The following is a 103630-nucleotide window of genomic DNA, read 5'->3' as shown; positions in this document are numbered from 1 at the left end:
GCTCAATCCCTGAATCCAAGGATATCCCTACCAAGGCAATTAAAGACTCACTATTTGGCAACTGGTACTTAGTTGGAAGACCTCGGTACCACAAACCAAGGATTAATGGCTCAAAGAAAAATTCAGCACCAATATCCAGTTGATTATACAATCCCTGCTGTCTATAATTAAAAGCAATGGCCATAGATCGTTCCTGATCATAATTATTCAGATACTCATTGATATAGCCAGGAGCCAATTCAAACCTATATCCTCCATGAACCCCAAACCTCATAGGTAAAGTGTTTTCACTTTCTGAAAGAAAACTAATCGAGGGTTCCAATAAATGAAAGGCTGAACCTCCCATCCAAAACTTTTTCCCATAAAATAAAAAGCCAGTATGGGCATCAAATGAACGAAGCTTGCTTTCACCCTCAAATCCATCTCCCGGCTGTCCAATAATCACTCCTCTGTTGATATCAAGCTGCGTACCCAAAATGACTCTATCAAAATATACATCTCTTCCAGTGAAACTACCTTGAAAGCCAATCTGAAAGAATGTACTCTCTGATAATTTCAAGCGGTAACTATAAAGCAAACCCACTTCATACCATTGACTTTGAGTAAAGGACTCTTTTGCCCCTGTAATAATAACACCTACCCCACTATTCAAATTTTCAAAGTAATGATCTCCATAGGCTGTAGATGCTAAAAAACTCTGATCTAATGCTGGCCATTGATTTCTAAAATTAAAACCTACTCTACTTTCGTCAGTACTGCCTGCAAAAGCTGGATTTAAATAAAACGGGTTGGCATAAAATTGCGAGTATTGAACATCCTGTCCTTTCGAAAAGAAACAAATCAGAAAAAACAAAACCGCGAAAATCGAAAATTTACTCATCTGATCAGCTTAAATTTTCCACTCTCTTTTACTTGCTCTCCTTCTGTAGAAACACCATTGAATCGATAGATATATGTACCAGCATCCACTAATTTCCCCTCGATGGTTCCATCCCATCCTGCACCATTCAATTCATTGCTCTGGAAAATCAAATCACCCCATAAATTAAAAATCAAAAGTTCTGCACTGACCAGCCCCTTGTATTTTGGAGTGTAAGTTTTATTTTCCTCCAAACCCGGAGTGAATCCAGTCGGAAACATCACCCGGTAACTTTTGGTAATAGAAATAACCTTAGTCAAGCTTTTTTGACAGCCAAACCTATCAGTCAAGGTTAAAGTAACCTCAAACTCACCTTTCTTTCCGAAAACATGCACGGGGTCTCTATTTTGAGAGGTTTCCCCATCGCCAAAATCCCAAGACCAGCGGATAGTTCTTGTATCTGACATATCTGTGAACTGGATAGGATCATCAGGAAAAATACCACCTTCTGCATCCCCTCGAATATCTGTACCCTGAACAACAAAGTCGTAACCAATTAATAGTTCTTCCTCCTGAATGAATACCTCCACTTGATTGGAACCGGAATAACAATCAAATTCTTTAGGCTTCACAAAGACTTCGTAAGTGCCACTTTGATTTAAAGTTAAAATCTCTTCGTTTTCCAATTCCAAACCATTCCCAGTCAATAAATAATCAAATGACTCTGGATCATATGAGGATATACCTTCAAAAATATTTACTGGCTCACCGGGTACACATCCCACAACTAATTCATCAAAAATTAATTCCGGATACTCTGGATATACCACCTCAATCGGATCCGATTTAGCAGGACAATTATTTCTATTGTAAGCCCAAACCTCTACCATGCCCTCATTACTTATAATAAGCTGGTCAGAGGTTTCATTAACTATCAATTCCCCATCAAGATACCATTCGTACCGAGTATAATCTTCATTCCCACTCGCTATAAAAGTCAATGATTCTCCAGGGCAGCTATTGATACTTCCTTCCACAACTTCTTTACCGATGACCTCCAAACTTACTGGCTCTGGAGACTCTTGTATCCTTAGGGTAATTTTATTCCCTTCAGAAGCTTTCCCATAATTATCCCCAATAGTGTAAAAAACGGTGACCTCTTGACCGGCAAAGCCTTCATTTGGGAAAAATGTGTAGGCACCTTTTTCTCCTGCCTCCAGAATTCCTTCCGACAGAACCAAATACCTATTTTGTTCCAAACATCTTGCCTGAGTACAGATATCATCTGCCTGTGCCTGAATTTCCTCCCTTGTCCTGTAAAATTGCAAACAGCGAATTTCTGAGTCAGCATTAGGTAAAACCACATCCTGATCCAAAATAAAAAACTGATTTTCCTGTCCCTCACAAGTAGCAACATCTTCGAAATCTATTCCGATGGGATTTTCCAAAGCGTCGTCATTTGACACTTCAACTTGAAGGTTTCTGATTTCATGAAAATTAGTAAACCCTCCGGTAGAAGCTGCAAATCCGATTTTAAGATTTTTCGGTGCAGGAAAATCATAAGGCCTATCGAATATGGTCACCATTCTCGGTTGATTGGGCTGAGTAGTGACCATCATTCTCAAGGTGAGAAAAAAACCTACTCCATTAGGATTGGGTTCTAATTCTAAAAACACCTTTCTATAGCCAGGCTGATTAGGATCTGTCACTCTAGTAGTCCCTGAACCACCAGAGCTAATTGGGAATTGTGCTCCTGGATTGAGCCCATCGTTATTAGTTCCTGTTGTATTGGTTTTTCTTCCTACTATAAACTGATAACCCTGAAACCCATTTCCTGGTCCTCTTACTACAATAGCATCTGGTACTCTTTCTTCAGGCTGAATATTAGAAAACCTGCCAATCCTTCCCTCGCCACTGTTGCCGAAATTCCCAAACTCATCAAAGCCAATTCCTATGTAGGCATTACTCAATCCAGACTCATTATTTCTAGGAGCATAGCCTAAGGAGCCTCCAAATCCACCAGGTGAAAAATTCTGTGTATCTCCATCAAATAAAAAAATGGTCAAACCATCAGCCAGGAACTGGCCTGTTCCTCCATAGCTGAAATACTCAAATTCTGACTTAATCCCATAAATGGATGGAAATGGCACATCAATGTAAACATAACCTACTTGATCATTCAAATTACTGGTGAGTCTCAGGACCCCGCCAGTCAAGGAAGCATTTCCCCCAAATATGGTCTTAGATTGAGTGCCTGGCGTTTGAAAACTTTCACAATACGGAAACCCTGTCTGAGCTTTAACTCCTACCAAGAAATTCAAAAAGATTAAAAGACCGGCAACAAAAAATTTAAAATTCATTCTCCTACACATTTTGCTAAAAATACGAAATGATCTCAGCACAAAAAGAAAAAAGCCTCGAATGGTTAAAATCCGAGGCTAAAATTTTTATCTCATAATGGTTTGGACTCTATCCGGCCCCACCGAAACCAATTTGATTGGGACGTTGAGCTCTTTTTCCAGATAAGACACATAGTCTTTCAATTCTTGAGGGAAATCTTCATAAGATCTAACGTTTTCCAAAGAGCAATTCCAGCCCTTCATTGTCTTATAAACTGGCTTAACTTCGGTATCTGTGATTTCAAAGCTCAAACGATCAATCTTTTCCCCATTTGGAAGTTCATACTGGGTACAAACTTTGATCTCTTCGAAAATATTTAACACGTCTGCTTTCATCATAAACAATTGGGTAACTCCATTGATCATGATACTATATCTCAATGCTGGTAAATCTAACCATCCACATCTTCTAGGTCTTCCAGTAGTACTGCCGAACTCATTACCTTCTTTTCTCATGTCTTCCCCAGTCTGATCAAATAATTCAGTTGGGAAAGGGCCACTCCCTACACGGGTACAATAGGCTTTGAAAATTCCAAACACATCTCCGATTTTGGATGGAGCAACTCCCAAACCTGTACACGCTCCTGCGGTCATGGTACTAGAGCTAGTCACAAATGGATAAGAGCCAAAGTCTACATCCAGTAATGAACCTTGAGCACCCTCGGCTAAGATTCTTTTATTGGCTGATAAAGCTTCATTGACCACGTACTCACTATCGATTAGATTGAGTGTCTTGAAAAATTCAACCGCGTCAAAGAATTGCTTTTCCATTTCAGCCAATTGATCCAAAGGGAAGTCATAAAAAGACAAGGTGGTCTTATGCTTTTCTAAAAGCGTATTATATTTCTCTTTAAACTCAGGGCTTAGGATATCTCCCACTCGAAGAGCAGTTCTACCAATTTTATCTTGGTAAGTTGGACCAATTCCTTTGAGTGTAGATCCAATTTTCTTATCTCCTTTGGATTGCTCGTAAGCAGCATCCAATAATTTATGGGTTGGAACGATGATGGTGGCTTTCTTTGAGATCACCAAGTTTTTCATGTAATCGATGGAAAACTTACCCAATCCATCTATCTCTTTTTTCAAAACCACTGGATCCAGTACCACTCCATTTCCAATAATGTTAAGAATCTGAGATCTAAAAATTCCTGAAGGAATTTGGTGTAAAACATGCTTGATGCCATCAAACTCCAATGTATGTCCTGCATTGGGGCCTCCCTGAAAGCGGGCTACGATTTCATATTCAGGAGCTAAAACATCTACAATTTTTCCTTTTCCTTCATCTCCCCACTGGAGACCCAGAAGTACATCCATCTTCATTTGATGTGCGGTCTAAACGGTTAATCAAAGTCTTTTTGAAGGGCGAAATTTGCGATTCGAGTAAAGAAAACCAAGTGAATTAGGATAAATAATTACCTGAACCAAAAAGAAAAAGTCAACCCGCCCGTGAACAGGTTGACTTTATATCGCATTCAATTTCTATTGATTTTTCTTTTGAAACTCCTCTACGGAATCAAAAACAGTGAATATGTTGTTCAATTTCGTAATGATCAGCAACTTTTTAACATGATCTGAAGGGGAGGTCAGATAAACTTCTCCTCCCACATTTCGCATTTTGGTCAACATGGTAATAAGAAGGCCAATCCCCGAGGAACTGATATATCTCACTTCGCTCAGATCAATGACAAAAATTTTAGCACCCTCTTCAATCGCATCGGAAACCACTTCCACTAGCTTAGGCCCAACTTCATCCCCAATCAAATCCCCTTGGATGTATAAATAATGCGCTTTTTCGTCCTGTGCGCTTCTATAGGTTAATTTCATTTTCTAATTAGTGGGTCTATTTTCACATTTTTCCTTGGTACAATTCCCATACAAAATCAGTGAGTGATGCATTACTTTGAAATCCAAAATATCCCCTACGGTATTTTGAATATTTTGGATACGGGGATCACAAAATTCCATCACCTGATTACAGTCTACACAGATCAAATGATCATGCTGCTTGTATCCATAGGATTTTTCAAACTGTGCAAGATTCTTTCCGAATTGGTGTTTGGTCACTAGGTCACATTCCACCAAAAGATCCAGGGTATTATAAACAGTAGCTCGGCTGACGCGGTAATTCTTATTTTTCATACTGATGTAAAGAGACTCCACATCAAAATGCCCGCTTCGGCTATAAATTTCTTCTAAAATCGCATATCGCTCAGGAGTCTTCCTGAGCTTTTGATTTTCGAGATAGGCTGTAAATATTTTCTTTACTTCTTCGAAATGAGTTGTATTCAAAGACATTGGCTTCTTTTTTTCCAAATATAACTTTTGATAGGGAGAAAAGATTCATTTGTTCAATCAAAGCGTGAAACCTTGATGATTCCCTCTACCTGACTCAAATTTTTCATCAATTTATCCAAATGCTCTGTGCTGTGGACATAGAGCTTGATTGTTCCTTCGAAAATCCCGGCATCTGAATCCACTGTAATTGACCGCATATTTACTTTCAATTCATTGGATATCACCTTAGTAACATCATTGATCAAGCCCACACGGTCTGTGCCGACAATGTGTAAACCTGCTAAAAACGCAATTTCCTTTTGACTGGTCCAACGGGCTTTGATCACTCGATTTCCATGATTGGAAAGGAGTTCCAAGGCATTGGGGCAGGAAGTTCTATGGATTTTAATTCCTTCATTGACAGTCACAAATCCAAAAACATCATCTCCCGGGATAGGATTACAGCATTTTGCAAGGATATAATCCACTACATCCATATCCTCCCCGATCAGCAACTGATCATGATCAGGTCCTTTCAAGCTTTTGATTTCTTTGGTGAAGGTACTTTCATCTTTCACCTTTTCCTGAATAGCCTTATGCTTCAGTTTCTGGTTTTCTTTAAAATCTTTGAAGGACTTGATCGTGGTAGGGTCAATTATTCCTTTCCCCACTCTATAATAAAATTCATTCGCAGTTTTCAATTCAAAGAAAGCCCGTAGCTTCTCTACAGTCTCTGAATTGAAATCCATCTTCATCTGCTTAAGCTTTCTTTGGATGATCTCTTTTCCATCCAAAATGGCAGATTTCTTCTCCTCTCTCAGCGCATCTTTGATTTTGGCCTTAGCACGAGAGGTCATTACGTTATTCAACCAATCTTCTGTCGGCTTTTGCTTATTGGAGGTGAGAATTTCTACCTGATCTCCATTTTTCAGCTTATGATTGATAGGAACCAGCTTCTGATTCACTTTGGCACCAATACATCTGGCTCCTACTTCAGTATGGATTTCAAAAGCAAAATCCAAAGCTGTTGAACCGAAAGGCAACACTTTCAAATCTCCTTTAGGCGTAAAGACGAAAACCTCTTCATGAAATAAATTTCCGCGGAAATCATCCATGAATTCGATAGCATTTCCATCATTGGATTCCAGCATGCTCCTAACCTGCGTAATCCAATCATCCAATCCGGAACTACCCTTACCGCTACTGTCTTTCTCCTTGTATTTCCAGTGTGCAGCATATCCTCTTTCCGCAATTTCATCCATTCTGGAAGTCCTAATCTGTACTTCCACCCACTGCCCTGTATTACTCATTACAGTAGTGTGAAGGGACTCGTAACCATTGGATCTGGGAGTACTGATCCAATCTCGAAGTCGATCAGGATTTGGTCTATAAAAATCAGTGACAATGGAATATACCTGCCAGCAATCAGCCTTTTCACTTTCCAATTCACTATCCAAAATGATACGTACCGCAAACAAGTCATAAACCTCTTCAAACGGAATCCCCTGCTTTTTCATCTTGTTATAAATTGAAAAAACAGATTTGGGCCTGCCCTTAATGCTGAAAGAAAAGCCTTGGCGATTCAACTCTTCCTCGATTGGCTGAATGAAAGACCTGATGAATCTATTTCTGTAGGATTTTGATTCATTAATCTTATTAACAATATCCTTATAGGTATCAGTATCGGTGTATTTCAGGTAAAGATCCTCTAATTCAGACTTAATCGCATAAAGTCCCAATCGGTGTGCAAGTGGGGCGTACAGATACATTGTTTCTGATGCGATTTTCAATTGCTTATGCCTAGGCATGCTAGCCAAGGTCCGCATATTGTTCAGACGATCTGCAATTTTGATCAAAATTACCCGCACATCATCCGAAAGAGTCAGAAGCATTTTCCGGAAATTCTCAGCTTGCTGAGAGCTTCCATACTCAAATACTCCAGATATTTTAGTCAAACCATCTATGATGGTCATGACTTTATGTCCAAACTCCCGGTCTATATCTTCTAACTCCCAATCAGTATCTTCTACCACATCATGTAATAAGGCAGATACAATTGAAGTGGTGCCCAATCCGATTTCTTCCACACAGATCAATGCTACTTCTAATGGATGATAGATATAGGGTTCCCCCGACTTCCTCCTCATATCCTTATGAGCCTCCAGAGATACATTAAAAGCTCTTTTAATGAGCTTTGCATCCCCTTCCTTCAGGATGGGTTTGGCTTGACGAAGAATTCTTCTATATCGCTTTAAAATTTCTTTTCTCTCTTCTTCGAGATCTACTTGAATCATACTGAGGGAATTTACTACAAAAATGGAAGCTGTCTCTTAATTTTTGGAAATGATTTTAGATTTTTTTTTGGGTGAGCATTTGCAAATTATCTTTTAGTACCTACATTTGCATCCACAATTGAAAACGGGATGTAATATCCGGATTTGAATTGGTTCAACTGCGGATGTGGCGAAATTGGTAGACGCACTAGACTTAGGATCTAGCGCCGCGAGGCATGGGGGTTCGAGTCCCTCCATCCGCACACATACCGAACCCTCAATCACTCGACTGTTTCAACAAACAGGAAAGAGATTGGGGGTTTTTAGTTAATCTTCATCATAAACATACAAGCGCTTTGGAAATCACATTAGACAAGCACTCAGCAAATCAAGCTTCTATTAAAATTAAGCTAACAGAAGCAGATTATCAACCGAAGGTAGATGCCAAATTGAAAGATTATGCTAGAAAAGCTAATATTCGTGGCTTCAGACCTGGGAAAGCTCCAATTTCCATGGTTAAAAACATGTATGGAACTTCCGTTTTGGTGGAAGAAATCAATGGGATTTTGGGTGACTCCTTGAATAAGTATCTGAAAGAGCAAACTTTCAGAGTTTTGGGTGATCCACTTCCAGTAGAAAACGTTGAGGAGAAAATTGACTGGAAAAACCAGAAAGATTTTGATTTTGAATACAAAATCGGTTTTATCGAGAATTTTGAATTGCCGCTTGACAAGAAAATCAAAGCTACCAAATACGCAATCAAGGTAGATGACAAATTGGTCAATGAAACCATAGAGAACCTAAAATCTCAGTATGGAAACAGCACCAATCCGGAAACTTCTGAGGAGGGTGACAATGTATATGGAGACTTGAAAGCTGCTGAAGGAGATTTCACAAAAACTATTTCTTTACCACTTTCTAAGTTGAGTAAAAAATTAGCTAAAAAATTCATCGGTCTTGGTAAAGATGCGGTAGTTGAGTTTGACGCTAAAGACGTGAAAAAAGGTGAGTGGGATGAGGCTTTTGACTTTTCTGAAGATGAAATGCAATTTGCCAATGGAGCTTTTACATTCACTGTAAAGAATATCAACAGAACTGAAGAGGCGAAAATGGATCAGGAGTTTTTTGATAAAATCTTCGGCCCAGAGCAAGTTAAGTCGGAAGAAGAATTCGTGGCTAAAGTAAAAGACACTCTTCAGTCTAATTACGATAAAGAATCCAAAGTTTTCACTGAGGAAGAATTAAAGAAAGTGTTGGTAGAAAAGGCCAGCCTTGATTTGCCGGAAGACTTCTTGAAAGAGTGGTTGCTTAAAGCAAACGAAGGGAAAGTCACTCAGGAAGACGTTGATAAAGAATTTCCAATCTATGCAAGACAGTTGATTTGGTCTTTGGTTTCTAATGAGTTGGCTAGAGCTAATGAAATTAAGGCGGAGCACGAAGATGTTATCGCTAAAACCAAAGAGATGATCAGGGAGCAATTCGCAGCAAGTGGTCTTGGATCTCAAATGGAAGACAGCATGGATATGTTTGTAGACAACTATCTGAAAGGAGAAGAAGGTCAAAACTATATGAATATGTTGACCTCAGTGCAGAATGACAAAGTCTTGTCATTTGTACAGGAAAAAATAGACATGAAAGAAAAGGAAATAAGCATTGATCAGTTCAAGGAACTTTTAGAAAAGTAAAATGCTTTTAGCTCTATAAAAAAGTCCTTATTTAAGGGCTTTTTTTATTTTTGTTTACCACAACATACATAGATATGATCAATAAAGAAGAATTCAGAAAGTATGCGATTCACAATCAAGGTGTAAGCGGCACCGCATTTGACCAGTATACACAACACATCGAGAATATGACTCGCTCTGTGATCGAAGAGAGACCTCAAAACTTCAGAGAAATTGACGTCTTTTCAAGACTGATTATGGACAGAATCATTTTCTTGGGAACAGGAGTAGATGATCACATTGCCAATATTATTGTTGCGCAGTTGCTGTTTTTGGAATCAGTGGATTCCAAAAAAGATGTACTCCTTTACATCAATAGCCCAGGAGGCTCAGTTACAGCTGGATTAGGCATTTACGACACGATGCAGTACATTGGTCCAGATGTAGCTACTATCTGTACCGGAATCGCTGCTTCCATGGGTGCAGTTTTGCTGGCCGGTGGTGCGAAGGACAAAAGATCTGCACTTAAGCATTCCCGAGTGATGATTCACCAGCCTTCTGGAGGAATGCAGGGACAGTCTAAAGACATGGAAATATCTCTTAAATTAATTCTTTCCATGAGACAGGAGCTGTACCAAATCCTGGCAAATCATACAGGAAAAACCTACGAAGAAATTGAAAGAGATTCAGATCGTGACTATTGGTTGAAAGCTCCTGAAGCAAAAGACTACGGTTTGATCGATGAAGTACTTGTAAAAAAATAATTAAATGGCTCAGGTAACCTGCTCCTTTTGCGGAAGAAATAAAAAAGATGTAGACTTAATGGTATCGGGTATTTCTGCCCATATCTGTAATTTCTGCATCGAGCAAGCGCACATGATTCTTGGTGAGGAAGAAAAAACCAAGAAAAGTGCGGCTTCCAAACCAAAGTTTAATCTTAAAAAGCCAAAGGAGCTTACCTCCTATTTGGACCAATATGTGATTGGTCAGGAGGATGCTAAAAAAGTTTTGACTGTAGCTGTTTACAACCACTATAAACGCCTTCAGCAAAAAGTAGAAAAGGATGATATCAAGATTGAAAAATCCAATATCATCATGGTTGGTGATACAGGAACAGGAAAAACCTATCTGGCTAAAACACTCGCTCGAATATTAGAGGTTCCTTTTTGTATTGCTGATGCTACTGTATTGACTGAAGCAGGATATGTAGGTGAGGATGTAGAAAGCATCCTGACTCGACTGCTCCAAGCGGCAGATTATAATGTGGAAGCTGCAGAAAGAGGAATTGTCTACATCGATGAGATTGACAAAATCGCTAGAAAATCAGACAATCCATCTATTACAAGAGATGTCAGTGGAGAGGGAGTGCAGCAGGCAATGCTCAAGCTTTTGGAAGGTACGGTGGTCAATGTACCACCTCAAGGAGGAAGAAAGCATCCAGATCAAAAAATGATCGCCGTGAATACAGAGAACATTCTCTTCATTTGCGGAGGTGCATTTGATGGAATTGCCAGACATATTGCCAAGCGTCTCAACACTCAGCCATTGGGCTTTAGCAAGGCTTCCGAAGCATCCTTGGCGGACAGAGAAAATCTTTTGCAATATGTGACTGCGCAAGACCTCAAGGCCTTTGGCTTAATTCCAGAATTGATAGGAAGACTTCCTGTACTAACCCACTTAGATCCACTTCACAAAGAAGCACTGAAAAGAATCCTTACAGAACCAAAAAATGCATTGGTGAAACAATATCACAAGCTTTTGGAAATGGAAGGGGTAAATCTAGTATTTGAAGAAAGTGGTCTTGACTTCATTGTAGATAAAGCTGTGGAGTATAATCTAGGTGCAAGAGGACTTCGTTCTATTTGTGAAGCAATCATCACGGATGCTATGTATGAACTTCCTTCTAATGAGGACATCAAAGAATTGGTCATTGATGAAGAATATGCCAAGTCTCAATTTGACAAATCAAAGTTCAAGAGACTTCAAGTTGCATAAGCACCATATAAATCAAAAAAGCTCGCTGGAATTATCCAGCGAGCTTTTTTTATGATTAGTTTTCCTTATCCCTATTCGAGTTCAACCTCAAAGTAGTATTCAGTACCGTCATTAAACATACCCAGTACAACAATTTCCTCTCCTGATAATTTGGAGAGTGTAGAAATAATAGACTCGGCATCGGTTACTTTATATCGGCCATTTTCGGCAATTATTGATGTTACGATAAATCCAGGTCTTGCCCCTGCGCTTCTCCATTTAGGAGCGCCCACAGTATTAATCAAAGCTCCACCGGATATTCCTAATCTTTCCTTTTGTTCAGTGGAAAGGTTTTCAAAGATCAAGCCTTCAAACTCATAAGTTTTAGGAATTACCTTTTTGACAATATTCGTGTCTCCTTCGAAGTTTTTCAAAGTCGCATTGGTCTTAAAGGTCTTGCCATCGCGGATATATTCCACCTCCACTTTGTCTCCTGGACGCTTTCTAGCAACCATTTCTTGGAGCATAGCCACATTAGTTACCGATCTTCCATCAATTGAAATGATGATATCCCCAGCCTTCAAACCAGCCTCTTTTCCTCCGCTGCCTTCATTCACACCACCAATATATACTCCTTGCTCTACAGGGAATTTTATATTCAAACGGTCGGATAATTCAGGACTAACATCTTGAATACTAACTCCTAAAAGACCTCTTTGAACTGTCCCGTATCGCATCAAGTCATCCATAACCTTTTTCACCAAAGAACTTGGAACGGCAAATGAATACCCTGCAAAAGTTCCTGTATTGGATGCAATGGCAGTATTAATACCAATCAGCTCTCCTGCTAAATTTACCAAAGCCCCTCCTGAATTACCTGGATTTACTACGGCATCTGTCTGGATGAAGGATTCAATCTGCAGGTTGTTTTCCACATCTCTCAAGATGCCAATATTTCTAGCTTTGGCGGAAATAATTCCCGCTGTGACTGTAGAGTTCAAGTCAAAAGGATTCCCTACCGCAAGTACCCATTCACCAATTTTGGTTTGATCAGAATCTCCAAACTTCACAAAGGGAAGTCCATTAGCCTCAATTTTCAATAGGGCCAAATCCGTAGTGGGATCTGTACCAATCACTTTGGCTACATAACGCTTATTATTTTCCAAAGAAATATCAATTTGGCTCGCTCCATCGACCACATGGTTGTTAGTAACAATGTATCCGTCTTCAGAAATAATCACTCCTGAGCCTGAGCTCACTGGAGCTTGCATTCCAGGACCACCCTGTCTGCCCCTTGGAGGAATGCCAAAGAATTCTTGAATTGGATCTCTTTGGGACCTTGTACCTCCGTAAGAAATTGTGCTTTTTACGTGGACCACAGCCGGGGTCACAATTCCAGCTGATGCCACAAAATTGATCCCATCGGGAATGGTGAAATTTTCACCGTTTAATAAATTAACAAAACTGGTCTGCTGCTTTTCATCAAAGCTTGTAGCTTCTTGAGGTTGAATCAAAAAACTCACCCCAACCAATGCTACAATACCCCCAATCAAAGAGGCCAGAAGCATCCCAAGAAAGAATTGTTTTTTGCTCATAGTTTATCGTGTTATATCTGTTACAAATTTATAAAGACGAAAGGCTCAATAATAAAGCCTTTTAATGTGGCTAAAACCTCAAATTAACAAGAATTAACCGCATTTCACATCCTTTTAAATAAACTCAAAAATAAAGAGCGGGGTTTTCCCGCTCTTCAAATTATTTGACTTCTATGACAGACTTCAAATTCTTTTTTTCTGTTTTTGGAATTGAAATTTTTAAGACTCCATCCACATATGTAGCTTCGATTTTTTCACTTAATACATTTTCAGGCAAATAAAAGGATCTGCTAAAGGATCCAAAATGAGTCTCAATGCTATGATAGTTTTTCCCTTCTTTTTTCTCCTCAATTTTTCGCTCTCCTGAAATAGTCAATCTTCCTTCGGTAAGATCGATATTGAAATCAGATTTTTTCATTCCAGGCACAGCGACTTCAATTTCAAAGCTTTTATCATCTTCTGAAATATCCACAGCAGGATTAAACTGCTTATTCATTGGGATAAAATTATCATTGAAGAACCTGTCTAACATGCTACTGAATGTGGTTGGAAATTCAGTACTGGTCGGATTATATTTTGTAAGTTTCATGATGTTGTTGGTTTAAGTTGTTTTCACCTACTAATAAGAAAAACTTGTACCACTCGATTTTTTCTGCCTCTTTGACAGATTTTCTCCATATAAAAGCAAAATTTCCAGACGTATTGACATGGTAAAGAGCATGTTAGCAGAATAAAAATGGCTTCATGAAATAGATAAAACAAAAAAGCCTCCGAAAAACGGAGGCTCCTTTACATCATTATTCAAAAACGCATTTATGCTTTTTTGACGTTGATGGCGTTTGGTCCTTTTTTGCCATCCTTGACGTCGTATGTAACTTTGTCATTTTGGGCAACTTTGTCCACCAATCCGGTTGCGTGTACGAAGACATCGCTTTGGGACTCATCATCCACGATAAATCCGAACCCCTTGGCTTCATTGTAAAATTTTACTGTTCCGGTAAACATAATAAATTGTTATAAATTGTAATTGAAAGTGCTTTAAAAGTAAATATTCGTCTAAAAAAAACAAAATAATCGTTTTTTATTTTAAGCATATGAAAAAAATTGTTTTGATCCGACATGCCAAATCTTCTTGGGATAATCCTTGGTTAAACGATCATGATAGACCCTTGGCGGAAAGAGGAATTAAAGCTGCTCCTATCATGGGAAAGAGACTCTTAAAGAGAGGAATTAAACCTGATCTTATCCTAAGCTCCTCCGCTGAAAGGGCGGTGACTACTGCAAAACTGATTGTGGAAGCAATGGAAGCCTCACCAGAAATCATTGAAATAGAGCCCAACCTATATCATGCCTCTCCTTCCGTCATGATGAAATATATTCACATGCAAAAGGATTCAAAAGAAACCATTTTCTTAATAGGTCATAACCCCGGGTTGAATGACCTTATAGAATTTTTAGGAGAATATATAGACAATCTTCCTACAGCCGGGGTTTTCTGTTTTAACTTATTGGTAGATTCTTGGGCCGAAATGCAAGCAAAAACAGTAAAAAAAGATTTCTGGGACTACCCAAAAAACAAGAAAAAATCCTAATTCCTTTCTTATCTCAATTTTCAGAAGTTTCTCACATCTTGAATAACATCCTCAAATTTAGATGGATTGCTAATAAGAAAATCAATTTTTGCCGCTACATCTTCAGGAGAGCTTAAATCTCCATTTTCTTTAAATCCTTTGAATTTTTCTATATCCGGAAAATCAGATTCATTAGAATTTCTAATCTCTGCCTGCATCTCGGTATCTACAATTCCGGGAGCTAAACTGTAGAAGTGGAATTTGTCGGATTTGTTCTCTTTGGCTGCGACCATCGTAAACATAGCCAAAGCAGCTTTGGTGCTGCAATACCCTCCCCAACCTGAAACTGCTCTTTTAGCTGCTCCCGAACTGATATTGATTACTTGTTTTCTAGCCTCATTGAATTTGTAAGTCTTGATAAAGGAATTGGTCAAGAACATAGGGGCTAATAGGTTCAAATTCACTTGCGTGCGTAATTCTGCAGGATGCAAACTACCTATAGGCTTGACTTCGCCTATCCAGCCAGCATTATTGATCAGAATAAACTCTTCGTAGTTATCAATGGGAAAGACAGAGTCTAACTCTTTCTGCAAAACTTCCAACTCGGAAAGATCCAAAGAAATTTGGGTTAGATTGGAGGCCTCGATTTCAAGTTTTGTCCTCGAAATTGCCAAAACATCAAATCCCTCCTTATTCAGAAAATGATCTAGTATAGCTCTGCCTAGGCCTTTACTATGGCCTGTTAAAATTAGTAGTGATTTACTCATTGGGTGAACAAGTGATTCACTTTTACCTAACAAGGATCATCCCAATTTTTAAAATGATTTAAACAAAAATATGTAATCAATTAAATATCAATTACTTATAATCTTAAAATATTTTAAAAACTTACCTTAAATCAAAAAAAGAAGGGTTTTGAATGAAAACCCTTCTACAATTAACGGTAAGAAATCTATATCATAGAATATATTGTGAGAGATCTCGGTTTTTCACCAAAGTATTTAATCTCTCCTGTACCATTTCCTTGGTAACCATAATTTTTGAGTTAGCTTCTATGGTATCAGGAACCTCAAACAAGAAGTCATTCAGTAAATGGGACATGACAGTGTGAAGTCTTCTTGCCCCAATATTTTCCACTTCTTGGTTGATCAAAAATGCCAATCGAGCTATTTCTTCAATGGCTTCATCGTTGAATTCAAGGAAAACCTGCTCTGCCTCAAATAATGCCTGATATTGTTTGGTCAAAGCATTTTTGGGTTCACGAAGAATTCTTGAAAAGTCTTCCTGAGTTAGGCTGTTCAATTCCACCCTAATCGGGAATCTACCTTGAAGTTCAGGAATCAAATCTGAAGGTTTACTCACGTGGAATGCTCCAGCTGCAATGAATAGAATATGGTCTGTATTGATTACGCCATATTTTGTGTTTACCGAACTTCCCTCTACAATTGGCAATAAGTCTCTTTGAACACCTTCTCTACTTACATCTGGCCCACCACCATTCTTGCCTGATTTAGAAGCAATTTTATCGATCTCATCAATGAAAATAATTCCGTTGTTTTCAGCCAATTTGATAGCTTCTTCCTTTACCTCATCAAAATCGATCAACTTGGAAACTTCTTCTTCCAATAAGACCTTTCTAGCTTCTGCTATGCTAAGTTTTCGCTTTTTGGTCTTCTTAGGCATCATGTTGGAAATCATGTCCTGAAGACCCGCCATACTGGCATCATCCATCATTCCGTTTCCAATCATTCCTACTCCTACAGGGGAAGATGCTTTCACATTAATTTCTATTTTTCTATCGTCTAGATCTCCGTTTCTGAGTTTTTCACGGAATCTTTCTCTAGTTCTTTCATTGAGCTCTCCATCAGAACCTGATTCTTCCTGATCATTGATGACAGGAGCAGTTCTAAACCCTGCACCTTTAACGGGTGGAATCAGGATATCCAAAATGATTTCTTCCACTGATTCGGAAGCCTTAGCCTTTACTGCCTCATTCTTTACTTCTCTTACCAAATGAACGGCCTGCTCCACCAGATCTCTAACCATACTTTCTACATCACGACCGACATACCCCACTTCAGTAAACTTGGAAGCTTCCACTTTAGTAAAAGGAGCTTGAGCAACTTTTGCCAATCTTCTGGCAATTTCTGTCTTACCTACACCGGTGGAACCTATCATCAAAATATTGTTAGGAACAATATCTTTTTGAATGTCAGACTTTACCATCATTCTTCGAATTCTATTTCGAAGTGCAATGGCTACATTTCGTTTTGCGTCCTTTTGTCCTATAATATATTTATCTAACTCAGCGACGATCTGTCTCGGAGTTAAAGAAAGAATTTGATCCATCTTGTAATTTTTTAAATTTTAAACTTGATCAGTTTTCCATAGAAAACTAAAAAGGGGAGTTTTTTCTCCCCGCTTAATTATTCAGCAGTTTTTGCTTCAGACTGAAAGGAAAATCTTAACGGCTTATCCACCTTAGACTTCAGCAATGCAATGTCCAATACCTCACTTACTTTATCCACGAAGTGAAAATCTATTCCTTTGATATACTGCTCATCGATTTCCTCGATATCTCGCTTGTTCTTTTTGCAAAGAATGATCTCTTTAATCCCAGCTCTTTTAGCTGCTAAGATTTTCTCTTTGATCCCTCCAACTGGCATTACTTTTCCAATCAAACTGATTTCACCTGTCATGGCTACTTTCGCCTTCACTTTTCTTTGGGTATAAACAGAGGCCATTGCAGTCAACATGGTGATACCCGCAGATGGTCCATCTTTTGGAACTGCTCCCGCTGGTACATGTATGTGCAAATCATATTGATCAAATACTCTGTGATCAATCTCCAAATGCTCTGCCTGCGATTTCAAATAAGATAAAGCAGTCATAGCAGATTCCTTCATCACATCTCCCAACTGGCCAGATAAGGTTAATTTCCCTTTTCCTCTACTCAAACTGGATTCAATAAAGAGAATTTCACCACCTACACTGGTCCAGGCCAAACCAGTCACTACACCTGCCACGGAATTATCCTGATAAGTTTCCTTATCAAACATCTCAGAACCTAAGATTTTACGAACGGCCTCGGCATTGATTTTAGGCTCATACTCCTCTTCCATCGCAATGGACTTGGCAATATTTCTAACAACTTTACCTATGGCTCTTTCCAGATTACGAACCCCTGATTCCCGGGTATAATCCTCAATAATCTTCACCAAAGCACTTTTGTCAAAACGAATTTGATTTGCTTTAAGTCCATGCTCTTTTCTTTGCTTAGGAACCAAGTGTCTTTTGGCTATTTCTACTTTCTCTTCCTGAGTATATCCAGTTACTTCAATGATTTCCATTCTATCTCTCAATGCAGGCTGAATGGTGTCCAATGAGTTGGCAGTTGCGATAAACAGAACCTTGCTCAAGTCATACTCCACTTCCAAATAATTATCAAGGAAGGCGAAGTTTTGCTCAGGGTCTAATACTTCCAGGAAAGCTGAACTTGGATCTCCTCTAAAGTCAGATGAAAGCTTGTCAATCTCATCCAAAACGAAAACAGGATTGGAAATTTTCACCTTCTTCATGTTTTGGATAATCTTACCTGGCATAGCTCCCACATAAGTCTTTCTGTGACCTCGGATCTCTGCCTCATCATGCAGACCACCCAATGACATCCGGATATACTTTCTTCCCAAGGCTGCGGCAATGGATTTCCCCAAAGAGGTTTTCCCTACCCCAGGAGGTCCGTAAAGACATAGGATGGGGCCTTTGAGATCATTTTTTAACTTTAAAACAGCCAAGTATTCGATAATTCTTTCCTTGACTTTCTCCAGGCCAAAGTGATCCGCATCCAAAATTTCTTTGGCATGCTTCAAATCAAAATTATCCTGAGTAAACTCATTCCATGGCAATTCCACCATGGTTTCTGCATAGTTGAGTGCAATCGGGTATTCTGCTGCTGAAGGATTTATTCTTAGAATCTTATCCAATTCTTTTTCAAAATGCTTAGCAACTTCCGCAGGCCAGTTTTTCTTGGCTCCTCTAGCTCGCAAATCTTCTACCTCTTTCTCAGGACCTTCTTCTCCCAGTTCAGTTTGAAGAACTTTCATTTGCTGACGCAAGAAATAGTCTCTTTGCTGCTGGTCGATATCAGTATGTACCTTCTTTTGGATCTCTGATTTCAGTTCCAACATTTGGATATCCTTCATCATGAATTCCAAAAGCAAAGTTGCTCTTTCTACTCCATCATTGATCTCCAATAATCGCTGCTTGGATTCGACTGGAGCATTGATATTGGAAGAAAGGAAATGGGTAAGAAATGGAGTATTGTCAATATTATCCAAAGCTACTTGAGCCTCTCTTGGGATTTCTGGATTCAGATGAAGAATTCTGGTAGCTGCGTCTTTCAGAGACTCTTCTAGAGCTTGGATTTTCTTGGAGCTTTTTGGAAAGTTTTCATCAAGGAAATCCACTTTAGCGATAAAGTAAGGGTCATCAGTAACCTGCTCCCTTATTTTAAATCGCTTTTTACCTTGAATTATAATCGTGGTATTTCCATCAGGAAGGACAATCATTTTGATGATTTTGGCCAATGTCCCTACTTGGTAAATATCCTCCCAAGCTGGATCATCATTATTAGGATTGATCTGTGCACAGACCCCAATCATCTTATCACCCTTTTGGGCTTTTTTTACCAGTTTAATGGATCGCTGTCTTCCAACAGTAATTGGAATGACCACGCCAGGAAAAAGTACCGTATTTCTAACAGATAAAATTGGAATTTCTTCCTTTAATATTTCTTTTCCATTTTGATCATCTTCTTCATCGGTGATTAATTGGATCAGATCTCCCTCTCCTGCATATTCACCTACCATAAGATTATCAAACAAGGAATTTTCGAATTGACTCATATAGACATTTTGACAGTTAAACTGTCGTTTTTTGACTTGGTTTAAGTTAGACCTCCAATGTACGAAGGTACACGCTTAAAGTTCAATGCCTGTGCCAAAGAATGAAGGGGTCAGATTGTCAGTGCTTATTTTAAAAACTCAACATCCAACCTATATAAGAACGGCCAGTCCCCTTCGCCTGTGAAAAATAATTTATCCGCTTTCAGAAACAAAGACTGATCTAACAGCCCTTGAATGTATTTTTCTTTTTTTTCCACCAAATCAGTCATGTTAAATTCGACCAATCGATTATTTTGTGCAAAATAAAATCTTTCACCGATTACTACTACCTTGCTTTCTGTAGGCAGGGTATTGAAACTTTTCGAGAGAGTGGGTTCTAAATTGTCCCTCCATCTAATGAGCCTAAATAGGTAATTGATTTTAAAATAATACTTCCAAAGGAGTGTAGTTCATTCTGATACCTATAAAAGACGAGGACCTGATAGGTACCAACCCAGTCTTCGATTATTAGCGCAAAGGTTCAGAATCCAGAATCTCCCGTATTCCCACTTTTCCTGTTACAGAATTCTTCGGATGCATGCTCTAAGCAAATTCGAAGCGCCTATTAAGCTTAGCAAAGAAGATAGCACTATTTCCATGATTGAGGATAATCTTGTTATTACTTATTCAAATAGGATGGATCAAATTCATACAAGTAAAAATCAACTCCTAGAAATGCCTTTTCATCCAGATTAAAGGAGGAAGATGAATTAAGCCGGTTTCCAGTATTAACCTGAAAATAATCCACCTCTCCTGATCTTAAATCCAATCTATCAATTCCTCCTTCATCAATGAAATAAGAAAAATCACCTATTTGAACTGGCTGATGAATAAAAGCCCCACTTCTTAATCCAATATTCTCCCTCACAATTTCCCATTCTTGCGTGACAAAATTTTTCTTACCCAACGTAATTATTCCTCTTTGAACATCAGGAAGAAGACTGTAAAGCTGATTTTTGTGATTGAAATACCTAACAATTGAATTCAAACCCCAGCTTGAATCGGATAGTCTCGTCCATGAACTCGAGCTTAGATCTAAGACCCAATTTTCTTGGGTAGTCCTTTGGCCACTCCCTTCAAATCGAACCCCTCTTTCAAAAAATAACTTATTATCAACCTTGTATACTACATTAAATCCTAAAAGACCTTCTGGAAGCTCTGAAAGTTGCTCTAGTTGTTTCGTTTTTGGATCAAACAAATAAATCTCTTTTCTAATTGTAAGCGGGGAGAAGGCGCCTCCACCGATTAAAATTTTATCGTCAATTTTTTCAAAGAAATAATTTTCAGGAAATGGGACATCTCCAACCTTTTTAGAGGCAAAAGGATACTCGAAGCCTAACTCATACAATCCTGTATTATTGATATAATATCCCATATCACTAATTACTATCCCCTTTTGGGAAAAATTTGAGATTTCCTTAGGACCTTTTCTCAATGGAATTAGGGGATCAGTAATTTCGACAGAAACCGGATTGGAATACAGGTCAAAATTTTTAATTTTTAAATTCAATTTCCTGTTGGGAATTAAACTTATTCCATACTGGACTTGGTTAGGACTTGCTCCTATCAAGTCGCCAAATTTTTCGCCGTATTGATCGATCAAATTATTGAAGTTTACAACGGATGGGATGAAGTTTCTTCCATTTAGAACCAGCCTCGAAGATTTTGAAAGTCGAACTGAAGTATTGTCTATCTCTGGAGCCTTTAATGTATATAGCTTACCTAGCTCATAAGATAACCCTCTAGCTTTCATTGAAATTACCGGACTCTTAGTTGAATTTGCCGGAGGATTGGAAACATTGTATGCCTGAAAGGTCAACTTTTCCGAGTCAATTGAGATAATATCTCTTGGAACCCCATCGACTGTTAATTCTATTGGAGCAAACAAAAGATTTTGTCCTTCTATTTGAAAAGTATCAGTAAAGGTAAGTGACTTTAATTCAGCTTGATCAAATGAGGGTTCAACAAAACGAGAATTATATACCCCAAAAAATTCTTTTCCTGCAATTCTAACTTTCATCGCAGTTGGAACATTTTGCCCTTCTATCCTGAGATGAAAATCTTCCGGGATAATTATTTCAAAATTTTCGGAGTCAATCAGTTCTACATCCATCTTAATTCCATTAATTTCTGCGGAATAATTTGACTTGATAGAGCTAAATTTTTCTCCCTTTATTCTTACCCTTTCCTCTACTCCTTTGAATAACAAGGGCCACTCCACGGATTCTACTAAAAAACCCTCTGAGCCTTGACTTTGAAATGAAACTTCTTTAGAATACAGAGTAGCATTTTCAGTTTTTAGATAGGCCGCTACGAAATAAGTGCGACCTTTTTCCAAACTACTGTTTGCCTCAAGCTCAAAATAACGTTCTGGGGTACCTGTTCCCCTTACAAAATCGGCATTGTGAAGTTTAGGATCTCCTAAAGGAGAGAAAACGAAACCATATTCAATGATTGGCTCCGAGCCAAACTCATAAATAGTTGCACCAAATTGTACCCCTGAGGCGGATACCTCCTGTATAAGTGCTATGCCAAATTGGGGGTTAATACGGGGAGAAAGACTCTCATTTTCACATGAAAAGACAATAAAGGCAATGAGGAGGAGGGGAAAATGAATAATTCTCATAATCAAAACTGGATTCCAAAGTGTAAACTCGTATCAAGCCTGTGGTAATTACTTTCAAATTGGTTTAAGGTAGAAGAGTAATAGTTAGGCAGATATCTTAATTGAAGCTCAGAAAGGATCCATAATTTTTGACTTACTTTCCTTTTAAATCCAATTTGGGTGAGAGGAAAAACACTGTTTTCTTGCACATTCAGAAAGCTTTTTTCAATTAATGAAAGATAATCCTGGTTAGTCCAATCAACTTCTATTATCCCAAAATCGCTGGTCAATTTAGAAAAAGCAAAACCGATGCCCATACCCATGTAAACTTGCTGATTGGGCCTTTTCAACACCTCATAATTGAAACTTAAGGGTATTGATAATGTCTGAAGTTGAAACTTCTCTTGTCCTTTAAAAAATCCTATTGGATGATCCAAGTCCGACCTCAATTCTTGTGTGGACCTTTCTGCTTGAAATGAAATCTGGAAGTTGAATCTTGGAAGACTCCTAAACTCCTCAAACAATAAGCTATAGCTAGCTTGGTAACCACCCGAAAACTGAAGCCTATCTTTTCTTCCTTCCTCTTTTTGAATTGACCTTAGTCCTGACCTATTTACTCCAAATTTCACTTGGGATGCTAGTTTAAAAGCCGGGATTTTTGCTATGTGGGTGATGTATTCTGAGTCCTCACATTTATGGAATTTTTCCAGTAAAATGACTAAATCGTTTTCTGTAAGCTTTGTTTTTTGTAAAATAGGAGATACTTGACCAAAACACTTCCCAGCCATCAGGGTAGAGAATAAATATAAGTAAGGCACATATTTGCTTGGATTTTTAATGGAAATATCCTTAGTCTCATCATAAACTGATCTTAACTCGTAAATTTCTAATCCATTAAAAATATAGTATTTATCTCCAAAAGAATATAGACTCATTAATTGACCTGAAAATAGCCTTTGTAAAAATTGCCTTTTAGAAGATCCTGGGATTAGTACACTTTCAAAAACTCTTCCATTTGAAAGTTGAAATCCTTTTATCTGATTGGCACCAAAGCTAGATCTCAAACCCTCAGCATTTTCAAATACAATCTCTTCATATTTATTGGAGTCAAAGTTTCTAATAATTTTTCCCTCTTTCTTCACCAGGTTATTGAGTATGATGAATTCTTGGTTTTTTTCTTGATTAGAATTGAAAGATTTCAGATCCTCATATGTAATTGACTGACCCAGTGCTGAAAAATGAATCAACCCTAGTAAATAGGCTGGGATTACAAGCCTTAGGTAAATTTGAAAACGCATATAAACTGATGACTCATAAATTGATTTAGAAAGTCCTGATTTCCCTGGGTAAAAAAACCTGAATCGAAAATCTTTTAAAATCAAAAACTTAAAATATCTGCGACTTTGGAAATCTCTACTGAGCCTCTAAAAATTTTTACTAGTGAACATCTATCAAAAATTAAACTAAAGGCTTTATTTCCGAAGTTTAATTGATTCAAAAGAAAATTCAAAACTTAGGTAAAAAATTCAATTAAAATCTTAATCCTACCTTGCCTGAAAAACCTCTCATTGAATATTTTCTAACGTCTGAAGCTTCGAAGTCCAAGGTGCCTATCTTTGGAAGAGACTCATAATGAAGTTCAAAAAAAGACCATTTTTGGTTGATTTGTTTAGAAAACCCCAGTTTCACTATTCCTCCAAATCGAATGGGATCTAAGACGAGTAAGACAGGATCTCTGGGCCTCGTGATAATCCTGTTTGGCTCCCAATCTTGCATAAATTCATATTCAGAAGCTTCTGAAATCATTTCTTTCTTTAGGAAATTCATACTTAGTCCAAGTCCAAAATACAAGTCCTGTTTCGGTCTTTGAATCAGTCGGTAGGTTAAATATCCCGGAATTTGAATATTTCTGATTCTAAACTCTTCTTCATAACGCTCCCTTTGCCCTCCTGGGTTTAACTCCGGAGCGTGAATCCAACTATCCCTTACTGAAAAAAATCCTACACCCACTTCAGCTCGCATTCTAGGAGAAAGCTTATTGAAATCCATGGTTAAAAGCACTTCTGGCCTAAAAGCAAATCTTTGATCGCCAGTTCCATTTGAAATCATATTATCCGAAAAGCTGCTGACTCCAAAAGCTACGGAAACCCCGAAATCTACATACTTCTCTTTTTCCCCGATTATTTCGTAATTCTTACCGATGCAATGATGATAGGAGACCAACAATTTTTCAAGAGAAGGATAAGAAAGAGAGGTACTATTTATTTTATCATTAAAATCAGGTGTACATCCCCTAAGAGCAACATGCAAGACTCCTAAATAGGATTTTCTTTTTTCTCTTCTTGATTGTTCCATTCTCGCCAGTCTGTTATCCTCGCTGAGCAAAACTGCCTCCTCATCAAACATTAAATAATAATTTGATTCATAATAACCTAATGAAACAGCTCCTTCTATCAGAACCTGAAAAAATTGTTTGGCACCTGAATTTCGCTCCTTCAGGGAGCTGTATTTTTTCCCATTTTCAAATTCAAACCCATCAATTTCAGTTGGGGAAAAAGAAACAATCCCTTCCGGAGTAATTACTTTTAGAACTTTATAGGTACTTGCCAGTCCCTGGGGAGCTAAGGAATAATTTTGATTAGCACCGTTTACAAATACTTTTACTTGGGAATTTTGACCGTTCGATTGTTGTAGACTCAAAAAAAAGCCAAGAACAATTAGTAGATATTTTACCATGAATTAAAAATTTGTATAAACTAATAATTTTTAAAATTCATTTCAAAAAGATTAAGTTCAAAAAGATTTAAAGAGCTGATTATCAGATAGTATTTTTCAAAAAAAGCTCCATGTAAGTTAGAAATCAACATCCCATCACTATCCTGCCAAAAAAAATGAAGTACCTCTTTAACCTCAACAAAAAAAGGCTGGTAAAAAACCAGCCTCTTTAGAATCAGAAGATAAACTCTTCTTAAATGAAGAACTTCAAAATATCATTCCCTATGGCAAATACCATCAGCGCTAGCAGGATAACCATTCCTACCTTCTGTGCATTTTCCAAAAACTTGTCGGATGGAGCTCTACCTGATACCATTTCGTAAAGCAAGAACATCACATGGCCACCGTCCAAAGCAGGAATAGGCAGAAGGTTCATAAATGCCAAGATCATGGATATCAAACCCGTAATACTCCAGAATTTAGTCCAGTCCCATTTGTCTCCATAAATTTTAGCCATTCCGATCGGACCACTGACATTTTTTGCAGAAACCTCACCTGTAAACATTTTACCAAGTGCTCGGGCATTCAAGATCACTACTCCAAATGCTCTTTCTGTTCCTTTAGCCAATGATTCTCCGAAGCCAAACTTTCTGCTTACAGGCTCTAGCAATGGATTGACCGCAATGCCAATTCGCGCATCGTCAGATACAGCGATTGCCATGGTATCTGTAGCGGACTCAGATTGAACTACAAATTGAGCAGTATCATTTTTCAGATTTTGCAAGGCAAGCTGCATTTCGTCGAAATACTGAATTGACTCTCCATTTACAGCAAGAATTTTATCTCCTTCTTTCAAGCCCGCTGCTTCAGCTCCACTTCCCGGCTCGATCATCCCAACTTCAAATGGAAACCTTACTGAAATAAACTTGCTAAATGCATCTTCATTATTGAAAGTATTAATAAAACCTTTCGGAATATCAACTCGAACCTGTTCACCATTTCGCTCAACTGTGTAAAAACCGTTTTCGCTCAATAGAACATTTCCACTGCTTAAATCATTGATGCTTTGATAAGGCTGCCCATTCACATCCAGAATTTTATCTCCTGTTTGCAAACCAATTGCCTCTGCATATTCATAAGCTACGATTCCATTTTCAACAACTTGATCTCTGGAAAAATAAGTTTCTCCATTATTATAAACCAAGAAAACAAAAATGACTATACCTGTGATCACATTGACGATGATCCCGCCCAACATCACAATCAGTCTCTGCCAAGCCGGCTTTGCTCTAAATTCCCAAGGTTGGGGCTCTGAGGAAAGTTGGGCAGTATCCATGGATTCATCCACCATTCCGGATATTTTCACAAAACCACCCAAAGGAATTGCTCCTATGGAATATTCAGTTTCACCCCATTGGAATCCTGCAATTTTCGGAGGAAACCCAATAGAAAATTTTTCTACTCTCATGCCAAACATTTTGGCAGTCAATAAGTGACCCAACTCGTGTAAGCCTACCAAGATTGACAATCCCAGCAGCAATTGGCCCACCATAATCAATGTATCCATTATACTTTACGCTTAATTAATTTTTCTGTAATTTCCCTTGCCTGCTTATCTGTATCTACATAATCCTCCAGGCTTGGATGAGATATAAAATGAGCTTTTTCCAAAGTTTCTGCTATCAAGTCCGACATCTCCAAGAATCCTACTTCATCCTGAAGAAATGCTGCCACAGCAATTTCATTTGCCGCGTTGAGAATACATGGAGCATTTCCTCCCTTAGCTAAAGCATCAAAAGCCAACTGTAAGTTCCTGAAGGTCTTTAAATCAGGTTGCTCGAAAGTCAAATTAGGATACTTTAGGAAGTCAAATCTTTCAAAATCACTTTTCAACCTGTGAGGATAGCTCAAAGCAAACTGAATGGGAATACGCATATCAGGCAAACCAAGTTGTGCCTTGATAGATCCGTCTTCAAATTGAATCAAAGAATGAACAATGCTTTGAGGATGGACAACCACCTCAATCTGTTCAGTCTGAATCCCAAAAAGCCATTTTGCCTCGATCACCTCCAAGCCCTTATTCATCAAAGAAGCTGAATCAATGGTGATTTTCGCTCCCATGTCCCAATTTGGATGCTTCAAAGCCTGAGCCTTCGTGACAGTTTCTAAAAAAGCCCTGTCTTTGCCTCTGAAAGGACCTCCCGAAGCTGTAAGAATGATTTTTTCTATAGGATTATGAAATTCCCCTACCAAACATTGGAAAATCGCTGAATGCTCTGAATCTACAGGATATATATTGACCCCATTTTCTTTGGATAGTTGGGTGATGATTTCTCCCGCCACCACCAAAGTTTCCTTATTGGCTAAAGCTATTTGCTTTCCAGCCTTAATGGCATTAACAGTAGGGATTAGCCCAGAATAACCTACTAAAGCAGTAAGCACCACATCAATGGTCTCCATTTCCACGACTTGGGCAATGGCTTTCTGGCCGGCAAAAACTTTAATATCATGAGGAAGAAGTGCTTCCTTCACTTTCTGATAATTCAACTCATTGCCGATTACCACAGCATTGGGCATAAACTCCAATGCTTGGGTAATCAATAAATCACAATTATTCTGGGCAGTTAGAACCTCGACGACAAAATCCTCGGGATGCTGACGAATCACCTCCAGGGTTTGTGTACCAATACTGCCGGTGCTACCCAGGATGGCTACGCGCTTCGCTTCTTTCATTCAGTTTTACTTTTGAGGAAAACAACCTTCTAAATTTGGGAAGGTTTAATCCATAGGCTGACAAAATTACAAGATGCCTAGACTTTTCCTTGTACAAATCGTCAGTTTTTAATCAATGGAAAAATTTTTGAGGGATTTCCATCTTAAAAGATGTGAATATTCTTACCCTAAATGGAAAAAGGACGTCAAATTGTTAAAAGAAAAGACATGGAAAATATTCTCAAAACTACCGGGATTTCCTTTCTGGCAGGTCTGGCGGGAGCTGCTTTCTGGACTTCTTTGGAAATATCGGAACCAAGCAGAGGTGATTTTGACCAAAAAGAGCTACTGACAGAACAAACACAATTTACCTCTCGAAACAATGCGCAAGCTGTCCAAAGCTACCAAACTAATCCTCCGGTATCTTTTGTAGCAGCATCTGAAAACAGTACCGAGTCAGTAGTATTTATCAAGAATTTTTCAGGAAGTGATCCAAGGAGATACAGCATGTTTGATTATTTCTTCGGCACTGGTCCTACCCAACAGGTAAGTACTGGCTCCGGAGTAATAATTTCTCAGGACGGATACATCGTTACCAATAATCATGTGATTGATCGGGCAGAGACCATTGAGGTTGTTCATAAGAAGAGAACTTATCAAGCCAGACTGGTAGGAACGGATAAAAATACTGATATCGCTGTTCTGAAAATTGAGGGAGAAAATCTTCCCGCTATCAAAAGAGGATCGTCCCGAAACCTCAAAATTGGAGAATGGGTAATTGCGGTTGGGAACCCTTTTAACCTTACCTCCACAGTCACGGCAGGAATAGTTTCAGCCAAGGAAAGGCAGATCAATATCCTTGGTGGAGATTTTCCTTTGGAAAGTTTTATTCAAACAGATGCACCAATTAACCCAGGAAACTCAGGAGGAGCACTGGTCAATGTGGAAGGTGAACTAGTCGGCATCAATACTGCAATTCTTTCCCGCACCGGTTCTTATACCGGATATGGCTTCGCTGTTCCGGTGGATATCGCCATGAAAGTTGCCAACGACCTAATCCAATATGGAGAAGTACAAAAAGCAATTCCTGGAATTGATGCAGTAGAAATCACTCCGGAACTAGCGGAAGAAATGAAAATCAAAACCTTAGATGGAGTTATTGTCACTCATGTGGTAAAGCAAGGCGCTGCGGACCAAGCAGGTCTCTTGAGAAATGATGTGATTACTCAGCTAGGTAATCAGCCTATCACGGGAATGGGAAGTTTTGAAGAGGCACTTTCTTATTATTACCCAGGAGATAAACTTGCCGTTACTTTTATCAGAAATGGAGAAGTGAAAACTGGTACGATGACACTTCAAAATCTGGAAGGCGGAACTGGTGTCCTCAAAAGAGAATTTTACAGCTCCAAACTTCTGGGTGCCAGACTTGAAGCTGTGAATACTATTGAAAAAGACCGGCTTGGGATCCAGTATGGTATCAAAATATCTGCCTTGTCCAGAGGATACTTACGAGATTTGGGATTGAGAGATGGATTTGTGATTACTCAGATCAACAGAGAGCCTGCCAAAGACCCGAAAGCAGTAGGAAAATACCTGGAAGAATATAGTGGTAGACTATTAATTGAAGGTGTAGCATCCAATGGACAACCATTTATGCAGAGTTATACGGTTAGATAATTTCAATTCAGGAGGGAAATACCCTCCTGATTTTTTTCTGCCTTTTCAGATTAAATTTTTATCTTGAAGAAAGCTTAAGACTTATGAAATCTCTCCCTCAATCCTGCGAAGATTGCTTCAAAGAATATCAAGCAGCCTTAGAAGATTTGAATAATTTTGCCCACAGGGCTGATTTTGCCAAACTCACAGACTCTCAATCCAGAGAATTGATCATGAGTTTTGAGGTAACTCATGAATTGGCTTTGAAAGTGATTCAGAAATATTTTGAGAAGCAGGGTAAAGGACCTTTTTCAGGTTCCAGAGATGCTACTATAGAAGCATTTCATGCAGATTTGATTGATGATGGAAAAGTTTGGCTGGACATGGTCATAGACCGAATTCAATACAATCCAGTTTATCCAATAGACACTCAAGGCAAATTCTTGGAGAACATCCAGAAAAGGTATATTCCAGCTTTAGGGAAATTTGAGGAAACTATCGATAAGATTCTAAACTAAACCTTAGTAAGAGCGCATTTTGAATTTTTTCTTCAGCTCATTGACAGCATTTCTAAAAGTACTGTCAGTTTCAATCATATCATTTACTGTCTGAACAGCATGAATAACCGTAGAGTGGTCCCTACCTCCAAAATGATAGCCTATGGACTTTAAAGAATGGTTGGTAAACTCCTTTGAAAAATACATCGCAACCTGTCTCGCCACAACAATTTCTTTTTTCCTGGTTTTAGCCTTTAAATCATCCTGATTGATACTATAATACTCTGAGACAGTTTTTTGAATAAAATCTATCCCAACTTCAGTTTCTATATCCTTGATGATATTTTTCATCACGGTTTTAGCCAACTGAAGATTGATTTCTACTCTATTCAAAGAAGCATGTGCAATTAGTGAAATTAGAATTCCTTCCAGCTCTCTAACATTGGTATCTACCGTGTAAGCCAAATATTCCACTACATCATCCGGGATGAAAATTCCCTCTGACTGCATTTTTCTTCTGATAATGGCAACTCTTGTCTCAAAATCAGGCATTTGCAAGTCCGCAGTCAAACCCCACTTAAACCTCGAAAGTAATCGCTCTTCCAACCCCTTCAAATCTCTTGGTGGGCAATCGGAAGTCATAATAATTTGTTTCTTACTTTGATGTAGGTGATTAAAAATATGGAAGAACATTTCCTGCGTTCTATCCTTTCCTGCCAAAAACTGAATATCATCAATGATCAGCACATCTACCTGCATGTAAAAGTTGGTGAAACTTTTTACATTCCCGTCTTTGATGGAATCCATGAATTGATTCACGAATTTCTCGGAGGAAACATAAAGGACGAACTTATCCTCAGGTCCGTTTTTGATTTCATTACCAATCGCCTGTACTAAGTGAGTTTTACCCAATCCAACTCCCCCATATACCATGAGTGGATTGAAAGAGGTGATCCCCGGTTTAGTAGCTACCGCAAATCCTGCAGATCTAGCCAATCTATTACAATCGCCTTCTATGTAGGTATTAAAGGTATAATTTGGATTCAGATTGCTTTGAGTCAAAGCTTCGGCGCCCAAAGATTGCATCTCGAAAGGCGTCACTTTTTGCTCAGTGGCAGAATTAGCTTGATTTCCCTGTTTTTTATTACCGTGATTTCCTTGAGGGTATGAAACTACATAGGGTTGATTGGAAGAATTTCCACGATCAACTACTACAGCATATTCCAATCTACCTCCCTGACCCAATACGGTTTTGATAGCAAGTTTTAATTCTTGGATATAATTATCTTCCAACCATTCGTAAAAGAACTGGCTGGGGACCTGAATGGTCAGACTCGTCCCTTCTAGTTTAACCGGATTGATCGGCTTAAACCAAGTTGAAAAGCTCTGCTCATTCACGTGTTGTTCTATGACACGTAAACATTCATTCCAAACTGCATTAGCTTCTGAACTCATTTGAGAAGGTTTCTAAAAAACAATGACCCGGACGGATTCGTACAAGGGTGTCAAATTTGTACAAAAATCATTTAAATAAAAAATCCATTTTAGGTTGAAAAAGTTAAATTTTAGGCATGGCGAAGTTATTTTGAATTATTTTCGACTTTACCTAAAATTATCAAATTGAACATTTCATAGTAAAAAAGTATCTCCGTTGGTTCAAATAGCCATATTCCTGACAAAGTCTCCCTGATATTCAACAACTTATATTTAGATAGTCAATCTATTTTATGGTTTTAGGGTTTACCCTCACATTTAATTATTTTTGAAAACCAAGATTAAGGCAAAGGCCTTTCTCATTACAATACAAAACCCAAATATGATACGCCCTGATTTTTATCCATTTCCGGTCAAAAGTAAAAATGATTGGCTAGAACAAATCCATCAGGATCTCAAAGGAAAAGATTTTGAAAAAACCCTGGTAAAAAAGGTGTGGGGAGAAATCCTACAGCAACCTATTTATCATTCGGAGGATTTGGACTTCAATCCTCAACCGATGACTTTCCACCCTCCGTCTCAGATCCCCGGATTAAATCCAAGGCTGTGGTTTAATTCCGTTTCCATTTATCCTTCAGATTCTACCATTGCCAATAAAGAAATATTAGAAGTACTTGAGAATGGAGCTGACGCCTTAATTATTCATGCATCAGGAAATGAGGACTGGGAGAAAATATTAAAAGATGTTCTGCTTCCATATATCAGCCTATATATTCTTCCTGAAAAAAATCCGCGAGAGGTAAGGAAGACCTTTTTTAAATACATTTCAAAACTAGAACTAGCAGGAACCGAGCTTCAAGGAGGTTTTTTGAACTCTCCATTTGATGAAGTATTTGGATCAAATATTAAGCTATCAGAGTCAGCAAAGTATTTCGAAGCTGAGTTTAACATTTGGAAAAGCTACCCTAACTTTTCTCCACTATTTCTGAATTTTGCCAGATATAGAAATAGCGGTGGAACAGGAATTCAGGAACTAAGCTTTGGATTTGGCGAATTGATTGAATTGATGAGCTCTATTTCAGATGAGAAAAGTACACTTCAAGATGTCTTTTCAAGAATTGGAATTCACTCCTCAGTAGCTGGAGACCATTTTCCTGAAATCGCCAAATTGAAAGCCCTAAGAAAGATTTGGGCGATGATTGGGGAAAAATTTGGGATCGAGGCAAATCCATCTAATCTTCAGCTTTTAGTATCCACTTCCACTTGGAGTAAATCCCTGATTGATAAAAATACCAACCTAATCAGAGACAGCTATGAAGCAATGTCAGGGATATTGGGCGGCTGCAATTGTATTTGGATCAGACCCATCCAAGGAAAAAATGCAAGTAACTTGGAGAAAAGGGTTGCGAGAAACATCTCTTCGATTTTGAAAGAGGAAAGTTATTTAGATAAAGTAATGGACCCATCAGCTGGTTCTTACTACTTGGAAAAACTTCAGGAGCAAATTGAAGATGCTGTTCAAAACAGGATAGCTGAAATAGAAAATGAAGGCGGTTGGGAGAAAGCTTTTCAAGAAAGACAGATCCACCAACAAATCCGAGCTCAGCGACTGAAAACTCAGGAAGCTGTTAGCAATTCAGAGATTTCTAAAATCGGAGCCAATAAATTCAAAGCTCAGGGAAAACTCATCGATAATCTTCCTGCAAAGGATTTTTCAGAAGAGGAAAGTGAATTAATTGAAACAAGAGCAACTGCTTTATTAGAAACCCAAAATCACTCATGAGACCAGATTTTACCTCTTGGAAAAAGCCATCTGTAGCTAATGATAACTCATTGGAGGGTTTCTGGGATTCTCCAGAACAAATTCAGGTACCACCTACATTCGATCCGGCTACTCTTAAATTGGCTCATATGGACTTTGTAGCTGGAATCCCGCCTTATCTCAGGGGACCTTACAGTACAATGTATGTGATGCGTCCTTGGACTATTAGACAATATGCCGGATTCTCAACAGCAGAAGAATCCAATGCTTTTTATAGAAGAAATTTAGCAGCTGGGCAAAAAGGACTGTCGGTGGCCTTTGATTTGGCTACTCATAGGGGCTATGATTCTGACCATCCCAGAGTAGTTGGAGACGTTGGAAAAGCTGGCGTTGCCATTGACTCTGTCGAGGATATGAAAATTCTATTTGATCAAATCCCATTGGATCAAATGTCAGTTTCCATGACCATGAATGGAGCTGTGGTTCCTATCATGGCATTTTACATTGTCGCGGCGGAAGAACAGGGAGTCTCTCCTGAAAAATTAAGCGGAACCATTCAAAATGATATTTTGAAAGAGTTCATGGTGAGAAACACCTATATCTACCCTCCCCAGCCTAGCATGAAAATCATCGCGGATATTTTTGAGTTTACCTCTCAAAAAATGCCTCGATTCAACTCCATTTCGATCTCAGGTTATCATATGCAGGAGGCTGGCGCAACTGCCGATTTGGAACTAGCCTACACATTGGCCGATGGACTGGAATACCTGCGAACCGGAGTAAAGGCAGGTTTGGACATTGACGATTTCGCACCAAGGCTTTCATTTTTCTGGGCAATTGGAATGAATTATTTCATGGAAATCGCCAAAATGAGAGCAGGCAGGTTACTCTGGGCTAAAATTGTCCAGCAGTTTAATCCCAAAAATGAAAAATCATTAGCTCTAAGAACACACTGTCAAACATCCGGATGGTCCTTGACAGAGCAAGATCCATTCAATAATGTCACAAGGACAGCAGTAGAAGCCTTGGGTGCAGCTATGGGGCATACTCAATCTTTACACACCAACTCGCTGGATGAAGCCATTGCTTTACCCACTGATTTCTCAGCAAGAATTGCCAGAAACACTCAGTTGGTTTTGCAGGAAGAAACAGGAATCACAGATGTGGTTGACCCTTGGGGTGGTTCCTATTATGTGGAATATCTGACTGATCAACTGGTGGAAAGAGCCTGGACGCTGATCGAAGAAGTAGAAGGCTTAGGTGGTATGGCAAAAGCTATAGAAGCAGGGTTACCAAAACTTAGAATAGAAGAAGCTGCTGCAAAAAAGCAAGCGAGAATAGATAGTGGAAAAGACATCATTGTTGGAGTAAATAGATATCAGGTTGATGAAAAATCTGAGATTGAGCTATTGGAAGTAGACAATCAATCTGTAAGAGAATCTCAAATTCAACGAATCAATCAGATCAAGTCAACACGAAATCAATCTGAAGTCGAAAGTGCATTAGAGGCTATCACGGAAGCTGCGCAAAGCGGAAACGGAAATCTCCTAGCCCTGGCAGTGGATGCAGCGAGAAAAAGAGCGACTTTAGGGGAAATTTCCATGGCTATGGAGAAAATATTCGGAAGGCATCAGGCCCAAACCAAATCTATCACCGGTGTTTATGCAGCAGAAGTGAAAAATCAGGAATCATTTAAAAAAGCAATTGCCCTTTCCGATCAATTTGCCGAACTGGAAGGAAGGCGACCAAGAATCATGGTAGCCAAAATGGGTCAGGATGGTCATGATAGAGGTGCAAAAGTCATCGCAACAGGCTTCGCCGATTTGGGGTTTGACGTCGACATAGGACCATTATTTCAAACACCAGAGGAAGTGGCGGAACAAGCCATAGAAAATGATGTGCATATTGTAGGTGCTTCTTCTCTGGCCGCAGGACATAAGACTCTGATTCCCCAATTGATAGAGGCATTGAAAAAACTTGGCAGACCGGATATTATGGTGGTAGCCGGAGGAGTAATTCCTGCCAAAGATTATCAATTTCTTTTTGACAAGGGGGTTTCGGCAGTTTTTGGCCCGGGAACAGTGCTTTCTGAAGCTGCGACAAAAATTCTCGAAAAACTTCTGGAAGAATAATAAGCAGCCCTCCGAGGAGGGCTGTTGTTTTTTAAATTATCTACTAGTATTCAGCTAAACAATAGCTATTTTTAAGTATGCGGGATTTCGTATTAGTTTTTGATCAAAATCTTCCTGAGGAAGATCAAAATTCCTTTTTTGAAAAACTGGAAGTTCAACCTAAATCCAAACTTCCTTTGAATCAATTTAATCTTCAAGACTATTCTTCAAAGGATAACATTTTGTTTTGGGTCAGTGATGAGCAAAGCAAAAAGATTATTGAAGAGGCAAACGAAAATAGTCCATCCATTGCTTTTCTCCCCCACCCTGAACTCATCCTAATCGCCAAATCTTTGGGAGTGGCATCTTCCAAAGAAAAAGCATTTAATCACTTTCTTGAAGCAGAGGAAGTAGAGGTATTTGATTTACTTGAAATCAATGGGGAATTGTGTATGAATTCCCTGGTCATCGGAGAATCCCTTAGCATCTTGTATGATTCTTTTGAAAATAACTTTTTTCAAAACCTGAAAGAACGATTTCGAAGGTTTCTAAAACTTTTCAGAAGAGTAAAATTGAGAAGCTATAAAATCACCTATGGAAAAGAAGAAGAAAAAACCATTGAGATTGCTGCTATGGGCATCTTGGCAGTTTCACATTGTGAGAGCAACCTGATTTTCAAACGAGTCATCAAAGATTCAGGATTGAATGAAGGCTTGATGCATGTAATTATTTTGGCCCCAAAAAGCCTTTTTTCAATCATTCGTTTTGGTCTGCAAAACCTCTTTTTCCCAGTTAAAGGAAGTGCAATCCCAGACTTTTTGAGCTATATCTCCACTGAAAAAATGACTATAGAAAGTGAGGAAGAGTTCACTTTCGCTTCGGATGGTCAAGAGAATAAATCCGGAAAACTGGAATTAGGAATTTCCGAAAATAAAGCAAGAATATTCTCGGATTTTGATTCCAGTAAAGAAAAAGAGGAAAAGAAGAAAGAGCTCAATGTCTCTTCTTTACCTATGGGAAAATTGAGGATGGAGCTCACCACAGGATACCTTCCTTGGGTGAGGCACGCAACTTCTGAAGAGTTCAAGGAGCTATTCACTTTATTAAAACAAAATTCTCAAACCTCCTCCACTTATTTGGTACTCATGGCCTTATCCACCATGATCGCAACTTTTGGACTTTTCGGAAATTCAGGTCCGGTGGTAATCGGAGCTATGATCTTGGCACCCTTGATGGGACCTATTATTTCCTTGGCTATGGGCGCTTTGAGACAAGATGGTATCCTTATCAAAAATAGTCTGATCACCATATTTTGGGGAGTGGTGTTGGGGATCATTTTTGCGGTATTTATCACTTGGATTACTCCACTCAAAACCATGAATTCCGAGATATTAGCCCGAATTAGGCCTAATTTATTGGATTTAGGGATTGCTGTGGCTTCAGGGATAGCAGGAGCATATGCTCACTCCAAAGAAGAAATAGCCAAAACATTGGCAGGAGTTGCAATTTCTGTAGCATTGGTACCCCCTTTAGCCGTAGCTGGAATTGGATTGGGATGGGGAAACTGGAATGTATTCTGGGGAGCATCCCTGTTACTCGGAACGAACCTAGCAGGGATAGTAATGGCTGCAGCATTGACATTCATGCTTCTCGGATTTAGTCCATTCCGCCTAGCTAAGAAAGGAATTTTGATCAGTGTAGGGATTTTAATTTTGGTGACTGCACCATTAGTCTTGAGTTTCCGGGAAATGGTTAGGGAAAATCAACTGATTCAACAATTGAGTGGAAAAGAAATACCTCATGGTTTATTAAGAGATGTAAAGGTAATAGGCCTAAGCCCTTTACGCCTTTCTGTGACTATTCTTTCTGATCATGAATTGAACAATCAGGATTTTAAAGAGATCAAAGAAGAAATAGAGGAAAAAATCCAACAGCCTATCCAATTGGAATTAACTCTGGGGGTTAAGCTTTTTGAATGATCATAATTCCATTTCGAGAAGTGCATAGCTTAAGCTTTTTCCATGGGTGTCCAAGGCAAGAGAGGTATTTACACCTCCTGATAAAGCATTCAAGCATGTAAATTGTATTGCTTTTAACTCTGGAAGAACATAGCGGATAACCTCTCCAGAGATCTGATCCTTAAAATGATTTTTCACCTTTTCAACTGTGATTTTTTTTACCAATAGATCAAAATCTAAAGGATCATAGGGAATCAGAGACAAGATCAAAGTATTCCCTTTATCTCCGGCTCTGCTGTGGGCAATTTCTGCTAGCTTTCTTGTCATGATGTAAAAACTTGAAATTCGGGGATAATTTTCTTTCTATCTAATAAGATCGAAACTATTCCTATAACTTCTTCCACATATTTTCTCGCACCACCGCCTCCCGCAGGACCATTGGTATAAAGAGCCTCTACTTCTTCACCAATTAGCTGGGCATCAATTTTCTGAGCACAAAGTGCAGCCACTCTTAATCGAACTTCATAAGGAGAAGATTTATTGGATAATTCCATTGGATGCAATGAGTTGTATCCAATAAGATCTATTTTCAGATTAGGAAACGAGTGACCAATTCTTTTTTGAATTATCTCAGCAGCCAGCTTGCCTCTTTCTAATGCATGAGCTCCTGCATAAGAAATTTCACCTATCCCCTTAAAGCCCGCCTCATAACCTACGGAAACCTTTAAATTTGATGGCTTAGCGAAACCTAAACCTCCAGAAATATAAATTTCATCCGGTCCAATCTCTTCTATTTGAACCTTTGAAAAATCAGCTTTTACATCGGGTGTTATATATTCGAAAGGATTCAATACCTCATATAACAATTGCTCTTTGACTGTTTGAACCGTAATACTCCCACCTGTTCCAGCTACTTTAGATATTTTACCGTTGCCAAGGGCATCTACATCAACATATGGATGGCCTAGAATTTCCATATTTGGGACAGGTTTTGAAATAGGATCTGCAAAGTACCCGCCAGTAATCTGGCCAGCACATTCTAAAAGGTGACCTAATACAGTTCCTTTTCCTAATAAAGAATAATCTGTTTCGTCCCAACCAAATTCATAGATCATGGGAGCTAAGAAAAGGGATGGATCTGCAACCCTACCTGTAATTATAATATCAGCTTTAGTGTTTAAGGCAGGCAGTATAGCTTCATAGCCTAAATAAGCATTAGCTGAAATTATTTTCCCAAAAGCATTTATTGGTTTCCCGTCCTCAAGACTCTTTTCTGTCCCAGTAATAAATTGAAAAACATCATCTCCAGTTACCGCTGCAACTTTAATTGAGATCCCCTGTTTATTTGCCATTTCAACAACTTTCATTGCAGCGCCCACAGGATTAGCGGCTCCCATATTGGTAATTAAACGAGTCTGATGTTTTACTAGCAATGGCAACAAATTAATCAAACGCTTTTCTAATAGTTCATCATACCCTAGTGATGAATTATGTTGCTTCCTTTTTTGGGCTAAGGCAATGGTACGTTCAGCAAGACATTCTAAAACCAAATAGTCTAGGTTCCCTTTTTCAGTAAGGATTAGTGCAGGCTCAATTCTATCACCTGCAAAGCCTGCTCCACAACCAATTCTAATTTTATCCTTCATGCTAAATAGTAATTACTCCCATTAATGTTGATACCAAAAGCATGACCATAGTCACCAAAAATGCCAATGGAATAGTTTTTTTTTGATGATCTCCCAAATCCAACTTTGCCAACCCCACCAATAAATAGGTAGATCCAGTTAATGGACTTACTGGAAACCCAGTTGTCATTTGACCCAATATGGCAGCTCTACCCACCTCCAAACTACTAGCCTGAAAAGTCTCAGCTGTTGAAGCTAAAATTGGCAAGATTCCAAAATAAAAGGAATCTGGATCGAAAACCAGGCTCGCGGGCATAGCAAATAGCCCTGTTATGAGAGGTAATTGCTTTCCCAAAAGTTCAGGTAAAACATTTTGAATTGAAGATGCCATTCCTTGCATCATTCCACTTCCATTTAAAATCCCGGTGAAACAACCAGCAGCAAATAAAATGCTTGCCATCAATAAAGCTTCTTTGGCATGAGCATCAATCCTTTCCTTTTGATCCTTAACCTTTGGAAAATTTACCACCAGGGCGATACCAAATGCTACCATGAAAACAACATATGGAGGAGCCCAACTAAGTACAATCAATGAAATTGCCAAAATAACAAGCATGATATTCAGCCAAAATCTCCAAATAGGTATATTTTGAAGGCTTACCGAAGTGTTTTTTTCATCTGCTGATTGTAAGGCTATGGTAGATATTTTTTTTTCGTTTTTACCTAAGAAAAATGCAATGGAAAAAACAGTAATCAAACCGAACAAAAACGGTACAAGAATGGGATTGAATAATTCTGTGACTGAAACGTCCAAGGCAGATGCTGCACGAATAGTAGGCCCTCCCCAAGGCAGAATATTCATCGTTCCTGCTGATAAAGCAACAATTGACCCTAAGGTCAACCTGCTCATCCCTAAAGCCTCATAAATTGGGAGTAATGCTGGGATTACAACAAGGAAAGTTACTGCACCAGATCCATCCAAATGAACCAGCATAGCCAAAAAAGCAGTGGCTAAGGCAACTTTCACAGGGTCATTCCCCGCTAATTTTAATAATCGAGAAATAATAGGTTCAAAAGTTCCTGCATCTAACAAAATCCCAAAAAAGAGAATTGCAAAAACAAACATAACCCCAGTTGGGGCAATTGTTACTAGTCCCTCAGAGATATAAGCAGGAATTTCATGAATTTGACCAGCCAAAATTCCTGTTGTCACTGGTACCAATATCAATGCTACAACAGCAGAAGTTTTTTTAGCAATAATTAAGTACAGTAGCGCTCCTATTGTCAATATTCCTAGTAGCGCTATCATTTGCTAATTTCATTGCTAGATTTAAGAATTATTTTTTCCCTTCCTTGCCAGTTAAAAATCGAAATGCTTGATAAATTCTTTCGATTAAAAACGTAATAATAAAGGTTCGGATAGTCTAACAAGAATAAGAGCTTTTTCATGAATCAGAAATAAATACCTGATCAAGAAAAAGAAAAAATTTATTGTTTCAAAATGAAACAATAATATCAATCATACATAAATATGGGTTTTCCATTTTCACAACGTACTCCCTTTGGTTCAGCTACATACATGCAATCCGAAAAGCGATTATTTCTTTTGTTGTCTTCAGCCTGCAATTGATTGTATTGTTTGACCTTCTTTAAAAAATCATCCACGTTGATTTTCTTGGAATAAGCAATATATTCCCATGGCCCACCGCAGGGTTTACTCCCCAAGGCAACATACCCCCAGTCATTTGAATTATTGCAGGTTTCGGATTCTGCCATCTGCTTGATTTCAGCATAAAGCAATTCCAATTCCTCCAGCGTATAAACTCTGTTTTCAGATTCAAAAAGCTGGCAAGAGGATAAAATTAAAACCGATAGAATGACGATATACCTTTTCATAAATAGTGCTTAAAAACTAACTTCAATACGAAGTATCTGAAAAAAGTGATACATCAAATCTCGAAAATTTTTTGCAAGAAAATTTCAGATTAATCCCTTGGGTCCATATTTCTAATAGCTGAAATCAACCATTTCCCCTTCTTCTTTACCAATATAAAGCTGCTCCAGAGCTTCCTTTGAGTACCGTCCGCTTGGTCTATTAGATACCTCGCATCTACCATAGCCACCTCATTGGACAAAAATTTAATCTTTTCAACTTTCAAAATTCGAGATCCAAGGTTATTCACCGAACTTCTTACCATCCCAGAAATTGCTTCAGCTGCCCCATTGCGCCATTCACCACTGGACACCAATTGATCAATATCTTCTGTGAAAATGGATTTTAATAAAACCGAATCCCCAGTTTCTCTTGCCTTTTTATAATCATTGATGACTTGATTGATTGCCACAGAATTTATTTTTTGTTCGTCTGTGATTTGAGAAAAGCCTACTACAGGGATTAAAAGGAAGAATAATAAAAGAAATCTCATGATACTTAGGTTTATCTTTAGTCAATATCCGAAAAAATTAATAAAAAAAAACCACTCATTTCTGAGTGGTTTCGAATAGTTGAGTATAAATATTCTAGACTACGTCTTCACCTCTTAGCTTAATTACGGCTCCTTCCAAGATGTCAGAAATTCTGATTTGACAAGCAAGCCTGGAAGTTGGGAAATATTCAGGAAGGTTTTCCAACTGGTCAAGTTCTGCATCAGTTGCATCTCCCAAGCCATCTTTTCCTTCCAAAATTTCAACATGACAAGTAGCGCAAAGAGCCATCCCTCCACAGGTTGCCAATACAGGATAATCAGATGCTTTTAGAATTTCCATCAGGCTGAAACCCATGTCATCTGGAGCTTCGACAGGCTGACGATTACCGTCGTTATCTTCTACAATGAAATTTACCATGACGCAAAAGTAGCATTAAAATGAGTTTACACCATTGACCGTAGTGTATTTAAAGCTCAATTTTTGATCAGGATAAACATATTTGAAGGCAGAATGCATCATAATAGCAGCCTCATGGAATCCGCAAAGGATCAATTTCAATTTACCTGGATAGGTATTGATATCTCCAATGGCATATATTCTTTCCACTCCAGTAGAATAATCTCTTGTATCTACTTCGATCGCATTCTTATCAATAGATAATCCCCAATCTGCGATTGGACCCAATTTCGGACTTAATCCAAAAAGAGGGATAAGATAATCTGTATCGATTTTGATTTCAGCTTTGGATTTGTCCTCCAAAGTGACTGAGTTCAACTTGCCGTTTCCACCAACTTCTTTCAAATTAGCCGAAAGGATCAAATCAATTTTGCCCTGATTGGCTAGGTCGAATACTTTCGCAGCAGAATCAGGTGCACCTCTGAATGTCTCATTTCTGTGCACCAAAGTTACTTTTTGTGCAACATTGGAAAGAAAAATAGTCCAATCCAAAGCAGAGTCTCCTCCACCAGCAAGCACTACTTTCTTATCGCGAAAGGTTTCTGGATTTTTCACCATATAAGTGATTCCCTTTCCTTCAAATGCATCCAAATTCTCCAAAACAGGCTTTCTCGGCTCAAAGCATCCCAAGCCGCCGGCAATCACGATCACTTTTGCGTGAATATGCGTTTTATCGCTGGTAGTCACCACAAAGCTTCCGTCTTCCTGCTTATCCAAGTGGTCCACTCTTTCTCCCAAAGTGAAAGTTGGAGAGAATGGCTTGATCTGTTCCATCAGGTTATCCACTAGCTCCTGAGCTTTAACTTCAGGATATCCTGGGATATCATAAATTGGTTTCTGAGGATAGATTTCGGATAACTGACCACCTACTTGTGGTAGGGCGTCAATCAAATGACATCGCATTTTGAGCAATCCTGCCTCAAATACTGCGAATAAACCGACCGGTCCAGCTCCTATGATGCAAATATCAGTATGAATCATCTTGTATTAACTTTATGGGAAAACCCCTTTAAATTCAAATTGTTCGTATAAATACTATTAGTACACTAATTATTATTCTTCCATCACCTGACCATCCAAATTCTGATAGATTGTATTCAGAATTCTCTTAAACTCGTCAAAATCATTCTCGTTTAGATTTTCCCAAGCCTTTTCTCTAATCTCCAGAATTTTTGGTCTCAGCGAAGTCACTTTAGCCACCCCAGAATCCGTAAGATGAAGCTGAAAACTCCTTCTATCCTGAGGATGGGGGATTCGCTCAACATACCCTTTCTTGCAAAGCAAATCAATGATTCGAGTCAAAGTAGGATGATCTTTGAACACCAAATTCGCAAGCTCAGTCTGACTAAGTAAGCCATGTTCCGATAAATTTTTCAAAACTAACCATTGATCGACAGTCACATCAAAATCTCCCTGCTTAAACTGCTGCTGAGCATACTGCTTGACCTTTCGTGCTGTACGGTCAAGTAGGAAGGAATATTTTGCGAATTGCTCTTGTGTCATACAAATAATTAGTGTGACAAATATATAAAAAAAGTGATTCAGAAATACAATTCTCTACTTTTTCTATAGGGATAATAACTTACTTGATATCAATCCTTAAACTATCTATAAATGATTCCAAAGAATCAAATTCCTTTTCCATGAAAAAAATTGAGAAAGGATTATTCTGGACTCTTACCTGTCCGTCCAATTCATAGATCCCCGCCTTTTTCAAGGCCTTTTGTAACCAAAAAATCAATTCCTGAGATCCTTCAATATTAAAAGTCGCAGGTTGGCTTTTAATCTCAACCCTTCCTCTTTGGGTATTGAACTCGAATTTTTCCTGAGGAAATAATTGATTGATTTTACCTGAAATCACCAAGTCTTCTGGGAGTCCTTTTACAAGATCCTCTCCACAATTCATCAACCAAATCTGATCAGAACTCTCTAAAGCAATATCCAAATCATGCGTAATTACCAAGACACTCTTTCCCTTATGAAGCGATATCTCACGGAGCAATTGCATGATCTCGTAGCGATTTACTAAATCTAAATGCGCTGTGGGTTCGTCCAAAACCATGATCGGTGCATCCTGAGCTAGGGCTCTAGCTATAAAAGCCTTTTGGCGCTGCCCATCAGAGAGATCGGAAAGCCTCTCTTGTTGGATGTATGCTATTTTCGTATCCTCAATCGCCTTGTACACTGCCTTTTTATCCAATTCTGATAAATATCCAGACCAGTTCAGATAAGGAGTTCTGCCCAAGCTGACGAGTTGAGTAACTGTCATATTCCCCGGAATAAAAGGCTCCGTCAAAACAACTGCTAGATTCTTTGCGAGTTCCTTCTGTGCAAATTGATTAATCGATTTGCCTTGAACAGTCAATGATCCTTCCCAAATGGGAAGTCTTCCCATAATCGCTTTGATCAAGGTTGACTTACCCACCCCATTAGGGCCCAATAAACATGTGAGTTCTCCGGAAAAAAGCTTAAAGTTTATTCCTTGCAACACTTCTTTACGGGATTTACCGGATTGGTAACCCAAAGTCAAATTATTGCCAACAATTACTTCTCTTCTCATATCAGAACTCTTTGCTGAAGTTTTTTCGAAGAACTAAGCCTATCACCAAAGGGGCCCCAATCAAGGAGGTTACTGCATTGATTGGTAAGCTTTGAGCAGAACCTGGAAGCTGACCTACCGCATCGCAGAGCAATAATAAAATAGCCCCAGAAATACCTGATGCCGGGAATAATATCCTGTGATCGGAAGTTTTCCAAACTATCCTGGCCAAATGCGGCACCGCAATCCCGACAAAGGCAATAGGACCGCAAAAAGCCGTAATTGCCCCAGCGAGTAATCCCGTACTGCCAATCATCAACCAACGTAACCTATTTGGATTAACTCCCATACTTTCTGCATAAGATTCTCCCAAAAGAGATGCATTAAAAGATCGGATAGAAAATATCACCGGAATTAAACCCAGAAACACCACAAATGATAAGAGACCAACCTGATTCCAACCTAAACCACCTAAGCTACCTAAAGACCAAATGGTATAAAGTTTCAATGCCTCGGCTCCGGAAAAAAACGCCAAAACAGAGATGATAGCAGAAACCGCAGCTCCAAACATGATCCCAACAATCAATAAAGTCATGCTATCCTTTACTCTCCAAGCTACTAAACTTACTAATGCTAAAATCAGCCCAGCACCCAATGTCCCTGCAAAAGCAGTGGCCCAAGGACTGATGGCAGTGGAAGCAAAACCAAAAATTGATCCCGCCAAAATCAAAATGGCTACCCCAAAACCTGCCCCGGAACTTATTCCCAAAACATAAGGACCTGCCAATGGATTCCTAAAAAATGTTTGCATTTGAAGCCCGGAAATACTGAGTCCAATACCAGCTAAAACAGCGACAATCGCCTTCGGAAAGCGATAATTCAAAATAATTTGTTCAAAAGATGCCCTCTCCCAATTGTTAAAAAAAAGACCGTCCAATAATTCTCCAGTTGAGATAGTTACAGATCCCAAACTAATATTTAGAAAAAGGCTCAGTACTAAGGCAACTACTGATACGATCAAAAGAAAACTGTTTCGGCTACTTCTCATCCAATCGGGTATAGAAATAAAGTTCGTAATCTGGAAGCAATTCCGGATGAAGGATTTTGATAATATCCTTCAAAACCCAATCTGGCCGCATATAGCCTAATTCAAAGTATTCTAATCCTCCTTTAGGCCCCTTTTTAGCCGTATAGGTAAAGACATTCCCTTTCTGAAATGCAGCAAAAGACCGATATCGGGGCTCATTACTACCCATTTCTTCCAAGTTAGAAAAATCAGCCGAACCTATCCAGAAATCAGAATTCAAGGCTTGATCCAATACAAATTCATAATTCAATTGCAAACTCCCAGTGCCGCTTTTATCACCAAATATATACTCTCCTCCTGCATTTTGAAGAATTTTGGCTCCCCAACTATCCGCCCCGGGAGCATACCAAATATCTTGATACAACACTCCGGAAAGCACAGTTGGCTTGGTAGTTTCTATTTCTTTCACCAATTCCAGAGCCTCTAGATAATCCTTCTCAATAGCCTCAAATACTTCCAAAGATTTTTGATAATCACCCAATAATACTCCTGTAAATTTGATCCATTCAGCCCTTCCCAAGGGATGCTGCTCTACATACTCCCCATTAATCGGAGCAGAGATTCCTGCATTTTTTAACAGTTGTAAACTTTTCAAATCCTCTCCCAAAGTGGATATCATCACCCAATCCGGGTTTAAATCCAAGATCAACTCAATATTGGCGGAAGGAGCTGAACCCAAATCTTGTACCTCCCCTTGCTCAATTCTTTCCCATACTCTGGGCGATGAAATCAAATCCAGATTAGGGAAGGCTCTGAGCTTGGAGGTTTGCCCCAAAAGATCCAAATGAGGAATCTGGGTTGTGGAGGTCAAGACAATATGTTGGATGGGTAATTGAATAATACCATCAAATTCGCCTTCTGGTGGAGTTTGATTTTCTTCAAGTACTAAGTAGGTAAAATTCTCCTCTGCACTGGTCCATGGTTGAGTCACTGTAAGAATCCAAAAGCCATCCCCTTTTTCAATTTCAAAACCCTGCGCATAGGAAAGAGCAATTTTTTCAGTTGAAAAAACCTGATCTTCCTGCTTTTTTTGACAGGATAGAACATTGATAATCAATAGAATAAAAATTTTACATAAAAGAATTCGCTTCACCTGAATCTGATTTTTGAAAGTTCAAAGTAAGGATAAGATCAGTCGCTTTACAAAAAATGTTTTCAAACTGCTTTTTTCAGATTCGAAATGATTCTATGTTTGCATCGGAAACAGGTTCCCGATCTAAAACTTAGATCAGGGATTAATAGGGAATTCGGTGAAATACCGAAGCTGTCCCCGCAACTGTAAGTCTGCGCTTTTCTGATTTACTCAGAAATTTGAAAAGCTTTCGCTAAGCAATGCCATTGAACCATATTTTTTGGTTCGAGAAGGCCAGTGAAAGTCAGACAAGCCAGGAGACCTGCCTGATTCTGTTGATTCTGTGCTTTCGGAGGAAAAGCGAAGAAGACATGCAATTACTGGGTTTGGTATACCCTCTTATTTCATTTCTTCCCATTTCTCTTCAAGCCCGGATCGAATTCAACCTTTGATTCGATTAGGCATGATTTTATTAGTGTGGGCATTCACATTTTTTGGATCTGATATCCAAAAAATCGATACAGTTGGGCTTCAAGAAATTGAAGTGATATCCCCTGCCTATGAGCGATTCGGGCAAGGTCAGAAGTCAATTAAGTGGAGCCAAAAAGACTTAGAAGCTTACCAAAGCAGGAGCTTGGCTGATCTCCTCGCTGACCAAAGTCCGGTTTTTATCCGCTCTTATGGGCCTGGCATGCTGGCTTCCCCATCCTTTAGAGGGAGTTCGGCTGGACAAACCGCAGTTTTTTGGAACGGAATTCCCCTGAATAGCCCTTCTCTCGGACAAAGTGATTTTTCATTGTTACCGGTATTTGCCATTGATCAAGCTAGCTTACAATTTGGTTCTTCCGGTGCTCTTATGGGAAATGAAGCAATCGGCGGCAGTGTAAACCTGAAGTCCCAAGCTGGATTTCAAGAAAAGTCTAGCCTCTTACTTTCTCAGGAATTTTCCAGTTTCGGAAATTATCAAACCAATGTCAAAGGAAGCATTTCAGGCAAAAAATTGGCCCTGCAAAGTAAAATCTATCATCAGTTTGCAGCCAATAAATACCCATTCCGAAATCTAGCCCTGCCCGGTACTCCAATACAAGAGCAGGATCATGCCCAAGTGATTCAAAAGGGGATTGTAACTGATCTGAATTGGAGAATCTCCGACAATAAATCACTGAAAACCTCCATTTGGCTTCATCAAGCTGAAAGGGAAATCCAGCCTCCCATGGGATCTTCTAATCAGGACTTTCAAGAGGACCAAGCTTTGAGATGGTCCATGAATTATGAGGTTTTCAAGAAAAAAAGTACTCTCGCATTTCAATCTGGATTGGTTCGGGAGAAACTCATATTTAACGGGATAAAGAACAATACATCCCAATTCATCCTGGGAGGAGCCTGGGATTACTTCCCCACAGAGCAACTTTCTTTTCACTCAGGAGCAAGAATCACATTAGTAAAGGGAGATCTCAGTACCTATGCTGCCACAGATGAGCGATTGGAGATATTCCAATCAGCAAAATATAGCCCTACAAACAGACTGAGTTTATCCTTGAACCTACGTCAGTTGGGATATGGAGACCAGCTTGTTCCGCTTATTCCGGGGGCTGGTTTAGATTGGACTTTTTTAGAACAAAAAAATCAAAGTCTGGAGTTGAAAATCTCGGCAGGAAGAGGCTTCAAAGTTCCCACATTAAATGACAGATTTTGGTCACCTGGAGGCAACCCGGAATTATTACCAGAAAATAGCTGGAATGTGGAATCAGGTCTTCATTGGAAAAAGAATTCATTTTCTCAAAGTCTGACTTTCTATAGCATGAATGTAGATAATTGGATCATTTGGTTGCCTCAAGGTTCCTTTTGGTCACCGCAAAATATCAGAAAAGTGAGATCTGATGGAGTAGAATATCAGGGTTCAATGAAGTTCAAAACTGGAGCAGTCGATTGGATTTCACAATGGCAATATAGTTTGAACCGGGCAGTCTCTTTGGTTGGGATATCTCAAAATGATCCTTCATTGGGGAAGCAACTCCCTTACACCCCAAGACATCAAGCCGGACTATCATTACAGGCTCAAGTTCAAAGATTCTCCATTCAGGCTCAAACAAATTACACAGGAGAGCGAAAAATCACAGCTGACAATCCTAGAACACTTTCCCCATTCTTCTTAGCAGATCTGGGAATATCCTATACCGGTTTTAGTATTTCTAAAATTCAAATTCCTCTACAAGTCAGAATCCAAAATTTATTAAACACACAATACCAGGTTATCTATTTGAGACCCATGCCTGGAAGATCTATCCATTTTACTATATCCTTTCAACTATGAAAACTAAACTACTGCAATTAGGACAAGTATTTGTCAGTCTACTCATCCTTTTTTCCTGTATAGGAAATGACCCTGAAAGACCTCTTGGGGAATATGACAGAGGAATCTTGATTATGAATGAAGGTTCTTTTGGAAGCAATGATGGAGAAGTATACCACTTAAACCCAAGCACCAATGAATTGAAGCCTGATATTTTCGAAGCAGCCAATGGACGACCATTTGCTGGATTATTAGAAGATATGGTTAATGAAGATGATAAGATGTATCTGGTTGCCAACACCGGCAAGGTGGAAATAGTCAACCCCGGAGACTTTAAAAGTTTGGGAGCAGTGACATCAGATTTGGATCAACCTAGGTCCTTGACTGTCAATTCTGGCAAACTCTTTATCTCTGATTATGGACCTTATGATGCTAATTTCAATACTCCCAGCTCATACATCGCCGTAGTTAGAAATACTTTAGGCGGAACTGTTTCCAAAAAGATCGCCGTTTCCAGAAAACCTGAAGATTTGATTTCCTTCGGGAAATTCATTTTAGTTGCGGGTTCTGAAGAAGGAAAAGTAGAGGTGATTGATGCTGAAAAAGAGGAATTGGTTAAAAGCATTGAAGTAGAAGGAAACCCATCACAGTTTTTTGAAATTGATGGCAAGATTTATCTGTTTTCATCCAAAGCAGATGAGGTAGTTATTTATACTTTCCATTTGGATAACTTCACTCTGGCTACCAGTAATTGGTATCCAATTGCCAATGCTACCGGAAAAATCGCTCTGAGCAATTCTAATACATTATATATATTGACCAGTTCGGGATGGCCAAACTACGAGGACGGAATTGGGGTTTTGCCTCTTTTTGGAACAAGCCTACAGCCAAAATGGTATGAAGGTTCAGGCTTCTATGGAATTGGAATTGATTCCTCAAAAGAGGAGATTTATGTGGCAAATGCTAATGGATTTCAAGGAAATGGCACTATAACTGTGCTTGATAAATCAGGAAACACTGTTAGAACTTTTGACGTAGGAAGAGGCCCTTCTGGCTTTATGATGAAATAAATGATTTGGCCCCGAAAAAATTCGGGGCTTTATTTTTTCAAAAAATGAGAGGTTAATTCTCTAGCAAGATTCATTGGGTTTAGCTCACCTTCCAATACCTGTTTTTTTCCTTCGTTCAATTTTTTCTGAATAGCAGTATGCATGTAAAATGCTCGGCCCAGCAATGCCTGAATACTATCATCCAGCCATTTGAGTCTTTGCTCGGCCCGATTTTTCTCCCAAAATCCATTACCCAACATTTTACTCTGAAAATCTTCAATCATTTGCCAACATTCTGGCAAACCCATACCAGAAATAGAGGAACCTATCAGAACCTTAGGAGACCAATTATTCTCTCCCAATGGAAATAAGTGTAAAGCGTTTTGATAGGTAGCTTTAGCCTTTTTCGCAGGTTGCAGGTTATCTCCGTCTGCTTTATTGATTAGCATCCCATCAGCCATTTCCATGATCCCTTTTTTAATCCCTTGGAGCTCATCTCCTGCTCCTGAAAGCATCAAAAGGAGAAAGAAGTCAACCATGCCTTTCACGGCAATTTCTGATTGTCCTACTCCAACAGTTTCGACCAAAATCACATCAAAGCCCGCCGCTTCACATATCAGCATGGCTTCACGGGTTTTGGAACTTACCCCGCCTAAAGTACTCCCTGATGGACTAGGCCTGATGAAAGCTCTTTTATCTGAAGCTAGTTTTTCCATCCTGGTTTTATCTCCAAGAATGCTTCCTTTGGTTTTTTGGCTACTTGGATCCACGGCAAGTACTGCCACCTTTTTTCCTTTATCAACGAGCATTTTTCCAAATGACTCAATGAACGTGCTCTTCCCTACACCCGGGACACCTGTAATTCCCACCCGAATAGAATTACCAGCGTAGGGTAATAGCTCTTGAACCAAATCTCCTGCAAGTTTGGAATCAGTTTCCAAATTGCTTTCCACGAGAGTGATTGCTTGGGAGAGAACTACTCTATCACCAGCTAAAACACCTTTTTTAAACTCAGTTAAGGACTTTCTTTTTCTCATTGTGAAAAACCTTCTTGGAATTTACTTTGGCCCATGGGACTTTTTTCAAAGCTGGCTAAAACCAAAGGTTCTAAATTTGCTTGAAAATAGGGATACTTAGGAGTAAGTTCAATTTTTGAGGGAGCTTCCGGGGAGAAAAAGTAAACCAGTGTTTTTCCATATTTGGTATGTGGCTGCATTTCGGCGAACTCTCTCATCCAGTCGCCTTCCTCGTTTAAAACTTTTATCGCATAAATTCTCAGCACCGGGCCAGTATTATTTTCATTTCTATAAAAGCCAAGTTCTTCGTATTTCCCCTCAAATCGATCCAATCCGGGCTGAGTGAAGCTTTCTTTTAAAATATATACTACCAAAGCCAAAACAGACAGACTTAACAAAAGGTATAGAATTCGAGTACTTTTCAAAAACTTTAGGGGTTAAAAGGATTAGGCCTTAATTTAGCCGAAAATTCTGACAATGGGTTTCGAATATATCAAAGCACTTCACATCATTTTTGTAGTCACCTGGTTTGCAGGACTTTTTTATATCGTTCGGCTTTTTATCTACCAGACAGAAGCCATGGATCGCCCTGAAGCAGAACGGGAAATCTTAAAACCTCAATTGGATTTAATGGCTTCCAGGCTGTGGTACATTATCACTTGGCCTTCTGCCATTTTAACCCTGATTTTTGGCACTTGGGTTTTAACTTACAGAATGGGCTACCTTGAACTTGGATTCATGCATGCCAAATTGGGTTTTGTGGTTTTGCTCTACGCTTATCATTTGGGGTGCCATAAACTTTTCAAAGAAATTCAAGCAGGACGAACCCGATGGAGCTCTACTCAGTTAAGACTTTGGAATGAAGCCTCTACCCTGTTGCTTTTTGCAATAGTATTCCTGATAGTATTAAAAAATACCCTCAGTATGGTTTGGGGAATTGCAGGGCTAATAGGTCTTGGGATTCTGCTCATGTTGGGAATCAGGCTTTATAAAAAATATAGATCAAAATCTTAATCACCCATGAAGATTAAAGGAATTGGAATACTGGCTTTAGTTAGCGTCTGGATATTTTGGCAGTGTAAACCTGCCAGTGAAGAAAGTTCACAGGAAGTATTACCGAAATTGGGAAATTGGCATGTCGATGATGCTGGAGATACTGTTTACCATCAAATTGCTGAGTTTGCTTTTATAAATCAGGAAGGGGATACAATTTCCAATCAAGATGTCAAAGGCAAGGTCTATGTAGCAGATTTTTTCTTCACTAGCTGCCCTACTATTTGCCCCATCATGAAAAAAGAGATGCTCCGCGTTCACGAGGCATTTGGAGACAATCCTAATTTTAAGATTTTGAGTCACTCTATTGATCCTACTTATGATACTCAGCAGGTTCTGAAAGATTATGCGGAAAAACTAGGGATTGAGAATGCAAAAACTTGGAATTTCCTTACGGGAGAACCTCAAAAAATCTATGAAATCGGCCAGACAAGTTATCTGACAACTGCAATGGAAGATCAGAATGAACCGGGAGGCTTTCTACATAGTGGAGCTTTTGTATTGATAGATCAGGAAGGCCATATCAGAGGCGTCTATGACGGTACCAAATCGGACCAGGTGGATAACCTGATCAAGGATATTCCAAAATTGCTGGGGTCATGAAAAGGTTTCTATTAGGTTTTCTTTTTTTAGCCACTTTTGCCTGCTCTCCCAAATCATCCGATAAGGATAACACACTGGCTCAAATTTCTAATCCAGATGTGATGAAATATGCCGTAAATGGGAAAGCACTTTATGAAAATTACTGTGCAAATTGTCATCAGAAGGATGGTAAAGGGCTGGGGAAACTTATTCCTCCTTTGAATGAATCAGATTACTTCAAAGAAAGTATTCATAGAAGTGTCTGGATTATGAAAAATGGTCAAAAGGGGGAAATCATTGTCAATGGAGAAGCGTATAATCAAGCAATGCCTGCTAATCCCCAGCTCACAGCTTTAGAGATCTCCCAAATCAGTACTTATTTATACAATATCTGGGGAAATAAGGAAGGAGTAATCAGCTCAAAAGATGTGGAGAAATTTCTTTCTGAAAAGCCTGAAAACCTTTAGTCTTTAAGTGTTTTCTCAGCTTTGTTCAGAGCAGTGGTAATTTTTTCATTCACCACTTTCACTTTTTCCATTTGTTCTTCCAAATAAGCTTTCACCTCTTCTGGGCTTCGTTCACCGTTCTCATTATCATATTGCCTCATCCAAACAAACATGGCTTCATAGGCTTGCTCAAGGTCATAAGCCAAGGCTTTTAATTCCTGAATTTTTAGAGAATCCGAGGAACTTTCAGCTTCTAATTCAGAAGCCTCGCTGATAGCCCGCTTTTCGAGGGACTTCAGCTTACCCATCATAGGCATGACTTCATCGTGAACGGCAATCACTTTAGCTCTCATTTCTGAGTTTTCCTCCTCTAAGCTTGAACCACAGGAAACAAAAAAGATAACAATAATCAAAAAAGGAATAAATCTGTTCATGGAGTTGATTAAAATTTGAGTAAAGTTACTATTTTTTCTTTTTTTAATCTTATTAAAATGAAATTATCAAAGAGCAAAAATATTAAAATAGGTTGCTTAATTTTAGAGCTTAATGAAAAAATATGAAACCATTTTGCTTCGCTGACGGAAAAATCATAGATACTCAAACTGCAAGTATCCATCCAATGGACTTGGGATTAATCAGGGGATATGGAATTTTTGATTTCTTCAGAACAGTCAATCATCAAGGTCTGTTTTTGGAGGATTACTTGGATAGGTTTACTGCTTCTGCAGAAAAGACCTTTCTTCCTTTAGATTATTCAAGAGAAGAACTCCGTCAAATTATCGGGCAATTAATCGAAAAGAATGATTTGGAGCAGGGCGGATTGAGAATGGTTTTGAGCGGTGGAATTTCGGACAACCACTTTTCTCCTGCTGATGGCAAACTATTCATTTTTGCAGAGTCCTTAATTTTCCCATCTGAAGAGAAATATGAAAAGGGAGTTAAGCTTTTGACCTTAGAATATGTCCGTCCAATAGCTGATATTAAAACCACCAACTATGCACTTGCAGTGTGGCATTCGGCTCAGTGGAAAAAGCAAGGTGCCGAGGATGTATTATATCACATGAATGGGTTTATCAGTGAAAGCTCCAGAAGCAATTTCTTTATTGTGAAGGATGGTGAGCTAATCACTCCAAGTGAGCATATTCTTCTTGGAATTACCCGGAAAAATTTAATCAAAATAGCAGGTCAGGTCACCATACGACCTATCAGTTTGCAGGAAGTATGGGACGCAGATGAGGCTTTTATCTGTAGTACCACCAAAGTTCTATTACCGGTAACACAAATTGATGATAGAACTATAGGGAATGGTAAACCCGGACCGATTTCCGTGAGTTTGCTGGAAAAATTTAAAGAATTGGAGAAAGAACTCTGCTATTAATACAAAAGCCCTGAAATTTTCGGGGCTCCTTCTTTTTCTAATCTACCAAGGTAGCATCCTTCAAAATATACATCAACTTCTCAGGATCCTTGGAATTGAGAGTCAACTTACCTCTTACCTTCACTCTTTTTGAGGTGTATTTGATAGGTGTTTTCAGCATTACCTCCATGACCGTTTCCGGTCCACCAGAACCACAAAAAAAGCATTCAGCAAGTGGTAAACTGGATAAAATAATATGCTCTGGTTTGAACATTCCCTCGAAAGGAATAATGTAACCATCCGCCTCCACTACTTTTCCTTCCAGCTGCTTCACTTTATCAGAGAATACTGGAACGTAAAGCTCCCCAAAGTTGTCTTCACTGATTTTATAGGTAACTTCCGAAAGGCTCTTCCATACATTTGGGCTTTGCGCGTAAGTGAAAGCTGCGAAACCTAAAGAAAGCAATCCTGTCAATAGGGTGGTTTTGAAATATTTCATGGGTTTAATTAATTCTGCTGCTAGTTATGACTTTGCCAATTGTTTTGCAATACTTGTTTGATAAGCTGACCACGCAGGAATAAGAGAGGCCAGAATACCTACCCCTAACGCATAAACCAGTATCCAAAGTTCTCCTTTCAAGAAAATCCAAGCATCAAGCGAGGCAGCAACTCCCTGTTCATTCTGTGAAATAATTACGGCTAAAAAGCTATGGCCTAAAAGAATCCCAACTAAAGCTCCAATACTGGTAAGCATGATTCCTTCCAAGAAAATCAAAAATACCAATTGCCCTCTGGAGGCTCCGATGGCTCTTAGTATGGCCAAGTCGTATTTTCTTTCTTTCAAGGAATTATAAAGCGCTATGAAAATTCCTAAACCCGAAATACCAATTAAGACAAAAGCCAAGCCTTGAAGTAAACTTACACCTATACCCAGCAACTCAAATAACCTAGCCATTTCAAAAGTAGGAGAAGCGGCTTGCATAGAAGTACCTGAATTGATCATTCTAGGCAATTGAACAGCTGCCATTGGGCTTCTGTATTGAATCAAGAGAGAAGTGACCTCCTTTGCTTCATCCCCTTCAGGAAAGCCGGTTTTCGAAACTTCTTGATGAAGCTGGGCATGATCGTTTTCATCTTCTGACTCAGTCTCTTCTTCATGGGTATACCAGGCCGTTTCTATGGAGGTCAAAACCAATCTATCGATGACATTTCCACTGGGAGCAAGAATCCCTGTAACTTGATAGTCATGCTCATGATCATGACTACCAACGCTGATCCCATGGCTGCTCTCAAATGTATCCCCAACTTTGAGACCCTCCCTTAAGGCAACAGTAGCACCTACTACCACCTCATACGGCTGTTCCCAAACTTTTCCCTGATCAAACTGAGCTTCAAAAAGACCGAGATAATCATGATTGGTTCCTACTATTCGATAGCCTTTATAATTGTCTCCAAGGGCAAGGGGGATGATATTTTTAATCAAGCGACTTCTTGATAGCTTTTTAGCTTCTTCCAAAGGAATATTCCCTGTCGGAAAATCTATATGATAAACCCCAGATAAAATGAGCTGAAGTGGACTGCCTTTAGCACCGACCACTAGGTCTATGCCTTCTGCATCCTTGGTCATTTTATTTTCAAACTGGTCCTGAACGAGCAGTAAAACAGTAATAATTGCAAGGCCCAATGCCAATAAAATCACATTCAATCCAGTGGAAAGAGGCCTGAATGTCAAATACTTCCAACTTAATCGAAATAAATTCATGCGCCTTTGACTTCAATAAATTGAGGAATATGATCTTTAACCCGTTGATCGTGAGTCACTATAATTAAAGCTGCTCCTATTTTTTTTGCTTGAGTTTGCAAAAGGTTCAAAACTTTAAAAGTGTTCTCATCATCCAAGCTTGAGGTAGGTTCATCTGCCAAAATCAACTTGGGAGAATTCACCAATGCTCTTGCAATGGAAACTCTTTGTGCTTCTCCCTCGCTCAGGTTTTGAACTCTAGACTTGGATTTTTCTCCAATGCCCAACTCATCCAATAAGCGATTGATTTCCTGACCCTTTTTCTTTGAAAAATAATGAGCCATTTGAAGATTTTCCTCCACTGTCAAGGGAGCTAACAAGTGAGGTTTTTGAAATACAATACCGATATTTTTACCTCTAAAAAGATCTAGATTTGAGCCTTCTAGGGAGCTCAGAGCCACGCCATCAATGCTTACACTTCCGCTGTGAGGCTTTAGCAAACCACCCAAAATATTTAGTAAAGTTGTTTTTCCACTTCCTGATTTACCAAGAACCAGGAGAGCTTCATTTGATTTTAAATGAATGTCAGGAAAAGAAAGAGGAGCTTGACCAGGATGGGAATATTGAATGTTTTCGGTTGAAATCAACATCTTACTTTACAGGGATTTTCACTTCAAAGGTAGTTCCTTTATTCACCTCGCTAGAAAAATCTATTTCTCCACCCATGACTTCTATACATTTTTTGACAATAGAAAGACCCAGACCTGAGCCCTCCACTATGCCCACGTTCTTTGCTCGGAAAAAACGATCAAACAGCTGGCTTTGTTCGGATTTTGGAATTCCAATTCCATTATCTACCACCGTCCCATAAAGATGCCCATTTTTATAGTCCAGCTTAAATAGAACTTCGCTTCCATCTTTGGAGTATTTGACAGCATTGGAAAGTAAATTCTCAAAGGTTTGGTATAGAATTTCACTATCTGAAACAATGGTTTTAGGCAGGTCACCCAATTCTGTTTTAATGGTCACATCATTCTCAATACCGGCTTTAACTGTATCCAGCAACTCCTTGACAAAAGCTCCCAGAAACATCTTTTTCGGCTTGAACTCCATTTTGTTCGCATCAGCCTTTCCAAAGAATAGCACACTGGTGAGCAGATTGTTCAAGGCACGAACGGAATTTTCAATTTTCATCGCATGCTTTGCGATTTTTTGCTTGAACGGATGATCTTTTTCAGCATACATCTGTAGCAGCTGAGCAGAGCTCAAAATAGAAGTCAGTGGCGTTTTAAACCCATGAGATACGTTTAAGACAATCCTGGATTTCAATTCATTGATTTCTCTTTCCTTCTCGAGGGCTTTAGTCAACTCTTTATTTGCTTCATAAAGCTCAGCCGTCCGCATCCTTACTTTCTCCTCGAGCTCATTATTCAGCTTTTGTAATTCTTTTTCCTTGCGATCTTTAAAAATTGCCAATTCAATTACCATGTTCAGTTCACGGATATTGAAGGGCTTGATCACATAAGCACTAGGATTTGTACCCACAACTTTATTGAGGGTTTCAGCATCTGAACTGGCGCTGAGGTATACGACCGGTATATCAAATTTTTCATTGATAATCTCTGTGGTAGTGATTCCATCGAGTTCACCTGCAAGATTGATGTCCATCATCACAATATCTGCATGACTTTCATCGAGCAGGTCCAAAGCTTTTTCACCTGTATCTGCTATACCAATAATTTCGTGATTATTTTTCTCCAAAGCCCTTTGCAACAAAAGAGCTGAGACTGAGTCATCTTCAACGATGAGAATTTTAAGGCTAAACATTTAAACTTTGGATCCCGGTTAAGATTAGATTAGGAAAAATACAAAAATTATGATTCTGACAATGGAATTTCAACTATTACTCTCGTCCCTTTATTTTTAGCGCTCTCTAAGTGAATACTTCCTTTCAATAATTCCAAAAGATTTTTGGTAATGGTCATGCCCAAACCTGTTCCCTCAAACTTTCGCTGATTCCCACTACTCTCTTGTTCAAAGGGGTCAAAAACCTTTTGTAGGAAATCTTCCTCCATACCAACTCCATTATCCAAAATCTCTATTTTCAGAAGATCACCAACATGGTCTACAGTCATTTTTACCACACCTGATTCGGTGTATTTCATGGCATTTCCTATCAGGTTATTGATAATCATTTCCAGAAAACGTTTATCCGAACTTCCTTCTATTCTATCTTTTAGAAATTCAAGTTCTAATTGAAGTCCTTTTCGTTCCGCATGAGAAAAATAGGGTTTCATGATCGCAGATATAAAAGCTTTAACGTCAAAGAAAGAATATGATACCTGCATTTTATTTGCCTCTATCTTCGCCATATCCAAAATCGAGGAAATAGTAGTGAGCAACCTTTCCCCGCTCTGAAGAATCAAATCCAACTCCGAAAGTAATTTAGGGTCTTTGGAGTATTGCATCATGATATGCTCTGTACCTCCCAAAATCACATTTAGTGGGGTTCTGATTTCATGACTCACATTGGACAATAAACTCGTCTTAAATCTATTGGCTTCTTCCGCTTTTTCTTTTGCCTCGGTCAGCTTTTTTTCAATCTGTCTTTCGATTGTTACATCTCTGAAGACCGTCAAAATCAATCGCCCATCCTGAATCTCAGAGTTGATCACTTTGGTATAGACCTCCATTTCCAGACTTTGATTACTCCACTTCACCTCCTGCAAGAAGGTCAAACCAATTGTATCCAATTGATCCAATGTTTTATAGAAAGACTTAAAAAACTTAGTGTCTTGAATAATTTCTTGAAGATTTTCTCCCTCTAAATTTTCAGGAGCTTTTTTAACTAAAAATGCGAAGGAAGGATTTGCAGCAACTATTTTTTTTCCATCAACACTCAATAACAAGGCATCTTTGGAGCTATCCCATACATTCTTGAATTGCTCTTCTGCATGCACTTTTTCTTTATCTTTTTTAGACAATACACTCTCCAAAACCCCCAATTTTCTCAATTGATCGTAAAATGAATTGATAAAAAATCCAACTCCCACCAGAAATAAGGCTAGCAGTACCAAAAACCAGGCTCTCAGATAAAAGGGCCTTAAAACCGTGAAAACTGGTGTAGTGATAGCATCAGAGAAATTGGTCCCTTCATAGGAAGCCTTAATTTCTACCTGATATTCTCCCGCAGGAAGATTGGGTAAAAATATTCTGGAAGACTTTGGGTTTTTTAGGACCTCCCAATTTTCATTCAAGCCAATTACCCTGTAGTGAACCCATAATTCATCCTCCTCATTGAATCCAATAGCTGAATAATTAATTTCAAGGGTATTTTTCTCATACGGCACCTTCAACTCAGCACCTTCTTCAATCTGATTTCCACCCAAGAAAATGGAATTCAAATGTAATTTGGGTTCCCCCTGAGCAAAAAACTGCTCATCAGGCTTAAAAATGGAAAATCCGTCTAAAGTTCCAATTAGAATCAAACCTCGGTTCCCCTCTATCAACGCCCCCCGGTTGGTCTCATTATCAGCCAATCCATTTTGACTGTTCAAATGCTTGATTTGAAATTGATCTATTTTAAAAATTCCATCATCGGTTCCTACCCAGATCACTCCTTTTGAGTCTTTCAGAATTGAAAAAACCGCTCGGTTAACAGTGTTGCCATTCACTTCAAAAGGAAGGATTGTATCATTTTTTATGATTTTCAGACCAGTCTCTGTGCCCAACAAAATCCCATTTTCTGTTTCCAGATAATCATATCCCTCGGCAATCAAAAGTCCATTTTCCTGTATGATTCTTCTCTCATTCACGAGCCTGCTTGCTCTGATTATTATTTTTCTTCCGTCTGATAGTTTTCCAGCTTTTCGAAGGTGGTAGAAGCCATTCATGATTTCTTCCAGCTGTGACTTCAGAGAATTTGAATACAAATTCTGAAAATTACCTTTCGTGGAAGCTAAATACACAGACTTTGGAGTGGTGATCATCAAGGAATCACCAAATGCATATATCGAAGAAACTCCCTCTTTTTCGGGATGCGGAAAAATCTGTACGTTTCCCGTCTTCACATTATATTTTCCTACTCCCCGAATATTGGCCGAAAACCAAATTGTATTCTCATCTTGAATAGAAAAATTCACGATTCTACTATTAGGAATCACTCCGGAATTGGAGTCCACATAGATATTTTGGATACCACTTCTAGAAACTTTTTGAATCCCGTTATTAAATCCAATCAGATAAGAATCCTCTCCGGGAATATTAGAAATGGCAGTTACTTCATCACTCAACAAGCCTGAAACCTGCGCATTGTAAGTTTGAAAGGCTAAACTATTGAGATTAACCAATCCTCTACTCGTTACTATCCACAAGACTCCTTCCCTGTCAATCAAAAAATCATGAATATAAAATACTCTGAAAAGGGGCTCTATATTAATATCTAAAAATCGCTGGGTTCCATAGCTTAGTTTTCTCAGGTTTGAATTAAAGAAATAGAAAACGCTCCCTTTGGAAAACTGTAAATCGAAATAATCCCTTAGGAATGTAAAATCTTTTTTAAGGTTAGAATCAATGATTTCAGAAGCATTAAGTTCCGAGTCTCCTTTTGCCAAATAATTACTTCCTAAAAAATAAAATTCTCCTGTTTCAGGAGACTTTTTCACCATCACAGGAGGTGAGGGTAAGATTGAGTTTTCCCAGTTGTATTCTTCAAATTTACCATTGATAAACCTTAGGGTGGAGTTTGAAAGAAAAAATATCGGATAGTCCCTACTGCCTCCCAAGTGACCCAATTTTCCCCAATCCTTATATTTCTTAAAGAAAATATGAGGTTGTTCTCCTTCCCTCCAAAAGATCAACTCATAATTAGTGTCTAGCACATACTCCTTTTCCTTGCCCTTCCCTCTTGTGCTGAAGAAAATATAAAACACATCATTGTCTCTCAGCTTTTCAGGGAAACTGACTTCTTCCCAACTTCCATAGCCCCCTTTCAAAAATTTACCATAGCCTCGGTCATTGTATAACCAAATCATTCCATCCTCATCTTTATGGATATTGATTTGATAATCAAAAAGTGATTTTAAGCTATCAGGTAGTTCATAGGTTTGAAAACCATCTGAGAAAAATATACCTCTTGTAGTGGAAAACCATATCCTGCCCAAAGTATCCTGCTCAGCCTGCAAAACCGTTTGTACAGGCAGCTGAACCCCTTTAGGGTTAGAATTGAATTTAAATGTTTGTGCCTGGGTAGCTACAGTGATCACTGTAAAGGTGATTAAGAGCAGAAACCTCAGGGTGTTAAGTTTCATAAAGGCTAAATTAGAAAAAGATGCCGTATGTCAAATAAAGTGGATATTGTTGATATATTCTTTTGTCAGCGGTCGGTTTCTCTTATTTTTGTGCCAAACTTTAAAAATCGACGCATGAGTGTACTAGTCAATAAAAATTCCAAGGTAATCGTACAAGGATTCACCGGATCTGAGGGCTCTTTTCACGCACAGCAAATGATCGAGTATGGCACCAATGTAGTTGGTGGCGTAACTCCAGGAAAAGGAGGCTCAACTCATTTGGAAAAGCCAGTGTTTAATTCTGTAGAAGAAGCTGTTCAGAAGACTGGTGCAGATACCTCTATCATTTTTGTTCCACCTGCTTTCGCAGCTGATGCAATTATGGAAGCAGCTGATGCAGGAATCAAAGTCATCATCGCTATCACGGAAGGTATTCCTGTAGCTGATATGATGAAGGCTAAGCCTTATATTAAAGAAAGAGGGGCTATCTTGATCGGACCAAACTGCCCGGGAGTAATCACACCAGGAGAAGCGAAAGTAGGTATCATGCCAGGTTTTGTATTCAAGCAGGGCAGAATCGGTATCGTTTCTAAGTCTGGAACCTTGACTTACGAAGCTGCAGACCAAGTTGCTAAAGCAGGTTTGGGTGTTTCTACAGCAATCGGTATCGGTGGGGACCCAATCATCGGAACCTCTACCAAGCAAGCCGTTCAAATGCTCATGGAAGATCCTGAGACCGATGCTATCGTGATGATTGGAGAAATCGGAGGAAATTACGAAGCAGAAGCTGCTAAGTGGATCAGAGAGACAGGAAATAAGAAACCTGTTGTTGGATTTATAGCTGGACAGACAGCGCCTCCAGGTAGAAGAATGGGACACGCAGGTGCCATCATCGGAGGAGCAGATGATACAGCTGTAGCCAAAATGAGAATCATGAGAGAAAACGGAATTCACGTTGCAGAATCTCCAGCTGAAATTGGTGCTGTTATGGCCAAGGTTTTGGGCGTGAACGCTTAATAAATTGTTACTATCGGGTGGACCGATAAACCATAAATTGAAACCGCTTCGATTGAGTTCGAGGCGGTTTTTTTCTTATGTCTAACTTCTGATTTCATATTTAAAAATCTACCTTTGCCGCTTCAATTTCTTGCCTTATGATTTCAGTAGACAATGTGACCGTTCTGCATGGCGGCACGGCGCTTTTCAGTAATATCTCCTTTGCCATCAATGAGAATGATAAAATTGCCTTGATGGGAAAAAACGGAGCAGGTAAATCCACTTTGCTTAAAATTATAGCAGGTCAAAGCAAACCTACTTCAGGCGCTGTATCAGCCCCAAAAGGGTATGTGGTCGCTTATCTACCCCAACACCTTTTGACGAGCGATGACTGTACTGTCATGGATGAAACTGCCAAGGCTTTTGCCAGCTACTTGGACATGAAGGCTGAAATCGAAAGAATTAACGAGGAGCTGACTGTAAGAACAGACTATGAATCCGAAGAATATTATAAGCTGATTGAGCAGGTTTCTGAATTAAGCGAAAAATTCTACGCAATCGAAGAAGTCAATTATGAAGCAGAAGTAGAGAAGGTACTTTTAGGCCTAGGATTCGAACGGGATGATTTGCAAAGGTCTACTTCTGAATTCTCCGGTGGATGGAGAATGCGAATCGAACTGGCGAAAATTCTATTACAGAAACCGGACCTTATTCTATTGGATGAGCCTACCAATCACTTGGATATAGAATCCATTCAATGGCTAGAGGAATTTTTGATTTCTAAGGCCAAGGCTGTAGTGGTGATCTCCCACGATAGAGCTTTTGTTGACAACATCACGACCAGAACCATTGAAGTGACCATGGGTCGTATCTATGACTACAAGGCCAAATATTCTCACTACCTAGAATTGAGAAAAGAGCGTAGAGAGCAGCAGCAAAAGCATTACGAAGAGCAGCAGAAATTTATCGCAGAAACCACTCAATTCATCGAGCGTTTCAAAGGCACTTATTCCAAGACCCTTCAAGTTCAATCCCGTGTGAAAATGCTGGAAAAACTGGAACTCGTGGAAGTGGATGAAGTAGACACTTCTGCTTTAAAGCTTCGCTTCCCTCCTTCTCCAAGATCTGGAAAATATCCAGTCATCGTGGATGAAATGAGCAAATCTTATGGCGATCATGTGGTTTTCAAGGATGCTTCCATGACCATTGAACAAGGACAGAAAGTAGCTTTTGTTGGAAAGAACGGAGAAGGTAAATCAACCATGATCAAAGCCATCATGGGCGAGATTGATTATGAAGGAAAATGCGAACTGGGACACAATGCCCTGATTGGATACTTTGCGCAAAACCAAGCTTCCCTTTTAGATGAGAGTCTAACCATCTTCGAAACAATCGACCAGATTGCTGTGGGTGAAATCCGAACTAAGATCAAGGACTTATTAGGCGCTTTCATGTTCAAAGGAGATGATATCAACAAAAAAGTAAAAGTCCTTTCCGGTGGGGAGAAGACCCGCTTGGCCATGATCAAACTATTATTGGAACCGGTCAACCTATTGATTCTCGATGAACCAACCAATCACTTGGATATGAAAACCAAAGACATCATCAAGGATGCATTGAAAGCATTTGACGGTACATTGGTGGTTGTTTCACACGACCGTGACTTCTTGGATGGCTTGGTAACCAAAGTATTTGAATTCGGAAATAAAAGAGTGAAAGAACACTTTGAGGATATCAATGGATTCTTGAGAAATAAAAAAATGGAAAATCTCAGAGAGGTAGAAAGATAAAAAAATCCCGAGTTTCAGCTCGGGATTTTCTTTTCTATTTCATTGGTGAAAAAGGCAAGGTTTTTAAAAAAACCGCATCCACTCTTTCCACTATTTTGCCATTCTTTTCTGAGGCTTCTTTTACCTTAATCCATGCCGGATCTTTTACAAAATCAGCAAATGATTTTTCATAAGTCACCTGATTTGAGTGTCCCAAGAGATAGACCAGTTTAGGCTGGTTGCCTCCCTTCTCAACTGTCAAGAAATAAGGATAATTTTTTAAACCTTGCTTTTCAAATAAAGCTTGGGTGTGATTTCTAAATCTGGACTGGATATCGCTGATCTTTCCATCAAAACAATGATAAATTCTCAGCTGAAATATCCCACTTGGAGCAGGCAAAGGACCTTCATTCAGACCCGGCGCAAGTACCATAAAAGTTTCCTGAATGTCTTTTACTAAAATCCCGTCTTTGATTGATTCCTGATAGGCTGCCTGCCATTCCTCATCAGCGGAAAATTTTTGCCATAATAAATCTCTGGATTTTGCATCCGGATAGCCTAGGATGTAGTAAAGCTTATTTTCACTTTCATCTACCGGAAGAAAGTAGGCTATATTTTCCATCCCTAAGCGCTCAAAAATCTTCATGGTATGATTTTGAAAACGCTTAATTAAATCGGGCATTTTCCCTTCATGAGCCGTATAAATACGCAATTCAAAATAATTAGACTTGATATTTTGCAATTGCTGACCGAAAACCTGAACTGAAAGAAATGCAAGCAGGATAACTGTAAATAGTTTTTTCATGAAATTGAATAGGTTATTGAGGGTTGATTGAGTCTAAAATACCTCAAAAAAAGAATAATTCCCGCCATCGGCAATAAAAAAGCCTGATTCAAAACTGAAATCAGGCTTCGAAAGAAATTATATATGCATTTACATCAATCTCTTGATCGTCCATACAATGATGGCAAACAGAAAGATAATGATGGAAATCTTATTAATTCCATGCATCATTCTCAGATTGAAATTTGATTTTTGATTAGGATCTGGTTTTTGAAAAACCCGGATAAAGTAATTCCCCACCTCGCCCAACTTAAAGAACTCTTTTACTTTATTTTTTTCAGACATAGTCTTGTGATTTTTACTGTTAACACGCTGATGGGGAGATAAGTTTACCCAAATGCCAGTATCTTTATTTGCTTTTCTAACAGGAAATCAGATGGTTTCAGGCTCAATCCATTGCCCGTCTTCACGAATGATTTCTATAAGTTCATCCACGGCTTTTTCTGATGGAACAGATCGCTTAACCACTTCTTTCCCTTTATACAAAGTAATCTTCCCTTTTCCGGAACCTACATACCCATAATCTGCATCAGCCATTTCTCCAGGACCATTTACGATACAGCCCATGATCCCGATTTTAACACCTTTGAGATGATCTGTTCGCTTACGAATCATAGCCGTCGTTTCCTGAAGATCAAATAGCGTTCGACCACAAGAAGGACAAGAAATATATTCAGTCTTAGACATTCGGGTTCTGGCAGCTTGTAAGACTCCAAAAGAAACTGAATTATGCAGCTTAATTTGCTCCAGCATTTCATATCTTTCATGAGCTGTTTCCTTTTCCAAGGAAATCATAATCCCATCTCCCAAGCCATCTACCAACAAACCTCCTACATCAGTGGCAGCATAAAGCATGGTTTTATCTGCTGACTGATCTGGGTAGCTAACCTTTACTACCACAGGAATAGTACAGTTTACTTTCAAAAGTTTTACAAAAGCAGCTCTCAATGCCGGCATGGCATGAGCATTATTGGTCTTTAAAATAACCACCCAATTGGTTTGGTTTTGTAAAAATGGAATAGCTTCCTCCACCTCTGTATCCAGCAATTCGAGAAAATTCAATGCTTCATGAAAAACGCTGGCACTCTGGACATTCCCCCAAGTAAATAGCGGAAACTTATTTTTCTGATCAGGAGCCTCGTCCCAAACTTCGAAATTTTGGATTTCCTTCATTCCATTAGGAAGCATAAAAGGAATGGAATTGGAACCGGAATAGACAAAGTCACATCCCTGATCATTCATTTTCCACTTATCCAATTCAGGCAGATAAAAGTGGCCGACAGCCTTCATTTCCTTTTCAGTAATCTTTTCTATTCTTGAAATATCTGTGATTACTCTAGGGACATTATGATCTCCAAAGTTGTAAACCTCCGCGCTACTTCTTTTGGTATACTCGAATGGATTGATTGGATAATCTTGAATCACATCAATCTCCTGATGTCTGGATCTATTGGTATAACGATCTATCAAAGCTTTGGCCACCGGAGCTTCAAATTCCGGATCTTCGGTCAATGAAACCCGTACTGTGTCACCTAACCCGTCTTCAAGCAAGGTTCCAATTCCAACAGCTGACTTGATTCTTCCATCTTCGGCTTCTCCAGCTTCAGTTACTCCTAGGTGTAAGGGATAAGGCTTAAATCCACCTTCTTCCAACTTTTGCACCAGAAGACGATATGCCTGCACCATCACTTGCGTATTGGATGATTTCATGGATATGACGATATCATGATAGTTTTCATCTTCACAGATTCTTAAAAATTCCAAGGCTGATTCAACCATGCCTAAGGGAGTATCTCCATATCTGCTCATGATCCTGTCAGAGAGAGATCCATGATTGGTTCCAATTCTCATCGCCGTTCCATGTTCTTTACAGATTTTCACCAAAGGCAAAAAGCGTTCACGGATTCTATCCAACTCTTCCTGGTAACTTTCGTCCGTATATTCTATGACCTCAAACTTTTTCTTATCGGCATAATTGCCCGGATTGATCCGTACTTTTTCGACGATTTTTGCTGCTATTTCGGCTGCATTGGGAGTAAAATGAATATCAGCTACTAAGGGTGTCTGGTAACCTCGCTTTCTGAGTTCATTTTTTATCTTTCGAAGATTTTCAGCCTCTTTGATGCTGGGAGCCGTGATTCTGATCAGTTGGCATCCTGATTCAATCATACGTATGCACTGCTCAACAGACCCTTGAGTATCCATGGTATCTACCGTGGTCATGGACTGTACAACTATTGGGTTGTCCCCACCTATGTATACATCCCCAACTTTGACAGGAATGGTTTTTCTACGTGAATAGGAAGTAAGACTATTACAGTACAATAAATCGCTAGACTTAATTAATGGCTCCATATGATTAAATATCACCTAATTGTGGGCGAATCACTATTTCTTCAACAACAGATTGTGGGGAAAGGTTGTAAGCAGCCCATACAGACTCCGCTACATCCTCGGGCTTCATAAATCTTTCTATAGGTAAATCTACCCCTTCCCAACTGGCCGTGTAAGTAGCCCCCGGTAAAATGGAAGTGACCTTCACCTGATGGGGTTTCATTTCTTCTCTAAGGCATTTCGTCATTCCCAGCATAGCCCATTTGGAAATCGCGTAACTACCTCCATTAGGATAGGCTGTGGTCCCTGCGATTGAACCAATACTGAAAATATGACCTGATTTTCTTTGGATCATTTCTCCAATAAAAATTCTGGTCAGATAATAAGCCGAAAAAAGATTGGTATGCATCATCAGTTCAAAATTTCCTTCCGGCTCATCGTGAATGGCTCCCGGTAAAAATAGGCCTGTATTATTTACCAAAACGTCTGGCTGAAATTCTCCTTGGACTTTGGTAGCTAAAGCCTTCACTTGATCTTTTTGAGAAAGATCAGCCACTTCTGCAATAACCTTTATTTTAGGGAATTTAGACTCTAACTCCTCTTTTAATCTGCGTAAATCTTCCTGATTTCGGGAACATGTGGCGATGTCAAAGCCCTCTTTCGCAAAGCGATGAATGATAGCTTTTCCAATTCCTTTTGTTCCTCCTGTTACCAATATGCTTTTGGGCATTTTTGTTAGTGTTTTAATAGTTAGTATGACAACTATCTAGAGCCAGCAAAGTTACATTTTTTTATCAAAACAGTGCCGTCACTTGAACTCTTCCCACATGAACAATGCGGTCCAAGCCTTGGGAATTTCTTCCTTCATATACCATGTTTAGCTGTAACCCTTCTCCAATCTTCTGGAGCCAATTCATGTTCCAGATAATATTGGTTCCAGGAGTCAAAGCCTGCAACATCTCATACCCCACAGGAGAATTGACCACTCCGTTATAATCAATCTGGGTCAACTTCAAATTGAAATTCAAGGTGGTCTTGATGGCTCTTGCAAATCGCACATCCAATCCTACCTGATGGTTCTGGGCTTTTTCTTCAAATTCAATATTCGCCTCATTGACCTTATCTGTAAATACATAAGAACCCGTCATTCTCAATTTGACACTGGGCTGCCAAACAAACTCGGGGCCAAGGGATCGCTGTTGAATCTGATAGTTTCTATTGGATAAAAAGTCTGAGCTGGAAACTCTTTGACCTGTGGAACCTAGGATTCGAAGAGTAGTTCGGTTTGTAAAATTATACCGGGTATTCAACTTCCAGTCTTTTTGAATCAGATCTTCAAAGCCTCCCGAGAGTAACTGCTTCAGCTGTGAATCAAACAAGGATAGGTCAAATCCATAAAGTGCAGATGCCCGGTTAAAAAACAGGGATGTTCGAATCACTTGCCTTAATGAAAGAATATCCTCGCGTTGTACTCCTCCGATAAATGGATTGACCCGAACCAAAAAATCCTCTGAAGTCACCTTCTTTTCAATACTTAAGCTACTGGTATTTGAAAAGCGCTGGAGGAATGATTTAATTCCGCCACCCTCTTTCCAATCATCCGGGAATTTTGCCTGAACTCTATAATTTAAAAGAGAAGTATAAGCTTGGATATAGGTATCAGTAGGTACAAAAATTTTAATATACTGTTTCTCCTCTGGATTGATTGCTATGTAAAATTCGTTCAACTGCTGAATCCCATCTCCATTATCGTCCCTCCAGGTATGGGTTCCATCTCCATTCGGGGCAGGAATAAAAACAAATTCTCTCTGCAATTCCCGACCGTTACCAATAGCATAACTCAATTCATTTCTGATGAGATTTTTTCCAAGAGAACCTATATAATCCAGTTTGCCCATGACTGTCAGTTCTCTCGGCAAGGCCCTTTGTAAATATTCCAATTCCCTATAAGTAAAGGTACTTGTCAAGCTGTGCTGATTCCATTGTTTCTGAAAAGTGAAATTGGAAGTAAATGCTTTGGTATCATTCTCCAATACTCCTGAAAAAGGAGCTTTATCTTCTCTCCAAGCGGCATCCAATCGAAACTTAACTCCGAGCGTATCATTGTTTTGGAGGAAAATCAAATGCTCTTTGAAATTCATGGCTGTGCTGATAACAGAATCTGTTTCGATGACCTTAAGGGCATTTTGATCCAATGAAAACTGGTAGCCAGGCTTAAAAATTTTGGATTGGTAAGAGATATTTCCGAGATATCTAATCCATTCAGATTGTGTGGAATCCTTGTCACTTTGAAGACTGAAAAATTCATTTCTAATCTTGATCCTCTCTCCTACTTGGAAATCCCAATTGGCAGTATGCTGGGTTCCATTCAATACATTCTGTCGATTTCTAAGATATACCAGGTAGTTAAATCTATTGGAATCATCCTTTGTAGCAGAAATCCCGGCTTGAATAAATCTTTCAGCCGCAGCGCTCCTAAGCTCTTCCTGCGTAATCCCCCAGTCCCGGTCAAATTCTATGTAACGAAAGCGATCGATAAAATTGAAATTGCTAGAATTGTATTCAAATTCAGTCTTCCCGCTCAACTCATATCCCGGTAAGAGTTTGCTTTGTCTTTTGGAAGATTCTAAGCCAAGTTTCCAGGCTATTCCCTGATTATCCTCATTATCAATAGTTGAAAAAAGATTTTTATCTCTGCTGGACAGGGCAAATTCAGTATAGACTTTTTCATGTTCAGTAATTTTGATTCTGGTACCCGCAGTCAACATGCTTCTTTTATCAGGTGCCGGCAACTGACTGACGATGGAATAATTTCCCTGTGGTTGACCATTGAGCCTCGGCACATATTCGAAAACCGTTCCGTTAGAGAGCTGATTGGTCCTGATATAATCCCCATTTCCAAAGCCAACTTGAGAAAAAGAAAGATCGAAAAAAGCCTTTTCTGGATCCTTCGAAAACCTGTAATATACAATGGGGTTTCCCTGTCCATCTTCTTCTACTATTTTTTCATATAAAATTCGATTGGGATCAAAAGCCACAGAATCTATCCTCGGTATTCTGGCATTTTCAACCTGATCACCCACACTTGCCAGAAGTGCTAATTCCTCTTGAGAGAAATCAGTGAATAAGGGACGGTTTCTATTATCCTTCTCCTGATAATAGTTCATATAAAAATCTACTGTTCCATTGGTTTGTAAATGGTTAGCGCCAACTATGGAACGGGAATAATTTCTCTCTGCAAATTCAAAGTCGACACGAACTCTGGAATATTGAGTAATGAGAACCTTTGGAGTAAAAGTGATTTCAGCCTGATTATAATCAATCACATAATCGGCATTAAAGCCTCTTTGGAGCAATTTTCCATCTAAAAACACCCGCTCTGAATTAGCCATAATAATAACAAAGCGCTCATTATTAGGACCATTTAAACGGTATGGACCTAATACTCCTTCTAATATTGGAACTTGTATAGAAGCGAACTTTCCTTTAGCTATGGATGCAAATCCCTGGGTACTTGCCTCCCAATTTCCCTTCATCTTATATTGAGTGGTGAGCTGAAGACCTTGAACGTTTTTGTAATACCGGAGAAATTCAGACTGCCTCTGCTGCAAAACCACATCTCCGGCAGCCAAACGAAAATCATTATTATACAGCTCAATCAAGACATTATCAAAATCCTGAATTTGCTGGGTATTCCCTTCTGGTTGAAATGGAACATTTTGATCTGTAATACTGGCTCTTATATTCAAGTTTTCAGCAATTTCTCCCTCCAGTTGAAGGTTTAGTGCAGAGTTTACAAAAACATTCTGCGTATTACCTACAGAAACACCCCGAGTCAAGCTACCAGACTTATACAAATTGGTACTGGGGAAGAGCTCTTCTCTGATATCCAAAACTTCATTTTGGATCACTCTATTATCCTTAAATCTGGCCGTAGAATCATAATTTTGGAGTAGGGTTCTTCTGGCAATGGGTTTGTCAAAGCGAACAGAAAAAGTGCGATAACACAGTGTTAGGGAATCAGTAGCTGGAATTACATCTTCCTTTATGCTAATAAAATTTTTGCTGAGATCGAATACGAAAGGATAGATATCGCCTTTTTCATCTTTTAATACTATGGTTTCTTCAATTCCTGAAAGAGAATCCAACTCCATCCCTTTTTGAAGTTGAGCTACAGGAACCTGCCTACAGATTTGCTGGGCTTTGGAATAAAAATTCCCCAGCAGAAAAAATAGAAGTATAAGCAAGCAACTACGCATCAGAAAACCAGACCCTTTTACTCACAAGGTACTAAAAGCCAACTTATGTGGCTATAGGAAAAGTTAGGTAAAATGTAGTTCCTTTTCCGAAATTAGTTTCAAACCATATTTTTCCTCCGGCTGTTTCCACCCCTGATTTTGCTATGGCAAGCCCCAATCCTGAACCGGTGGATTTGGTGCTGAAATTTGGGATAAAGATCTTGTCTCTAAGTTCCTCTGGTATACCTTTTCCATTATCAGAAATCTCCAGAAATACCGCCTGCTCTGTCATCCAAAGCCATACTTTAATCTGTGGAGTTTTCCCCTCTTCCACAGCCTGAACTCCATTGATAATTAAATTGGAAACCACCCTGCCAAATAATTTTTCGTCCCCCATAATAGGGATAGTGTCGGTGTAAGAGTCATCCTGGAAAATCAAGTCAACCTTTTCATCATTCTTAAAAAGATCCAAAACTCTTGTTACCACCGCTTTAAAGTTCATGAGCTCATTTTTCGGCAATGGCATCTTGGCAAAGGTGCTGAATGATGAAGCTATTCCACTTAAGGCATCAACTTGATGAATGAGGGTTTCCAGAGACTTTCGAAGTTTTTGCAAATCATCCAGTCTTCCCGCCTCCTCCAATCTCAGCAAATGCTGCAAAGTCAGCTTCATTGGAGTTAAGGGGTTCTTTATTTCATGCGCAACTTGCTTAGCCATTTCCCTCCAGGCAGATTCTTTCTCTGTAGACGCCAATACCTTTTTACTGGCTTCCAGCTTGAAAAGCATGTTGTTATATTCATTGACCAAAAGACCGATTTCATCCTTTGCATCCCAATGCATAGGTTCGTTATTCTCCAGGTTGGTGGTTTTCAACTTTTGGGTCAAAAGTCTAAAAGGGAAGGTCAAGTTTTTGGAAACGAAGAAGGAAACAATCAAAAAGACGATGAAAATAATCACAAACGTGTTGAAAATATTACTCAATACATCTGCAATCAGGGTATTCAGTTCCGCCTCAGACTCAAAAAACGGAACTCCCAATATCGCGGAAATCCCTTGTCCAGTCGCTGTAGGAATAGCCAAATAAACAGACTTGTATCTAAGTTTTCCTATTTGTTCTTCAGCCAAAAACTGAAGTTGATTTTTTTCAATGATTTCGGAAATTGCTTCCGGATTAATCTTCGGGGCCAGCAATTTTTTATCAAAAATATTAGGCCTATTGGTGGACTCCAGCTTGCCTTCTGAATTGTATAAATGAATATCAGCGGCAATAGTATTTGCCAAGGTTACAACCTCCTCATTTAGCAAATCCTGGTTTACCTGACTAAGTGAACGGTCTCCCAGAAAACTGGATAAATTCCCACGAATCAAAGCAGCCTTCTGTATATACTGCCTATCTAGATCTTCTCTGTAACTATTGGCCAAAAGCCCTATTGTGATGATGGAAATGATGATAATTGGAAAAAAGAAGGCAAAGTTGAGGTAAAGCTGAAGCTTGGTAGAATAATTAAACTCAAAATTCTTTCTCCCCTTTATCAATACATTAGTCAAAATGGTGAAAAAGGTCAAAAAGATGAATACAACGAAATAGAGAGATATATTCCCGAAGAAGTAGGAAAAAGGTCTATTTTCCGAGGATATCACAATTACTTCTTCCCCATTTGACACCGCGAAATGATGGTAGCCATTGGCATGAATACCCGAACCCATCAGTTTGGACTCATCCAGTCTTGCCAATAAATCCGAATTGGAATAATTAAAAGAACCTGCATTTCGGATGATTTCTCCCTCCCGGAAAATAGCATAATCAAACCTGACTGGATCTAATTTTTCACTGTATTTTTTATCTAGCAGTAATTTAGGATATACAGAGCCAGGCTGAACTCTCAGTTGCCGCAACTCCAGAAACAAAGTCCCAAGTAAATTTTCATCCCGCTGAATAGGAATGAAGGCAATAAATTGATTCCCCATATTTCCTTCCGAGCCTCTGATAAAGTAGAGTCCTTTAAGACTGGTTACATAGTCTGATTTGACATATTGGTCTCTCAGCCTATTGAGGGATCTATTATCCGGCGAATTGATCAAGTCCTGTCCATTGGGAGAAAACAGTCTGACACGGACATCAAACTGATCAAAGTAATTATCCAGATAAATACGCCTGATTTTAGTCTCGATGGGATCTTTGGATAATAAGGGGTCTGCCAGTCGATTTTGAATGAATAAGTCGGATTGAATGCGGCTAAAAATTTCTCCCAAGAAAAATTCAGTCATCACATCGCTTTCTATTAGATTTTGATTGGCAAAGCGAACTTTGGATTGGATCAATTGCTCTCTTTCTGTTTGAAAAGTACTGATACCCGCAATCCCGGCAGTGATCAAACAGCCAAAGAAAAACGTCAAAAAGGTATTAAGTCCGAGTCTGAAAATATTTCTGAAAAGCTCAAATTTGATGACCAAAAAGAGGAAGATCAGGTGTATAAACCAGGCCACTCCCAACCAAGTAGACAAGAATAAATCTAATAATCCTATGGGAAGTCCTGCAACCAGTAGGTATTTGAAATAAATTTTCTTGGGTGCATTGAGCTCCAACAACAAACTTCCCAGAGAAAGACAGAATAGAACATAGATAGCCGACCAGAGAAAAACAATCAAAAAGCTCAGTCCCTCAAAAATCCCAAACGTAGGGATGGCCTCAATATCCAATGGCCATTGAGAATTTAGAATTAGATCTCTTGGTAATTCCCAAACCAGATAAAAACCTAAGGCTGAAATCAGGAAAACTATCCCAAAGAATATTCTCAGTTCTTGTTTGGTTTGAAGTATAGTAATCTTCTCATGGGTACGAGGAGATACCAGCTGATATAAAATCATGCCCGAGACAGCCACTCCAAAAACCGTATTGATTAATAAATCTCCTAGACTGGGGTTTAACCAGGATGCGGCATAATAACTTGGATCAAAAAGAGCGATATTGAAATACTCTCCGGGAAATCCCAGAATCAGCATGACCAGTCGAAATGCCAAAACTACCAGAATCCCATATCCTACTCCTTGCCATCTTCTTCCTTTCCTCCATTTTTTTAATACAAAATCTGAGCTTAGCAGAAAATAAAGCAAGAAAATAGAAGTGAAAAAGATAAAGACAGCGGGGTTTGAAATCCGCCCTGCCGATTGATAACCGATCTGAAAATCAATCCCGAAAATCGGGACACCCGCTAGATTGCTGACTTGATAATTCGCCTCCTCTCCTATTGGTTTTAGGATAAATTTATCATTCCCAAAAAGCCTGGAATTTGCTCCGGTTACTAAATAGTCATTTTCAATAGATCCCGGCCAAACCAGACGAAAAGCATGAACCACCAAGTAAGACTTACCATTTCGACTGATCTTTCTGTTTTTAAGTAAAAACTTTCCATAAGGATCTTCCAGTAGCTGATACTCTTTGTTTTCATCTACCTGATCAAAGTTTAAGGTAAAGGTGAAATCCGACCAGAATAAAAGCTGCTTTTCAGGATTGAGAATAAAAAACGGATGATTGTTAGCCGAAGAACTGATCCGGTCAAAAGTAATTTCCTCGTCAGGTCTGATGACCATTAAGATTTGGACAAAATCCTCATCAAACTCCCTGTCAATTTGTTGAATTTCTTCTTCCAGCACAGTAATGAAGCTTTCTTCATCACTTTTTTGAAAGAAAAAGAAATTCAGGATTAAAACAGCAAGGAGAGAAAAACTGCTGATCAAAATAATCAGCCTGCGAACGTTTGAGCTCATTTGGTTTAAAAATAAAAAAAGCAAAGTCCCTGATCAAACTTTGCTTCTTTTAAATGCTTATCTAAGTGCGAGTTTTGACTTTCTTTTTTTGGCGGCTCTATACCAAAGAATACCTATGACGGTAGCAATGAGATAGGGCATGACAAATAGATATAAAATCCCGGTATTCAAACCAGAACCAATACTCGTATCACCATTACTTACATTATTCTCTACAGAGGCTCTACACATAGCACATTGCGCAAAAGAATTGACTTGCACCAGTAAGAATGCCATTACTGTAAATAATAAAGTTTTTTTCTTCTTCATCTTAACTCCTTTCAATTTTCAATAGTATCAGTGAATATAATAAGGGCTTATCATCAAATAGACGATTACACCTGTCACTGAAACGTACAACCAAATCGGGTAGGCAAATTTAACCACTTTTCTGTGCTTTTCCCTTTGGTTGGTATATCCATAGTAATAAGCGAAAAGAATAGGAAAAAGTGCCACTGCAGCCAGAATTATATGGGTTATGAGTAAGAAATAATAGACAGGTCTAACCCATCCTTCTCCTCCAAAAGAGGTGCTTTCGGCAGCTCCGTGATAAATCACATAAGAAACCAGGAAAATTGCTCCTAGTCCAAAAGCTACGCTCATCGTCGCGCCATGGTAGGAATACATTTTCTTCTTTACAAATATAAGCCCTAAGATCAAGGCCAAACTTGCGGCGGAATTCATTACTGCATTCAAATGGGGTAGAAAATAAACCCATTCTGCGCCAATATCCACCTTACTAGGCATAAATAGCAAAACAGCTACGGCTACGGGGATCAGAACGGAAATAATAATGATCCAATTTTTGACTTTAGCTTCATTTTGAAGCAGGGAATTACTTGTTGCCATGCAATAAGACTTTGGTTTCTAACATTAACAAATCTACGTCCTCTCTGTTCGTGCCACTATAATATCCTCTGATTCTTCCCAGCTCATCAACGAGCACAAATTTATCACTATGCACGAAATCATCCGGAACACCCATGCCGTCTAGAGCTGGTAAAATAAAGCCACATCTTGCAAGTTGATAGGTCTCATCAACCGGACCGGAAAGAAATTGCCATTTATCGGAAGAAGCATTGTGCTTTTGAGCATATTCTTGAAGGATTTCGGGAGTATCATACTCAGGGTCAATACTAATTGACATGATCTGAACTTGAGGTTCTTCCCGAAACATATCATTGACACGTTCCATTTCCTTAGACATCACGGGGCAAATACTTGGACAAGAAGTAAAGAAAAAATCAACAATAGTGATTTTCCCTTCCATGTCTTTCCTTCCTACATTATCCCCATCCTGATTTACAAAAGTAAATTCAGGAATATAGTGCTGAGTGCTATCCTCAAAGGTGCACTCTCTGAATGGATTCTCTACCCCATTTTGGTAAAAGATAGGCAAGTCATACTCGTTGTTTCCAAACCCTCTCAAAAACATGATGATCAGCACGGGTATCAATAAGATACATACCAATACCAAGCCTTGTAATATTCTTAATCCTCTCATGATATGCTTTTAACAAAAAAGTAGGTTGAAGTGTCACACCCCAACCTACTTTTTTTAATTATTTTAATAGAATTCTACCAACGCATCATAAAGATGTCTGATCCTTCTTTTGCCAAGGCAATTAATAACCAAACTAGGAAGATCAAAGGCACAATGATAGAGTAAAACAAAGGCTTCACTTCATCACCCAAGTGCATAAATTCCATCATGATATACTTGGCTTTCCAGATTGTCAGGATGATGAATAAAGCATAAAGCAAAATTCCTCTATCCATAGTAAATGCCATGATAAACTCAGCAACTGTGATGGCTAAAAGTATACCTGCAGTTTTCCAGATCTTTTTTATTTTTTCGTCATTTCTTGGGGTTACTTCCAAGGTTGACTTGTTATCCTGAATTTCCATATTACAAGAATTTTAAATGCTTAGATTAGATAGAACAAGGTAAACACGAAGACCCATACCAAGTCTACAAAGTGCCAGTAAAGTCCGATTTTTTCAACCATTTCATAATGGCCTCTTCTGTCATACACTCCCACTGCTGCCTGATAAAAGCAAAGGAAAAGAAGTACAACACCAATAGTTACGTGAAAACCATGGAAACCGGTTATAAAGAAAAACAATTGAGCGAAAGAGGCTGGTCCATATTCATTCACCACCAAGTTTGCACCAAAGACTGTTTCTGTAACTTGTCTATTTAAAGAGTTGACATAGGTAAGGACAGTTCCTCCATCTGTACCATGGATAAAGTGATTCCACTCCCAAGCCTGACATGCAAGGAAAGTAATACCACCCAACATAGTCCATAGCATCCATTTTACTACATCATTTCTATCATTTCTGTGTCCTGCTTCTACAGCCAATACCATGGTAACTGAGCTGGAAATCAAAATGAATGTCATGATACCTACGAAAACCAATGGAGCATGAATCCCATGTAGAAATGGAACAGCTTCGAATACCAATTCAGGAACTGGCCAGTATTCATTAGATCCTACAAAGGTGTCAGCAGGACCTGTATAAGCTGGATAACTTACACGGATTGCTAAGTAGCTGATCAAAAAAGCAGCAAAGGTAAAGATGTCGGAGAGCAGGAAAAACCACATCATCAGTTTTCCATAGCTGGCTTTAAGAGGTTCATTTCCACCTCCCCAAACGCCTCTTTTAGAGCTTACTCCAATTGCAGTAGAATGCGCAGACATAATTAATTTATTTGTACCAGGTTAATTTTAATGATTCAATAGCAAAAACATAAAGAGATAAATCCACAAACCTCCGAGGAAATGCCAATAGGTAGTGGCCATCTCCATTGTATTCATTGATTGTGAATGAACTTTATATCTAAAGGTCGAAATTAATACAATAATCAGAAATATCACACCGCTAATAAGGTGTAAGGCGTGTAATCCGGTAAATACATATAGAAAGGAGCCTGCAGGATTACCTACAAAAAACACTTCTCTATCTACCAGAGCAACCCAGCTATACCATTGACCTACCAAAAAGGCCAGCCCTAGGACAACTGCACCCACCATACCTATACGAAGCTGAGAAATATTATCCTTCTTAGCTGAGACATAAGCAAAATGAAGGAAAACTGAGCTCAAAACTACAATTCCAGAAGTAACCCAAAATATATTAGGCAATTCGTAATCCAGCCAATTTCCTTCTGCTTGACGTACGATGTAGGCACTGGTCAAAGCAGCAAAAATCATCACCACAGTAACCATAAACAGCCACAATGCAAACTTCTTTGGATGCATTGAGATAGGCTGTTCCACCATATCTACATATTTCAATTCTTTTTCCATCATTAAGGTAGTTTATCCAATAAATACGCAATCTGAACAATTGGCAAATAAAGGAATGACCCAAACATGATCTTCAAAGCAGACTTTCTAGAACAGTCCCTCATTAATGAAAAGGTCTGAGCTAAGAACAATACACCACAGATAGTTGCCACAATCCCGGAATTCAAACCAGTCAAACCAAAATAGCTTGGCAATAAACCGAGAGGAAGCAAAAACAAGGTGTATATCATGATTTGAATAGCTGTATTCAAATCCTGTCCTCCACCGCTTGGCAACAACTTAAAGCCTGCTTTCTTATAATCCTCATCACTTACCCAAGCAATTGCCCAAAAATGAGGGAACTGCCAGATAAATTGAATACCGAAAATGATTAGCGCCTCATAAGTAATTTGTCCTGTAGCGGCAGTCCATCCTAATAAAGGAGGCATGGCTCCAGGAATAGCTCCAACAAATACTGCGATAGGACCAACTTTTTTCAAAGGAGTATAAGCAAATACATAAAGCACCATGCTTAATATTCCTAACCAAGTGGTCAATGGATTAGTGAAAATCCAAAGCAAAGAAACACCTATTATTGCCACGATTGTGGTGAACCAATATGCTTCTTTAAGAGAAATAATCTGTAAGGGTAAAGGTCGGTTTTGGGTTCGCTTCATCAACTTATCCAAATCCCGCTCCATGATTTCATTGGCAGCGCCTGAAGCACCTGAAATCAGGAATCCACCTAATGCTAGTCCCAAAAAGCCAGACCAACCAAAGCTTGCTCCTCTATCGCCTAGAATATAACCAAAGACTGCAGAGAAAGTCACCAAAGCTGACAATCTGAATTTCAGTAGATCAGAGTAGGCTTTCAGACGTCCAACTAGGACATCCATTATCGAATGGTCAGTTACACCAACTGTCCTCATTTTCAATTTGTATTTAACTTAAGCTGAACATGGTCTCTCAACTGCAAAATCAGAATAAACTGAACTCCTACAATCAGAGATCCAAGTAATAAGTGTATAGGCTGAAGAAAGGCGGGAATACCGAAATATGCCATACCAATCCCGGAAGCAATTTCAAGTAAAATCAATAGGATAAGCACCTGAGACCATAAGTTTACCTGGGACTTTCTAAGGGTATATTTAAATGCCCAAAAGAAATAAAGCAAATGCACTCCCAATAGTACAAGCGAGAAAGATCTGTGAATCAGGAACTCTATTCCTGACCTTTCAATCCATTCCTCTCTTAACATATTTCCCAGACTAGCGGCAACCTGATCAATTTGTTCTCGCACCTGAGTTCCCAAAATAACTTGAGCAAACATCAGGATTATTCCAAGAATCAAAATCCATCTGAGTTTAGATGGAACTTGAAACAGATCGGCTTTTGTCCTAATCAAATCAACTGCTCTATGATTGATGTACAGAAGTAAACCAACCAACAGCAAAGCCAAGATCATATGAAAGGTTATCATCCAAGTCAGCAAATTGGTAGAGACAACCAACGAACCTATCCATCCCTGAAATAAAACAAGTATCAAGGATGCAATTGAGAGTATCGGAATCCACTTATCTACCGACCACAATTTGAAGGATTTCCAAACTGTGAAAATGATTAAGAAACCAATCAATACTCCAATCAGACGATTGATGTATTCAATCCAAGTCTTAGTAGCGTTGAACTCCTCTTCTACTAAAATGGATTTATCATTGGCCACTTGATAAGCTGCTTTTTCAAAGCCTAATTTTTCAAGGGTTGCTACAAACCGTTCGTTTTTAGCTAATCTTTTTTCAAGATAAATCTCTTGATAATTTTTTGGGAGCTGATCTACCGAAGTTGGTGGTATCACGCTCCCAAAACATTTTGGCCAATCGGGACAACCCATTCCGGAACCAGTGCTCCGAACTATGCCCCCGACCAATATCAGGAAATAAACAGCTATCACCGTAATTAAACTCGTCCGGCGAAAGCTGTTTATTTTATTTTTAGTGTTTAGATTCATTGGCAACCAAGACCTCAGATTCCTCTTTCATAATTTCCATTTCAAGCTTCACTTGCTCTTGCTCGTGAGGAAGATTGGACTCAGGAGTCGCGGAAAGAGGTACAGTCTGAGGGATGAAATCCTCAGGTGCTCCTGGCTTTGAATAATCATAAGGCCATCTGTACACCGTAGGAATTTCTCCTGGCCAGTTTCCGTGACCTGGATTAATTGGAGTGGTCCACTCAAGTGTATTAGATCTCCATGGGTTAAGCGTCGCTTTTCTACCTCTGTACATGCTGTAGAAGAAGTTAAAGAGGAAGATAAACTGCGCAGAGAAGGTAATAATAGCTGCTACAGATACAAACATGTTCAAATCAGTATACATGTTAGTAAACTCAAAGTTAGTCCAGCTATAGTATCTTCTTGGGAATCCAGCAATACCGATGTAGTGCATTGGGAAGAATACCATGTAAACACCCACAAATGTCAACCAGAAGTGGATATAACCCAATCTTGCATCCATCATTCTTCCAAACATCTTAGGGAACCAGTGGTAAACACCCGCTAGCAATCCAAAGAAGGAGGCAGATCCCATTACCAAGTGGAAGTGAGCTACTACGAAATATGTATCATGCAATTGAATGTCAATAGCAGAGTTTCCTAAGAAAATACCAGTCAAACCACCGGAGATAAAGAAGGAAACCAGACCAATTGAGAACAACATAGCTGGAGTAAAGATCAAATTACCTCTCCATAATGTTGTCAAGTAGTTAAATACTTTTACCGCAGATGGAACTGCAATAATCAAAGTCAAGAACATAAAGATCGAACCCAAGAATGGATTCATACCTGATACGAACATGTGGTGAGCCCAAACTATAAATGATAGAATGGTAATCCCCAACATGGATATAATCATTGCCTTGTAACCGAAGATTGGCTTTCTGGAGTTAGTTGCTATAACTTCAGAAGTAATACCCAATGCAGGTAGCAATACGATATATACCTCAGGATGACCTAGGAACCAGAACAAGTGCTGATACAATACTGGGCTACCACCTGTGTTTGGTAGCGCTTCACCACCAATATAAATGTCAGATAGGTAGAAGGATGTTCCAAAGCTTCTATCAAATACTAGCAGTAGAGCCGCTGCAAATAATACAGGGAAAGATAGTAGCCCGATAACTGCTGTTAGGAAGAAAGCCCAAATAGTCAAAGGAAGCCTTGAGAAAGACATACCTTTTGTTCTAAGGTTAATTACAGTTGTAATATAGTTGATACCTCCTAGAAGAGACGATGCAATAAAGAATGTCATTGCAATCAACCATAGAGTCATACCCAATCCAGAACCAGGGATCGCCTGCTCTAATGCTGATAGAGGAGGGTATACTACCCAACCACCACCTGCTGGACCGGTTTTAATGAATAGGGAAATAAACATGATCACACTGGACATGAAGAAGAACCAGTAAGAAAGCATGTTCATAAACCCTGAAGCCATATCTCTAGCTCCAATTTGAAGAGGAATCAGGAAATTGGAGAATGTACCGCTTAAACCTGCAGTCAATACAAAGAATACCATGATGGTACCATGCATTGTCACTAAAGCAAGGTAGAAGGTAGGATCCAAAGCACCCGATTCATCAATCCATCCACCCAATAGAGGGCGAAGGAACTCTAAATTCATTTCAGGAAATCCTAATTGCAATCTGAATAGGATGGAAAGAAATCCACCAATAATTGCCCAGAAAATACCTGTTACCAAGAATTGCTTACCGATCATTTTATGATCAGTAGAGAAAATGTATTTGGTTACAAAATTATCATGATGCTCGTGATCGTGATGATCATGGGCCGTGTCATGAGTTGCAACAGACGCTGTAGCCATAGTTTATAATTTTGTGTTTTTGTTCGCTTATTGAATTTCTGCCAGTTCTTTCACATCAGACTCTAATCCTTTTGCTAAAGCAGGATTATTTTGAATGAAAGATTTCTGTTCCGATAACCACTTCTGGTAGGCCGCTGGCTCTACCACCTCTATCACTTTTCTCATCCCATTGTGACCTCGACCGCAGATTTCAGTACAAGCGATCTCATAGTTAAACTCAGGATTACCTAATTCCTCCCTCATCTCAGCAGTTGTTTTGGTTGGCACAAACCAGAATCTGGTTGGCATACCCGGCACTGCATCCATTTTCAATCTCATATGAGGAGCGAAAACTGAGTGAAGCACATCTCTTGCTCTGATTTTAAACAATACTGGTTCTCCCTTCGGAATTACTACTACCGGAGAAGGAAAATCATCAATTGAATTTTTATCAGAGAAATCAACACCATGAGAGTTTTGAGCACTAGTTAATCTGTAATCATAATCTCCCAAAACATTATCCTTTCCAGCATATCTTACGTCCCAAGCAAACTGATAACCCATGATTTCAATTACATGAGCTTTTTCAGGCGCAGGAGCAGTGATGTCAGACCAAGCCATCCATCCAGAAATAACCAAACCAGCCAAAACTACACCCGGAACAACAGTCCAAATGATTTCAAGCTTGTTGTTGTCAGGATAGAAAGTGGCTTTTCTGCTCTCCTTATACTGATACTTGTAAGGGAAGATGAATAGAAGAACGTGCGTAATCAGAAAAACGACTCCGGTTACCGCCATGGTAATCCAGAATAATTGATCTGTAATCACACCGTGCTCAGAAGCAACTGGAAGCTGATAATTATCAAATTCTTTGATAGAATACCAGAACATCAAAATTCCTGTACCAAGCAGAAACAATACGAATAAGATCGCATTGACTTTATTACTGCCTGTCGCAATTTTTTTGTCTGATCCTTTTACTACTGAAACCAAGGTTTGGATTCTATATACCATCCAGATGATGGATAGTAGCAAAAGAACCCCAACTGCAATAAGAAATCCGTACATATTTAAATCTTTTCGGCTTTAATTAAATGTGATGATGATAGCTCTCCTCAAGCATTGGGTGATTTTTAGGAAGAAGATTTCCTTTGGCCAAGCCTCCTAACACAACCAACGCCACCGCTGAACCATATACGAGAAGCATTCCTACTTCCATGAAACCAATTCCTCCATTATGACCTAGAGTACCCGGCTGAACCATCAGGAAGAAATCTACCCAGTGGCCAACCAATAATAGCGTACAAACTAACTTAAGGAAGACTCCATGACGTTTTGCATCTCTTGTCATTAAAACTAAGAATGGAAGGACAAAGTTCATCCCGATGTTTACGAAAATGAACGGTCCATACACGTCACTTGACAGTCTCTCAACAAAGTAAACTGTTTCTTCAGGTATGTTGGCATAATAGATCAAAAGGAACTGTGAAAACCACAAATAAGTCCAGAAAATGGAGAAGCCAAAAACAAACTTTCCAAGATCATGGATATGGTTTTCATTGACCATTTCCAGATATCCTTTTCCTTTCAAGAAAATAGTCAAAAGTGTGATTGCAGAAAGTCCTGCAACAAACCAGGATGCAAAAACATACCAGCCGAAAAGAGTAGAGAACCAGTGAGTGTCAATTGACATTACCCAGTCCCATGCAGAAACAGAAGAAGAAACTGCAAAGAAAACCAAGAAATAAGCAGACCAGCTTCTCATTTTAAACCAATGAGTATTTCCACCTAATTGATCTTCCGCTGCAGCTATTTTCTTAAACTTGTTGAAGAAGAATACCCAAAATCCAAAGAAGATAATCATTCTGGCAATGTAGAAAATCGGGAAAGTTCCTTTTTCCATTGGCCAGAAAAAGAATGCTCCTTTTCCGTCAATAATTGAATCATATTCCGGAGAATTAGGATCGAACAACTCTGCATGCCACCAATGGAACAAATTATGTCCCATCAGGAAAAAACTAGCAATCATAATCAAGGCAGCATATGGCAACCAGTTACCAAAAGATAACATTACCCTAGTGATGGGAGCTGACCAACCTGCTTGAGCTGCATATTGAATAGCAAAGAAGAAAACACCAACGATGGCAATACCTGTGAAATACACATTATTGATCCATACGTTTGCGAACAACCTTTCATACCAATGAAATGCATGGCCTGTTGCCTCTGCTCCTTCTTCAGCATGACCACCACTGGCCATTGCCATCACAATACCAATTACAAGTAAAGCAGCACCAATTCCCAAAATAGTCAACAAAGACTTTTTGATGCCCGCGTTGAAATCAAATTTTTGATCCAAATTATAGTTCTGTACGTCGTGAGCCATGATTACTGCTTCTGAATTACTTGTTTAACATAGTGAACGATCTTCCATCGGTTTTCAGTAGTAATCTGAGAACCATGGGCTCCCATTCTACCTTTACCTTTGGTAATTACGTGGAAAATATGGCCTTCTGGAAGATCGATGTAAGCACCACCTTTTAGGTTAGCCACACCACCTATAATCTCACCAACTTTTCCGTCACCTTCTCCACCTTTACCATGGCAGGAAGAACAATATTGCTGAAATAGAACTTCTCCTTCTTTCAAAATTGGATCAGAAAGCTCGATTGGATTTTCAATCAAAGCTGCTTCTTCCAATTCAAACTGCTTCAGTCTATGAGGCAGAAATCCATTCTTATTTCTTGGAACAGTACCTTCTACTGGCTCTCTCATATTCATGTTATGAGGATTGTAGACGTTACTGTTGAAGAATTCACCCTTTTCATCTTCACGGGTAGATAACCATTTACCCTGCTCTTCATCAGTAATCTGAGTAAGAGGCTCATATGCTACAGAGTGATACATTTGAGGGGCATATTCCAATCCCTGATTGTCTCCTCCAGCTCTACAGCCAAAGAAAGCAAGGGCAGATACTCCCAAAATACTTAGTGTTTTAGCAATCTTCATATTTCCAGAATTACTATTCAAAACTTTTATTATTTACCTCTGTAGCACCGGAGGACTTAAGGATTTCCTTAATTTTCTCCACTTCCATGCTACTGTTATTAGCGATGTCAATTGCCATCACATGCTTATCATCAGTGATTCTAACATCGAAAATCCTAGGCTGAGCCCAAGGCTTCAAGTTTGAGCTTACCATAAATACTCCTACCATACCAAAAGCAGCAAGTAATACTGTCATTTCGAAAGAAACAGGAATAAAATCAGGGAAAGCTGCAAAATCTTTACCACCAATAATCATAGGCCAATCAAACTTCATCATGTAAAACTGCATAGTCAAAGCCAAGCTAGTTCCCAACATACCAAATAGGAAGGCAGCTATAGGAAGTCTGCTTCTTTTGTAGCCTAATACATGCTCTAATCCGTGAACTGGATAAGGAGAGTAAACTTCATGGATTTTTACTCCAGTGGATCTTACTTCTTTAACCGCATGGAGAAGGACATCTTCGTCCTCGTACACTCCAAGAATAAAATGTGTATCTCTTTCCATGATTATTTAGCAGCTTTTTCAGATGATGATTTCAATACTGACTTAACCTCAGCCATGTTGATTACCGGGAAGAACTTCGCAAATAGGAAGAACAGGGTAAAGAACAATCCGAAGGTGAACATATAAACTCCCACATCAGCCCAAGTTGGGTAGAACATAGCCCAAGAGGATGGAAGATAATCTCTGTGTAGGGAAGTAACGATAATTACAAATCGCTCAAACCACATTCCGATGTTTACTACCAAAGAAAGAAGGAAGGTAGCGACAATGGAAGTTCTGATTTTCTTGAACCAGAAAAGTTGAGGAGAAATCACGTTACAAGTCATCATAGACCAGTAAGCCCACCAATAAGGTCCGGTAGCTCTGTTGATAAATGCATATTGCTCAGCCTCAACTCCAGAATACCAAGCGATAAAGAATTCTGTGATATAGGCAATACCCACGATGGAACCTGTAATGATGATTACAATATTCATCAATTCAATGTGTCCCATGGTGATATAATCTTCCAATTTGAAAACCTTTCTGGTAATAATCATCAAGGTCAATACCATCGCGAAACCGGAGAAAATTGCACCAGCAACGAAGTATGGAGGGAAGATGGTAGTATGCCATCCAGGAATAACTGAAGTTGCAAAGTCAAAGGATACGATAGTGTGTACAGAAAGTACCAGTGGAGTAGCCAAACCTGCCAAAATCAAGGATACAGATTCGTATCTCATCCAAGTCTTTGCAGCACCATCCCAACCAAATGAAAGCGCACCATAAATTGTTTTTCTCAATCCAGTAGCTCTGTCACGGATCGTTGCGAAATCAGGAATCAAGCCAATGTACCAGAATACTAATGATACAGAGAAATAAGTCGAAATCGCAAACACGTCCCAAAGCAATGGAGAGTTGAAGTTTACCCAAAGTGAACCAAAGGTATTTGGCAATGGAAGTGCCCAATAAGCACCTAACCAGGGTCTACCCATGTGAATCACCGGGAACATCGCAGCACAGATAACCGCGAAAATTGTCATCGCTTCAGCAGCTCTGTTGATGGATGTTCTCCACTTCTGTCTGAAAAGTAACAATACGGCTGAAATCAAAGTACCGGCGTGACCGATACCAACCCACCACACAAAGTTGGTGATATCCCAAGCCCAACCGATGGTTTTGTTCAAACCCCACATTCCAATACCCTCCCAGAGGGTGGCAATAAGGGCAATTGATCCTAAAGCCAACACGCCTGCAGCTGTAAGGAAGGCCAAGAACCAGGCTAAAGATGGTTTGCCCTCCACCTGACGTGACACATCATGTGTAACATCATGGTAGGTTTTGCCTCCGGTAACTAACGGCTGACGTACGGATGAAGTAACCTGCATAGTTTATAAAATTATGATTACGCTTCGTTTTTCTCTTTATTTCTGATTTTGGTGAAGTACCAAACGTTTGGACTTACGTTGATCTCCTCCAATACGTGATAAGCTCTTTCTTCATTCACTTCCTTCAATGCAGAAGTAGTGTTTTCTTCGATTTTCAAGAGCTTAGAAACTCGGCTGTTTGGATCATTCATATCACCAAATACCAAAGCATCAGTAGGACAAGCTGTAGCACAAGCTACATTGATTTCTCCATCCTGAATCTTACGCTTCTCACGCTTAGCGGCCAATTTACCAGCTTGAATACGCTGCACACACATGGAGCATTTTTCCATTACACCACGTACACGAACAGTCACGTCCGGATTCAATACCATTTTACCCAAATCATCGTTTTGAGCTACATTGACTCCAGCGAAGTCTTTGTTATCATGATATTTGAACCAGTTGAATCGACGTACTTTATATGGACAGTTGTTGGCACAATATCTTGTACCGATACATCTGTTATAAGTCATTTGATTCAATCCTTCTGAGGAGTGAGTGGTCGCAGCAACAGGACATACAGTCTCACAAGGAGCGTTGTTACACTGCTGACACATCATAGGCTGGAAGGTTACCTCAGGATTTTCTGAAGCTTTCTCCATTCCATCCAAATCATTAGCCGGAGCATCTGAAGAATAATAGCGGTCAATTCTGATCCAAGCCATTTCTCTTCTGTTCAACACTTCTTGCTTTCCTACAACTGCCACGTTGTTTTCAACCTGACAAGCTACAGAACATGCAGAACATCCAATACAGGAGTTCATATCAATAGCAAGACCCCAGTGATGCTGGCTATATTTATGACCACTCCAAAGAGAGATCTTAGATGGTTTTACAAATTCACCATCCTTGTATATTTCAGGCTTATATCTACCAGCAGAGGCATCTTTCTTATAATCTGCCAAAGTAGCTTCCTGGATCACGTTTTCACGTCCCATGAAAGTCTGGTGTGTCTGAGTTCTCGCGATCTTATAAGAATCACCAGTTACAGCCACTTCTACACCTGAAGTAATATCGAAATTCACAAAGCCTGCAGAAGCATCCAATAGTTCGTAAGCATTCACACCTACTCCATTAGCAACTCTACCTGCTTTTGTTCTACCATATCCTAAAGCCAATCCGAAGGTACCTTCAGCTTGACCTGGTTGGATCAAGATTGGAAGAATAAGTGATTTACCATTTACTGTGATAGAAGCTTTCTTAGTGTTTTCTTCCACCATGGTCACTCCGTTTTCGGATGCCCATTTCTGAGAAACCGTCAAATAGTTATCCCAAGTAGCTTTTGTGATTGGATCTGGAGTTTCCTGCAACCAAGGGTTGTTAGCGAAAGTACCATTACCGATAGCAACTTTGGAGTAAACTACCAATTCAGCACCTGCATTATCTGCTTTGTAAGCTTTGGCTACAGCGGCAGCTGCACTTGCAGCATCTCCAACAGGAGCTAAAGCAGTACCAGCCCTTTCTACAGCATATACTCCATTGAAAAGTGCTCTATCCCAGAATTCCTGGAAAGAACCTGCATTTTCAGCAGTGGCATACATTTCTGACTGCCAGTTTTGCTGTAAGAAATCGTAGTAATTAGTAGTAGAACCAGCCCAAGTCAAGAAAGAATCCTGAGCCTGACGAGTATCAAACAAAGGAGAAATTGTAGGCTGAGAAAGTGAATAATGACCTAACTTAGGTTGGAAGTCATTCCAAGACTCCAAATAATGATGATCAGGAGCAATGTACTGTACCAAGGAAGCTGTTTCATCCATTGTACCGTTGGTTGCCAAGCTAACTCTTGCTTTAGCAATACCTTCAGCGATTTCAGTACCTCTTGCATGATCGTAAACCGGGTTACAGTTGTAGAAAATAACTCCACCAACCTGTCCAGCTTTCAATTCATTTACGAATTGGTTCATTCTAGCATCGTCTCCCTTTCTGAAATAAACAGGCGAAGAGAAGTCTACTGTTGAACCATTATTTCCAAGCAATTCGTTGATTGCGTTGATTACTATTTGAACGTTTGGATCATTAGATCCGGAAACAACCAAAGAAGCACCTCTGCTAGCCCAAAGGTCATTAGCTGCTTTGTCCAGGTGAGCAACTTCCACTGCAGGAGCAGAAACAGGAGCTACACCAGCTTTCTTTGCAATGGCATTATATAATGCCAAAACAGCCAACCCACTTTGAGAAGCTTTGATTGGAGTTCTGTAATCCGCATTCGCACCAGTTAGAGTCAAATTAGACTCAAACTGATAATGACGGGACATTTCCGGCTTCTCTTTACTGATTTTTCTTGTTTTACCATATTGTCCAGCAAATTCGATTGGGGAAATCCATGTACCTAGGAAATCAGCTCCGAAGGAAACGATGGTTTTAGCCTTATCAAAAGAATAAGATGGAAGCACTGCAGCACCGTAGAAAGTTTCAGCAGCTTTAGTAATACCATAATTGGAAAGTGGATCATACATGATCACTTCAGCTCCTCCGAATGCATCAGCAAATTGCTGCATCGCTTTCATAGTAGAAGGAGAAAGAATGGTATTGGAAACAATTTTTACCGAACCTGCACTTGCTAGTTTGCTTTTTACTTCAGCATCAAGCGCAGCCCAGTCGGTTTTTTGACCATTGGCATAAGGTCCTGCCAATCGCTCTTTATCATAAAGAGAAAGTACAGAAGCTTCAACAATGGCATTTACCTTACCTTTATTAATAGGAGAAAGCTCGTTTCCATCAATTTTGATAGGACGACCTTCTCTTGTTTTTACTACAACAGAAGCATAATCACCTCCGGAAGCAAAAGTAGATGCGTAATAATTTGGAATGGAAGGGTTAACGTCAACCGGCTTATTCACATAAGGAATAGCTTTTCGAACAGGAGCTTCACAGGCAGCCAAAGAAGCTGCGGCCAAGCTGAATCCCATCAATTTTAGAAAATCCCTTCTGGAAGCACTGCCATCCTCGCCCAATGCGGAAGGAAGCTCGGGAAATTCCCGGTCGGCATGCTTTACAAACTCTGGATCGTTGTTGAGCTGCTCAAGCCCTTTCCAGTATGTTTTTTTAGTTTCCTTCATTTTATGATCTAGGAATGAATTTGCGAAATGAATGAATTAATAGTGGCACTTAGCACATTCTAAACCTCCGATGTCTTTCACTTTCAAGGCATCTTTGGAATCAGAGTGCAATTGAACCAATTTGTCATAGTACTCATTGCCTGCAGAAGCAATCTCAGTTTGTCTGTGGCAGTCAATACACCATCCCATGGTAAGAGAAGAGTGCTGATAAACCACTTCCATTTCTTCGATTGGACCGTGACAAGTCTGGCATTCAATACCTCCTACCTTCACGTGCTGTGAGTGGTTGAAGTAAGCCAAATCAGGCAAGTTGTGTACACGAACCCATTCAATTGGTTTATTATTATCTACCGCATCGTAGATTTTTTGAATTTCTGGAGAGATTCCCTCTTTGCCTTGCACGTTCTGCACATGGGTGTGGCAATTCATACAAATGTTTGGAGAAGGAATATTAGCAGACTTACCAATCTCTACCCCAGTATGGCAATACTGACAAGCAATCTCTAATTGTCCTGCATGTAGCGCGTGAGAGTAGGCAATTGGCTGGGTAGGAGCATATCCTTGCTGCACACCCACTGAATAAAGTCCATCGATTGCGGTTTTAGCAACCAAAGCAACCACTAAGGCAGTTACAATGATGATAAAGCCATCACTCTTTAATACTTTACCGAAATTGAATTTTTGAGAAACGAATTCTTTGTCATCCTCATCTAAGTCCTGCTTATCAATGTATTTGGTCAAAACAGAGATGATCAACCCTAATACAATCAGGATCAAAAGAAGAACAATGACCAATACCACTACAATAATGGTCAAATACTCGCTTGGTACTCCTCCACCTGCAGCTACTTCACCTTCAGCACCAACTGCACCTGCAGCTGCCTGAGCGGCTGGATCGACCTTATCGCCATATTCTATATATGACAACAAATTGTCAAGGTCACCATCTGATAAGAATTCATGTTGTGGCATGTTGGTGTTGTTGTACTCAGCGTACAAAGCCACCGCGTATTCATCTCCAGAAGCGATTACTGCGCTTGAATTTTTGATGAATCGTTTTGCCCAGTCGATGGATCTTCTTTCGGTGATTCCTCTTAGAGCCGGACCAATTGCTTTTTGATCAAGCTTGTGACACGTTTTACAGTTCGCATTAAAGAGAGATTTCCCAGCAGCAACGGCTTCATCACTATCTGACACTGCCGGATCAGCAGCAAATGCCTGCGTTCCGATCAGTAAGAAAAACAGCACTGCCAGCGTGTGGAAATTCAGTCGAACCCCTACTAACGAGCGTTTGGATAACATATTATAGCTAATTAAATAGTTTAATCGGTTTTCAATAACCCCTGCAAAGGTAGTATCCGGGCGTTATTTTTCAAACAAGAGTTGATGGACAGCAAAAAATCATCAATCAATCCTAAATATTATATAATAATCTGATTTTCAATTATTTAAAAGAATAAACTATGACCGGAAATTATTTAGAATCTTTATAAATAAATACCTTAAATATCAATTTTAGAGGAGTTCAAAAAACCAAGAAAAACCGTAAATATTTTAATTCTAATAAGAATTGAATTTTTTGAAGAACCTGCTCATTTTCCAAAAAATTATGGAACTGCTTTTGCACTAGAATCATTAATTCCTACATTTGCATTCCGATTTCAAATGGTCGCGTGGCCGAGTGGCTAGGCAGAGGTCTGCAAAACCTTGTACAGCGGTTCGAATCCGCTCGCGACCTCACTCAAGCACCTTCATAGCGAAGGTGCTTTTTTTATTTTTCAAAGCACTGATTTTCAACTCTAAATCTACTGACTTATCCTATCGCAAATTAAAAGTAAGAATAATAGAGACTTGTGCATTCCAAAAATATACGATCTCGAGAAGACAGATATTAGAGGAAGTTTGCCGATTTAAATCTAAAAAAAGGAAGCAAGCTTACCTGGAGTAGGACTGCTTATTATCTATTCATTCCTTTGATTTCAGCGCCTATTTCAACAGGTAAATCACGAATTTTTCAAAAAAAAAACGCCGACTTTGCAGCCGGCGTTTTATGTTATATAAGAGGTCAAGAATTACTTCTTGCCACCTTCCATTTTCTCTTTCAATTCTGCCAAAGCATCCAAATCACCTAGGGTAGACTTTTCAGCTGGAGTCTTGTCAGCAGCATCTTCTTTCTTCTTAGTAGAAGCAGCTTTCTTAGCTGGCTTAGCTTCTTCACGGAACATAGCTGTATGAGACATTACAATACGCTTGTCATCCTTAGAGAATTCAGTCACTTTGAAGTCCAAAGACTCACCAACCTCAACTTGAGATCCGTCTTCTTTCTCCAAGTTTTTAGAAGTAGCAAAGCCTTCCAAACCGTAAGGAAGCTCCAGCACAGCACCTTTGTCGTTTTTAGAAACAACAGTACACTTATGCACAGATCCTACAGGGAATACAGTTTCGAAAGTATCCCATGGGTTCTCTTCCAACTGCTTGTGACCTAGCGCCAATCTTCTGTTTTCTACGTCCAATTCCAATACAGCTACATCTAGCTCATCTCCTACTTTTACGAATTCAGATGGATGCTTGATTTTCTTAGTCCAAGAAAGGTCAGATACGTGAACCAAACCGTCGATTCCTTCTTCCATTTCCAAGAATAGCCCGAAGTTAGTCAAGTTACGAACCACACCTTTGTGCTTAGTACCTACTGCATACTTGGTAGACATATCTTCCTTAGTCCAAGGATCTTCAGTCAATTGCTTAATGCCTAGGGACATTTTTCTTTCGTCTTTGTCCAAAGTCAATACAACTGCTTCGATTTCGTCTCCAACTTTCACGAAATCAGCAGGGTTTCTCAAGTGCTGAGACCAGCTCATTTCAGATACGTGAATCAAACCTTCAACTCCTGGAGCCAATTCCAAGAATGCACCGTAGTCAGCTACGTTTACAATCTTACCTTGTACTTTGGAACCAACTTCCAAGTTGCCTGCCAAAGAATCCCATGGATGAGAAGTCAACTGCTTCATACCCAAAGAAATTCTCTTCTTGTCATCATCAAAGTCAAGCACAACGATCTGTACTTTCTGATCCAACTGCAATACTTCTTCTGGATGATTGATACGTCCCCAAGAAATATCTGTAATGTGAAGTAGACCATCTACACCACCCAAGTCGATGAATACACCGAAGTTGGTCATGTTCTTGATCACACCTTCCAATACCTGACCTTTTTCCAGGTTGTTGAGGATTTCTGCTTTTTGCTTCTCGAGATCTTTCTCGATCAAGACTTTGTGAGAAACGACTACGTTATCGTTAGCGTGGTTGATTTTCACCACTTTCACTTCCATTTTCTTACCTACATAGATATCGAAATCTCTGATAGGCTTCACATCGATCTGAGAACCTGGCAAGAAGGCTTCTACACCGTAGATATCTACGATCAAACCACCTTTGGTTCTTCTCTTCACAAGACCTTCGATCACGCTATCATTTTCAAATGCGCTCTCGATATCCTGCCAAGCACGAACGATTTTTGCTTTTTTACGGGAAAGGATCAACTGACCCAAAGCATTCTCCTGCTCTTCGATGAATACTTCTACTTCGTCACCAGGCTTGATGGACTCCAAGTCACGGAATTCGTTCAATGGAACCAAACCATCGGATTTGAAACCAATGTTGATGATCACGTCCTTGTCGTTCACACCTACTACGGTTCCTTTGATCACTTCTTTCTCAGTGATCTCGTTCAATGTACCTTCGTACATCGCAGCCATTTCCTCACGTTGTGCTTTGGAATAGCCTTCTCCGAATCCTTTGGTTTCGAAGTTTTCCCAGTTAAAATCTTGTTTAGACATAATAAATAATGACCCTAAAAATGCCGACAGTTACCGGGCCGATTAACTGCGGTTTTTGGTTATGAATCAGCGATTTAGCACTTGCCAAACCACCCCGTTCACCCGAACGGACTGCAAAGGTACTGATTTTCTGTAATTTCAAGAAAAGGGAGTCAAAAAATCACTTGAAATGTGCTTCATCTGCTCAAAAAATCTTTGAATTGGATTTTTTTCACAAAATTGGAGCAAGAAAAAAGCCCTGAACGCTTCAGGGCCTGTGCAAGCAAAGAGTTAAAGGATTATTTTCGAACCCAAATTTAAGGATAATTTCTGATGATCAAGTTCTTTCAGACAATTTATACCATTTACGCCGCAATCCTATTTGCTGGACTCATGATGATTTTGGGTTTATTCATAGTGATCCCAGTTATGATTTCAGACAAAGGGGATAGAATTTCTTTCTTTTTTATTCGAAGCTGGGCCGGAATCTGGTCCTTTCTTTCAGGGATCAGCTATCAGGTAGAAGGTTTAGAGCATATTGACCGCAGGCAACCCTATATTTTCATTTTTAATCACCGCTCATTCATAGATGCTCCGGTCATTCCTATGGCAATCCCACAAACTTTGAAAGCTTTGGGAAAAAAAGAGCTTTCCAAAATCCCAATTTTCGGCTGGATAGTAGGGAAGTTTGCGATTTGGGTAGATAGAACCTCCACCGAGTCTAGAAGAAAAAGCGTCAAAAAACTGGTAGAACTTTTATCCAAAGGGAAATCGGTCGTAGTAGCTCCTGAAGGCACCAGAAATGATACCGACCAAACTTTACTGCCTTTTCAAAAAGGGGCATTTCGACTTTCTATTGAAACTGGTATTCCGATTCTTCCCATGGCTGTTATAGGTGCAGATGAGATCATGAAAAGAGGCTCATTGCTTTTGAAGCCAGGAAAAGTCCGAATCTATTTTTCTGAAGCCATATCCCCTCCCCAGCCTTCTGAAACTGCCATTCTGGAATTAAGTCAAAAATGTAGAAATAGATTAGAGGCTATGATTCTGACTCATGAGTGATGGTTGGATTTGCATCATCCTCCACTAATAAATCCCCTGTCAACTCCTCAAATGCGGCATAAATAGCCATGTAAGAAAAAGGACCTGATACCAAAAAGCCTACTCCCAAGCATAAGATCCCAACCATATTGATCAAGACAATCAGGATTAAAAAAGCGAAAAATCGCCACCAAACCTTGGTAATCAATTTCCTGCTTATTTCCATAGAAGTCCAAAACTCAGTACCCGCAAACAAAACAAATGGCATCGCAAAAGTATATGCCACCCCCAAATAAATACCTGGAATAATAAGCGCTATAACTCCCAAGACAGTGATTATCCCAGTGATAATATTAACACCTACTACAGGCAACCAAAATTTAAATCCATCAAAGCAGTCTTTGAATTCTACCTGTTCTCCCCTGCTGATCTTATTCGCCAACAGATAAAACCCAGCGGTCAAAGGTGGGCCTATCAATAAGCTAATAATGGTAGAAAAATCCTCCAAGTAGAAAGCAGGACCAACGGAAACTACCATAATCAATAAAAAATACATGATCAAAATTAGAGGTTGGGCTTTAAATAGCTCCCAACCTCTTTTTAATGCTTGATCAATATCAAAATGTACTGGCGAATTGAGCAGACGCTCTGCTTTTCTTGGATCAATCAATGTAAACTTAATTAGTAAACGCTTCTAAAATATCGTGTTTGGTGATGATGTGAATTTGATCGTTTCCATCTCTTACCAACACTGCCTTCTCTTTTTCAATCATAGAAGATAACACGTCCAACGTACTGTCTCCAGCCACAAAAGTCATAGAAGACTCCATTACATCCTCCACTTTTCCATCTTTCAAGGATGGGTTATCAATTATTTTGGAAAGCAACTTGGTATCTGTCAAACTCCCTACTACTTCCTCTCCATCCAATACAGGGATTTGGGATACACTTGTTTTATTCATCATTCCGATTGCATCTTTGATTGAATCTGATTTTTTCACAGATACCAAAGAATAGCTAGCCGGTCTTTTGGAAATAATATCTCTGGCCGTGGAGTAAGTTTTATCTTCCAAGAAACCGTGATTTCTCATCCAATCATCATTATAAACTTTGCCCAAATAGCGGGTTCCATGATCCGGTAGAATAATCACCATTTGATCTCCTTCTTTCAGGTTTTCCTTAGCCCATTCCAAAGCTCCATGAACCGCAGATCCACAAGACCATCCGACAAAAAGTCCTTCTTCTCTGGCCAATCTTCTGGTCATGACAGCTGCATCTTTATCAGTTACTTTGACAAAGTGATCAATCATATCGAAGTTGACATTCTTTGGCAAAATATCCTCTCCAATTCCCTCAGTCAAATAAGGATATACTTCCTTCTCATCAAAAACGCCTGTTTCCTTATATTTCTTGAATACAGAACCATAAGTATCAATCCCTACGGTTACAATATTCGAATTCTGCTCTTTCAAATATTTAGCTGTACCACACATAGAACCTCCGGTTCCTACCCCAGCCGCATAATGCGTGATTTTTCCGTCTGTATCATTCCAAATCTCAGGACCGGTGGTCTCGTAGTGAGCAGCGGTATTGGATAAGTTATCGTATTGGTTTGGATAAAAAGAGTTGGGAATATCCGCATTCAGCTTCCTCGCTACTGAATAATAAGAGCGTGGGTCCTCTGGAGAAACATTGGTAGGGCATACGATTACCTCAGCCCCTACAGCCTTAAGAATATCGATTTTTTCTTTGGACTGCTTATCAGCCATGGTAAAAATACACTTATAACCTTTCGCAACAGCAGCCAAAGCCAAACCCATTCCTGTATTTCCGGAAGTTCCTTCTATGATTGTACCTCCCGGCTTTAAAATTCCAGCTTTTTCGGCATCCTCCACCATTTTGATTGCCATTCTATCTTTCATGGAGTTGCCCGGGTTGAAATATTCAACCTTAACCAGCACTTCACCTTTGATATCTTTGGCAAGTTTGTTTAATCGGATCATCGGGGTATTACCGATGGTTTCAATGATGGAATTGTAAATCATAGTTCAGTTACATTTGGAGCTACAAAATTAAGGGAATTTTCTTCCCTCTCACGAATCAAACAATCAAAAACCAAATAAAATTCGGTGAGAGTTTCGTTAATTCTCCTAAATCTCTTTGAGCTCCAATCTACTGATCACATCCAATAAAACATGGACTAAAACCCCTGCGATAAATGTTTGCCCTATTGTAAATGCAAAAAGCATCCAGACAAATTGTCGGGTCCAAACGAAAATCAAAACAGAGACAACCAAACTCGGTATAATTCCAAAAAGAAAAATCCCTCCAATCATTAATGGTTTAATGAGCTTTTGATCCCAGCCTTCTTCAAATGCTACTTTGGGAATCATATTGATCGTCAAACCGACTATGTATACCAAAAACACACACAGGGGATAAAACAAAATCAATTTCCAGTCCAAGCCTGCTATCAAAACAGAAGGAATAATCAATACCCAGGAGATCAAGCCTAATTGTACCAAGTCCAATTTTATGACATTCCAGAGTTTGGAGGACCAGGAAGCCGGAATTAAAAAGAAATAAGGTTTCTTCAGATCCCCAACAGAGCCTCTTCCTATTCCAGCAAAAAAATTGATCCCGACTAACATCAACAAATAGCCATTCAATACTTTATGAGAAAACCAATCAAAGTTGGAAAGGATGGCAAAAGCAATCCCAAGGGCAGCTAAAATCACAGACCATAATCCAAACAATGGGTGAAAATCCTGTCTGCTTGCATGTACATAATTTCTCCAGTAAAGTGCTTTTGCCCCAACCCCAAAATCAGGAAGCGCCAACTTCTTTTTGGTATTCAAGCTCATAGATGACTCTGGAGTCTCTTTTTTCCCTCTTACCTTTTCTACCTGTTCTTCATTGGATTTGGTAGCCTCCAAGACATCTTCATAATAATATCCCGCAGTATCCAGCACTAAGCGCAAGATGACATAGTAGGCTAATAGATATAAGCCAAAAAAAGCTAGAGCAGTAATCAAGTTTTGATTAAAAATATAGCTCATCATCGCTCTGGACCAACCTACTATAGGAAATAAATCAAACCAAGGAGAGGCAATCCATGCAAACATGCCCTGCCAAAATTTTTCAGCCATTAATCCTGGAATCAGGATAGCCAACCCTAATAACACTGCCAAAATGATAACTCCTGTTTGGATATATTGCATCACACCATATTTGGTATGAAGCGTATAGACCAAAAAGCGAATCGGAGAGGTTAAGAAGAAAAAGAGGGCAAAACCAAGCACTAAGAAGGCAATATTGATGAAAGAAAACTCAATCTTGTCTGCAAATTGACTAGCCCCATAAATGATAAAAATGATACTACCTCCCAGAGAAGGTATGATAGACCTTCCCATGTAGTAGATCAGGATATTTTCAGGTTTTACTGGTGCAGTAAACAATAAATTGACATCTGCCATTTTGAAAAAACTGACATTCTTTTTGGTTGCTCTAAAAAGCTGGAATATCAGAAATGCTAATGCTAAAAGAGTAATTCCACCTATTACATTCTGAAGTCCAAAGTCAACTTGAGGCAAACCTTCGACATCAATGTTCTCAATTCCTGTTCGTCCCTCCTCGGCACCTCTTCGGACTCTCATCGTGTAAATGAAGAAAAAATAGGCAATCATCCCTCCGTAAGGGAGCAATCGCAAGGGATTCTTTAGAATCAGCCAGATATTATTCTTAAGGATTAAAAGGTCCTTTCTCAGGAGCAATTTGATCTCATTCATCTTTTGTCAATTCTAAAAATATATCCTCCAAACTTCCCTGCTTATCCTGAACGAATTGTTGCTTCAAATTACTCAAAGTGTCATTGCCGATGATATCTCCATTCTTCAAAATCATGATTCTATCCGCAATCGTCTCCACAGAATCGATCAAATGGGTACTGACCAATATTGTTTTCCCAGCCTCTTTGAGCTCTTTAAATATTCTTTTGGTGTTTTTAATTGCTTTCGGATCTAAACCAATCATGGGTTCGTCGAAAAACAACAACTGTGGATCCGGTAAAAGGGCGCAGCATATGGATATCTTTTGGCGCATTCCTTTGGACAAATCCCTTCCCAGCTTATCGGCTTTATCGGTCAAGTCATAGATTTCCATCAACTCTTCTCCCCTGTTTTTCCAATCCTTGATCCCATAAGCCTGAGCAATAAACTGCAAATGCTCTCGCACAGTCAATAAATCATACACATAGGGGGTTTCGGGAATGTAGCTGAAAAACCTCTTTGCCTCTACAGAAAGGTGATCATGTCCTCCAATTAAAATTTCCCCGGAAGTCTTTCTCAACAAGCCCACTATGCATTTCATGGTTGTACTTTTCCCTGCTCCATTAGGCCCTAAAAGACCAACCACCTCGCCACCTTCCAAATGAAAAGAAATATCATTCACTGCGTTTTGTTTCCCGTAACGCTTGATTAAATTCGATACCGTTAGCATAAAAATGATTTTAGCTCCTAAACTACATGCAATACTTTGAAGTTTAGAATATTTGGAACCTTTTTTGATTCCAATAGCTCAACTCAAAATTAACCTACAAGAATTCATGAAATCGAGCACCATGTAAGCGACACAAACTGGGATGTCCAGAGGTTTCGGAGAAAATGTGCGACCTGCCTGCCGCAGGCAGGGATTTCATCTGAACTCTAAAAACAAATTATAAACGGATGAAAAAGCTTTTAATAGTACTAGCAATTCTTTTCAGTGCTCAGGCCTCTTTTGGTCAGCAAGCTGGGAAATTCAGAATGGGATTAGACCTGGGGCCCGCAATCCCTGATGGAGGAGGCTTAGGTTTTTTGGTCAACTTAGAGCCAAAAATCAATGTGGCAAATAATATGAACATTGGCTTAAGACTAGGAATCGCTGGCTTAGCTAGGGAAGTAAGGTCTTTTGATGATTTTCAACAATATGAAGGCGAAATTTCTGCAAATGCTTCGTTTGCTGGCACTTTTGACTATTACTTCAATAATGGAGGAAGCAATTTCGCCCCTTATATTGGAGTTGGTTATGGTTATTACACCCTAAGTGCAGTTGATTTGGGTTCATCCTCCTCTACCCCGGATTTCGACAATTTAGATGCTGAATACAAATGGGCACCAATGGTTCGAGCTGGAATCGAATTAGGTAAATTCAGGATGGGAGCAGAGTACAATTTCGTTCCAGTAAGTGACCTTCAAGATACCAGTGGAAATATAATAGGAGAAGCCTTGAATCAATATTTTGGGTTTACATTAGGATTCTATGTAGGCGGAGGAAGGTGGAGAGGCCTTTGAAAGGATAAAGTGAGAAGTTTGAAAGCTGGAAAGTTGGAGTTTGGCAATAAAAAGTCTCTCGCAGAGGCGCAGCGGCGCAGAGAAAAGGTGGGTTAAAATTTCTCGCATCAAAGAGGAGGCATTTTATCTCCCACAAAGCTTTGAATAAGTGAAGAAGAGTGGGAGCTGGTAGTTAAGTGTTATTGGTTATTAGTTCTAAGCTCCTCGTTCCATTCCAAAAGCAACTTTTAGATCATGATTAATGCCAATAAAATCCTTGCGGAATTCTTAGCGGTCTCTGCGGCTTCGCGGTGAATAAATTTAAAGTGGAGTGTTTAAAGTCTCTCGCAGAGGTGCAGCGGCGCAGATAAAAGGTGGGTTAAAATTTCTCGCACCGACAAGTTATAAGGTACTTGATCCATTCCATAGCTAACTTTTAGTTTAAGATTAATGCCAATAAAATCCTTGCGGAATTCTTAGCGGTCTCTGCGGCTTTGCGGTGAATGAATTTAAAGTGGAGTGTTTAAAGTCTCTCGCAGAGGCGCAGCAGCGCAGAGAAAAGGTGGGTTAAAATTTCTCACACCGACAATTTATAAGGAACTCGTCCCATTCCATAGGCAACTTTTTGATCATGATTAATGCCGATAAAATCCTTACGGAATTCTTAGCGGTCTCTGCGGCTTTGCGATGAATGAATTTAAAGTGGAGTGTTTAAAATCTCTCGCAGAGGCGCTGCGGCGCAGAGAAAAGGTGGGTTAAAATTTCTCGCACCGACAAGTTATAAGGTACTTGATCCATTCCATAGCTAACTTTTAGTTTAAGGTTAATGCCAATAAAATTCTTGCGGAATTCTCTGCGGCTTTGCGGTGAATAAATTTAAAGTAAAGGCTTTAAAGTCTCTCCCAGAGGCGCAGCAGCGCAGAGAAAAATGGGGGTCAAAATTTCTAAGACCAAAATGTCGGCTTATAATCTCCCGCAAAGCTTAGAAGAAGTAAAAAAGAGTGGAAGCTGGAATTTAAGTGTTATTGGTTATTAGTTATAAGTTCTTCGTTCCATTCCTAATGCAACTTTTAGATAGTGATTAATGCCAATAAAATCCTTGCGGAATTCTTAGCGGTCTCTGCGGCTTTGCGGTGAATAAATTTAAAGTAAAGGCTTTAAAGTCTCTCGCAGAGGCGCAGCGGCGCAGAGAAAAATGGGGGTCAAAATTTCTAAGACCAAAATGTTGGCTTATAATCTCCCGCAAAGCTTAGAACAAGTAAAAAAGAGTGGAAGCTGGAATTTAAGTGTTATTGGTTATTAGTTATAAGTTCTTCGTTCCATTCCTAATGCAACTTTTAGATCATGATTAATGCCAATAAATTCCTTGCGGAATCCTTAGCGGTCTCTGCGGCTTTGCGGTGAATAAATTTAAAGTAAAGGCTTTAAAGTCTCTCCCAGAGGCGCAGCAGCGCAGAGAAAAATGGGGGTCAAAATTTCTAAGACCAAAATGTCGGCTTATAATCTCCCGCAAAGCTTAGAAGAAGTAAAAAAGAGTGGAAGCTGGAATTTAAGTGTTATTGGTTATTAGTTATAAGTTCTTCGTTCCATTCCTAATGCAACTTTTAGATAGTGATTAATGCCAATAAAATCCTTGCGGAATTCTTAGCGGTCTCTGCGGCTTTGCGGTTGATGAATTTAAAGTGGAGAGTTTAAAGTCTCTCGCTGGCAGTTTAGAAAAAATAAAAGCTGAAGTAAGAAAGTTAATCTCCGCAAGGAGAATGAAAATAAAAAACGGCTGTTGTGAAATACGCAACAGCCGTTTTTTTTGATTCAAACTGATTAATTTCTGGAACCTGCCAATAAATACAGGACTGCCATTCGGACAGCAACTCCATTTTGAACCTGCTCCAAGATAATGGAATGCTCGGAATCCGCAACATCAGATGCTAATTCCACTCCTCTATTTATAGGACCTGGATGCATAATGACAATTTCTTTATCCAATTGCTCCAGCAACTTCTTATTGATTCCATAATACAGTGAATACTCCCTCAAGCTTGGGAAATATTTGATCTGCTGCCTTTCCAATTGAATTCTTAGCACATTGGCCACATCGCACCATTGCAAAGCTTTTTTCACATCCAACTCCACCTTTACTCCTAAGCTTTCAATATGCTTGGGAAGCAAAGTAATAGGTCCACAAACCATCACCTCAGCACCAAGTTTTTTCAGACAGAAAATATTGGATAGCGCTACTCTTGAATGTAGGATATCTCCTATGATTGCAACTTTCTTCCCGGCCAAATCCCCCAGTTTCTCTTGGATAGAAAATGAATCCAATAGTGCCTGAGTTGGATGCTCATGGGTTCCATCCCCCGCATTGACAATATTGGCATTGACATTTCTGGATAAAAAATGTGGTGCACCGGGACTGCTATGACGCATGACCACCATGTCCACTTTCATGGACAGAATATTATTTACCGTATCAACTAATGACTCGCCTTTTTTGACCGAACTATTACTGGAGGAGAAATTAATCACATCAGCAGAAAGTCTTTTTTCAGCTAATTCAAAGGAAAGCCGGGTTCGTGTAGAGTTTTCAAAAAAGACATTCGCTATGGTGATATCCCGCAGAGAAGGCACTTTTTTGATTGGCCTATTGATAACTTCTTTAAAATTTGCGGCAGTTTCAAGGATCAAATGAATATCCTCCGGGGTGAGATTTTTGATTCCTAAGAGGTGACGAGTGCTGAGTTGTGACATGCTTAGCTTTTTACTTTCTCTGTGATCCAAACTGCATTTTCTGTTTGTCCCTGATTAGCCCATTCTACCACTACGTATTGGCTATCCAGTGTATTGACCCTGATGCCATAATAATCTGGCATGATGGGATAGTCCCGGGTGAGTTTCCTATCTACCAAGACCATCAGTTCTACTTTCTGTGGCCTTCCAAAGGCGATCATAGCATCCATAGCTGCTCTCACAGAACGTCCTTTGTATAATACATCATCTACTAGGATGACTTTTTTACCCTCTACCAGGAAATTAATTTTTGTTTCGTTGGCTTTGAGGGGAAAATCTCTTCTTCGAAAATCGTCCCTGTGAAAAGTGGCGTCCAAATAGCCGAAAGGAACTTTCACTCCTGAGATCTCTTCCAAAATCGGAGCCAGGTGATCCATGAGGATACTTCCCCTGGGCTGCAATCCCAGCAGGACTGTATTTTCGAAATTATCATGATTTTCAATCAACTGATGGCAAAATCTGCGGAGAATAATCCCTATTTGCTGTTG

At 39.3% G+C, this 103630-nt stretch carries 85 protein-coding genes, 2 tRNA genes and 1 riboswitch (2 of these 88 running past the window's edge); of the genes, 21 read left to right on the top strand and 66 right to left on the bottom strand.

Annotated elements, in window-relative coordinates:
- The 6 genes from GYM62_RS02670 to GYM62_RS02645 form a co-directional block, all read right to left on the bottom strand.
- A protein-coding gene (locus tag GYM62_RS02670; RefSeq protein ID WP_219958193.1) for a type IX secretion system membrane protein PorP/SprF crosses the window boundary here: on the bottom strand, nucleotides 1-880 show its 5' portion. It extends 143 nt beyond the left edge of the window; 880 of the gene's 1023 nt are visible here — the first part of the coding sequence; the start codon lies at nucleotides 878-880; its stop codon lies beyond the left edge, outside the window.
- The gene (locus tag GYM62_RS02665; RefSeq protein ID WP_255590508.1) at nucleotides 877-3219 is read right to left on the bottom strand and encodes a PKD domain-containing protein; all 2343 of its coding nucleotides are present in this window, start codon (nucleotides 3217-3219) and stop codon (nucleotides 877-879) included. Before GYM62_RS02665 ends, GYM62_RS02670 begins: the two co-directional genes overlap by 4 nt.
- A gap of 87 nt (nucleotides 3220-3306) precedes the next feature.
- Nucleotides 3307-4578 carry an adenylosuccinate synthase gene (locus GYM62_RS02660; protein ID WP_219958191.1) on the bottom strand — a complete coding sequence of 424 codons (1272 nt, stop codon included), beginning with the start codon at nucleotides 4576-4578 and terminating at the stop codon, nucleotides 3307-3309.
- Between the two features lie 159 nt (nucleotides 4579-4737).
- The gene (locus GYM62_RS02655) at nucleotides 4738-5082 is read right to left on the bottom strand and encodes an STAS domain-containing protein (protein ID WP_219958190.1); all 345 of its coding nucleotides are present in this window, start codon (nucleotides 5080-5082) and stop codon (nucleotides 4738-4740) included.
- Between the two features lie 3 nt (nucleotides 5083-5085).
- Nucleotides 5086-5553 (bottom strand): Fur family transcriptional regulator, encoded by a 468-nt coding sequence (locus GYM62_RS02650; protein ID WP_144604095.1) that lies wholly within the window; start codon nucleotides 5551-5553, stop codon nucleotides 5086-5088.
- A gap of 53 nt (nucleotides 5554-5606) precedes the next feature.
- Entirely contained in the window at nucleotides 5607-7826 is a 2220-nt protein-coding gene (locus tag GYM62_RS02645; protein ID WP_219958189.1) for a bifunctional (p)ppGpp synthetase/guanosine-3',5'-bis(diphosphate) 3'-pyrophosphohydrolase, read from the bottom strand.
- Between the two features lie 160 nt (nucleotides 7827-7986).
- On the opposite strand from GYM62_RS02645, the gene GYM62_RS02640 reads away from it, so the two are divergent.
- The 4 genes from GYM62_RS02640 to clpX all read left to right on the top strand — a co-directional run bounded on the left by GYM62_RS02640 (nucleotide 7987) and on the right by clpX (nucleotide 11464).
- Nucleotides 7987-8068 (top strand) — tRNA-Leu (locus GYM62_RS02640).
- A gap of 93 nt (nucleotides 8069-8161) precedes the next feature.
- Nucleotides 8162-9490, top strand: coding sequence for a trigger factor (gene tig / locus GYM62_RS02635; protein ID WP_219958188.1), 1329 nt, complete (start codon nucleotides 8162-8164; stop codon nucleotides 9488-9490).
- Between the two features lie 74 nt (nucleotides 9491-9564).
- Complete coding sequence (locus GYM62_RS02630) at nucleotides 9565-10233, top strand: ClpP family protease (RefSeq protein WP_286941961.1); 669 nt, start codon at nucleotides 9565-9567, stop codon at nucleotides 10231-10233.
- Between the two features lie 4 nt (nucleotides 10234-10237).
- Nucleotides 10238-11464 (top strand): ATP-dependent Clp protease ATP-binding subunit ClpX, encoded by a 1227-nt coding sequence (gene clpX, locus GYM62_RS02625; protein ID WP_219958187.1) that lies wholly within the window; start codon nucleotides 10238-10240, stop codon nucleotides 11462-11464.
- A 71-nt stretch (nucleotides 11465-11535) separates the two neighbouring features.
- On the opposite strand, the gene GYM62_RS02620 is transcribed toward clpX, so the two are convergent.
- The 3 genes from GYM62_RS02620 to GYM62_RS02610 all read right to left on the bottom strand — a co-directional run bounded on the left by GYM62_RS02620 (nucleotide 11536) and on the right by GYM62_RS02610 (nucleotide 14043).
- Nucleotides 11536-13038: a S1C family serine protease gene (locus GYM62_RS02620; protein WP_219958186.1), complete on the bottom strand. Its 1503-nt coding sequence runs from the start codon at nucleotides 13036-13038 to the stop codon at nucleotides 11536-11538.
- Between the two features lie 160 nt (nucleotides 13039-13198).
- Nucleotides 13199-13627 carry an Hsp20/alpha crystallin family protein gene (locus tag GYM62_RS02615; protein ID WP_091655102.1) on the bottom strand — a complete coding sequence of 143 codons (429 nt, stop codon included), beginning with the start codon at nucleotides 13625-13627 and terminating at the stop codon, nucleotides 13199-13201.
- Nucleotides 13628-13851: 224 nt separating this feature from the next.
- The gene (locus GYM62_RS02610) at nucleotides 13852-14043 is read right to left on the bottom strand and encodes a cold-shock protein (protein WP_024281570.1); all 192 of its coding nucleotides are present in this window, start codon (nucleotides 14041-14043) and stop codon (nucleotides 13852-13854) included.
- Between the two features lie 89 nt (nucleotides 14044-14132).
- Between GYM62_RS02610 and GYM62_RS02605 the strand changes: the two genes are divergently transcribed.
- Nucleotides 14133-14630: a histidine phosphatase family protein gene (locus GYM62_RS02605; protein WP_219958185.1), complete on the top strand. Its 498-nt coding sequence runs from the start codon at nucleotides 14133-14135 to the stop codon at nucleotides 14628-14630.
- Between the two features lie 20 nt (nucleotides 14631-14650).
- Here GYM62_RS02605 and GYM62_RS02600 read toward each other — a convergent pair whose 3' ends face one another.
- From GYM62_RS02600 to GYM62_RS02565, 8 genes are all read right to left on the bottom strand, one after another.
- Entirely contained in the window at nucleotides 14651-15376 is a 726-nt protein-coding gene (locus tag GYM62_RS02600; RefSeq protein ID WP_144604102.1) for an SDR family NAD(P)-dependent oxidoreductase, read from the bottom strand.
- A 190-nt stretch (nucleotides 15377-15566) separates the two neighbouring features.
- Entirely contained in the window at nucleotides 15567-16958 is a 1392-nt protein-coding gene (hslU, locus tag GYM62_RS02595; protein WP_219958184.1) for an ATP-dependent protease ATPase subunit HslU, read from the bottom strand.
- Nucleotides 16959-17035: 77 nt separating this feature from the next.
- Complete coding sequence (gene lon, locus GYM62_RS02590) at nucleotides 17036-19513, bottom strand: endopeptidase La (protein WP_219958183.1); 2478 nt, start codon at nucleotides 19511-19513, stop codon at nucleotides 17036-17038.
- A 658-nt stretch (nucleotides 19514-20171) separates the two neighbouring features.
- A complete protein-coding gene (locus GYM62_RS02585; RefSeq protein WP_219958182.1) occupies nucleotides 20172-22178 on the bottom strand; it encodes a kelch repeat-containing protein in 2007 nt (668 codons plus the stop codon).
- Nucleotides 22179-22180: 2 nt separating this feature from the next.
- Nucleotides 22181-23455 (bottom strand): hypothetical protein, encoded by a 1275-nt coding sequence (locus GYM62_RS02580; protein WP_219958181.1) that lies wholly within the window; start codon nucleotides 23453-23455, stop codon nucleotides 22181-22183.
- A gap of 232 nt (nucleotides 23456-23687) precedes the next feature.
- Complete coding sequence (locus GYM62_RS02575; protein ID WP_219958180.1) at nucleotides 23688-24893, bottom strand: hypothetical protein; 1206 nt, start codon at nucleotides 24891-24893, stop codon at nucleotides 23688-23690.
- Nucleotides 24894-25125: 232 nt separating this feature from the next.
- A complete protein-coding gene (gene rseP, locus GYM62_RS02570) occupies nucleotides 25126-26439 on the bottom strand; it encodes an RIP metalloprotease RseP (protein ID WP_091655094.1) in 1314 nt (437 codons plus the stop codon).
- Nucleotides 26439-27605 carry a 1-deoxy-D-xylulose-5-phosphate reductoisomerase gene (locus GYM62_RS02565; protein WP_219958179.1) on the bottom strand — a complete coding sequence of 389 codons (1167 nt, stop codon included), beginning with the start codon at nucleotides 27603-27605 and terminating at the stop codon, nucleotides 26439-26441. The genes rseP and GYM62_RS02565 overlap by 1 nt, the downstream gene beginning before the upstream one ends.
- A gap of 171 nt (nucleotides 27606-27776) precedes the next feature.
- On the opposite strand from GYM62_RS02565, the gene GYM62_RS02560 reads away from it, so the two are divergent.
- The gene (locus tag GYM62_RS02560; RefSeq protein WP_370627654.1) at nucleotides 27777-29261 is read left to right on the top strand and encodes a S1C family serine protease; all 1485 of its coding nucleotides are present in this window, start codon (nucleotides 27777-27779) and stop codon (nucleotides 29259-29261) included.
- A gap of 83 nt (nucleotides 29262-29344) precedes the next feature.
- Nucleotides 29345-29758: a nucleotidyltransferase substrate binding protein gene (locus tag GYM62_RS02555; RefSeq protein WP_091655092.1), complete on the top strand. Its 414-nt coding sequence runs from the start codon at nucleotides 29345-29347 to the stop codon at nucleotides 29756-29758.
- Nucleotides 29759-29761: 3 nt separating this feature from the next.
- On the opposite strand, the gene dnaA is transcribed toward GYM62_RS02555, so the two are convergent.
- A complete protein-coding gene (gene dnaA, locus GYM62_RS02550) occupies nucleotides 29762-31192 on the bottom strand; it encodes a chromosomal replication initiator protein DnaA (protein ID WP_144604111.1) in 1431 nt (476 codons plus the stop codon).
- Nucleotides 31193-31553: 361 nt separating this feature from the next.
- Between dnaA and GYM62_RS02545 the strand changes: the two genes are divergently transcribed.
- From GYM62_RS02545 to GYM62_RS02535, 3 genes are all read left to right on the top strand, one after another.
- A complete protein-coding gene (locus tag GYM62_RS02545; protein ID WP_219958178.1) occupies nucleotides 31554-32954 on the top strand; it encodes a methylmalonyl-CoA mutase family protein in 1401 nt (466 codons plus the stop codon).
- Complete coding sequence (gene scpA, locus GYM62_RS02540; protein ID WP_219958177.1) at nucleotides 32951-35065, top strand: methylmalonyl-CoA mutase; 2115 nt, start codon at nucleotides 32951-32953, stop codon at nucleotides 35063-35065. The genes GYM62_RS02545 and scpA overlap by 4 nt, the downstream gene beginning before the upstream one ends.
- Nucleotides 35066-35142: 77 nt before the next feature.
- Nucleotides 35143-37023, top strand: a complete 1881-nt coding sequence (locus GYM62_RS02535) for a DUF389 domain-containing protein (protein WP_219958176.1) — start codon at nucleotides 35143-35145, stop codon at nucleotides 37021-37023.
- On the opposite strand, the gene GYM62_RS02530 is transcribed toward GYM62_RS02535, so the two are convergent.
- The 11 genes from GYM62_RS02530 to GYM62_RS02480 form a co-directional block, all read right to left on the bottom strand.
- Nucleotides 37024-37329, bottom strand: coding sequence for a hypothetical protein (locus GYM62_RS02530; protein WP_219958175.1), 306 nt, complete (start codon nucleotides 37327-37329; stop codon nucleotides 37024-37026).
- Nucleotides 37326-38648, bottom strand: coding sequence for an acyclic terpene utilization AtuA family protein (locus GYM62_RS02525; protein WP_219958174.1), 1323 nt, complete (start codon nucleotides 38646-38648; stop codon nucleotides 37326-37328). Before GYM62_RS02525 ends, GYM62_RS02530 begins: the two co-directional genes overlap by 4 nt.
- A gap of 1 nt (nucleotide 38649) precedes the next feature.
- On the bottom strand, nucleotides 38650-39936 hold the full coding sequence (locus tag GYM62_RS02520; RefSeq protein WP_219958173.1) for a CitMHS family transporter: 1287 nt from the start codon (nucleotides 39934-39936) through the stop codon (nucleotides 38650-38652).
- A gap of 206 nt (nucleotides 39937-40142) precedes the next feature.
- Nucleotides 40143-40523: a hypothetical protein gene (locus GYM62_RS02515; protein ID WP_219958172.1), complete on the bottom strand. Its 381-nt coding sequence runs from the start codon at nucleotides 40521-40523 to the stop codon at nucleotides 40143-40145.
- A gap of 89 nt (nucleotides 40524-40612) precedes the next feature.
- Entirely contained in the window at nucleotides 40613-41053 is a 441-nt protein-coding gene (locus GYM62_RS02510) for an SgcJ/EcaC family oxidoreductase (RefSeq protein ID WP_219958171.1), read from the bottom strand.
- A gap of 94 nt (nucleotides 41054-41147) precedes the next feature.
- The gene (locus GYM62_RS02505; protein WP_219958170.1) at nucleotides 41148-41471 is read right to left on the bottom strand and encodes a 2Fe-2S iron-sulfur cluster-binding protein; all 324 of its coding nucleotides are present in this window, start codon (nucleotides 41469-41471) and stop codon (nucleotides 41148-41150) included.
- A 15-nt stretch (nucleotides 41472-41486) separates the two neighbouring features.
- Nucleotides 41487-42491: an NAD(P)/FAD-dependent oxidoreductase gene (locus tag GYM62_RS02500; RefSeq protein WP_091655084.1), complete on the bottom strand. Its 1005-nt coding sequence runs from the start codon at nucleotides 42489-42491 to the stop codon at nucleotides 41487-41489.
- Between the two features lie 72 nt (nucleotides 42492-42563).
- Nucleotides 42564-43013 (bottom strand): MarR family winged helix-turn-helix transcriptional regulator, encoded by a 450-nt coding sequence (locus tag GYM62_RS02495; RefSeq protein WP_091655083.1) that lies wholly within the window; start codon nucleotides 43011-43013, stop codon nucleotides 42564-42566.
- Nucleotides 43014-43092: 79 nt separating this feature from the next.
- A complete protein-coding gene (locus tag GYM62_RS02490) occupies nucleotides 43093-44070 on the bottom strand; it encodes an ABC transporter ATP-binding protein (RefSeq protein ID WP_219958169.1) in 978 nt (325 codons plus the stop codon).
- Between the two features lies 1 nt (nucleotide 44071).
- Nucleotides 44072-45097 (bottom strand): iron ABC transporter permease, encoded by a 1026-nt coding sequence (locus GYM62_RS02485; RefSeq protein ID WP_219958168.1) that lies wholly within the window; start codon nucleotides 45095-45097, stop codon nucleotides 44072-44074.
- Entirely contained in the window at nucleotides 45087-46229 is a 1143-nt protein-coding gene (locus GYM62_RS02480; protein WP_255590505.1) for an ABC transporter substrate-binding protein, read from the bottom strand. The genes GYM62_RS02485 and GYM62_RS02480 overlap by 11 nt, the downstream gene beginning before the upstream one ends.
- Before the next feature lie 95 nt (nucleotides 46230-46324).
- A riboswitch (cobalamin riboswitch) is annotated at nucleotides 46325-46553 on the top strand.
- Nucleotides 46554-46671: 118 nt separating this feature from the next.
- Between GYM62_RS02480 and GYM62_RS02475 the strand changes: the two genes are divergently transcribed.
- A complete protein-coding gene (locus GYM62_RS02475; RefSeq protein ID WP_219958167.1) occupies nucleotides 46672-48522 on the top strand; it encodes a TonB-dependent receptor in 1851 nt (616 codons plus the stop codon).
- Nucleotides 48519-49571, top strand: coding sequence for a DUF5074 domain-containing protein (locus GYM62_RS02470; protein ID WP_219958166.1), 1053 nt, complete (start codon nucleotides 48519-48521; stop codon nucleotides 49569-49571). The genes GYM62_RS02475 and GYM62_RS02470 overlap by 4 nt, the downstream gene beginning before the upstream one ends.
- Before the next feature lie 29 nt (nucleotides 49572-49600).
- Here the strand turns inward: GYM62_RS02470 and meaB are convergent, their stop codons facing one another.
- Together meaB and GYM62_RS02460 are read right to left on the bottom strand one after the other, a co-directional pair.
- Nucleotides 49601-50587: a methylmalonyl Co-A mutase-associated GTPase MeaB gene (gene meaB, locus GYM62_RS02465; RefSeq protein ID WP_219958165.1), complete on the bottom strand. Its 987-nt coding sequence runs from the start codon at nucleotides 50585-50587 to the stop codon at nucleotides 49601-49603.
- Entirely contained in the window at nucleotides 50584-50991 is a 408-nt protein-coding gene (locus GYM62_RS02460) for a hypothetical protein (protein WP_219958164.1), read from the bottom strand. Before GYM62_RS02460 ends, meaB begins: the two co-directional genes overlap by 4 nt.
- Before the next feature lie 52 nt (nucleotides 50992-51043).
- Here GYM62_RS02460 and GYM62_RS02455 point away from each other — a divergent pair, with 52 nt between their 5' ends.
- The 3 genes from GYM62_RS02455 to GYM62_RS02445 are packed head-to-tail and all read left to right on the top strand — an operon-like array spanning nucleotide 51044 to nucleotide 52668.
- Nucleotides 51044-51580, top strand: coding sequence for a CopD family protein (locus GYM62_RS02455; protein WP_219958163.1), 537 nt, complete (start codon nucleotides 51044-51046; stop codon nucleotides 51578-51580).
- A gap of 6 nt (nucleotides 51581-51586) precedes the next feature.
- Nucleotides 51587-52222: an SCO family protein gene (locus tag GYM62_RS02450; protein WP_219958162.1), complete on the top strand. Its 636-nt coding sequence runs from the start codon at nucleotides 51587-51589 to the stop codon at nucleotides 52220-52222.
- Complete coding sequence (locus GYM62_RS02445; protein WP_219958161.1) at nucleotides 52219-52668, top strand: cytochrome c; 450 nt, start codon at nucleotides 52219-52221, stop codon at nucleotides 52666-52668. Before GYM62_RS02450 ends, GYM62_RS02445 begins: the two co-directional genes overlap by 4 nt.
- On the opposite strand, the gene GYM62_RS02440 is transcribed toward GYM62_RS02445, so the two are convergent.
- Nucleotides 52665-53081, bottom strand: a complete 417-nt coding sequence (locus GYM62_RS02440) for a hypothetical protein (protein ID WP_219958160.1) — start codon at nucleotides 53079-53081, stop codon at nucleotides 52665-52667. The two genes, GYM62_RS02445 and GYM62_RS02440, sit on opposite strands and share 4 nt — an antisense overlap.
- A gap of 122 nt (nucleotides 53082-53203) precedes the next feature.
- On the opposite strand from GYM62_RS02440, the gene GYM62_RS02435 reads away from it, so the two are divergent.
- Nucleotides 53204-54025, top strand: coding sequence for an aminotransferase class IV (locus tag GYM62_RS02435; protein WP_219958159.1), 822 nt, complete (start codon nucleotides 53204-53206; stop codon nucleotides 54023-54025).
- A 37-nt stretch (nucleotides 54026-54062) separates the two neighbouring features.
- On the opposite strand, the gene GYM62_RS02430 is transcribed toward GYM62_RS02435, so the two are convergent.
- Genes GYM62_RS02430 through GYM62_RS02410 form a run of 5 tightly spaced genes read right to left on the bottom strand, consistent with a single transcriptional unit; the run spans nucleotide 54063 to nucleotide 61054 of the window.
- On the bottom strand, nucleotides 54063-54503 hold the full coding sequence (locus GYM62_RS02430) for a hypothetical protein (RefSeq protein ID WP_091655071.1): 441 nt from the start codon (nucleotides 54501-54503) through the stop codon (nucleotides 54063-54065).
- Nucleotides 54504-54527: 24 nt separating this feature from the next.
- Complete coding sequence (locus tag GYM62_RS02425; protein WP_219958158.1) at nucleotides 54528-55766, bottom strand: FtsX-like permease family protein; 1239 nt, start codon at nucleotides 55764-55766, stop codon at nucleotides 54528-54530.
- Nucleotides 55763-56395: an ABC transporter ATP-binding protein gene (locus GYM62_RS02420; RefSeq protein WP_219958157.1), complete on the bottom strand. Its 633-nt coding sequence runs from the start codon at nucleotides 56393-56395 to the stop codon at nucleotides 55763-55765. Before GYM62_RS02420 ends, GYM62_RS02425 begins: the two co-directional genes overlap by 4 nt.
- Before the next feature lies 1 nt (nucleotide 56396).
- A complete protein-coding gene (locus GYM62_RS02415; protein WP_219958156.1) occupies nucleotides 56397-57572 on the bottom strand; it encodes an ATP-binding protein in 1176 nt (391 codons plus the stop codon).
- 47 nt (nucleotides 57573-57619) lie between these two features.
- Entirely contained in the window at nucleotides 57620-61054 is a 3435-nt protein-coding gene (locus tag GYM62_RS02410) for an ATP-binding protein (protein ID WP_219958155.1), read from the bottom strand.
- 114 nt (nucleotides 61055-61168) lie between these two features.
- On the opposite strand from GYM62_RS02410, the gene sucD reads away from it, so the two are divergent.
- On the top strand, nucleotides 61169-62050 hold the full coding sequence (gene sucD / locus GYM62_RS02405; protein WP_091655066.1) for a succinate--CoA ligase subunit alpha: 882 nt from the start codon (nucleotides 61169-61171) through the stop codon (nucleotides 62048-62050).
- 137 nt (nucleotides 62051-62187) lie between these two features.
- A complete protein-coding gene (locus GYM62_RS02400; protein ID WP_219958154.1) occupies nucleotides 62188-63819 on the top strand; it encodes an ABC-F family ATP-binding cassette domain-containing protein in 1632 nt (543 codons plus the stop codon).
- A 34-nt stretch (nucleotides 63820-63853) separates the two neighbouring features.
- Here the strand turns inward: GYM62_RS02400 and GYM62_RS02395 are convergent, their stop codons facing one another.
- The 22 genes from GYM62_RS02395 to GYM62_RS02290 all read right to left on the bottom strand — a co-directional run bounded on the left by GYM62_RS02395 (nucleotide 63854) and on the right by GYM62_RS02290 (nucleotide 91492).
- The gene (locus GYM62_RS02395; RefSeq protein ID WP_219958153.1) at nucleotides 63854-64603 is read right to left on the bottom strand and encodes an NIPSNAP family protein; all 750 of its coding nucleotides are present in this window, start codon (nucleotides 64601-64603) and stop codon (nucleotides 63854-63856) included.
- A gap of 129 nt (nucleotides 64604-64732) precedes the next feature.
- Entirely contained in the window at nucleotides 64733-64927 is a 195-nt protein-coding gene (locus GYM62_RS02390; RefSeq protein ID WP_091655060.1) for a DUF6728 family protein, read from the bottom strand.
- Nucleotides 64928-65014: 87 nt separating this feature from the next.
- On the bottom strand, nucleotides 65015-66997 hold the full coding sequence (ispG, locus tag GYM62_RS02385) for a (E)-4-hydroxy-3-methylbut-2-enyl-diphosphate synthase (RefSeq protein WP_219958152.1): 1983 nt from the start codon (nucleotides 66995-66997) through the stop codon (nucleotides 65015-65017).
- A 4-nt stretch (nucleotides 66998-67001) separates the two neighbouring features.
- Nucleotides 67002-67706 (bottom strand): SDR family oxidoreductase, encoded by a 705-nt coding sequence (locus GYM62_RS02380; RefSeq protein ID WP_219958151.1) that lies wholly within the window; start codon nucleotides 67704-67706, stop codon nucleotides 67002-67004.
- Between the two features lie 64 nt (nucleotides 67707-67770).
- Nucleotides 67771-71235: a hypothetical protein gene (locus GYM62_RS02375; RefSeq protein WP_219958150.1), complete on the bottom strand. Its 3465-nt coding sequence runs from the start codon at nucleotides 71233-71235 to the stop codon at nucleotides 67771-67773.
- A 43-nt stretch (nucleotides 71236-71278) separates the two neighbouring features.
- Nucleotides 71279-74983: an ATP-binding protein gene (locus GYM62_RS02370; protein ID WP_219958149.1), complete on the bottom strand. Its 3705-nt coding sequence runs from the start codon at nucleotides 74981-74983 to the stop codon at nucleotides 71279-71281.
- 57 nt (nucleotides 74984-75040) lie between these two features.
- Entirely contained in the window at nucleotides 75041-75259 is a 219-nt protein-coding gene (locus GYM62_RS02365) for a hypothetical protein (protein ID WP_255590503.1), read from the bottom strand.
- A 60-nt stretch (nucleotides 75260-75319) separates the two neighbouring features.
- Entirely contained in the window at nucleotides 75320-75871 is a 552-nt protein-coding gene (locus tag GYM62_RS02360; RefSeq protein ID WP_219958147.1) for a DUF420 domain-containing protein, read from the bottom strand.
- Entirely contained in the window at nucleotides 75858-76526 is a 669-nt protein-coding gene (locus tag GYM62_RS02355; RefSeq protein WP_219958146.1) for an SCO family protein, read from the bottom strand. Before GYM62_RS02355 ends, GYM62_RS02360 begins: the two co-directional genes overlap by 14 nt.
- Nucleotides 76527-76600: 74 nt before the next feature.
- Nucleotides 76601-76930, bottom strand: a complete 330-nt coding sequence (locus tag GYM62_RS02350) for a cytochrome C oxidase subunit IV family protein (protein ID WP_091655053.1) — start codon at nucleotides 76928-76930, stop codon at nucleotides 76601-76603.
- A gap of 20 nt (nucleotides 76931-76950) precedes the next feature.
- Nucleotides 76951-77727 (bottom strand): cytochrome c oxidase subunit 3, encoded by a 777-nt coding sequence (locus GYM62_RS02345; RefSeq protein WP_091655052.1) that lies wholly within the window; start codon nucleotides 77725-77727, stop codon nucleotides 76951-76953.
- A 27-nt stretch (nucleotides 77728-77754) separates the two neighbouring features.
- Nucleotides 77755-78336, bottom strand: coding sequence for a cytochrome c oxidase subunit 3 (locus tag GYM62_RS02340; RefSeq protein ID WP_219959388.1), 582 nt, complete (start codon nucleotides 78334-78336; stop codon nucleotides 77755-77757).
- Nucleotides 78337-78338: 2 nt separating this feature from the next.
- Nucleotides 78339-79244 (bottom strand): heme o synthase, encoded by a 906-nt coding sequence (cyoE, locus tag GYM62_RS02335; RefSeq protein WP_219958145.1) that lies wholly within the window; start codon nucleotides 79242-79244, stop codon nucleotides 78339-78341.
- A 2-nt stretch (nucleotides 79245-79246) separates the two neighbouring features.
- Entirely contained in the window at nucleotides 79247-80323 is a 1077-nt protein-coding gene (locus GYM62_RS02330; RefSeq protein WP_219958144.1) for a heme A synthase, read from the bottom strand.
- Nucleotides 80307-82190 (bottom strand): cbb3-type cytochrome c oxidase subunit I, encoded by a 1884-nt coding sequence (locus GYM62_RS02325; RefSeq protein WP_091655049.1) that lies wholly within the window; start codon nucleotides 82188-82190, stop codon nucleotides 80307-80309. Before GYM62_RS02325 ends, GYM62_RS02330 begins: the two co-directional genes overlap by 17 nt.
- A 27-nt stretch (nucleotides 82191-82217) precedes the next feature.
- Complete coding sequence (locus GYM62_RS02320) at nucleotides 82218-83237, bottom strand: cytochrome c oxidase subunit II (protein ID WP_091655048.1); 1020 nt, start codon at nucleotides 83235-83237, stop codon at nucleotides 82218-82220.
- A 22-nt stretch (nucleotides 83238-83259) separates the two neighbouring features.
- Nucleotides 83260-84555 carry a quinol:cytochrome C oxidoreductase gene (locus tag GYM62_RS02315; protein ID WP_219958143.1) on the bottom strand — a complete coding sequence of 432 codons (1296 nt, stop codon included), beginning with the start codon at nucleotides 84553-84555 and terminating at the stop codon, nucleotides 83260-83262.
- 2 nt (nucleotides 84556-84557) lie between these two features.
- Nucleotides 84558-85178, bottom strand: a complete 621-nt coding sequence (locus tag GYM62_RS02310) for a cytochrome c (protein ID WP_091655046.1) — start codon at nucleotides 85176-85178, stop codon at nucleotides 84558-84560.
- A 13-nt stretch (nucleotides 85179-85191) separates the two neighbouring features.
- Nucleotides 85192-85722, bottom strand: a complete 531-nt coding sequence (locus GYM62_RS02305) for a DUF3341 domain-containing protein (protein ID WP_091655045.1) — start codon at nucleotides 85720-85722, stop codon at nucleotides 85192-85194.
- 2 nt (nucleotides 85723-85724) lie between these two features.
- Nucleotides 85725-87089, bottom strand: coding sequence for an NrfD/PsrC family molybdoenzyme membrane anchor subunit (nrfD, locus tag GYM62_RS02300; protein WP_144604147.1), 1365 nt, complete (start codon nucleotides 87087-87089; stop codon nucleotides 85725-85727).
- 17 nt (nucleotides 87090-87106) lie between these two features.
- Nucleotides 87107-90190: a TAT-variant-translocated molybdopterin oxidoreductase gene (locus GYM62_RS02295; protein WP_219958142.1), complete on the bottom strand. Its 3084-nt coding sequence runs from the start codon at nucleotides 90188-90190 to the stop codon at nucleotides 87107-87109.
- A 36-nt stretch (nucleotides 90191-90226) separates the two neighbouring features.
- Nucleotides 90227-91492, bottom strand: a complete 1266-nt coding sequence (locus GYM62_RS02290; RefSeq protein ID WP_219958141.1) for a c-type cytochrome — start codon at nucleotides 91490-91492, stop codon at nucleotides 90227-90229.
- Between the two features lie 365 nt (nucleotides 91493-91857).
- Here GYM62_RS02290 and GYM62_RS02285 point away from each other — a divergent pair.
- Nucleotides 91858-91928, top strand: a tRNA-Cys gene (locus GYM62_RS02285).
- Between the two features lie 334 nt (nucleotides 91929-92262).
- Here the strand turns inward: GYM62_RS02285 and rpsA are convergent.
- Complete coding sequence (gene rpsA / locus GYM62_RS02280) at nucleotides 92263-94026, bottom strand: 30S ribosomal protein S1 (RefSeq protein WP_370627653.1); 1764 nt, start codon at nucleotides 94024-94026, stop codon at nucleotides 92263-92265.
- A gap of 312 nt (nucleotides 94027-94338) precedes the next feature.
- Here rpsA and GYM62_RS02275 point away from each other — a divergent pair, with 312 nt between their 5' ends.
- On the top strand, nucleotides 94339-95067 hold the full coding sequence (locus GYM62_RS02275; protein ID WP_339816723.1) for a lysophospholipid acyltransferase family protein: 729 nt from the start codon (nucleotides 94339-94341) through the stop codon (nucleotides 95065-95067).
- Here the strand turns inward: GYM62_RS02275 and GYM62_RS02270 are convergent.
- From GYM62_RS02270 to GYM62_RS02255, 4 genes are all read right to left on the bottom strand, one after another.
- Nucleotides 95045-95716: a hypothetical protein gene (locus GYM62_RS02270; protein WP_219958140.1), complete on the bottom strand. Its 672-nt coding sequence runs from the start codon at nucleotides 95714-95716 to the stop codon at nucleotides 95045-95047. The two genes, GYM62_RS02275 and GYM62_RS02270, sit on opposite strands and share 23 nt — an antisense overlap.
- Nucleotides 95717-95723: 7 nt before the next feature.
- A complete protein-coding gene (locus tag GYM62_RS02265) occupies nucleotides 95724-97091 on the bottom strand; it encodes a pyridoxal-phosphate dependent enzyme (protein WP_144604152.1) in 1368 nt (455 codons plus the stop codon).
- A gap of 105 nt (nucleotides 97092-97196) precedes the next feature.
- Nucleotides 97197-98834: a putative ABC exporter domain-containing protein gene (locus GYM62_RS02260; protein WP_219958139.1), complete on the bottom strand. Its 1638-nt coding sequence runs from the start codon at nucleotides 98832-98834 to the stop codon at nucleotides 97197-97199.
- Nucleotides 98827-99543 (bottom strand): ABC transporter ATP-binding protein, encoded by a 717-nt coding sequence (locus GYM62_RS02255; RefSeq protein ID WP_219958138.1) that lies wholly within the window; start codon nucleotides 99541-99543, stop codon nucleotides 98827-98829. The genes GYM62_RS02260 and GYM62_RS02255 overlap by 8 nt, the downstream gene beginning before the upstream one ends.
- Nucleotides 99544-99770: 227 nt before the next feature.
- On the opposite strand from GYM62_RS02255, the gene GYM62_RS02250 reads away from it, so the two are divergent.
- Nucleotides 99771-100376, top strand: a complete 606-nt coding sequence (locus GYM62_RS02250) for an outer membrane beta-barrel protein (RefSeq protein WP_219958137.1) — start codon at nucleotides 99771-99773, stop codon at nucleotides 100374-100376.
- A 1800-nt stretch (nucleotides 100377-102176) separates the two neighbouring features.
- Here GYM62_RS02250 and GYM62_RS02245 read toward each other — a convergent pair.
- Complete coding sequence (locus GYM62_RS02245) at nucleotides 102177-103103, bottom strand: aspartate carbamoyltransferase catalytic subunit (protein ID WP_219958136.1); 927 nt, start codon at nucleotides 103101-103103, stop codon at nucleotides 102177-102179.
- 2 nt (nucleotides 103104-103105) lie between these two features.
- Nucleotides 103106-103630 carry the 3' portion of a bifunctional pyr operon transcriptional regulator/uracil phosphoribosyltransferase PyrR gene (pyrR, locus tag GYM62_RS02240; protein ID WP_219958135.1) on the bottom strand. 24 nt of this gene lie beyond the right edge of the window, so the window shows 525 of its 549 coding nt (coding positions 25-549); its start codon lies off the right edge, out of view; its stop codon occupies nucleotides 103106-103108.

Origin of the sequence: Algoriphagus sp. NBT04N3 (genome assembly GCF_019443765.1) — a bacterium.
GTDB classification, from domain to species: Bacteria; Bacteroidota; Bacteroidia; order Cytophagales; family Cyclobacteriaceae; genus Algoriphagus; species Algoriphagus ornithinivorans.
The sequence above is the reverse complement of the archived record's forward strand: the minus strand, read 5'-3'. Positions and strand labels throughout refer to the sequence as shown.

Coding starts and splice junctions, on each gene's coding strand:
- GYM62_RS02560 (WP_370627654.1), top strand. CDS start 27,777: ATGGAAAAAGGACGTCAAATTGTTAAAAGAAAAGACATGGAAAATATT.
- GYM62_RS02355 (WP_219958146.1), bottom strand. CDS start 76,526: ATGAGAGGATTAAGAATATTACAAGGCTTGGTATTGGTATGTATCTTA.
- GYM62_RS02505 (WP_219958170.1), bottom strand. CDS start 41,471: ATGGTAAATTTCATTGTAGAAGATAACGACGGTAATCGTCAGCCTGTC.
- rpsA (WP_370627653.1), bottom strand. CDS start 94,026: ATGTCTAAACAAGATTTTAACTGGGAAAACTTCGAAACCAAAGGATTC.
- GYM62_RS02400 (WP_219958154.1), top strand. CDS start 62,188: ATGATTTCAGTAGACAATGTGACCGTTCTGCATGGCGGCACGGCGCTT.
- GYM62_RS02535 (WP_219958176.1), top strand. CDS start 35,143: ATGCGGGATTTCGTATTAGTTTTTGATCAAAATCTTCCTGAGGAAGAT.
- GYM62_RS02655 (WP_219958190.1), bottom strand. CDS start 5,082: ATGAAATTAACCTATAGAAGCGCACAGGACGAAAAAGCGCATTATTTA.
- GYM62_RS02555 (WP_091655092.1), top strand. CDS start 29,345: ATGAAATCTCTCCCTCAATCCTGCGAAGATTGCTTCAAAGAATATCAA.
- GYM62_RS02265 (WP_144604152.1), bottom strand. CDS start 97,091: ATGATTTACAATTCCATCATTGAAACCATCGGTAATACCCCGATGATC.
- GYM62_RS02485 (WP_219958168.1), bottom strand. CDS start 45,097: ATGAGAAGTAGCCGAAACAGTTTTCTTTTGATCGTATCAGTAGTTGCC.
- GYM62_RS02585 (WP_219958182.1), bottom strand. CDS start 22,178: ATGAGAATTATTCATTTTCCCCTCCTCCTCATTGCCTTTATTGTCTTT.
- GYM62_RS02250 (WP_219958137.1), top strand. CDS start 99,771: ATGAAAAAGCTTTTAATAGTACTAGCAATTCTTTTCAGTGCTCAGGCC.
- GYM62_RS02495 (WP_091655083.1), bottom strand. CDS start 43,013: ATGACACAAGAGCAATTCGCAAAATATTCCTTCCTACTTGACCGTACA.
- GYM62_RS02470 (WP_219958166.1), top strand. CDS start 48,519: ATGAAAACTAAACTACTGCAATTAGGACAAGTATTTGTCAGTCTACTC.
- GYM62_RS02580 (WP_219958181.1), bottom strand. CDS start 23,455: ATGCGTTTTCAAATTTACCTAAGGCTTGTAATCCCAGCCTATTTACTA.
- GYM62_RS02660 (WP_219958191.1), bottom strand. CDS start 4,578: ATGAAGATGGATGTACTTCTGGGTCTCCAGTGGGGAGATGAAGGAAAA.
- GYM62_RS02410 (WP_219958155.1), bottom strand. CDS start 61,054: ATGAAACTTAACACCCTGAGGTTTCTGCTCTTAATCACCTTTACAGTG.
- GYM62_RS02445 (WP_219958161.1), top strand. CDS start 52,219: ATGAAAAGGTTTCTATTAGGTTTTCTTTTTTTAGCCACTTTTGCCTGC.
- rseP (WP_091655094.1), bottom strand. CDS start 26,439: ATGGATACATTGATTATGGTGGGCCAATTGCTGCTGGGATTGTCAATC.
- GYM62_RS02455 (WP_219958163.1), top strand. CDS start 51,044: ATGGGTTTCGAATATATCAAAGCACTTCACATCATTTTTGTAGTCACC.
- GYM62_RS02330 (WP_219958144.1), bottom strand. CDS start 80,323: ATGAATCTAAACACTAAAAATAAAATAAACAGCTTTCGCCGGACGAGT.
- GYM62_RS02425 (WP_219958158.1), bottom strand. CDS start 55,766: ATGAATTTATTTCGATTAAGTTGGAAGTATTTGACATTCAGGCCTCTT.
- cyoE (WP_219958145.1), bottom strand. CDS start 79,244: ATGAGGACAGTTGGTGTAACTGACCATTCGATAATGGATGTCCTAGTT.
- GYM62_RS02520 (WP_219958173.1), bottom strand. CDS start 39,936: ATGATAGCGCTACTAGGAATATTGACAATAGGAGCGCTACTGTACTTA.
- GYM62_RS02415 (WP_219958156.1), bottom strand. CDS start 57,572: ATGTTTAGCCTTAAAATTCTCATCGTTGAAGATGACTCAGTCTCAGCT.
- dnaA (WP_144604111.1), bottom strand. CDS start 31,192: ATGAGTTCAGAAGCTAATGCAGTTTGGAATGAATGTTTACGTGTCATA.
- GYM62_RS02435 (WP_219958159.1), top strand. CDS start 53,204: ATGAAACCATTTTGCTTCGCTGACGGAAAAATCATAGATACTCAAACT.
- GYM62_RS02345 (WP_091655052.1), bottom strand. CDS start 77,727: ATGTCTGCGCATTCTACTGCAATTGGAGTAAGCTCTAAAAGAGGCGTT.
- GYM62_RS02430 (WP_091655071.1), bottom strand. CDS start 54,503: ATGAAATATTTCAAAACCACCCTATTGACAGGATTGCTTTCTTTAGGT.
- GYM62_RS02525 (WP_219958174.1), bottom strand. CDS start 38,648: ATGAAGGATAAAATTAGAATTGGTTGTGGAGCAGGCTTTGCAGGTGAT.
- GYM62_RS02615 (WP_091655102.1), bottom strand. CDS start 13,627: ATGAAACTTACAAAATATAATCCGACCAGTACTGAATTTCCAACCACA.
- GYM62_RS02310 (WP_091655046.1), bottom strand. CDS start 85,178: ATGAAGATTGCTAAAACACTAAGTATTTTGGGAGTATCTGCCCTTGCT.
- GYM62_RS02260 (WP_219958139.1), bottom strand. CDS start 98,834: ATGAATGAGATCAAATTGCTCCTGAGAAAGGACCTTTTAATCCTTAAG.
- GYM62_RS02395 (WP_219958153.1), bottom strand. CDS start 64,603: ATGAAAAAACTATTTACAGTTATCCTGCTTGCATTTCTTTCAGTTCAG.
- GYM62_RS02290 (WP_219958141.1), bottom strand. CDS start 91,492: ATGTTATCCAAACGCTCGTTAGTAGGGGTTCGACTGAATTTCCACACG.
- meaB (WP_219958165.1), bottom strand. CDS start 50,587: ATGAGAAAAAGAAAGTCCTTAACTGAGTTTAAAAAAGGTGTTTTAGCT.
- GYM62_RS02490 (WP_219958169.1), bottom strand. CDS start 44,070: ATGAGAAGAGAAGTAATTGTTGGCAATAATTTGACTTTGGGTTACCAA.
- GYM62_RS02255 (WP_219958138.1), bottom strand. CDS start 99,543: ATGCTAACGGTATCGAATTTAATCAAGCGTTACGGGAAACAAAACGCA.
- scpA (WP_219958177.1), top strand. CDS start 32,951: ATGAGACCAGATTTTACCTCTTGGAAAAAGCCATCTGTAGCTAATGAT.
- GYM62_RS02325 (WP_091655049.1), bottom strand. CDS start 82,190: ATGGCTACAGCGTCTGTTGCAACTCATGACACGGCCCATGATCATCAC.
- ispG (WP_219958152.1), bottom strand. CDS start 66,997: ATGGAGCCATTAATTAAGTCTAGCGATTTATTGTACTGTAATAGTCTT.
- GYM62_RS02320 (WP_091655048.1), bottom strand. CDS start 83,237: ATGTACGGATTTCTTATTGCAGTTGGGGTTCTTTTGCTACTATCCATC.
- GYM62_RS02645 (WP_219958189.1), bottom strand. CDS start 7,826: ATGATTCAAGTAGATCTCGAAGAAGAGAGAAAAGAAATTTTAAAGCGA.
- GYM62_RS02610 (WP_024281570.1), bottom strand. CDS start 14,043: ATGTTTACCGGAACAGTAAAATTTTACAATGAAGCCAAGGGGTTCGGA.
- GYM62_RS02575 (WP_219958180.1), bottom strand. CDS start 24,893: ATGGTAAAATATCTACTAATTGTTCTTGGCTTTTTTTTGAGTCTACAA.
- GYM62_RS02360 (WP_219958147.1), bottom strand. CDS start 75,871: ATGGCAACAAGTAATTCCCTGCTTCAAAATGAAGCTAAAGTCAAAAAT.
- GYM62_RS02530 (WP_219958175.1), bottom strand. CDS start 37,329: ATGACAAGAAAGCTAGCAGAAATTGCCCACAGCAGAGCCGGAGATAAA.
- GYM62_RS02650 (WP_144604095.1), bottom strand. CDS start 5,553: ATGTCTTTGAATACAACTCATTTCGAAGAAGTAAAGAAAATATTTACA.
- GYM62_RS02380 (WP_219958151.1), bottom strand. CDS start 67,706: ATGCCCAAAAGCATATTGGTAACAGGAGGAACAAAAGGAATTGGAAAA.
- GYM62_RS02630 (WP_286941961.1), top strand. CDS start 9,565: ATGATCAATAAAGAAGAATTCAGAAAGTATGCGATTCACAATCAAGGT.
- GYM62_RS02515 (WP_219958172.1), bottom strand. CDS start 40,523: ATGAAAAGGTATATCGTCATTCTATCGGTTTTAATTTTATCCTCTTGC.
- clpX (WP_219958187.1), top strand. CDS start 10,238: ATGGCTCAGGTAACCTGCTCCTTTTGCGGAAGAAATAAAAAAGATGTA.
- GYM62_RS02365 (WP_255590503.1), bottom strand. CDS start 75,259: ATGGCATTCTTACTGGTGCAAGTCAATTCTTTTGCGCAATGTGCTATG.
- sucD (WP_091655066.1), top strand. CDS start 61,169: ATGAGTGTACTAGTCAATAAAAATTCCAAGGTAATCGTACAAGGATTC.
- GYM62_RS02605 (WP_219958185.1), top strand. CDS start 14,133: ATGAAAAAAATTGTTTTGATCCGACATGCCAAATCTTCTTGGGATAAT.
- hslU (WP_219958184.1), bottom strand. CDS start 16,958: ATGGATCAAATTCTTTCTTTAACTCCGAGACAGATCGTCGCTGAGTTA.
- GYM62_RS02340 (WP_219959388.1), bottom strand. CDS start 78,336: ATGGAAAAAGAATTGAAATATGTAGATATGGTGGAACAGCCTATCTCA.
- GYM62_RS02370 (WP_219958149.1), bottom strand. CDS start 74,983: ATGAGCTCAAACGTTCGCAGGCTGATTATTTTGATCAGCAGTTTTTCT.
- GYM62_RS02295 (WP_219958142.1), bottom strand. CDS start 90,190: ATGAAGGAAACTAAAAAAACATACTGGAAAGGGCTTGAGCAGCTCAAC.
- GYM62_RS02305 (WP_091655045.1), bottom strand. CDS start 85,722: ATGGAAAGAGATACACATTTTATTCTTGGAGTGTACGAGGACGAAGAT.
- GYM62_RS02420 (WP_219958157.1), bottom strand. CDS start 56,395: ATGTTGATTTCAACCGAAAACATTCAATATTCCCATCCTGGTCAAGCT.
- GYM62_RS02665 (WP_255590508.1), bottom strand. CDS start 3,219: ATGAATTTTAAATTTTTTGTTGCCGGTCTTTTAATCTTTTTGAATTTC.
- GYM62_RS02390 (WP_091655060.1), bottom strand. CDS start 64,927: ATGTCTGAAAAAAATAAAGTAAAAGAGTTCTTTAAGTTGGGCGAGGTG.
- GYM62_RS02475 (WP_219958167.1), top strand. CDS start 46,672: ATGATTTTATTAGTGTGGGCATTCACATTTTTTGGATCTGATATCCAA.
- GYM62_RS02245 (WP_219958136.1), bottom strand. CDS start 103,103: ATGTCACAACTCAGCACTCGTCACCTCTTAGGAATCAAAAATCTCACC.
- GYM62_RS02350 (WP_091655053.1), bottom strand. CDS start 76,930: ATGGAAATTCAGGATAACAAGTCAACCTTGGAAGTAACCCCAAGAAAT.
- GYM62_RS02545 (WP_219958178.1), top strand. CDS start 31,554: ATGATACGCCCTGATTTTTATCCATTTCCGGTCAAAAGTAAAAATGAT.
- GYM62_RS02510 (WP_219958171.1), bottom strand. CDS start 41,053: ATGAGATTTCTTTTATTATTCTTCCTTTTAATCCCTGTAGTAGGCTTT.
- GYM62_RS02600 (WP_144604102.1), bottom strand. CDS start 15,376: ATGAGTAAATCACTACTAATTTTAACAGGCCATAGTAAAGGCCTAGGC.
- GYM62_RS02375 (WP_219958150.1), bottom strand. CDS start 71,235: ATGCGTAGTTGCTTGCTTATACTTCTATTTTTTCTGCTGGGGAATTTT.
- GYM62_RS02315 (WP_219958143.1), bottom strand. CDS start 84,555: ATGGCTCACGACGTACAGAACTATAATTTGGATCAAAAATTTGATTTC.
- GYM62_RS02440 (WP_219958160.1), bottom strand. CDS start 53,081: ATGAACAGATTTATTCCTTTTTTGATTATTGTTATCTTTTTTGTTTCC.
- nrfD (WP_144604147.1), bottom strand. CDS start 87,089: ATGCAGGTTACTTCATCCGTACGTCAGCCGTTAGTTACCGGAGGCAAA.
- GYM62_RS02500 (WP_091655084.1), bottom strand. CDS start 42,491: ATGATTCATACTGATATTTGCATCATAGGAGCTGGACCGGTCGGTTTA.
- GYM62_RS02620 (WP_219958186.1), bottom strand. CDS start 13,038: ATGAGCAAAAAACAATTCTTTCTTGGGATGCTTCTGGCCTCTTTGATT.
- GYM62_RS02565 (WP_219958179.1), bottom strand. CDS start 27,605: ATGAAAGAAGCGAAGCGCGTAGCCATCCTGGGTAGCACCGGCAGTATT.
- GYM62_RS02450 (WP_219958162.1), top strand. CDS start 51,587: ATGAAGATTAAAGGAATTGGAATACTGGCTTTAGTTAGCGTCTGGATA.
- GYM62_RS02275 (WP_339816723.1), top strand. CDS start 94,339: ATGATCAAGTTCTTTCAGACAATTTATACCATTTACGCCGCAATCCTA.
- lon (WP_219958183.1), bottom strand. CDS start 19,513: ATGAGTCAATTCGAAAATTCCTTGTTTGATAATCTTATGGTAGGTGAA.